Source organism: Streptomyces sp. NBC_00083 (genome assembly GCF_026343295.1).
Lineage (GTDB): Bacteria > Actinomycetota > Actinomycetes > Streptomycetales > Streptomycetaceae > Streptomyces.
This window is the reverse complement of the sequence record NZ_JAPELY010000003.1, coordinates 56,683-170,430: the sequence shown is the minus strand read 5'-3', so window position 1 is coordinate 170,430 and position 113,748 is coordinate 56,683. Positions and strand designations below refer to the sequence as shown.

At 72.3% G+C, this 113,748-nt stretch carries 97 protein-coding genes and 1 pseudogene (2 of these 98 cut by a window edge); 42 read left to right on the top strand and 56 right to left on the bottom strand.

Annotated elements, in window-relative coordinates; all coding sequences use genetic code 11:
* From OOJ98_RS24660 to OOJ98_RS24640, 5 genes are all read right to left on the bottom strand, one after another.
* Positions 1 to 616: the 5' portion of an ATP-binding cassette domain-containing protein gene (locus OOJ98_RS24660; protein ID WP_267057203.1), read on the bottom strand. Its footprint begins 209 nt before the window's first position; the window shows 616 of its 825 coding nt (coding positions 1-616); it begins with the start codon at positions 614 to 616; the stop codon falls past the left edge of the window.
* Positions 613 to 1,650: an ABC transporter permease gene (locus OOJ98_RS24655; RefSeq protein ID WP_267057202.1), complete on the bottom strand. Its 1,038-nt coding sequence runs from the start codon at positions 1,648 to 1,650 to the stop codon at positions 613 to 615. Before OOJ98_RS24655 ends, OOJ98_RS24660 begins: the two co-directional genes overlap by 4 nt.
* Positions 1,647 to 2,630: a sugar ABC transporter substrate-binding protein gene (locus OOJ98_RS24650; protein WP_267058224.1), complete on the bottom strand. Its 984-nt coding sequence runs from the start codon at positions 2,628 to 2,630 to the stop codon at positions 1,647 to 1,649. Before OOJ98_RS24650 ends, OOJ98_RS24655 begins: the two co-directional genes overlap by 4 nt.
* A gap of 128 nt (positions 2,631 to 2,758) precedes the next feature.
* The gene (locus OOJ98_RS24645; protein ID WP_267057201.1) at positions 2,759 to 3,772 is read right to left on the bottom strand and encodes a substrate-binding domain-containing protein; all 1,014 of its coding nucleotides are present in this window, start codon (positions 3,770 to 3,772) and stop codon (positions 2,759 to 2,761) included.
* Positions 3,773 to 3,896: 124 nt separating this feature from the next.
* On the bottom strand, positions 3,897 to 4,649 hold the full coding sequence (locus OOJ98_RS24640; protein ID WP_267058223.1) for a GntR family transcriptional regulator: 753 nt from the start codon (positions 4,647 to 4,649) through the stop codon (positions 3,897 to 3,899).
* Positions 4,650 to 4,771: 122 nt separating this feature from the next.
* On the opposite strand from OOJ98_RS24640, the gene OOJ98_RS24635 reads away from it, so the two are divergent.
* Positions 4,772 to 5,773: a Gfo/Idh/MocA family oxidoreductase gene (locus tag OOJ98_RS24635; RefSeq protein WP_267057200.1), complete on the top strand. Its 1,002-nt coding sequence runs from the start codon at positions 4,772 to 4,774 to the stop codon at positions 5,771 to 5,773.
* Between the two features lies 1 nt (position 5,774).
* Here OOJ98_RS24635 and OOJ98_RS24630 read toward each other — a convergent pair whose 3' ends face one another.
* Entirely contained in the window at positions 5,775 to 6,977 is a 1,203-nt protein-coding gene (locus OOJ98_RS24630; protein ID WP_267057199.1) for a cytochrome P450, read from the bottom strand.
* 182 nt (positions 6,978 to 7,159) lie between these two features.
* On the opposite strand from OOJ98_RS24630, the gene OOJ98_RS24625 reads away from it, so the two are divergent.
* Positions 7,160 to 7,930: a hypothetical protein gene (locus OOJ98_RS24625; RefSeq protein ID WP_267057198.1), complete on the top strand. Its 771-nt coding sequence runs from the start codon at positions 7,160 to 7,162 to the stop codon at positions 7,928 to 7,930.
* Position 7,931: 1 nt separating this feature from the next.
* On the opposite strand, the gene OOJ98_RS24620 is transcribed toward OOJ98_RS24625, so the two are convergent.
* Genes OOJ98_RS24620 through OOJ98_RS24610 form a run of 3 tightly spaced genes read right to left on the bottom strand, consistent with a single transcriptional unit; the run spans position 7,932 to position 11,051 of the window.
* Complete coding sequence (locus tag OOJ98_RS24620) at positions 7,932 to 9,122, bottom strand: cytochrome P450 (protein ID WP_267057197.1); 1,191 nt, start codon at positions 9,120 to 9,122, stop codon at positions 7,932 to 7,934.
* A gap of 25 nt (positions 9,123 to 9,147) precedes the next feature.
* Positions 9,148 to 9,831, bottom strand: a complete 684-nt coding sequence (locus tag OOJ98_RS24615) for a response regulator transcription factor (protein WP_267057196.1) — start codon at positions 9,829 to 9,831, stop codon at positions 9,148 to 9,150.
* On the bottom strand, positions 9,828 to 11,051 hold the full coding sequence (locus OOJ98_RS24610; RefSeq protein WP_267057195.1) for a sensor histidine kinase: 1,224 nt from the start codon (positions 11,049 to 11,051) through the stop codon (positions 9,828 to 9,830). Before OOJ98_RS24610 ends, OOJ98_RS24615 begins: the two co-directional genes overlap by 4 nt.
* 146 nt (positions 11,052 to 11,197) lie before the next feature.
* On the opposite strand from OOJ98_RS24610, the gene OOJ98_RS24605 reads away from it, so the two are divergent.
* On the top strand, positions 11,198 to 11,404 hold the full coding sequence (locus OOJ98_RS24605) for a hypothetical protein (protein WP_267057194.1): 207 nt from the start codon (positions 11,198 to 11,200) through the stop codon (positions 11,402 to 11,404).
* A 27-nt stretch (positions 11,405 to 11,431) separates the two neighbouring features.
* Here the strand turns inward: OOJ98_RS24605 and OOJ98_RS24600 are convergent, their stop codons facing one another.
* From OOJ98_RS24600 to OOJ98_RS24590, 3 genes are all read right to left on the bottom strand, one after another.
* Positions 11,432 to 12,346, bottom strand: coding sequence for a DMT family transporter (locus tag OOJ98_RS24600; protein ID WP_267057193.1), 915 nt, complete (start codon positions 12,344 to 12,346; stop codon positions 11,432 to 11,434).
* A gap of 130 nt (positions 12,347 to 12,476) precedes the next feature.
* Positions 12,477 to 13,103, bottom strand: coding sequence for a dihydrofolate reductase family protein (locus OOJ98_RS24595; RefSeq protein ID WP_267057192.1), 627 nt, complete (start codon positions 13,101 to 13,103; stop codon positions 12,477 to 12,479).
* 102 nt (positions 13,104 to 13,205) lie between these two features.
* Positions 13,206 to 14,015: an AIM24 family protein gene (locus OOJ98_RS24590; RefSeq protein ID WP_267057191.1), complete on the bottom strand. Its 810-nt coding sequence runs from the start codon at positions 14,013 to 14,015 to the stop codon at positions 13,206 to 13,208.
* Between the two features lie 179 nt (positions 14,016 to 14,194).
* Here OOJ98_RS24590 and OOJ98_RS24585 point away from each other — a divergent pair, with 179 nt between their 5' ends.
* Positions 14,195 to 14,935, top strand: a complete 741-nt coding sequence (locus OOJ98_RS24585) for an SDR family NAD(P)-dependent oxidoreductase (protein ID WP_267057190.1) — start codon at positions 14,195 to 14,197, stop codon at positions 14,933 to 14,935.
* Positions 14,936 to 15,079: 144 nt separating this feature from the next.
* On the opposite strand, the gene alc is transcribed toward OOJ98_RS24585, so the two are convergent.
* The gene (gene alc, locus OOJ98_RS24580) at positions 15,080 to 16,195 is read right to left on the bottom strand and encodes an allantoicase (protein ID WP_267057189.1); all 1,116 of its coding nucleotides are present in this window, start codon (positions 16,193 to 16,195) and stop codon (positions 15,080 to 15,082) included.
* A 4-nt stretch (positions 16,196 to 16,199) separates the two neighbouring features.
* Positions 16,200 to 17,537, bottom strand: a complete 1,338-nt coding sequence (allB, locus tag OOJ98_RS24575) for an allantoinase AllB (RefSeq protein WP_267057188.1) — start codon at positions 17,535 to 17,537, stop codon at positions 16,200 to 16,202.
* 337 nt (positions 17,538 to 17,874) lie between these two features.
* On the opposite strand from allB, the gene OOJ98_RS24570 reads away from it, so the two are divergent.
* On the top strand, positions 17,875 to 18,678 hold the full coding sequence (locus OOJ98_RS24570) for an IclR family transcriptional regulator (protein ID WP_267057187.1): 804 nt from the start codon (positions 17,875 to 17,877) through the stop codon (positions 18,676 to 18,678).
* Between the two features lie 143 nt (positions 18,679 to 18,821).
* Here OOJ98_RS24570 and OOJ98_RS24565 read toward each other — a convergent pair whose 3' ends face one another.
* Positions 18,822 to 19,538 (bottom strand): ABC transporter ATP-binding protein, encoded by a 717-nt coding sequence (locus tag OOJ98_RS24565; RefSeq protein WP_267057186.1) that lies wholly within the window; start codon positions 19,536 to 19,538, stop codon positions 18,822 to 18,824.
* Positions 19,535 to 20,578, bottom strand: a complete 1,044-nt coding sequence (locus OOJ98_RS24560) for an ABC transporter permease (protein ID WP_267057185.1) — start codon at positions 20,576 to 20,578, stop codon at positions 19,535 to 19,537. The genes OOJ98_RS24565 and OOJ98_RS24560 overlap by 4 nt, the downstream gene beginning before the upstream one ends.
* A 134-nt stretch (positions 20,579 to 20,712) precedes the next feature.
* On the opposite strand from OOJ98_RS24560, the gene OOJ98_RS24555 reads away from it, so the two are divergent.
* From OOJ98_RS24555 to OOJ98_RS24535, 5 genes are all read left to right on the top strand, one after another.
* On the top strand, positions 20,713 to 21,900 hold the full coding sequence (locus OOJ98_RS24555; RefSeq protein WP_267057184.1) for a sensor histidine kinase: 1,188 nt from the start codon (positions 20,713 to 20,715) through the stop codon (positions 21,898 to 21,900).
* Entirely contained in the window at positions 21,897 to 22,538 is a 642-nt protein-coding gene (locus OOJ98_RS24550) for a response regulator transcription factor (protein WP_267057183.1), read from the top strand. The genes OOJ98_RS24555 and OOJ98_RS24550 overlap by 4 nt, the downstream gene beginning before the upstream one ends.
* A 109-nt stretch (positions 22,539 to 22,647) precedes the next feature.
* Positions 22,648 to 22,974, top strand: a complete 327-nt coding sequence (locus OOJ98_RS24545; protein WP_161245948.1) for a hypothetical protein — start codon at positions 22,648 to 22,650, stop codon at positions 22,972 to 22,974.
* A gap of 9 nt (positions 22,975 to 22,983) precedes the next feature.
* Positions 22,984 to 23,793, top strand: a complete 810-nt coding sequence (locus tag OOJ98_RS24540) for a papain-like cysteine protease family protein (RefSeq protein ID WP_267057182.1) — start codon at positions 22,984 to 22,986, stop codon at positions 23,791 to 23,793.
* 8 nt (positions 23,794 to 23,801) lie between these two features.
* On the top strand, positions 23,802 to 24,398 hold the full coding sequence (locus tag OOJ98_RS24535) for a hypothetical protein (protein WP_267057181.1): 597 nt from the start codon (positions 23,802 to 23,804) through the stop codon (positions 24,396 to 24,398).
* Between the two features lie 183 nt (positions 24,399 to 24,581).
* Here the strand turns inward: OOJ98_RS24535 and OOJ98_RS24530 are convergent, their stop codons facing one another.
* Positions 24,582 to 24,725: a hypothetical protein gene (locus tag OOJ98_RS24530; RefSeq protein ID WP_267057180.1), complete on the bottom strand. Its 144-nt coding sequence runs from the start codon at positions 24,723 to 24,725 to the stop codon at positions 24,582 to 24,584.
* A gap of 133 nt (positions 24,726 to 24,858) precedes the next feature.
* Between OOJ98_RS24530 and OOJ98_RS24525 the strand changes: the two genes are divergently transcribed.
* Entirely contained in the window at positions 24,859 to 26,343 is a 1,485-nt protein-coding gene (locus OOJ98_RS24525) for a PLP-dependent aminotransferase family protein (protein WP_267057179.1), read from the top strand.
* Between the two features lie 50 nt (positions 26,344 to 26,393).
* Here OOJ98_RS24525 and OOJ98_RS24520 read toward each other — a convergent pair whose 3' ends face one another.
* Positions 26,394 to 26,699 carry a DUF5955 family protein gene (locus OOJ98_RS24520; RefSeq protein ID WP_267057178.1) on the bottom strand — a complete coding sequence of 102 codons (306 nt, stop codon included), beginning with the start codon at positions 26,697 to 26,699 and terminating at the stop codon, positions 26,394 to 26,396.
* A 165-nt stretch (positions 26,700 to 26,864) separates the two neighbouring features.
* Between OOJ98_RS24520 and OOJ98_RS24515 the strand changes: the two genes are divergently transcribed.
* The 3 genes from OOJ98_RS24515 (at position 26,865) to OOJ98_RS24505 (ending at position 30,175) form a co-directional block, all read left to right on the top strand.
* The gene (locus tag OOJ98_RS24515; protein WP_267057177.1) at positions 26,865 to 27,521 is read left to right on the top strand and encodes an NTP transferase domain-containing protein; all 657 of its coding nucleotides are present in this window, start codon (positions 26,865 to 26,867) and stop codon (positions 27,519 to 27,521) included.
* A 288-nt stretch (positions 27,522 to 27,809) separates the two neighbouring features.
* Complete coding sequence (gene aceB, locus OOJ98_RS24510; protein WP_267057176.1) at positions 27,810 to 29,429, top strand: malate synthase A; 1,620 nt, start codon at positions 27,810 to 27,812, stop codon at positions 29,427 to 29,429.
* Positions 29,430 to 29,758: 329 nt separating this feature from the next.
* A complete protein-coding gene (locus OOJ98_RS24505) occupies positions 29,759 to 30,175 on the top strand; it encodes a VOC family protein (RefSeq protein ID WP_267057175.1) in 417 nt (138 codons plus the stop codon).
* Positions 30,176 to 30,223: 48 nt separating this feature from the next.
* Here OOJ98_RS24505 and OOJ98_RS24500 read toward each other — a convergent pair whose 3' ends face one another.
* Together OOJ98_RS24500 and OOJ98_RS24495 are read right to left on the bottom strand one after the other, a co-directional pair.
* Positions 30,224 to 31,879, bottom strand: coding sequence for a YfcC family protein (locus OOJ98_RS24500; RefSeq protein ID WP_267057174.1), 1,656 nt, complete (start codon positions 31,877 to 31,879; stop codon positions 30,224 to 30,226).
* 69 nt (positions 31,880 to 31,948) lie between these two features.
* Positions 31,949 to 32,884 (bottom strand): fibronectin type III domain-containing protein, encoded by a 936-nt coding sequence (locus tag OOJ98_RS24495; RefSeq protein ID WP_267058222.1) that lies wholly within the window; start codon positions 32,882 to 32,884, stop codon positions 31,949 to 31,951.
* A 383-nt stretch (positions 32,885 to 33,267) separates the two neighbouring features.
* Between OOJ98_RS24495 and OOJ98_RS24490 the strand changes: the two genes are divergently transcribed.
* The gene (locus tag OOJ98_RS24490; protein WP_267057173.1) at positions 33,268 to 33,873 is read left to right on the top strand and encodes a TIGR03086 family metal-binding protein; all 606 of its coding nucleotides are present in this window, start codon (positions 33,268 to 33,270) and stop codon (positions 33,871 to 33,873) included.
* Positions 33,874 to 33,902: 29 nt separating this feature from the next.
* Here OOJ98_RS24490 and OOJ98_RS24485 read toward each other — a convergent pair whose 3' ends face one another.
* On the bottom strand, positions 33,903 to 34,742 hold the full coding sequence (locus OOJ98_RS24485; RefSeq protein WP_267057172.1) for a pentapeptide repeat-containing protein: 840 nt from the start codon (positions 34,740 to 34,742) through the stop codon (positions 33,903 to 33,905).
* 244 nt (positions 34,743 to 34,986) lie between these two features.
* Between OOJ98_RS24485 and OOJ98_RS24480 the strand changes: the two genes are divergently transcribed.
* Positions 34,987 to 35,853 carry a chitosanase gene (locus OOJ98_RS24480; protein ID WP_267057171.1) on the top strand — a complete coding sequence of 289 codons (867 nt, stop codon included), beginning with the start codon at positions 34,987 to 34,989 and terminating at the stop codon, positions 35,851 to 35,853.
* 190 nt (positions 35,854 to 36,043) lie between these two features.
* Complete coding sequence (locus OOJ98_RS24475) at positions 36,044 to 36,508, top strand: excalibur calcium-binding domain-containing protein (RefSeq protein WP_267057170.1); 465 nt, start codon at positions 36,044 to 36,046, stop codon at positions 36,506 to 36,508.
* A gap of 24 nt (positions 36,509 to 36,532) precedes the next feature.
* Here OOJ98_RS24475 and OOJ98_RS24470 read toward each other — a convergent pair whose 3' ends face one another.
* The 8 genes from OOJ98_RS24470 to OOJ98_RS24435 all read right to left on the bottom strand — a co-directional run bounded on the left by OOJ98_RS24470 (position 36,533) and on the right by OOJ98_RS24435 (position 43,910).
* The gene (locus tag OOJ98_RS24470) at positions 36,533 to 37,945 is read right to left on the bottom strand and encodes a nucleobase:cation symporter-2 family protein (RefSeq protein ID WP_267057169.1); all 1,413 of its coding nucleotides are present in this window, start codon (positions 37,943 to 37,945) and stop codon (positions 36,533 to 36,535) included.
* Positions 37,946 to 38,272: 327 nt separating this feature from the next.
* A complete protein-coding gene (locus OOJ98_RS24465) occupies positions 38,273 to 39,664 on the bottom strand; it encodes an 8-oxoguanine deaminase (protein WP_267057168.1) in 1,392 nt (463 codons plus the stop codon).
* Positions 39,665 to 39,715: 51 nt separating this feature from the next.
* Positions 39,716 to 41,116 (bottom strand): nucleobase:cation symporter-2 family protein, encoded by a 1,401-nt coding sequence (locus tag OOJ98_RS24460; protein WP_267057167.1) that lies wholly within the window; start codon positions 41,114 to 41,116, stop codon positions 39,716 to 39,718.
* A gap of 68 nt (positions 41,117 to 41,184) precedes the next feature.
* Complete coding sequence (pucL, locus tag OOJ98_RS24455; protein WP_267057166.1) at positions 41,185 to 42,108, bottom strand: factor-independent urate hydroxylase; 924 nt, start codon at positions 42,106 to 42,108, stop codon at positions 41,185 to 41,187.
* Positions 42,109 to 42,113: 5 nt separating this feature from the next.
* Positions 42,114 to 42,503, bottom strand: coding sequence for a hydroxyisourate hydrolase (gene uraH, locus OOJ98_RS24450; protein ID WP_267057165.1), 390 nt, complete (start codon positions 42,501 to 42,503; stop codon positions 42,114 to 42,116).
* Entirely contained in the window at positions 42,503 to 43,015 is a 513-nt protein-coding gene (gene uraD, locus OOJ98_RS24445) for a 2-oxo-4-hydroxy-4-carboxy-5-ureidoimidazoline decarboxylase (protein ID WP_267057164.1), read from the bottom strand. Before uraD ends, uraH begins: the two co-directional genes overlap by 1 nt.
* A gap of 179 nt (positions 43,016 to 43,194) precedes the next feature.
* Positions 43,195 to 43,515, bottom strand: coding sequence for a helix-turn-helix domain-containing protein (locus OOJ98_RS24440; protein WP_267058221.1), 321 nt, complete (start codon positions 43,513 to 43,515; stop codon positions 43,195 to 43,197).
* A 143-nt stretch (positions 43,516 to 43,658) separates the two neighbouring features.
* On the bottom strand, positions 43,659 to 43,910 hold the full coding sequence (locus OOJ98_RS24435) for a hypothetical protein (RefSeq protein WP_267057163.1): 252 nt from the start codon (positions 43,908 to 43,910) through the stop codon (positions 43,659 to 43,661).
* A 124-nt stretch (positions 43,911 to 44,034) separates the two neighbouring features.
* On the opposite strand from OOJ98_RS24435, the gene OOJ98_RS24430 reads away from it, so the two are divergent.
* From OOJ98_RS24430 to OOJ98_RS24415, 4 genes are all read left to right on the top strand, one after another.
* Positions 44,035 to 44,868 carry a TIM barrel protein gene (locus tag OOJ98_RS24430; protein ID WP_267057162.1) on the top strand — a complete coding sequence of 278 codons (834 nt, stop codon included), beginning with the start codon at positions 44,035 to 44,037 and terminating at the stop codon, positions 44,866 to 44,868.
* 62 nt (positions 44,869 to 44,930) lie between these two features.
* Positions 44,931 to 45,821, top strand: coding sequence for a 2-hydroxy-3-oxopropionate reductase (locus OOJ98_RS24425; RefSeq protein ID WP_267057161.1), 891 nt, complete (start codon positions 44,931 to 44,933; stop codon positions 45,819 to 45,821).
* Between the two features lie 205 nt (positions 45,822 to 46,026).
* Positions 46,027 to 47,484 (top strand): catalase, encoded by a 1,458-nt coding sequence (locus OOJ98_RS24420; protein WP_267057160.1) that lies wholly within the window; start codon positions 46,027 to 46,029, stop codon positions 47,482 to 47,484.
* A gap of 566 nt (positions 47,485 to 48,050) precedes the next feature.
* On the top strand, positions 48,051 to 48,740 hold the full coding sequence (locus OOJ98_RS24415) for an HAD family hydrolase (protein ID WP_267057159.1): 690 nt from the start codon (positions 48,051 to 48,053) through the stop codon (positions 48,738 to 48,740).
* A gap of 79 nt (positions 48,741 to 48,819) precedes the next feature.
* Here OOJ98_RS24415 and OOJ98_RS24410 read toward each other — a convergent pair whose 3' ends face one another.
* Entirely contained in the window at positions 48,820 to 50,013 is a 1,194-nt protein-coding gene (locus OOJ98_RS24410; RefSeq protein ID WP_267057158.1) for an alpha/beta hydrolase, read from the bottom strand.
* Positions 50,014 to 50,524: 511 nt separating this feature from the next.
* Positions 50,525 to 50,746: a hypothetical protein gene (locus tag OOJ98_RS24405; protein ID WP_053725806.1), complete on the bottom strand. Its 222-nt coding sequence runs from the start codon at positions 50,744 to 50,746 to the stop codon at positions 50,525 to 50,527.
* Positions 50,747 to 51,013: 267 nt separating this feature from the next.
* On the opposite strand from OOJ98_RS24405, the gene OOJ98_RS24400 reads away from it, so the two are divergent.
* Positions 51,014 to 51,847: a metalloregulator ArsR/SmtB family transcription factor gene (locus OOJ98_RS24400; RefSeq protein ID WP_267057157.1), complete on the top strand. Its 834-nt coding sequence runs from the start codon at positions 51,014 to 51,016 to the stop codon at positions 51,845 to 51,847.
* A gap of 195 nt (positions 51,848 to 52,042) precedes the next feature.
* Here OOJ98_RS24400 and gcl read toward each other — a convergent pair whose 3' ends face one another.
* Positions 52,043 to 53,824: a glyoxylate carboligase gene (gene gcl / locus OOJ98_RS24395; RefSeq protein ID WP_267058220.1), complete on the bottom strand. Its 1,782-nt coding sequence runs from the start codon at positions 53,822 to 53,824 to the stop codon at positions 52,043 to 52,045.
* Between the two features lie 303 nt (positions 53,825 to 54,127).
* Here gcl and OOJ98_RS24390 point away from each other — a divergent pair, with 303 nt between their 5' ends.
* The gene (locus tag OOJ98_RS24390; RefSeq protein WP_267058219.1) at positions 54,128 to 54,853 is read left to right on the top strand and encodes a hypothetical protein; all 726 of its coding nucleotides are present in this window, start codon (positions 54,128 to 54,130) and stop codon (positions 54,851 to 54,853) included.
* A 17-nt stretch (positions 54,854 to 54,870) separates the two neighbouring features.
* On the opposite strand, the gene OOJ98_RS24385 is transcribed toward OOJ98_RS24390, so the two are convergent.
* The 3 genes from OOJ98_RS24385 to OOJ98_RS24375 form a co-directional block, all read right to left on the bottom strand.
* Positions 54,871 to 56,478, bottom strand: coding sequence for an AMP-binding protein (locus OOJ98_RS24385; protein WP_267057156.1), 1,608 nt, complete (start codon positions 56,476 to 56,478; stop codon positions 54,871 to 54,873).
* A gap of 115 nt (positions 56,479 to 56,593) precedes the next feature.
* Positions 56,594 to 58,135 (bottom strand): AMP-binding protein, encoded by a 1,542-nt coding sequence (locus OOJ98_RS24380; RefSeq protein ID WP_267057155.1) that lies wholly within the window; start codon positions 58,133 to 58,135, stop codon positions 56,594 to 56,596.
* Positions 58,136 to 58,263: 128 nt separating this feature from the next.
* Positions 58,264 to 59,190: a helix-turn-helix domain-containing protein gene (locus tag OOJ98_RS24375; RefSeq protein ID WP_267057154.1), complete on the bottom strand. Its 927-nt coding sequence runs from the start codon at positions 59,188 to 59,190 to the stop codon at positions 58,264 to 58,266.
* A 30-nt stretch (positions 59,191 to 59,220) separates the two neighbouring features.
* Here OOJ98_RS24375 and OOJ98_RS24370 point away from each other — a divergent pair, with 30 nt between their 5' ends.
* On the top strand, positions 59,221 to 60,480 hold the full coding sequence (locus OOJ98_RS24370) for an MFS transporter (RefSeq protein WP_267057153.1): 1,260 nt from the start codon (positions 59,221 to 59,223) through the stop codon (positions 60,478 to 60,480).
* Positions 60,481 to 60,510: 30 nt separating this feature from the next.
* Here the strand turns inward: OOJ98_RS24370 and dmpI are convergent.
* Positions 60,511 to 60,696, bottom strand: a pseudogene (gene dmpI, locus OOJ98_RS24365) (4-oxalocrotonate tautomerase DmpI); the annotation flags it as partial.
* A gap of 134 nt (positions 60,697 to 60,830) precedes the next feature.
* Entirely contained in the window at positions 60,831 to 61,703 is an 873-nt protein-coding gene (locus tag OOJ98_RS24360) for a LysR family transcriptional regulator (RefSeq protein ID WP_267057151.1), read from the bottom strand.
* A 199-nt stretch (positions 61,704 to 61,902) separates the two neighbouring features.
* Here OOJ98_RS24360 and OOJ98_RS24355 point away from each other — a divergent pair, with 199 nt between their 5' ends.
* Both OOJ98_RS24355 and OOJ98_RS24350 read left to right on the top strand, forming a co-directional pair.
* Entirely contained in the window at positions 61,903 to 62,562 is a 660-nt protein-coding gene (locus OOJ98_RS24355) for a LysE family translocator (RefSeq protein ID WP_267057150.1), read from the top strand.
* Positions 62,563 to 63,241: 679 nt separating this feature from the next.
* Positions 63,242 to 63,592, top strand: a complete 351-nt coding sequence (locus OOJ98_RS24350; protein WP_267057149.1) for an SAV_915 family protein — start codon at positions 63,242 to 63,244, stop codon at positions 63,590 to 63,592.
* A 117-nt stretch (positions 63,593 to 63,709) separates the two neighbouring features.
* On the opposite strand, the gene OOJ98_RS24345 is transcribed toward OOJ98_RS24350, so the two are convergent.
* The gene (locus OOJ98_RS24345) at positions 63,710 to 64,603 is read right to left on the bottom strand and encodes an NADP-dependent oxidoreductase (RefSeq protein WP_267057148.1); all 894 of its coding nucleotides are present in this window, start codon (positions 64,601 to 64,603) and stop codon (positions 63,710 to 63,712) included.
* 70 nt (positions 64,604 to 64,673) lie between these two features.
* Between OOJ98_RS24345 and OOJ98_RS24340 the strand changes: the two genes are divergently transcribed.
* Complete coding sequence (locus tag OOJ98_RS24340) at positions 64,674 to 65,249, top strand: TetR/AcrR family transcriptional regulator (protein WP_267057147.1); 576 nt, start codon at positions 64,674 to 64,676, stop codon at positions 65,247 to 65,249.
* Between the two features lie 458 nt (positions 65,250 to 65,707).
* Here OOJ98_RS24340 and OOJ98_RS24335 read toward each other — a convergent pair whose 3' ends face one another.
* Positions 65,708 to 66,850, bottom strand: coding sequence for a winged helix DNA-binding domain-containing protein (locus tag OOJ98_RS24335; protein WP_267057146.1), 1,143 nt, complete (start codon positions 66,848 to 66,850; stop codon positions 65,708 to 65,710).
* Between the two features lie 370 nt (positions 66,851 to 67,220).
* On the opposite strand from OOJ98_RS24335, the gene OOJ98_RS24330 reads away from it, so the two are divergent.
* The 4 genes from OOJ98_RS24330 (at position 67,221) to OOJ98_RS24315 (ending at position 71,718) form a co-directional block, all read left to right on the top strand.
* The gene (locus tag OOJ98_RS24330; protein ID WP_267057145.1) at positions 67,221 to 68,456 is read left to right on the top strand and encodes a magnesium and cobalt transport protein CorA; all 1,236 of its coding nucleotides are present in this window, start codon (positions 67,221 to 67,223) and stop codon (positions 68,454 to 68,456) included.
* Between the two features lie 361 nt (positions 68,457 to 68,817).
* Positions 68,818 to 69,273 (top strand): hypothetical protein, encoded by a 456-nt coding sequence (locus tag OOJ98_RS24325; protein ID WP_267057144.1) that lies wholly within the window; start codon positions 68,818 to 68,820, stop codon positions 69,271 to 69,273.
* 475 nt (positions 69,274 to 69,748) lie between these two features.
* Positions 69,749 to 69,964 (top strand): DUF6243 family protein, encoded by a 216-nt coding sequence (locus tag OOJ98_RS24320; RefSeq protein ID WP_267057143.1) that lies wholly within the window; start codon positions 69,749 to 69,751, stop codon positions 69,962 to 69,964.
* A 458-nt stretch (positions 69,965 to 70,422) separates the two neighbouring features.
* On the top strand, positions 70,423 to 71,718 hold the full coding sequence (locus OOJ98_RS24315) for a phosphatase PAP2 family protein (RefSeq protein WP_267057142.1): 1,296 nt from the start codon (positions 70,423 to 70,425) through the stop codon (positions 71,716 to 71,718).
* Between the two features lie 127 nt (positions 71,719 to 71,845).
* Here OOJ98_RS24315 and OOJ98_RS24310 read toward each other — a convergent pair whose 3' ends face one another.
* Entirely contained in the window at positions 71,846 to 72,856 is a 1,011-nt protein-coding gene (locus OOJ98_RS24310) for a CdaR family transcriptional regulator (RefSeq protein ID WP_267058218.1), read from the bottom strand.
* A 479-nt stretch (positions 72,857 to 73,335) separates the two neighbouring features.
* Here OOJ98_RS24310 and OOJ98_RS24305 point away from each other — a divergent pair, with 479 nt between their 5' ends.
* From OOJ98_RS24305 to OOJ98_RS24295, 3 genes are all read left to right on the top strand, one after another.
* A complete protein-coding gene (locus OOJ98_RS24305) occupies positions 73,336 to 73,950 on the top strand; it encodes a hypothetical protein (RefSeq protein ID WP_267057141.1) in 615 nt (204 codons plus the stop codon).
* Between the two features lie 115 nt (positions 73,951 to 74,065).
* Positions 74,066 to 76,288 (top strand): flotillin family protein, encoded by a 2,223-nt coding sequence (locus OOJ98_RS24300; protein ID WP_267057140.1) that lies wholly within the window; start codon positions 74,066 to 74,068, stop codon positions 76,286 to 76,288.
* Between the two features lie 199 nt (positions 76,289 to 76,487).
* Positions 76,488 to 81,332, top strand: coding sequence for a DNA repair ATPase (locus tag OOJ98_RS24295; RefSeq protein WP_267057139.1), 4,845 nt, complete (start codon positions 76,488 to 76,490; stop codon positions 81,330 to 81,332).
* A 51-nt stretch (positions 81,333 to 81,383) separates the two neighbouring features.
* Here the strand turns inward: OOJ98_RS24295 and lgt are convergent, their stop codons facing one another.
* The 3 genes from lgt to OOJ98_RS24280 form a co-directional block, all read right to left on the bottom strand.
* Positions 81,384 to 82,226, bottom strand: coding sequence for a prolipoprotein diacylglyceryl transferase (gene lgt / locus OOJ98_RS24290; RefSeq protein WP_267057138.1), 843 nt, complete (start codon positions 82,224 to 82,226; stop codon positions 81,384 to 81,386).
* A 237-nt stretch (positions 82,227 to 82,463) separates the two neighbouring features.
* Positions 82,464 to 83,978 (bottom strand): DEAD/DEAH box helicase, encoded by a 1,515-nt coding sequence (locus OOJ98_RS24285; protein ID WP_267057137.1) that lies wholly within the window; start codon positions 83,976 to 83,978, stop codon positions 82,464 to 82,466.
* A 383-nt stretch (positions 83,979 to 84,361) separates the two neighbouring features.
* Positions 84,362 to 84,565, bottom strand: coding sequence for a cold-shock protein (locus OOJ98_RS24280; protein ID WP_018536328.1), 204 nt, complete (start codon positions 84,563 to 84,565; stop codon positions 84,362 to 84,364).
* Between the two features lie 323 nt (positions 84,566 to 84,888).
* Between OOJ98_RS24280 and OOJ98_RS24275 the strand changes: the two genes are divergently transcribed.
* The 4 genes from OOJ98_RS24275 to OOJ98_RS24260 all read left to right on the top strand — a co-directional run bounded on the left by OOJ98_RS24275 (position 84,889) and on the right by OOJ98_RS24260 (position 89,054).
* Positions 84,889 to 86,073, top strand: a complete 1,185-nt coding sequence (locus OOJ98_RS24275; protein WP_267057136.1) for a sensor histidine kinase — start codon at positions 84,889 to 84,891, stop codon at positions 86,071 to 86,073.
* Positions 86,070 to 86,726: a response regulator transcription factor gene (locus tag OOJ98_RS24270; protein WP_267057135.1), complete on the top strand. Its 657-nt coding sequence runs from the start codon at positions 86,070 to 86,072 to the stop codon at positions 86,724 to 86,726. The genes OOJ98_RS24275 and OOJ98_RS24270 overlap by 4 nt, the downstream gene beginning before the upstream one ends.
* Before the next feature lie 149 nt (positions 86,727 to 86,875).
* Entirely contained in the window at positions 86,876 to 87,517 is a 642-nt protein-coding gene (locus OOJ98_RS24265; RefSeq protein WP_267057134.1) for a GPP34 family phosphoprotein, read from the top strand.
* Positions 87,510 to 89,054 carry a carboxylesterase/lipase family protein gene (locus tag OOJ98_RS24260; protein ID WP_267057133.1) on the top strand — a complete coding sequence of 515 codons (1,545 nt, stop codon included), beginning with the start codon at positions 87,510 to 87,512 and terminating at the stop codon, positions 89,052 to 89,054. The genes OOJ98_RS24265 and OOJ98_RS24260 overlap by 8 nt, the downstream gene beginning before the upstream one ends.
* Before the next feature lie 47 nt (positions 89,055 to 89,101).
* Here OOJ98_RS24260 and OOJ98_RS24255 read toward each other — a convergent pair whose 3' ends face one another.
* From OOJ98_RS24255 to OOJ98_RS24225, 7 genes are all read right to left on the bottom strand, one after another.
* Positions 89,102 to 89,986, bottom strand: a complete 885-nt coding sequence (locus OOJ98_RS24255) for a polysaccharide deacetylase family protein (RefSeq protein WP_267057132.1) — start codon at positions 89,984 to 89,986, stop codon at positions 89,102 to 89,104.
* A gap of 426 nt (positions 89,987 to 90,412) precedes the next feature.
* Positions 90,413 to 91,645 carry a GNAT family N-acetyltransferase gene (locus OOJ98_RS24250; RefSeq protein WP_267057131.1) on the bottom strand — a complete coding sequence of 411 codons (1,233 nt, stop codon included), beginning with the start codon at positions 91,643 to 91,645 and terminating at the stop codon, positions 90,413 to 90,415.
* Positions 91,646 to 91,775: 130 nt separating this feature from the next.
* Complete coding sequence (locus OOJ98_RS24245) at positions 91,776 to 92,927, bottom strand: XdhC family protein (protein ID WP_267057130.1); 1,152 nt, start codon at positions 92,925 to 92,927, stop codon at positions 91,776 to 91,778.
* Between the two features lie 47 nt (positions 92,928 to 92,974).
* Complete coding sequence (locus OOJ98_RS24240; RefSeq protein ID WP_267057129.1) at positions 92,975 to 94,438, bottom strand: NCS2 family permease; 1,464 nt, start codon at positions 94,436 to 94,438, stop codon at positions 92,975 to 92,977.
* Positions 94,439 to 94,821: 383 nt separating this feature from the next.
* On the bottom strand, positions 94,822 to 97,227 hold the full coding sequence (locus tag OOJ98_RS24235) for a xanthine dehydrogenase family protein molybdopterin-binding subunit (RefSeq protein ID WP_267057128.1): 2,406 nt from the start codon (positions 97,225 to 97,227) through the stop codon (positions 94,822 to 94,824).
* Positions 97,228 to 97,229: 2 nt separating this feature from the next.
* Positions 97,230 to 97,850, bottom strand: a complete 621-nt coding sequence (locus OOJ98_RS24230) for a (2Fe-2S)-binding protein (RefSeq protein WP_267058217.1) — start codon at positions 97,848 to 97,850, stop codon at positions 97,230 to 97,232.
* 2 nt (positions 97,851 to 97,852) lie between these two features.
* A complete protein-coding gene (locus OOJ98_RS24225; RefSeq protein ID WP_267057127.1) occupies positions 97,853 to 98,746 on the bottom strand; it encodes a xanthine dehydrogenase family protein subunit M in 894 nt (297 codons plus the stop codon).
* 259 nt (positions 98,747 to 99,005) lie between these two features.
* On the opposite strand from OOJ98_RS24225, the gene OOJ98_RS24220 reads away from it, so the two are divergent.
* Positions 99,006 to 100,676 (top strand): PucR family transcriptional regulator, encoded by a 1,671-nt coding sequence (locus tag OOJ98_RS24220; protein ID WP_267057126.1) that lies wholly within the window; start codon positions 99,006 to 99,008, stop codon positions 100,674 to 100,676.
* A 141-nt stretch (positions 100,677 to 100,817) separates the two neighbouring features.
* Entirely contained in the window at positions 100,818 to 101,591 is a 774-nt protein-coding gene (locus OOJ98_RS24215) for a hypothetical protein (protein WP_267057125.1), read from the top strand.
* A gap of 66 nt (positions 101,592 to 101,657) precedes the next feature.
* On the opposite strand, the gene OOJ98_RS24210 is transcribed toward OOJ98_RS24215, so the two are convergent.
* A complete protein-coding gene (locus OOJ98_RS24210) occupies positions 101,658 to 102,371 on the bottom strand; it encodes a GntR family transcriptional regulator (protein ID WP_267058216.1) in 714 nt (237 codons plus the stop codon).
* A gap of 154 nt (positions 102,372 to 102,525) precedes the next feature.
* Between OOJ98_RS24210 and OOJ98_RS24205 the strand changes: the two genes are divergently transcribed.
* Together OOJ98_RS24205 and OOJ98_RS24200 are read left to right on the top strand one after the other, a co-directional pair.
* On the top strand, positions 102,526 to 103,374 hold the full coding sequence (locus OOJ98_RS24205; RefSeq protein WP_267057124.1) for a (2Fe-2S)-binding protein: 849 nt from the start codon (positions 102,526 to 102,528) through the stop codon (positions 103,372 to 103,374).
* 194 nt (positions 103,375 to 103,568) lie between these two features.
* A complete protein-coding gene (locus tag OOJ98_RS24200) occupies positions 103,569 to 104,642 on the top strand; it encodes a DUF2637 domain-containing protein (protein ID WP_267057123.1) in 1,074 nt (357 codons plus the stop codon).
* 17 nt (positions 104,643 to 104,659) lie between these two features.
* On the opposite strand, the gene OOJ98_RS24195 is transcribed toward OOJ98_RS24200, so the two are convergent.
* The 5 genes from OOJ98_RS24195 to OOJ98_RS24175 form a co-directional block, all read right to left on the bottom strand.
* Positions 104,660 to 105,031, bottom strand: coding sequence for an ATP-binding protein (locus tag OOJ98_RS24195; RefSeq protein WP_323177931.1), 372 nt, complete (start codon positions 105,029 to 105,031; stop codon positions 104,660 to 104,662).
* A gap of 1,063 nt (positions 105,032 to 106,094) precedes the next feature.
* Positions 106,095 to 107,999: a serine/threonine-protein kinase gene (locus tag OOJ98_RS24190; RefSeq protein WP_267057121.1), complete on the bottom strand. Its 1,905-nt coding sequence runs from the start codon at positions 107,997 to 107,999 to the stop codon at positions 106,095 to 106,097.
* A gap of 146 nt (positions 108,000 to 108,145) precedes the next feature.
* On the bottom strand, positions 108,146 to 109,888 hold the full coding sequence (locus OOJ98_RS24185) for a pyruvate dehydrogenase (protein ID WP_267057120.1): 1,743 nt from the start codon (positions 109,886 to 109,888) through the stop codon (positions 108,146 to 108,148).
* Positions 109,889 to 109,915: 27 nt separating this feature from the next.
* Complete coding sequence (locus tag OOJ98_RS24180; RefSeq protein ID WP_267057119.1) at positions 109,916 to 111,829, bottom strand: protein phosphatase 2C domain-containing protein; 1,914 nt, start codon at positions 111,827 to 111,829, stop codon at positions 109,916 to 109,918.
* 144 nt (positions 111,830 to 111,973) lie between these two features.
* Positions 111,974 to 113,748, bottom strand: the 3' end of a protein-coding gene (locus OOJ98_RS24175; RefSeq protein WP_267057118.1) for a S8 family serine peptidase. 2,008 nt of this gene lie beyond the right edge of the window; 1,775 of the gene's 3,783 nt are visible here — the last part of the coding sequence; its start codon lies off the right edge, out of view; its stop codon occupies positions 111,974 to 111,976.

Here is a 113,748-nt window from a genome sequence, read left to right as displayed (position 1 = left end):
GCCCGGCGTCGCGGGCGGCCGCCACGTACTTCAGGACGACCCCGGACTGCTTCACGCCGAGGGCCGCGGTCGGCTCGTCGAGCACGAGGACCTTGGCGCCGAAGTGGACGGCGCGCGCGATGGCGACGCACTGGCGCTCGCCGCCGGACAGGGTGCCGATCGGCTGGTCGACGTCGCGCAGGTCGATGCCCATGCGCAGCAGCTCCGCATGGGTGGTGCGGCGCATCTTCTCGACGTCCAGGCGCTTGAAGGGGCCCTTGCCCCGGGTGGGCTCCGAGCCGAGGAAGAAGTTGCGCCAGACCGGCATCAGCGGGACCACGGCCAGGTCCTGGTAGACGGTGGCGATGCCCCGGTCGAGTGCCTCGCGCGGGTTGGCGAGCGAGACGTCCTCCCCGTCGATGCGGAAGGTGCCCGCGTCGTGCCGGTGCAGACCCGCGATGATCTTGATGAGGGTGGACTTGCCCGCGCCGTTGTCACCGAGGACGCAGGTGATCTCGCCCGCGTGGACCTCCAGGGTGACGCCTTCGAGGGCGCGGATGTTGCCGTAGTACTTGCTGACGTCGTCGAGCTCGACGAGGGCGGTCCGCCCCTCCGGCTCGTATGGGGTGGTCGTCATGCCGTGGCCTCCGCCCGCTTGCGCACCCACGCGTTGAGCAGCGTGGCGAGCAGGAGCATCGCTCCGAGGAAGAACTTGAACCAGTCCGGGTTCCACTCCGCGTACACGATGCCCTTGCTGGTCATGCCGAAGATGAACGCGCCGACGGCGGAGCCGATCGCCGAGCCGTAGCCGCCGGTGATCAGACAGCCGCCGATGACGGCCGCGATGATGTAGATCAGCTCGTTGCCGACGCCCTCGCCCGACTGCACCACGTCGTACGAGAACAGCAGGTGCTGGCCGGAGACCCAGGCCGCGAACGCGACGCCCATGTAGAGGCCGATCTTCGTCTTGAAGACCGGGACGCCGACCGCGCGGGCCGCGTCCGCGCCGCCGCCGACGGCGAAGATCCAGTTGCCGAAGCGGGTCCGCAGCAGGATCCAGGTGGCGATCGCGACCAGCACGAACCACCACAGGATGGTGACCTTGAGGTCGACGGAGCCGATGCTCAGCTGGGAGGCGAAGAGCTTCTTCGCGGACTCGAAGCCCTGCATGTCGGAGATGGACTTCGTCGACACGGTGCCGCTGATCAGCTTGGTGAAGCCGAGGTTGAGGCCGGTCAGCATCAGGAACGTGCCCAGCGTGATGATGAAGCTGGGGAGTTTGGTGCGGGTCAGCATGAAGCCGTTGAAGGCGCCGATGGCGACGGTGACGAGCAGGGAGACGGCCACGCCGACCCACACGTTCGCCGTCATCTGGTAGCTGAACATCGACGAGACGAGGGCCGACGTCGTCACCATGACGCCCGCCGACAGGTCGAACTCGCCGCCGATCATGAGCAGCGCCACCGGCACCGCCATGATGCCGATCGTGGAGGCCGCGTACAGGACGGTCGAGAGGCTGGAGGGCCGCAGGAAGCTGTCGGCGACGACGGAGAAGAACAGGAAGACGGCGACGGCGCCGACCACCGAGCCCAGCTCGGGGCGGCCGAGGAGCTTGCGCCAGACCGAGCGCCGCAGCAGCCGCTCGTCCCCGCCCAGGGGTGTGGCGGTCATCGGGTCCCCCGCTTCGTGTACGCCTCCAGCTTGGCGGCCTCGTCCTTGGTGACGATCTGGGGGCCGGTCAGCACCGGAAGCCCGCCGCCGAGCACGTCGGCGTTGTACTTGTAGAGCCAGAGCAGGTCGACGGCCTCGTACCCCTGGAGGTAGGGCTGCTGGTCGACGGCGAAGCCGAGGGTGCCGGCCTTGAGGGAGGCGGCCACCTTGGGGTTCAGGTCGAAGGTGTCGATCTCGGCGGAGCTGCCGGCCGACTCCTTGGCCTTGACCGCGGTGTCCGCGAAGGGCGCGCCGAGGGTGACCACGGCGTCGATCGACGGGTCGGCCTGGAGCTTGGCCTCGATGGAGGACTGCACGTCGGGCATGTTGGTGCCGGTGACGTAGAGGTTCTGGACCTCGCCCTTGAAGGTCTCCTTGGTGCCCGCGCAGCGCTGTTCGTGGCCGACGTTGCCCTGCTCGTGCAGGACGCAGAGCGCCTTCTTCCTGCCCCGCCTGGTGAGCTCGTCGCCGACCGCCCGGCCCGCGATGGTCTCGTCCTGGCCGATGTGGGTGAGCGCGCCGAACTCCTTGGACTTCTCCGAGCCCGAGTTGACGGTGATCACCGGGATGCCGGCCTTCTCGGCCTTGGCGACGACGTCCTTGAGGGCGTCCGGCTTTGCGAGCGTGACGATGAGCCCGTCGACCTTCTGGTCGATCGCGGCCTGCACGAACTGGGCCTGCTGCTGCCCCTGGTCGCTGTGCGAGTAGAGGAAGTCGATGTTGTCCTTGACGGCGGCCTGCTTGGCGCCGCTCTGCACGATGTCCCAGAACGTGTCGCCGTCGCCCGAGTGGGTGACCATCGCGATCTTCCAGCGGGGCGTGTCCACCGCGGCCCTGCCCTGGGCCTGCGCGGACTTGCGCGCGTCCTCGGCGCGCTTGCCGCCGGTGCTGCTGCACCCCGCCAAGGAGGCTCCGAGCACCGCTGCCAGCACCGCGCCCATGACGCGTACCCCTGTCCGAACCCTTGCCACGACGCCGTGCCCTTCTTGCTGTACCACCGGGTGCTCCCGGGGCTGGTCGGTCCCTGCCCCGGCCGCCCAAGTATGGGTCACGGGGACTGCGCGGGCGATCATCGGGTACCGCGGGCGGTGTACTTCTCCAGCGTCGGCACGTCCTTCCCGGTGACGATCGCGGGCCCGGTCAGGACCGGCCTGCCGCCGCCGATCACATCTCCGTTGGTCTTGTTCAGCCACAGCTCGTCGACGGCGAGGTAGCCCTGGAGGTAGGGCTGCTGGTCGACGGCGAAGCCGATCTGGTGGGCCTTGAACTGTTTGACCACGGCGGCGTTGAGGTCGAAGGTGTCGATCTCGGCGGAGCTCTTGGCGTCGCCCTTCGCCTGGACCGCGGCCGCCGCCATGGGCGCGCCGAGCGTGACGACGGTGTCGATGTCCGGGGACGACTGGAGCCTGGCCTCGATGGACGAGGCGGAGGCGGGCGTGTTGGTGCCGTCCACATTGAGGTTCTCGACGCTGCCCTTGAACGTTTCCTTCACACCCGCACAGCGCTGTTCGAGGGAGACGTTGCCCTGCTCGTGGATGACGCAGAGGGCCTTCTTCCTGCCCTCCTTGGTGAGCTCGTCGCCGACGGCCCGGCCCGCGACGCCCTCGTCCTGGCCGATGTGGCCGAGCGCGCCGAGGGCCTTCGAGGAGTCGGCGCCGGAGTTGATGGTGACGACGGGTATGCCCGCGGCGACGGCCTTCTCGACGACGTCTCTGACGGCTTCGGGTTTGGCCAGCGTCACGACGAGGCCGTCGACCTTCTGGTCGATGGCGGCCTGGATCAGCTGGGCCTGCTGCTGACCCTCCTTGTTCGCCGAGTACAGGAAGTCGACGTTGTCCTTGGCCGCGGCCTGCTTCGCGCCGCTCTGCACGATGTCCCAGAACGTGTCACCCTCGCCCGAGTGGGTCACCATGGCGATCTTCAGGCGCGGGGTGGTCACCCCCTGGCCGCCGCCCGGTGATCCCGACCCGCTGTCCTCGGAACTCCTGCCGCCGGAACCGCTGCACCCGCCCAGCGCGAGCGCCAGCGCGGTGACCGCCAGGACCGCCGTGGTTGCCGTGCGGGGTGTGCGGGGTGTGCGCATGGGGTCCGCCTTCCGTCCCGGCCGCCCGGTTGCGGCACGTGAGTTCTAGCGGCGGCGCCATGACACCGTCAATACTTTGTCCGAACATTCTTACCCGGCGTGGCTCACGGGTCCGCGCCGGGACTCAGGCGCGTACGAGGAGCTGGAACTCGAAGGAGTAGCGCGAGGCCCGGTAGAGGTGCGAGCCGAACTCGACGGCCCGGCCGGTGTCGTCGAACGTGGTCCGCTCCATGGTGAGCAGCGGCGCGCCCGCCGCCTCGGCCAGGAGGCCGGCCTCCTGCGCGGTGGCCGCCCGCGCCCCCACGGTCTGGCGCGCGCTGTGCAGGGTGATGCCCGCGCCGCGCATCAGCCGGTAGAGCCCGGTGCCTTCCAGATACGGGGTCTCCAGCGGCAGCAGGCCGGGCGGCAGGTGGTTGCGCAGCCGCGCCATCGGCTCGCCGTGCGCGTACCGCAGCCGCTCCACCAGGTGGACGTCGCTGCCCTCGGCGATGCCGAGCGCGGCGGCGACCTCGGCGGTGGCCGGCTCGACGGCGTTGCGGAGCACGGTGGTCGCGGGCTTCTGGCCGGCCGCCTCCAGGTCGTCGTAGAGACTGCTCAGTTCGAGCGGGCGCTTGACCTGGCTGTGCACGACCTGGGTGCCGACACCCCGGCGGCGCACCAGGAGGCCCTTGTCGACGAGGCCCTGGATGGCCTGGCGGACGGTGGGCCGGGACAGCCCGAGCCGCTGGGCCAGGTCGATCTCGTTGCCGAGGAGGCTGCCGGGCGTCAGGGTGCCCTTCTCGATGGCCGCCTCCAGCTGCTGCGAGAGCTGGAAGTAGAGCGGGACCGGGCTGGTGCGGTCCACGCTGAGCTGGAGCGGGTGGGAGAAGTCCGCCATGGGTCTTGGCTGCTTGGGCACCCGGTGAGCGTAATGCGCCGGGGATGTTGACGGGAAGTCGTGAAGTCCGGTTGTCAGGACAAAGTCTTGACAGGACGTCGTGCCGCGGCCACGGTGTGGCCATGCGTATCGCAGTGATCGGAACGGGACGGATCGGCGCCTTCCACGCGGGCATCCTCGCCCGCCATCCCCGCATCGAGCAGGTGGTGGTCGCGGACGCCGACCCGGCGCGGGCCGCCGGGGTCGCCGCGCTGACCGGTGCGACCGCCGTGACCACGGTGGCGGCGGCGTTCGACGGCGTCGACGCGGTGGTGATCGCCTCCGCGACCGCGGCGCACGCCGGGCTCGTCGCGACCGCCGCCGGCGCGGGGCTGCCCGCCTTCTGCGAGAAGCCGATCGCCCTGAACGTGCCGGCCACCCTGGAGGCGCTCCGCGCGGTCGAGGCGGCGGGCACCGAACTCCAGCTCGGCTTCATGCGCCGCTTCGACGCCGGCTACGCCCGAGCCCGCGACCTGGTCCGCTCGGGCCGGCTCGGCCGGCTGCACACCGTACGGGCGGTGACCTCCGACCCGGCGCCGCCGCCCGCCGCGTATCTGCCGCTCTCCGGCGGGCTCTACCGCGACTGCCTGGTGCACGACTTCGACATCGTGCGCTGGGTGACGGGCCGCGAGGTCAGCGAGGTGTACGCGACGGGCTCGGACGCCGGGCCCGCGATGTTCCGCGCCGCCGCCGATGTCGACACCGCCGCCGCGGTCCTCACCCTGGACGACGGGGCCCTCGTGACCGCCACGGCCACCCGCTGCAACGGCGCCGGCTACGACGTACGGCTCGAACTGGCGGGAGAGCGTGACCAGTTCGCGGTGGGCCTCGACGACCGCACCCCCCTGACCTCGGCCGAGCCGCACGGCCCCGGCCGCCCCGAAAAACCATGGACCGGCTTTTTGGAACGTTTCGCGCCCGCCTACGAGGCGGAACTCGACGCGTTCGTCCGCCTCGTGCGGGGCGAGGCGGCCAACCCGTGCGACGGCCGGGACGCCCTGCACGCCCTGCGCATCGCCGAGGCGTGCGAGGTGTCGCGCCGGGAACGGCGGGTGGTCGAGATCGCGGAGATCCCGGGCGGCTGAGCTACCAGCGCACCGGCAGCCGCTGGGGTCCGCGGATCATCATGCCGGTGCGCCACCGGAGCGCCGCCGGGTGCAGGTCGAGGGTGAGGTCGGGGCAGCGGTCGAGCAGGGTGCGCACCGCGACGCGCGCTTCGAGGCGGGCCAGCGGGGCGCCCAGACAGTAGTGGATGCCGTGCCCGAAGGCGACATGGCCGCGGGCGTCGCGACGGATGTCGAACCGGTCGGGATCGGCGAAGCGCGCCGGGTCGCGGTCCGCGTCGGCGAGCGCCACGAGGACCAGTTCGCCGCCGCCCGGTATCAGCGTCCCGGCGATCTCGACGGGTTCCTTGGTGAAGCGGTACGTGGGTGTCTCGACCGGGCCGTCGTAGCGCAGCATCTCCTCGACGGCGTTGTCGATGAGGCCGTCGAAGTCGGCACGGAGTGCGGCGAGTTGGTCCGGGTGGCCGAGCAGCGCCAGCATGCCGTTGGAGATGAGGTTGACGGTGGTCTCGTGGCCCGCGACCAGCAGCAGCCAGGCCATACCGAGGAGTTCGTCCTGGGACAGCCGGTCGCCGCCCTCCTCGTCGGCGGTGTGGATCAGCGCGCTGATGAGGTCGTCGCCGGGGCTCGCGCGCTTCTCCTCCAGGAGGTGGGTCAGATACGCGGTGACCTTCTCGGCGGCGGCGAGGCGGTCTTCGAGCCGGGGCTCCGCGAGGGAGGCGTTGGACCAGCGGCGGAAGGAGTCCCGGTCGAGCGTGGGCACGCCGAGCAGTTCCCCGATGACGGTGATCGGCAGCGGGAAGGCCAGCGCCTCCACGAGGTCGGCCCTGCGCTCCGGGCCCGCGAGCATCGCGTCGACGAAGCCTTCGGCCATCTCCTGCACGCGCGGGGCCAGTTCGTCCACGCGGCGCGGCGTGAAGTGGCGGCTCACCAGGCGGCGCAGCCGGGTGTGGGCGGGCGCGTCGGAGCTGAGCATGGTCACGCCGGAGGAGACCTGGCGCACTCCCCCGCCGGGTGCCGCGTTGCTCCACTGCTTGGACAGCCGGTCGTCGGCGAGGACGGCCCGCCCGGCCTCGTACCCGACGACGAGCCAGGCGTCGGCTCCCTCGGGCATGCGTATGCGGTGCACGGGGCCGCCGGCCCGCAGCTCCGCGTAGACGGGGTAGGGGTCGCGGGTGAAGTCCTCACCCAGCGCGGCGAGATCGACTACGGCGTCACGGGTCAACGCGTGCCCCTTCCGGGCGAATGGGTGAACACGGCGGACGATACGGCCCCGCGCGGGAGCCCGCACCGCCTTTGCGCACCCTCCGTGCGGCGGGATCGGGCCGCCGCGTCGCCCGCCGGGGCGCACCCTGTCACCCCGGCGGCCCCGGGGGCTCCTACCCTGGTGGGAGCAAGGGAGGCAAGGTGCTGAAGCGTTGGTGGTTCATGGAGCGGCTGCGCCCTACCGTGCCCGAGCAGCGGACCGGGGAGCTCTCCAAGGAGCGGCAGCAGCTGGTCCTCGACGAGTGGGCCGCCGCCCGCGAGAGGCTCGACCGGCTGGTGTCGGCGCGGGTGACGGCCGTCGGTGACGTCCTGCGGACGGCCGAACTTCCGTCGGCACGCAACACGTTGAGCCCGGCCGGCGCCGATCCGCTCGCCGATGCCGACTGCACCTGGGCCTTCGACGCCTACCAGGCCGCGGGCAAGCTCATCGACGAGGCGGCCGACCTGCCCGACCTCGCGGCCGCCGCGGTCCTCGCCGACCGCGCCCTGGAACGGTTCGCGGCGGTCCACGCCCGCGCCGCCGGGCAGCCCGAACCGAAGGCCGCCCGGCGCTGCTTCTACAACCCGCTGCACGAGGCGGCCGAGGACGCCCACTCCCCCGTACGCAAACAGCACCGGCAGCGGGCCCGGCGGCGCACCGGGCCGCGGGAGGCGGCGGCCGACCGGCGGCCCGCCTGCCCCTCGTGCCGCCGGGCGATCCTCGCCGGGCAGGCGCCGGACGTGCTGCCCGCACTCGTCCCGGTGAAGCTGTCGCGGCTGCGCACCGCCCGGGTCCTCGTGCCGTACTACTCGGTGCCGCAGCAGTGGTCCCTGTGGTCGCTGTGCGTCTGCGGGGCGTACGGCGACGAATGGCCCTCGCTCGTGCTGCGCGGCGAGCACCGCAAGCGGGCGGCGGCAGCGCGCAAGGCGTGAGTCACCAGCGCACCGGAAGATGGCGCACACCACGGATCAGCATGCCGGGCAGCCATTCCAACTCCCCTGCGCCAGCGGCCAGTTGAAGGTCAGGGGCGCGCTCCAGAAGGGTGCGGACCGCGATCCGTCCCTCCATGCGGGCCAGCGGGGCGCCCAGGCAGAAGTGGATGCCGTGGCCGAAGGCGAGGTGGCTCTGCGGGGCACGGCGGATGTCGAAGCGGTCCGGATCGTCGTACCGCTGCGGGTCGCGTCCCGCGGAGGCGAGCGCGACCAGGACGGGCGCGCCCGCCGGGATGAGGACGTCGCCGACCTGGACGGGTTCGCGGGCGAACCGGTACGTGGCGGTCTCGACGGGGCCCTCGTAGCGGAGCATCTCCTCGACGGCCCCGTCGATGAGCCCGTCGAAGTCGGCGCGCAGCGCGGCCAGTTGGTCCGGGTGGGCCAGGAGGGCCCGGATGCCGTTGGAGATGAGGTTGACGGTCGTCTCGTGGCCCGCGACCAGCAGCAGGAAGGCCATGCCGATGAGTTCGTCCGGGGAGAGCTGGTCGTCGTCCTCGTCACCGGCGCGGATCAGGGCGCTCAGGAGGTCGTCGGCGGGTCCCCCGGCCCGCTTGGCCTCGATCAGGCCCGCCAGGTATCCGCCGATCTCGCGGACGGCGTCTTCTCCCCCGGCGTCCGTGAGCGGCGCGACGGCCTGGTTGGACAGCACGCGGAAGGCGGCACGGTCGAGGTCGGGCACGCCGATGAGTTCGGCGATGACGGTCATGGGGAGCGGGAAGGCGAGCGCGTCGACCAGGTCGGCGGTGCGGCCGGGAGCGGCCAGCATCGCGTCGAGGAGCTCGTCGGTGACGTCCTGGACGCGGGGGCGCAGCGCCTCGATGCGGCGCGGGGTGAACTCCCGTGCCACCAGCTTGCGCAGCCGGGTGTGCTGGGGCGGATCGGTCTCCAGCATGTTGGCCCCTGCGGGCAGTTCGGTCCGGCCCTCGTCGGTCAGGACGCGCCAGTCCTTCCCGAAGCGGGGGTCGGCGAGCGCCGCCCGCGCCGCCTCGTGCCCCACGATCAGCCAGACGTCCGTACCGGTCGGCGGGGTGCGGACCAGATGGACCGGCCCCTCGGCGCGCAGCTTGGCGTACATCGGATAGGGATCGGCGTTGAATTCCTCGGCGTGCTCGCTCAGATCGACAACCGGCATGGCCCCGCCCTCCGTTCGGTTCTGTTCAGCCTACGTCGCCGTCCGGATCGGCGAGGAGGCCGGCGTCGTGGACCAACAGGGCGATCTGCACACGGTTGTTGAGGCCGAGCTTGGCCAGGACGCGCGAGACATGGGTCTTCACGGTGGGCACGCTCAGATAGAGGCGTGCGGAGATCTCCGCGTTGGAATGTCCCCGGCCCACCGCGACCGCGACCTCCCGTTCGCGTTCGGCGAGCAGCGCGACGCGCGCACGGGCACGGGCCGCCCGGTCGCCGGGTGCGGCCGTCGCGCCCGACACCTGGGCCATGAGCTGACGCATGACGGCGGGCGAGAGAACCGGGTCGCCCTGCGCGACGCGGCGTACGGCGGCGACGATCTCGGCGGGCGGGGTGTCCTTGAGGACGAACCCGGCGGCTCCGGCCCGCAGCGCCCGCAGCACCTGTTCGTCGGCGTGGAACGTGGTCAGGACGATGACCTCGGGGGCGTCGGGGCGGGCGCGCAGCGTCTCGGTGGCGGTGAGGCCGTCGACCCGGGGCATGCGGATGTCCATGAGGACGACGTCCGGGCGCAGCTCCAGGGCGAGCCGGTCGACGCCGTCACCGTCGGCGGCCTCGCCGACGATCTCGATGTCCTCGGCGCCGCCGAGCATGAGCGCGAGGCCCGCGCGGACCAGGGGGTCGTCGTCGACGATGAGCAGGCGGATGGTCATGACGGCCACGGTAGCCAGGCCGCGACCGTGAAGGAGCCGTCGGGCCCGGGGCCGTGGTCGAGGCGGCCGCCGGCGAGGGTGGCGCGTTCGGTGAGGCCGATGAGCCCCTGCCCGGACCCGGGCACGGCGGGCACCGGGCCCGGCGGCGCAGGGTTGCGTACCGCCACGGTGAGCCCCTCGCCGGGGTGGCCGGTGACCGTGACGGTGACCTCGGCGCCGGGTGCGTGCTTGCGGGCGTTGGTGAGGGCCTCCTGGGCGATGCGGTAGGCGTTGCGTCCGGTGGCGGCGGGCACACCGGAGGCGTCGGGGACGCGGGTGTCGAGGACGACCTCCATGCCGGCCTCGCGGGACTCGGCGACCAGTGCGTCGAGGGTGGCGAGCGTCGGCTGCGGCCGGTCCTCGGCGCCCTCCCCCGGGCTGCGCAGCACCCCGATGATCTGGCGCAGGTCCTGGAGCGCCTCGTGCGCGCTGTCCCGGATGACCCCGGCGGCCCGCGCGACCTCGGCGGGGGGCGCGTCGGGACGGAATTCGAGGGCGCCGGCGTGCACGGAGAGCAGGGTGAGCCGGTGGGCGAGCACGTCGTGCATCTCGCGGGCGATGGCCTCGCGGGCGAGCCGCTGCGCGTTCTCGGCCCGCAGCACCGCCTCGGCCTCGGCGCGGGCGGCCCGTTCGCGCAGCGCGACGACGAGCTGGCGCCGGGAGCGTACGAGCATGCCCCAGCCGGTGACCAGCAGGACGAGCACCGTTCCCACGACGGCGTTGGCGAGCAGGCCGGTCGTGGGGTCGGGGCGCAGGACGGGCTGGAACACCGAGCTGATCACGGCGGCGCCGCTCACCGCGAGCACGACCGGCTTGAACGGCCGGTGCACGGCCAGGCTGAACAGCGCGACCAGGAACGCGCCCGACGCGACCGGTGCCACCAGCGACACCACGACCAGCGCCGCCGCGAGCCCCACCGGCCACCGGCGCCGCAGCCACACCGCGCAGCAGGCGGCGGCGCCGACCAGCTGGTCGAGCAGGAGCACGGTCTCGGAGTAGCCGGGCGTCTTGTCGAGCGTGTCCGCGGTGATCAGGCCGATCAGCGCGGCGACGGCGAAGACGCAGAGGTCGACGGCCCAGTCGCGTACGGTGCGCCGCGGCCGGGCCCGGTCGCCGGGCAGCTCGGGGTCGGCCACCGCCGAGGGCAGCAGCCAGCGGAACTCCGGTCCAGCACGTGTCATGCCGGCAAAGTTACGCAGCGCACGGGCCCGGCGGCGCGGTGCGGGCGCGACGCGCTACCAAAGTCGCGGAGCCGAAGACTTTGGACGCGGCGCCGGGGGACCGGCGGCCGACGCGGGGAACGGGGCGGCCCGCCGATGCTCGGGGCATGAGGAAATTCTTGGAGGTCGCCGGGCTCGTGCTGCTGCTCCAGGGTGTGGGCGGGCTGCTGCACGAGTGGACCGGCTGGTTCGGCCTGTGGACCCTGGTGCACCGCACCGGCGCGCTGGCCGGCCATGAGGTCTTCGCGAGCATCGTGCTCGCGGTGGCGGGCGTCGCGGTGCTGATCGCCTCGGGGAGCGCGGCGAAGAAGTAGCGCGATGGCGCCCGGAGGGGCGGCGGCTCAGGCCGCGGACCGCCGGCCCCAGCTGGTGCCCGCGAGGACCAGGACCGCGCCCGACAGGCCGAGCACGCCGAGCCGTTCGCCGCCGAGCGCGATGCCGGCGGCCGCGGCCCACAGCGGTTCGGTGCCGAGCAGGAGGCTGACGCGCGAGGGCGAGGTGCGGCGGACCGCCCACATCTGCACGAAGAACGCGAACAGCGTGCAGAACACCGACAGGAAGAGCAGTCCGCTCCACTCGCCCGCGCCGAAGCCGGCCGCGACCGTCCAGGGCGCGGGACCGGTGCCGGGCGCGGCGGCGAGGACAGCGAACACCGCGACGGCGCCGCCCAGTTGGACCGTGGTGAGGGAGAGCGCGTCGGCGCTCTGCACCGACTTGACGCGGGCCATCAGCAGCACGTGCGCGGTGCGGGCCAGGGCGGCGAGCAGCATCAGGAGGTCGTCGGCCGACGGCGCGGTGAAGCCACCGCCCTGGGTGAGCAGGACCACGCCCCCGACCGAGAGGGCCGCCGCGGCGAGGAAGGCGCGCGGGGGCCGGACCCGGGTGACGGCGGCCTCGGCGAGCGGGGTGAAGATCATGGTGAGGCTGATGATGAGCCCGGCGTTGGTCGCCGAGGTGTGCACGACGCCGTACGTCTCCAGGAGGAAGATCCCGCTGAGGACGAGGCCGAGCAGGGCCGCGCCGCGCCACTGGGCGCGGGTCAGGGCCCGCAGTCCGCGCCATCCGGCCACCGCGAGGACGGGCACGACGAGGGCGAAGCGGAGCACCAGGACCGCGGTCACGGTGCGGGCGGTGGTGATGTCCTTGGCGGCGAGGTAGCTGGCGCCCCACACGACGGCCACCAGGAGGACCGGCAGGTCGGTGAGCCAGGCACGGCGCGGGGCGAGACCCGCGGAGGGTACGGCGATCGACGTCACGGGCGCGGTCTCCAGAGGGGGCGTGCGGTGTGGAGACGTCGGCGGCTCGCACGGGGACGATCACCGTACCGGCACGCGAACGGCCCGTGAAGGCCCCTTCCCCGCACCGGGCGGGCCCGGTGGCCGGCACTCAGTGACCCGCGGGGAAACTCCCGTACCGGGGGCGCCCGGTGGGGCGGTAGGTGGTGACGGACACGCCGCCCGGCGTGGTGCGGGCCTCGGTGAGGGCGAACGACGTCGGCGGGACGCCGTCGGTGAACAGGCGCCGGCCCGTGCCGAGTACGACGGGAAAGGTCATCAGGCGGTACTCGTCGATGAGGTCGTGGCTCATCAGGAAGCGGGCGAGGGTGGCGCTGCCGTGCACCTGGAGCTCACCGCCCGGCCTGGCCTTCAGCGCCTTGATCTCCTCGGCCACCGCGGCGTCCGCACCGCCGAGGACGAGGGTGTTGTGCCACTCGGGGTCCTTGAGGGTGGTGGAGACGACGTACTTGGGGAGCGCGTTCAGCGGGCCCGCGATGGGGTGGCCGGGTTCGGTGACGCCCGGCCAGTACCCGGCGAAGATGTCGTAGGTGCGCCGGCCGAGCAGGAAGGCCTCGGCGCCGGAGAACCAGTCGACGACGTACCGCCCCGACACGTCGTCGGAGAACGGGACCTGCCATCCGCCGTGCGGGAACCCGCCGCCGGCGTCCTCGTCGGGGCCGCCGGGCGCCTGCACGACCCCGTCGAGGGTGAGGAACTGGGTGAGGGTGAGCTTCATGGTCCGAGCCTTCCTGAGGAGTGCCCCGGGCGGCCGTTACCGCGCCGGTCACATCAGGACGGACCGCGCGGCGCGGCGGAACTCATCGGACGGCGCCGTGCCTCACCCGGCGTGAGTGGAGAAGAGTCCGCCGGTGGGCCCCTGCTTGTCGCCGCCCTGGGCCTTGCTGAGGGCGTTGGCGAGGCCCTCGATGGTGAGGGACTGCAGGATGACCCGGCCGTCGCCCTCCAGGGTGGCGAGCGAGAGGCCCTCGCCGCCGAAGACCGCGTTCATCAGGCCCTGGCGGTTGAGGCCGCCGATGCGCTGGACGCCGTACTGGATGCCCTCCTCGAAGGCGACGATGCAGCCGGTGTCGACCTCGATGCGGCCGCCGAAGTCGGCGGGGTTGAGGTCGATGAAGTTGCCGGCGCCGCAGATGATGACGGTGCCGGTGCCGGTGAACTTCTCCAGGATGAAGCCCTCGCCGCCGGCCATGCCGGTACGGCCGCCCTGGAAGGCGATGCCGAACTCGACGGTGGACTCGGCGGCCACGAAGGCGTCCTTCTCGGCGAACCAGGCCCGGTCGCCGGTGAGTTCGAGGGCCCGCATCTCGCCGGGCAGCACCCCCGCGAAGCCGACGGTGCCCTCGCCGCCGGTGGAGGTGAAGTGCTGGAAGGCGAGCGACTCCCCGGCGAGTGCGCGCTGGCCGGCCTGCAGGGCGGTGCCCATGGCCTGGCGCAGCATGCCGCCCATGCCCCCGCCGCCCGCGCTCCCGCCGCCCTGCGCGGAGGCGCCGCCCAGGCGGGTCTCCATCGTCACGTTGGCGGTCTTGAAGAGGAACTTCCCGGCCTCGCAGTAGACCGTCTGGCCGGGGGCGAGGTTCACGACGGCCATCTGCATGGCATTGCCGACGATCTCTTGCTGAAGGGTCACGGCCGGGCTCCTGACGCGTGCGGGGTGGTGGTGCCGTGGCCAACGTACGACACGGAACGCCCGGCTCCGCTACCGGGACTCGGTGTCCGAAGGCCGCCAGCGCAGGGACCACCCGAGGGGTTTGATTGAACTCGCAACAACATATGGATCATGCGCACACCGAAGAAGAGGACCTCTCCATGAACTCGCTCAACGGCAAGAAGACCCTGGTCACGGGCGGTAGCCGGGGCATCGGGGCAGCCGTCGCGCTACGGCTCGCCGAGCAGGGCGCCGATGTCGCCGTCACCTACGTCCAGGACGAGGAGGCGGCCCGGGGGGTGGTCGCGAAGATCGAGGCGATGGGGCGGCGCGGGCTCGCGCTGCGCGCGGACCTCGGCGAGGCCGCCGCCGCGGCACAGACGGTCGAGCGGACCGCGGAGGCCTTCGGCGGCCTCGACATCCTGGTCAACAACGCGGGCGTGGGCGTGCTCGCCCCGCTCGGCGAACTCGGCCTCGACGATGTCGACCGGGTGCTCGCGGTCAACGTGCGCGGTGTCTTCCTCGCCTCCCAGGCCGCGGCGGGCCACCTGCCCCGCGGCGGCCGGATCATCACGATCGGCTCGTGCATGACCCAGCGGGTACCGGGGCCCGGCGGCACGCTCTACGCGCTGAGCAAGGCGGCCCTGAGCGGACTCACCAAGGCGCTGGCCCGCGAACTCGGCGAGCGCGGGATCAGCACGACCCTCGTCCACCCGGGCCCCATCGACACGGAGATGAACCCGGCGGACGGACCGTACGCGGACGGGCAGCGCGCGATGACCGCGCTCGGCCGGTTCGGTTCGGCCGGGGAGGTCGCCGCGATGGTGGCGTATCTGGCGGGTGACGACGCGGCGTACGTGACGGGCGCGGAACTCGCCGTGGACGGCGGCCACGCGGCCTGACCCCCTCCCCGGCCCGGCCCGGAGGATCTCGAAAGGGGCGGGGCGGAGCAAAAAACAACGCGAGGCACCCCGGTGCTGTCGGGTCGGGGTGCCTCGCGTCGACGGGCGGGTGTCGTGCCGCCCTGCTCATGGGGTACGGGGCGGTCAGCCGCCCAGTTCCTGGTGGCGCGCGGTCAGCCGCGCCGCGCCGGCCTCTGTGAGGGAGCCGAAGAGGCGGAGCCGCGAGATGCCGCCGTCGGGGAAGATGTCGACCCGGACGTGGGTGCCGACGGCCGGCGCGTCCAGGACGAAGCGGTGGTTCGTGTCGGGCTGCAGACGCGTGCGGGGCAGCACCTGCGCCCACTCCCCCGACTCCCCGTCGCGCACGGAAAGCGCCGCCCACCCGGCGGAGTTGCCCTTCAGGTACGCCGTGTCGATCTCGACCGCGCGGATCTCGGACTGCGCCGCCAGCTGGTAGCGGATCCAGTCGTTGCCCTTGTCGCGGCGGCGCCGGGTCTCCCAGCCGTCGTCCATCTTGCGGGAGCGGCCCGGCTGGATGGTGTTGGTGGCGGGTGAGTAGAAGCGGTCCGACGCGTCCTCGACCTGGCCGCCGTTCTCCAGCGCCGCGAGGTCGAACGTGCCGAGCACGGCCAGCCAGCGCGGGTCGGGCGCGACCTCTCCGTACACGCGCAGGCGCGCCACACCGCCGTCCGGGTGCTGGTTGAGCCGCAGGTGTGTGAAGCGCTGCTCGACGTCGACCGCGAAGCCGTTGGCCGCGTGGCCGCCAACTGCCGTACGGGGTACGAGCGTTGTCCACTTCACGTCGGGGGCGAGCAGCTCCTCGGGCGACGGGGAGCCCGGCACCGAGGCACCCTCGACCGAGACGGCCTGCGGGTAGTTGCCGCGGAAGTGGGCGGTGTCGACGACGATGCCGCGGATGACGCCGGGCGCGCCGAGGCGGATGAGCGCCCAGTCGTGGTCCTCGTCGGTGGGGTGCGGCTGCTCGGCCGAGACGCCGCGGCGGCGCCGGGTCTCCCAGCCGTCCATGATCTTGCCCTTGTGCCCGAAGTGCTCGGGGTCGAACTCGGCCGCCTCGGGCTTGAGCAGGTTCTCGCGCTCGGCGAAGAACTCGTCGTTCGCCGCGATCACGCCCGCGCCGAGGCGCCGGTCGGCGAGGTCGGCGTACTGGGTGAAGGAGAAGTCGGCGGAGCGGTAGTCCGCGTAGGGGTCGCCGCCGCCGAAGGGGCTGGCGTCACCGGTGAAGGTGGGCAGGGTGCTCACGGTGTCAGTTGTTCCTTTCGAGCAGGCGGCCGGTGGGCTCGGCGATGACGCCGTCGTGCTGGATGCGCTCTCCGCGCAGCCAGGTCGACTTGACGACACCGTGCAGCGTCTTGCCCGCGTAGGCGGTGACGCGGTTGCGGTGCTGGAGTTCGGCGGGGTCCACCGTGAAGGTCGCGTCGGGGTCGAGCACCGCGAAGTCGGCGTCGCGGCCGGCCTCGATGGCGCCCTTCTGGGTCAGCCCGACGAGGTCGGCCGTCGCGGTCGACATCCAGCGGACGACGTCCTCCAGCGTGTGGCCGCGCTTGCGGGCCTCGGTCCAGATGGCGGGGAGGCTGAGCTGGAGACCGGAGATGCCGCCCCACGCGGTGGCGAAGTCGTCGGTCTTGAGGTCGGCGGTGGACGGCGAGTGGTCGGTGACGACGCAGTCGATGGTGCCGTCGGCGAGCGCCGCCCACAGCAGGTCGCGGTTGGCGTCCTCGCGGATCGGCGGGCAGCACTTGAACTCGCTCGCCCCGTCCGGGACTTCCTCGGCCGTGAGGGTGAGGTAGTGCGGGCAGGTCTCGACGGTGAGGCGTACGCCGTCGCGCTTGGCGGCTGCGATCAGGGGCAGCGCGTCGGCGGAGGACAGGTGCAGCACGTGCACCCGGCCGCCGATCCGCTGGGCGGCGGCGATCAGACCCTCGATCGCGGCGTTCTCGGAGACCTTGGGCCGGGTCTGGAGGTAGTCGGCGTACTTGGGGCCGGTGAGGTGCGGGGCCGCGTCGAGCTCGTGCGGGTCCTCGGCATGGATGATCATCAGGCCGTCGAACCCGGCGATCTCGGCGAGCGAGCGCTCCAGCTGCGCCTGGTCGAGCTCGGGGAACTCCTCGACGCCGGACGGCGAGAGGAACGCCTTGAAGCCGAAGACGCCGGCCTCGTGCAGCGGCGCGAGGTCCTTGACGTTGTCGGGCAGCGCGCCGCCCCAGAACCCGGTGTCGATGTGCGCCTTGCTCGCGGCGACCTCCTGCTTGATCCGCAGGTTCTCCACCGTGGTGGTCGGCGGCAGCGAGTTGAGCGGCATGTCGACGAGCGTGGTGATGCCGCCGGCGGCGGCCGCGCGGGTGGCGGTCCAGAAGCCCTCCCACTCGGTGCGGCCGGGGTCGTTCACATGGACGTGGGTGTCGACGATGCCGGGCAGCAGCACGTCGCCCCCGAAGTCCTCGAGGCGGGCGCCGGCCGGGACCTCGGCCTCGTACGGCAGTACGGCCGCGATCTTCCCGTCGGCGACGGCGACCGTCGCCGGGCGCGTCCCCTCGGGGGTGATGACGCGCGTCGAGCGCAGTACCAGGTTGACGTCGGACACCCGAGCCCCTCACTTCCTGCCGGCGGAGTCTTCCGGTGTCGGCAGGATTTTTTTCCGCACACCGGAATTCAACGATCTGTTGAAGGAGTTTGCGCGCTGCCCGACGAAACCGTCAAGGGTGGCCGACGCGTGACGGCCGACACGGGCATGACTCTTGGAGGTTTCCACAGAATGGAATTAAGATTTCACCAAGCAGAATGTAGATACCGCCACGGGGTGCCGCACATGAACGGACAAACCCGCTCTGACCGGCAAGGACACCTGCCCTGTCCAGGGTAGGCCGGACAACCGCCCGATAGTCTGCTCCTTCGCCTGCCAGCACCGAAAGGAACGCGCCGTGCCGACGTCAAGCGCCAGCACCACCGACGCCTCCAAACCCTCCGCCGCCAGCGGAGGAGTCCAGTCTCTCGAGCGCGCCTTCGATCTCCTCGAGCGGATGGCCGACGCCGGGGGCGAGGTCGGCCTCAGCGAGCTCTCCGCGAGCAGCGGCCTGCCCCTTCCGACCATCCACCGGCTGATGCGTACGCTCGTGGCCTGCGGCTACGTGCGCCAGCAGGCCAATCGGCGCTATGCGCTCGGCCCCCGTCTGATCCGGCTCGGCGAATCGGCCTCCCGGCTGCTCGGCACCTGGGCCCGGCCGTATCTGACCCGCCTCGTCGAGGAGACCGGCGAGACCGCGAACATGGCGCTGCTCGACGGCGACGAGATCGTCTACGTGGCGCAGGTGCCGTCCAAGCACTCCATGCGGATGTTCACCGAGGTCGGCCGCCGGGTGCTGCCGCACTCCACGGGCGTGGGCAAGGCGCTGCTCGCGTACACCCCGCCTGAGGAGGTCCGCGCGCTGCTCGCGCGCACCGGCATGCCGGCCGCGACGGAGAAGACGATCACCACGGCGGACGGTTTCCTCGACGCGCTGGAGCAGGTCAGGCGCGCCGGGTACGCGGTCGACGACAACGAGCAGGAGATAGGGGTCCGTTGCCTCGCGGTGTCGGTGCCCAACTCCCCCACCGCGGCGGCCATTTCGATCTCGGGTCCGGCCGGCCGGGTCACCGAGGCGGCCACCGACCGGATCGTGCCGATCCTCCAGGGCATCGCCGAGGAGCTCTCGACGGCGCTGGCGAACACGGGCGCCCAGACCTGAGCCGCTCGCCGACCTGAGGCGCTCACCAAGGTGAGCCGCCGCCCCGGCCGAGGTCCGGGCAGCGCACCGCGAAAACCCCGGAGGTGTCCGACACCGCCGGGGTTTCGCGCGTTCCGGGGCCGGGGCCGCCCGCCCCGTCGCGGTCAGCCCGTCGTCGCGCGGGCCGCGCCGAGCCGCCCGTCGGTCATGGTCACCACGGTGTCCATCCGGTCCAGATGGGCGCGGTCGTGGGTGACGAGGACGGTGGCCGTACCGCGGTCGCGGGCGAGGGTGAGCAGGAGGTCGAGGACCGCGGCGCCCCGCTCGTGGTCGAGGGCGCTGGTGGGCTCGTCCACCAGGAGCACGGCGGGCTCGTTCATCAGGGCGCGGGCGATGTTGATCCGCTGGCGCTGGCCGCCGGAGAGCTGGTGGGGACGGCGGTGGGCCTGTCCGTCGAGCCCGACGGCGGCAAGGAGTTCCAGCGCGCGGGCGCGGGTCTCGCGCGGCCTGCGGCCCGAGAGGTGCGCCATCACCTGGAGCTGTTCGGCGGCGGTGAGCGCGGGCAGCAGGTTCGGCTGCTGGAAGACGATGCCGATGGAGGTGCGGCGCAGTGCCGCCTTCTCGGCGGGGGTCAGCGCGGCGGTGTCGGTCCCGGCCACCACCACCCGCCCGCTGTCCGGCGTGACGAGGGTCGCCGCGACCGCGAGCAGGCTGGACTTGCCGGAGCCGGAGGGCCCCGCACAGGCCGTCACGGTCCCGGCCGCCACGGACAGGGAGACCCCGTCGAGCGCGGTGAGGCGGCCCTCGCCGTCCGGGTAGGTCAGGGTGACCTCGTCGAGGAGCAGGGGCGGGGTCGTGGAGGGGGTCGTGGGCGGGGTCATCGGGCACTCCCGAGCGCGGTCAGCGGGTCGACGGCGGTGATGCGCCGGACGGACAGGGCGGCGCCGATCACGCCGAGGACGATGAGCACGGCGGCCGGGCCGAGCGTGGTGGCCGGGTCGAGCACGAAGGGCACGGCGCCGCCGACCAGGGAGCCGGCGAGCGAGGCGAGACCGGCGCCCAGGAGCGTGCCCAGGGTCAGCATCACGACCGCCTGGCCGAGCGCGTCCTTGAGGAGGTACGGCGTGGAGGCGCCGAGCGCCTTGAGGACGGCGATGTCGCTGCTGCGCTGGATCGTCCACACGGTGAAGAACGCGCCGACGACCAGCGCCGAGATGACGAAGAGGAAGCCGCGCATCAGCTGGAGCGAGCCGTTCTCCGCCTGGTAGGAGGGCAGCGCCGCGAGCGCGTCGGCGAGCGTCAGGCTCTTGGTGCCGAGCGCCCTGTCGGTCGCGGCGAGGTCCGCGCCGCCGCCGAGGGTGAGCGCGACCACGGTCGCGGGGGCGTCGTTCGCGAGGGCCGTCCACACGACCGGGGTGTGGCTGTAGGAGTCGTCGCCCTCGACCGCCGTCACGGCGAGCGTCCGGCCGCCGACGGTGAGGGTGTCGCCCGGCTTCGCGCCGAGGTCGTCGGCGGCGGTACGGGACAGGACGACGGAGCCGTCGCGCACGGCGGCCGGGGCCAGGTGCGAGCCGGGCCGCACAGCGAAGGCGGACACCGCGGCCGTGCGCCCGCCCGCCGTGGCGTTCAGGGTGGACACGGCGAGCGGCTGCGCGTCGGACACCCCGGGCGCCCGCTGCCACTTGTGCCAAGTGGCGCTCTGGACAACGGAGTTGGTGAAGGAAGCCGACTGTCCGGACGGCGGTGCCGCGAAGGCGAGCCGGTCGGCGGGCAGGGCGCTGACGGCCGAGGTGTTGTCCCGCGCCAGCCCGGCGGTGAGCCCGGACAGCAGCCCCACCAGCAGGGTGATGAGCACCACGACCGTACCCATCAGCGCGAACCGGCCCTTGGCGAACCGGAGGTCTCTCCATGCGACGAACATGGGTCCAACCCTGCTGGCCGGGGCCCCGCCGTCGCATCGCGCGCGGGCATGCTCCGCGGTATCGAAGGGTGCATCCGCACATCAAACTTTCGGTTGACCGGGGCCGTCCGCCCGGCCCGTACGCTGGAAGTCCTATGGATTCCGCACGCCCCCACACCCCCGTCGCCGCCCTGTTGCGCCTGTGTCTGCACGCGCTGCTCGCCGGCCTGCTCGCGCTCGCCGCGGTCCGGGCCACCGGCGGCGGCGCGCCGCACGCGTGGGCCGTCGTCGGGGCGGTGGCCCTGATGGCGACGGTGTACGCGGTGGGGGTCGCCCTGCCCGCGGTGCGGCCCAGGACCACGGCGGCCGCGGTGTGGCTGGGGGCGCTCGGCGCGGCGTGGGCCGTGCTGCTCGTCGTCTCCCCCGACGCCCTGTGGGCCGCCTTCCCGCTCTACTTCCTGCTGCTCCACCTGCTGACGCTGCGCTGGGCGCTGCCCGCGGTGCTCGCCGCGGCGGGCGCCGCCATCGCGGGCTTCCTGTTCCACGGGCAGCAGGTCACGCCGGGCGCCTTCATAGGGCCGCTGATCGGGGCGGCGGTCGCCGTCGCCACGGTGCTCGGGTACGACGCGCTGTACCGCGAGAGCGAGCGGCGCCGCGAACTCATCGACGAGCTGGTGGCCACCCGCGCCGAGCTGGCGGAGGCGGAGCGCACCGCCGGCACGCTGGCCGAGCGCGAGCGCCTCGCCCGGGAGATCCACGACACGCTCGCCCAGGGCCTGTCCTCGATCCAGCTGCTCCTGCGCGCCGCCGAGCGTGTACTGCCCGCGGGCGATCCGGCCCGCGACCACGTCGAGCAGGCCCGCCGCGCGGCCCAGGACAACCTGGCGGAGGCGCGCCGCTTCGTGAAGGCGCTCACCCCGCCCGACCTGGAACAGGGCTCGCTCTCCGGCGCCCTGGAGCGCCTGTGCGCCGGGGCGCCGGGGCCCGCCGTGCAGTTCGGCGTGAGCGGCACCCCGGTGGAGCTGCCGACGCCGTACGAGGTGGCCCTGCTGCGCATCGCGCAGTCGGCGCTCGCCAACACGGTGCAGCACGCGGGCGCGGGCCGGGCCGAGATCACCCTCAGCTTCATGGACACCTCGGTCGCCCTGGACGTCGTGGACGACGGCTGCGGCTTCGACCCCGCGCGGCGCCGGGCGGAGGGGACCGGCGGCTTCGGGCTGCCCGCGATGCGCTCGCGCGCCCAGTCGCTCGGCGGCACGCTGAGCGTGGAGTCGGCGCCGGGCCAGGGCACGGCCGTCGCGATCACCCTGCCGCTTCCGCTGCCGGTGGCGGGTGCCCGGTGAACGCGGCGCCCATCCGGCTGCTGCTCGCCGACGACCACCCCATCGTGCGGGCCGGGCTGCGCGCGGTCCTCGACACCGAGCCCGGCTTCGCGGTGACCGGGGAGGCCGCGACCGCCGAGCGCGCGGTGGAGCTGGCCGCCTCCGACGCGTACGACGTCGTCCTGATGGATCTGCAGTTCGGGGCCGGGATGCACGGCGCCGAGGCGACCGCACTGATCACCGCGCGGCCGGGCGCCCCGCGTGTCCTCGTCCTCACCACGTACGACACGGACGCGGACATCCTCGCTGCGGTGGAGGCGGGGGCGGCGGGCTATCTCCTCAAAGACGCCCCGCCCGAGGAGCTGGCGGCGGCGGTACGCACCGCGGCGGCGGGCCAGTCGGCGCTCGCGCCGGCCGTGGCGCACCGGCTCATGGACCGGATGCGGACGCCGGCGGAGGCGCTGACGCGGCGGGAGCTGGAGGTGCTTCAGCTCGTCGGCGACGGGCTCTCCAACCTGCAGATCAGCAAGCGGCTGTTCTTGAGCCAGGCCACCGTCAAGTCCCATCTTGTCCATATCTACGCCAAGTTGGGGGTGGACTCGCGCACGTCGGCGGTCGCCGCCGCGAGCGCGCGCCGTCTTATCCGGCAACCGGGCTGAATGCTTCCGTCCGTGTGATCCGCCGTCCCAGCGGAGGGGCCCACGGAGCCCGCGGTGCGTCATGCTGCTGGCATGTTCCCGGCGTGAACCGGACCGTGTGGAGGCCCTCATGCCCCAGACCTGCCGCCAGTACTGGTGGAACCTGCAAGGGCGGTGCAGGCTCAACTTCAACTGGGCCGCCATCAACCACGACTCGACGGTCGTGGTGACCGCGTCCGAGTACAGCGTGGACGGCAACGACCCCCGGCACAGCCCGCGCTTCGTCGGCGGCGCGACCATCACCGTCGAGAACATCAGCCCGCACGCGCCGCCCTACGACCCCAACCACGGCGTCACGTTCGTCGTCAACGTCGACTGGGGCGCACCCCTGCACATCGTCACCGACATCACGGTCCTCGACGGACCGCCGGTCGACATCGAGTACCAGAACGGCTGAGGGGGTCCGATGCCACGCACCGTGCGCCAGTACTGGCACGGCCTCAGCGGCCGTACCGTGCTGAACTTCAACTGGAACGAGATCGACCACGACTCGACGGTCTGGGTGACCGTGTCCGAGTACTCCCCGAACGCCTCCGACCTCAAGCACAGCCCGCGCTTCGTGGGCGACGCCAACGTGCGGGTCGGCAACATCAGCCCGCACTCGCCGCCGTACGACCCCAACCACGGGGTGACGTTCGTGGTCACCGTCGACTGGGGTGCGCCCCTGAACATCGTCACCGACATCACGGTGCTCGACGCGAAACCGGACTACCGCCTCTGGGACTACCAGCGCCTCGCCTTCGTCATGCAGGCGCAGACCCAGAGCAACTGGTGCTGGGCCGCGGTCGCGACGAGCGTCGCGCTCTACTACAACGCGGCGAGCACCTGGACGCAGTGCCAGGTCGCCAACGCCCAGACCGGCCAGACCAATTGCTGCACCCCGGCCGGCGCGTCGGGCAGCGCCTGCAACAGCCAGCAGCCGCTGGACAACCCGCTGAGCATCGTGGGCCATCTGAACCGGATGGTGGCCAACCGGGTCGACTTCGCCGAGGTGGAGAGCGAGATCAAGGCAGGCCGACCGCTGTGCATCCGGATCGGCTGGGCGGCGGGCGGCGGCCACTTCTGTACCGCGACCGGCGTCGACGCCCCGGCCGACCGGGCGATCGTCGCCGTGGACGACCCGATCTACGGCAGGTCCGACCAGGTGTACGCCACCCTCGCCACCAGCTACCAGGGCAGCGGGACCTGGACGCACAGCTACTACACGAGGAGCTAGGACCGGCCATGACACTCCAGTCACCATCGCCCCCCGAGCAGTCGCGCGCGGCGGCCGAGTCCGGTCTCCGGCTCCTGGCAGGACTCGGGCGGGTACGCACCGAAACGCTGCTCCCGGCGGCCCCGGACGATCTGCGCCTCTCGGACCCGGTGCAGATGTACACGCTCGCGCCCGGCCAGGCGCTGGCCGACGCGCGGGCGGTGGCGTGGCGCTATCTGGTCCGGCACGGCGACGAGCCGGTGGCACTCGCCGAGACCGTACGCGACGCCTCGGGCGAGCACGTCTTCAGCCAGCTCAACTACGGGCCGTTCGTGGCGGGTACGGCGGCGGCCCTCGACGCGGCGAGCGGCCCCGTCGGGGCCGGGGAGGGGGCCGGCGTCGCCGAGGATGCCGGTGTCGCGGAGGTGCGGCTGCTGCATGTGCCGGCGGTGCACTTGATCGCGGTGTGGCTGCACGGGGACGCGGGCGACACGCTCATCCCGGCTCCGCCGGTGCCGGCGGGGCTGGACGCGACGCGCGCCTACCCGGCGGGCGCCCTGCTCGCCCTGACGGCGGAGCTGGCCCCACCCCCCCTGCCCCCCACGGACCCCCGAGGCGGCACCTGACCCCGGCCCGTCTCGCGCGCCCTCAGACCCCCTCCCGTGCGGCACAGCGGCGGTGCCGGGGGCCCTGCAGGGGCGCGGGGAACTGCGCGGGAAGCGGGCACGGTCCGCAGACGAAAGCGGGGTTTCGAGGGGCGCGGCGAACTGCGCGGGATGCCGGCACGGTCCGGACGCGAAAAAGCGGGGTCAGGGCCGCGGGGAGCCGCGCAGCCAGGCTCGGCCCGCGCGCAGCCGGGCGCGGAGCCACCCGCGCCGCAGGCAGAACACCCCCTCCTCCACCCGCCGCTGCACATCCCGCTCGAACCGATCCGTGATCACCGTGGTCGCCACACGCCGCTCCATGACACCCCTCACCCCGCACCGGTCCACCCGGCACATCCGTCACACCCGGCCAATCGGCCGGCCACACCCCAGCCTGTAGGCTGATTGGCCTGGAAGGCATGGCCAATTCAGGGAGGTTGGCATGGCAGGCATGCCAGTGGTCCGGTCCGTGGACACCGTCAGCAGCGCCGCACGCACGCTGGGCAGCCGCCAGCTCGCAGGGCAGGTCACCGCGCTCACCGGCCCCCGCCCCGGCTACCGCGCCCTGGCCCAGGGCGTCCGCACCCTGCTCCTCGACGGCCGCATCCCGCTGCACACCCGGCTGCCCGCCGAGCGCGAGCTGGCCACCGCCCTGGAGGTGAGCCGGGCCACGATCACCGCCGCGTACGACCTGCTCCGCGAGGGCGGGTACGCGCTGAGCCGGCGCGGCTCGGGCACCTGGACCGGGCTTCCCGAGGGCGCGGCCCCGGCCAGCGTGGCCGGCTACCAGGCACCCGACGGCGTCATCGACCTGGCGATGGCCGCGCCGAGTGCCCCCGCCGAGCTGACCGCCGCGTTCGCACTGGCCGGGCCCGAGCTGGCCCGCCACACCGCGGGCAACGGCTACCACCCGCTCGGCCTGCCGGAGCTGCGCGCCGCCGTCGCCGAGCGCTACACCCGGCGCGGGCTGCCCACCCTGCCGGAGCAGATCCTGATCACCACCGGCGCCCAGTCCGCCGTGTCCTTGGTGATGAACCTCCTCGGCCGCCCCGGCGACCGCGCTCTCGTGGAGAGCCCGTCCTATCCGAACGCCCTGGACGCGGTGCGCCACGCCGGGCTGCGGATCACCCCCGTACCCGTGACGGAGGACGGCTGGGACATCGAGCTCCTGGAGTGCACGCTGCGCCAGACCGCGCCGCGGCTCGCCTACCTCATCCCGGACTTCCAGAACCCGACCGGCGCCCTGATGAGCACCGAGCAGCGCACGCGGCTGCTGCGGGCGGCCCGCGCCACCGGCACCTGGCTGCTCATCGACGAGACCATGGCCGAGATGGCCTTGGAGGGACCGGCTCCGGCGCCGCTGGCCTCCCTCGCCCACCAGGGCGAGTCGGAGCAGCTCGTCACGGTCGGCTCGCTGAGCAAGACCCACTGGGGAGGCCTGCGCATCGGCTGGGTCCGGGCGGGTTCACGGCTCGTCAACGAGCTGGCCGCGCTGCGCATCCACGTGGATCTCGCACCCTCGCTGGTCGACCAGGTGCTCGCGGGGACGCTGCTGCCCGGCATGGACGACGTCCTGGCGAAGCGGCTGCCGCAGCTGCGTACGCGGCGTGACGCGCTGGCCGGCGCCCTCGCCCGCCATCTGCCCCAGTGGCGGTGGCAGACTCCGCCCGGCGGCCTCAGCCTCTGGGTGGACCTCGGCCGGCCCATCGCGGGGGCGCTGGCCCAGGCGGCGCTGGGCCACGGCGTGAACCTCCAGCCGGGCTCCCGTTTCGCCGCCGATCCGGGCACGCACGAGCACCGGCTGCGCCTCCCCTTCGTCCACGGGCCGGAGCTCATGGAGGAGGCGGTGCGCCGCCTCGCGGCGACCCTCGACGCGGGGCTCCCCGCCTTCACAGGAGAGCAGAACCGCCCGCACTGGGTGGCGTGAACTTCCCTCTGGGGGAAGGGGAGTTCAGCACCGGAACGATCATTCCTCGATCATGGGCGGACCGGCGGCTCGCCGAACAACTCCACCGCCCTGCGTACGTCCGTGACCGCGCCGGCCAGCGCGCTGACCGAGCCGATCGACCCCGCGATCAGCAGCAGGGAGCGCCGCAACCGCGGCACCTCCGGAACGCCGCTGATGGCCATCGCGTCGAGCGACGCCAGCTCGTCCTCGGCCACGGCCCGGTCGGGAAACTCCGCCGGATGACCGGCGAGCTGTCGGCGCAGCCGGGACACGGCCGCCCGCAACTCGCTCACTCTGGGATCCTCGCCACTGCCGGTCACGGCCCTCTGCTCCACGCCTCGCAACAAAATTCCTCCCCCACGCACGTCCTTGTGCAGGTGTTCAGAACCCGTGCAGCGAAGGTCAACTGCCGGGATGCGCGGGTCAGTTAACGCCATGCGGTGTGTCGTGCGCCACTACGGGGACGGAATTCGACAGAAGCGGCAGGTATATGTGGGGCCATGACACAACCAACGACAAATGCCGCACAGGTCACGGCAGTGCTGCTCGCCGCCGGCGGCGGGCGACGGCTCGGCGGCCGCCCCAAGGCCCTGCTGCCGCACCGCGGCCGCCCGCTCGTCGAGAACGCCGTCCGGGTGCTGCGCGAGGGCGGCTGCCGCACGGTGTACGTGGTGCTGGGCGCCGCGGCCGACGAGGTACGGGCCCGCGCCGACCTGACGGGGTGTGTCCTGGTCGACAACCCGGGCTGGGCCGAGGGCATGGGCTCGTCGCTGCGCGCGGGCCTCGACGCGCTGGCCGGGGCGGACGAGGCGGCGCACTGCGCAGGAGGCCCGGGGGGCGGCGCGGACGGCGGGCCGCGGGCCGCCCTGGTGAGCCTGGTCGATCAGCCGGGCATCGGCGCCGAGGCGGTCGCGCGGGTGCTCGCCGCCCACCGTTCGGGCGATTCGCTGGTGGCGGCTTCGTACGCCGGAAGACGCGGCCACCCGGTGCTGTTCGGGGCCGGCCGGTGGGCGGAGATCGCGGCCTCCGCGACGGGCGACCGGGGCGCTCGCGCGTATCTGAAGGCCCACGAGAGCGAGATCACGCTCGTCGAGTGCGGGGACGTCGCCGAGCCGTACGACATCGACACCGAGGCGGATCTCGGCCGTCTCCAGTAGACCTGGAGTACACAGGGAGAGACGGGAAAGGCGTCCGCTGACACGGGAAGGATGTCCGAAGACGCGGAGTGAACGGGGTGGCACCCAGCGCCATGGTCCCTCGACCCGGAGAATCTCGACATCAACAAACCATTGAACTTCCACCATGAGGAAACTAGTATCCACTGTTCAGAAGCGCCCGTCAGATCAGCCGGCGCCCACAGTCGTATCTCGGAGCCCTGGCACTGAGTGCCATTTCATGGCGACCCGGCGGCCGTCAGGGCACCGCCCGCGAAGGAGTGACAGCTCATGTCCGCACCAGCGCCGTCCCCGCTGGCCATCGTCGATGCCGAGCCCCTGCCCCGGCAGGAAGAGGTACTCACCGACGCGGCCCTCGCCTTCGTGGCCGAGCTGCACCGGAACTTCACGGCCCGCCGTGACGAGCTCCTCACCCGCCGCCAGGACCGCCGCGCCGAGATCGCCCGCACCTCCACGCTGGACTTCCGTCCCGAGACCGCGGAGATCCGCGCCGGTGACTGGAAGGTCGCGCCGGCTCCGGCCGCGCTGAACGACCGCCGCGTGGAGATCACCGGTCCGACCGACCGCAAGATGACCATCAACGCCCTGAACTCGGGCGCCAAGGTCTGGCTCGCCGACTTCGAGGACGCTTCGGCCCCCACGTGGGAGAACGTCGTCCTTGGCCAGCTCAACCTCATCGACGCCTATGAGCGCCGCATCGACTTCACCGACGCCAAGTCGGGCAAGTCCTACGCCCTGAAGGACGCCGACCAGCTCGCGACCGTCGTCATGCGGCCGCGCGGCTGGCACCTGGAGGAGCGCCACCTCCAGTTCGACGGCCGCCCGGTCCCCGGCGCCCTCGTCGACTTCGGCCTGTACTTCTTCCACAACGCCCGGCGTCTGATCGACCTCGGCAAGGGCCCGTACTTCTACCTCCCGAAGACGGAGTCGTACCTGGAGGCCCGCCTCTGGAACGACATCTTCGTCTTCGCACAGGACTACGTGGGCATCCCGCAGGGCACCGTGCGCGCCACCGTCCTGATCGAGACGATCACGGCCGCGTACGAGATGGAAGAGATCCTCTTCGAGCTCAAGGACCACGCGGCCGGTCTCAACGCGGGCCGCTGGGACTACCTCTTCTCCATCGTGAAGAACTTCCGTGACGGCGGCGAGAAGTTCGTCCTGCCGGACCGCAACGCGGTCACGATGACGGCCCCGTTCATGCGGGCGTACACCGAACTCCTGGTGCGCACCTGCCACAAGCGCGGCGCGCACGCCATCGGCGGCATGGCCGCGTTCATCCCCTCGCGCCGTGACGCCGAGGTGAACAAGGTCGCCTTCGAGAAGGTCAAGGCCGACAAGGACCGCGAGGCGGGCGACGGCTTCGACGGCTCGTGGGTGGCCCACCCCGACCTGGTGCCGATCGCGATGGCCTCCTTCGACGCGGTGCTCGGCGACAAGCCGAACCAGAAGGACCGGCTGCGCGAGGACGTCTCGGTGGCGCCGGGCGACCTGATCGCCATCGACTCCCTCGACGCGAGGCCCACCTACCAGGGCCTGGTCAGCGCGGTCCAGGTCGGCACCCGCTACATCGAGGCGTGGCTGCGCGGCCTCGGCGCGGTCGCCATCTTCAACCTGATGGAGGACGCGGCCACCGCCGAGATCTCGCGCTCGCAGATCTGGCAGTGGATCAACGCCGGTGTCGTCTTCGAGGACGGCCAGAGGGCCACGGCCGACCTCGCCCGCAAGGTGGCGGCCGAGGAACTCGCCGCGATCCGCGCGGAGATCGGCGAGGAGGCCTTCGCGGCCGGCAAGTGGCAGCAGGCCCACGACCTCCTGCTCCAGGTCTCCCTCGACGCCGACTACGCGGACTTCCTGACCCTCCCCGCATACGAGCAACTGGTGGGCTGAGCCACCGAGTTGCCCCTCCCCCTCCCCCACCCCCGGTACCGCACAGCACCGGGGGCGGAGCCCGGGAGCCGTACACGACGTCGGCCTCCACGACCCGTTCCGGTCGTGGAGGCCGACGTCGTGCCGTCGGCGTTGCCGTGGCGGATGGGGAGACAGTAGGGTTGATCATGTGACTGCCGGGTCGGCCATGGGCCACACATCAGTGAGGCGCCCGGCCTTGGCGTGAGCGCGAGGCGGGCGAGAGCCCCGCCGTCCCTCCGTGTCCTTCATCCCGGCGCCCGTACGAGGCGCTCCCCAGCGGATCAAAGAACGCGGAGACACGTCCACCCATGTCACATCCCCAGCACCAGCCCGAACTGCCCTCTGCCATCCAGCTGAACCACACCGCCGTCTACGCCACGGACCGGCAGTTGTCGGCCCAGCTCATCGCCGCCGTCCTGGGGCTGGAGGTCGGCGCCCCCTTCGGGCCGTTCCTCCCCGTCGACCTGGGCAACGGCGTGACACTCGACTACTACGAGAAGCGCGACGAGCCGATCCAGTCACAGCACTACGCCTTCCTCGTGCCCGACGCGCGGTTCGACGCCATGATCACCCGCCTGGAAGCCGTCGGGGTCACTTACTACGCCGACCCCCACCACACCGAACCGGGCCGGATCAACCGTCTCTTCGGCGGTCGCGGCGCCTACTTCGCCGACCCGGACGGCCACAACATGGAGATCATGACTCGGCCGTACGCCCGGCCGTAGCAGGCCGCCCGGTCCCCCTCGCACGCGACGGGGTTCCGGCGGCGGCGTTCACGTGAAGGCGGCGCCCGCCGCCACGAACGCGCAGATGAGGACCAACAGGAGGGCGAGCAGCGGGGCCACGAAGCGGAGGTACTTGTTGTAGCCGACCTTCGCCAGGGCCACGCCGCCGATGGTGACGGCGGTGGTGGGAACCCACAGGTTCATCCACCCGCTCGCCGCCTGCCACGCGGTCACCACCACCGCGCGCGAGACGCCCGCGAAGTCGGAGAGCGGGGCCAGGATCGGCATCGCGAGGGTGGCGTGGCCCGACGTGGAGGGGATCAGGAAGGCCAGCGGCAGGTTGACCACGAAGACGATCACGGCGAACAGGGCGGACGGGGCACCCCGCACCACGCCCTCGATCGAGTGCAACACGGTGTCCGTGATCTGCGAGTTGTTCATGATGACCGTGACGCCGCGGGCGAGGACGATGACGAGCGCCGGGGAGATGAAGTCGGCCGCGCCCTGGATGATCGTCGCGCTCAGCCGCGCCTCGCCGAGCCGGGCCGCGACGCCCACCAGGACCGCCGCCACCAGGAACAGTGCCGCCAACTGCGGGAAGGACCAGCCCAGTTCCCAGCTGTAGGGGGTGGCGTCCGCCTTGCCCGTGAGGGCGCTCGCCCACGGCACCACCGAGAAGATCATGAAGGCGAAGACGAGCGTGAGGAGGGTCAGCACCAGTCGGTGGGTGCGGGTCAGTTCCGGGGGCCCGTCCGCGGCCCGGCCGGCCTCCGCCTCCGCGTGTTCGCGGTCCCCCGGCAGGAACCCGGTCAGGGACTTCGACGGGTCGCGCTGGACGCGCCGGGCGTAGCGGACCACGTACAGGATCGACACCGCCGTCAGGACCACCCACATCACGAAGCGCAGCACGATGCCGTCGCCGAGCGAGATCCCGGCGGCCGAGGAGGCGACGCCCGTGGCGAACGGGTTGACCGTCGAGCACAGCACGCCGATGCCCGCGCCCACGATGATCGTGCCGGTCGCGACCAGCCGGTCGTAGCCGAGCGCCAGCATCAGCGGCACGATCAGACCGTAGAAGCCCAGGGTCTCCTCGGCGAAGCCCTCGACGGTGCCGAGGACCGAGAACACCGTCATCACACCGGCGATCAGGAGCGTGCCGCGCGCCCGGAGCCGGTGGGCGAGGAGGCCGATGCCCCGGTCGAGCGCGCCCGTCGCGAACACCACCGTGATGAACGCGCCGATGGCGAGCACGAAGAGGAACACCCCTGCGCTGCCGTACAGTTCGCCGGCGAGCGACGGCCCGACCTGCCCGGTCCTGGCGTCCTGGATGCCGTAGAGGCCGTTGACCGGGGAGAGGAAGAGGTCGTCGAGGCGGTCGACGAAGCTCTGCCCGCTGTCGACCCGGTGGTACGTGCCCTCGACGGGCGCCCCGTGCGCGTCACGGTCGTACGCGCCCGACGGGATGACGAACGCCAGGATCCACACGGCCAGGGTGACGATCGCGAGGATCGTCAGCGCGCTGGGGAAGCGCAGCCCCGGACTCCTGGCCGGCTCCTGCTCCCCGGACGGCGGCTCGGACGGCGGCCCGGACGGCGGCACTTGGGACGGTGGTACGTGGTGCGGCCGTCCCGGCCCGTCGCTCGCAGGCTCGGGGCCTGGCCCGTGTGCGGCGGCCGTCGCCGGGTCGTCCTGGTCCGCGTCCATGGGCTCAAGGGATCACGCGCCGCCCGAGGGCGCATCCGCTGCTCACCCGATCGCCGCGCCGCCCCCGCGTCAGGGAACCACCACGGTCGGCTGGGCCGAGAAGTCGCCCCATGTGCCGTCCGGCAGCCTCGCCCGGAGCTTGACGCTGTGCCGGGTGCCCGGCGGGTCGGTGAGCGTGAAGGAGTACGAGCTGATGCCGTCCGACGCGACGCCGGGCACGATCGTGGTCGTCGCGTGGCCGTCGAGGAAGAGCTGGTACGCCCCGATCGCGCCGCCCGTGTGCGGCGGCGTCCAGTGCAGGGTGACGTCGGCGCCGCGGCCGGCCGGTGGGCGCGCGAGGGTGGCGCGCAGCCCGGTGGGGGCGGTGCTGGGGGGCGCGCCGGGCGCGGGGGCGGTGGCGATGTCGACGGCGTTGCTGTCCTGCGAGGCGTTGTCGGCGTTGTCCCGGGCCCGCACGGTGAAGGTGTAGACGGTGCCGGGCCGCAGCCCGGTCAGCCGCGCCGTCGTCTCGGCGCCGCCGACGCTGTGGATCCGTACCCCCTCCTGGTAGACGTCGTACGCCGTCACGCCCACGTCGTCCGATGCGCGGCCCCAGCTCAGGTCGGCCGCGCCGGTGCCGTCCGCGCGGCCGGTCAGACGGGCCGGGGCGGTGGGCGGGCGCTTGTCGTCGGGGGTCGCGGCCGGCGTGGTGACGGCGGCGGGGGCGCTCGGCGCCGAGAGGTTGCCCGCGGCGTCGGCGGCCCGCACGGTGAAGCGGTACGCGGTCGAGGCGGTGAGCCCGGAGACGTCGATCATGCTGAGGTCGGCCGGGACCCGCTTGACCGTGGCTGCGCCGCTCAGGATCTCGTACCCGGTGACGGCCTTGTTGTCGGTGGAGCGCTGCCACATGACGTGGACCGAGGTGGCGCTGCTCGCCTGCGCGGTGACGGCGCCCGGAACCGAGGGGCTCTGCCGGTCCCGGTCCCCCGCGCCGCAGCCGGCGAGCAGGAACGGCAGGGTCAGCATCAGGGCGACGATCGGGCCGGCGGCGGTGATCCGGTGGCTGGTGGCGCGGCGCATGTCGGCCTCCTCATGGCTCTCGGATCCCGGGGCTCGGGCAGAACAGGACTCGGGCAGGGCACGGGCCGGGCTCGCGGCGCGCGCAGCGAGCCCCCGGGCCGGGGTCGGGGAATCCCCGGCTCCGCGGAAAGGTCCAGACCTGTATGACACGTCGAGGGCACGCACGACAAGACCCCGGCCCGCACAACTCCCAGGGAACGCGCATGAGTTGGCGGTACTGCTACCTCACCGCAGCCCCGCGGCGGCCCGGCACGCACACGGTCCGGCCACCTCCGTCATCGCCGCGCGCAGCCCCGATGAGTTTCCGGCCCGGCCACGGTCTCCCGTACATGAGCGATGACACGAACACCCCCGCCCACCCCGACCTCGGCGCCGCGGCCGCCGAGCTGACCCGCCTGCTCGACGGCGTGCGCGACGATCAGCTGGCCGGACCGACGCCGTGTCCCGCGTACCCGGTGCGGGACCTGCTCGCGCACGTCCTCGGCCTGAGCCGGGCCTTCCAGGATGCCGCGCGCAAGGAGACGGGCCCGTCGACCGGGACCGCGCCGGGCACGGTGGCGCCGCCCGAGCTGCCCGACGACTGGCGCTCCGCCCTGCCGAAGCACCTCGCCGCCATGGCCGAGGCGTGGCGGGACCCGGCGGCCTGGGAGGGCGAGACCCAGATCGGCGGGCTGCGCCTGCCCGCCGCGGTCACGGGCCGCGTCGGCCTCGACGAACTGGTGGTGCACGGCTGGGACGTGGCGGTGTCCACCGGGCAGGCCTACCGCCCGGCCCCCGCCGACCTGGAGGTCTCCTACGCCTTCCTCGCTCCGTCGAAGGACGACCCGGCCGCCCGCGGCACCGCGTTCGGACCGGCCGTCGAGGTACCGGACGGGGCCCCCATGCTCGACCGGGTGATCGGCGTGAGCGGGCGCGACCCGGGCTGGGCCGGCTAGCCGCCCCGGTCGGAACGTCCCGGCCGCGGCTACCAGTGCGCGGGGCGCACCAGGGACGGCGGAAGCTTCGTCGTCCCGTCGCCCTTCGCCGCGTTCAGCTGGGCCTGGGTGAGGAAGAACGCCTCGGTCAGATCGGCGCCGGACAGCGACGCGTCGCGGAAGTCCGCGCCGATCAGGTCGGCGAGGCGCAGATCGGCGCCGCACAGATCGGCGGCGATCAGGAAGGCGCCCCGGAGGTTGGCGCCGCGCAGATCGGCGCCCCGGAGGCGGGCGCCCATGAGGTCGGCGCCGCGCCGGTCCTTCTTCTTGCCCTTGAACTCGGCCCTGACCAGCTCGCTCGCCTTCAGGAGCAGCTTGTTGACCCGGTCGCGGTGGGCGGCGACCTCCACCTCCATCAGCTCCCCGGGCGCCAGCAGGGTGTACGCCTCGGTCTCCTCCAGCGCCGTGCGCAGCTCGGCGTGGACGGGCCGCGCCTTCGGCAGGGCGAGCGCCTCGGTGATGTACCAGAGCAGCTCGTGGAGTTGGCGCATCACGGGGAAGACCTCGAACATCGAGGCGGCTGTCTCGGGGGCCGCGCGCCAGTCGCGCCCGCCGAACGTCCGCTGGGAGACCTTCTGGCCGGCGCCGAAGCAGTCGTAGACCGTGCAGCCCTGGTAGCCGCTCGTGCGCAGTTCCCGGTGGATTCCGCAGCGGAAGTCCCGCTGGAGGCTGGGGCACGGCTTCCCGGCCGGTTTGTCGTGCGCGAAGTCGGCCGAGGCCGCGTAGGCGAGGGCCACGCAGCACAGGCCGAAACAGTCGCCGCAGTCGGAGACGAGGGTGAGTCGGGTCGCGCCGGGGGCCGGGGCGACCGCCTCCTGGTTCTCGGACAACGTGCGGGGCTCCTCTGACGGGCAGGGCCGGGGGGCGGACGGGTACGGCAACCCCGCAGTCTAGCCGCGCGTCCGCCCGCCAACCGCGCCCCGGTCGTCCCACCGCATCGCCGCAGAGCACCGCACCCGCGCCTCCAGAACCCCCAACTTCCTTGTGCCGCAGGGGTGTACGTCCCCTCCAAGTCAATGGTAGGAAAGTTTCCTAACAGAACACCGGAACGACGAACTCCTTCTGGAGGTCCAGGTGCACACCCCCCACGGCAACACCACCGCACGTCGTACCAAGATCGCTCTACGCGCCCTGCTCGGCACCGCTCTGCTCGCGGTTCCGGTCACGGCGTACGCCGCCGAGAACCCGGCCGCCGCGCAGGCGGACAATGCGACGGTGATCAACGCCGCCGCGACCGGGCTCGACGACCCGGCGAAGAAGGACATAGCCATGCAGCTCGTCTCCAGCGCGGAGAACTCCTCGCTGGACTGGAAGGCGCAGTACAAGTACATCGAGGACATCAAGGACGGCCGGGGCTACACGGCCGGCATCATCGGATTCTGCTCCGGCACCGGCGACATGCTCGACCTGGTGAAGCTCTACACCGCGCGCAACCCCGGCAACGTGCTGGCGAAGTACCTGCCGGCCCTGGAGAAGGTCGACGGGACCGACTCGCACAAGGGGCTCGACCCCAACTTCACCAAGGACTGGAAGACCGCGGCCTCCGAGACGGCCTTCAAGGAGGCGCAGAACGACGAGCGGGACCGGGTCTACTTCGACCCGGCCGTCCACCAGGGCAAGGCCGACGGGGTCGGCACGCTGGGGCAGTTCATCTACTACGACGCCATCGTGATGCACGGTGACGGCAGCGACCCGACCAGCTTCAGCTCCATCCGCAAGCGGGCGCTCGCCAAGGCCAAGCCGCCGTCGCAGGGCGGCAACGAGACGACGTACCTCAACGCCTTCCTCGACGCCCGCGTCTGGGCGATGAAGCAGGAGGAGGCGCACAGCGACACCAGCCGCGTCGACACCGAGCAGCGGGTCTTCCTGAAGAAGGGCAACCTCGGTCTCGACACGCCGCTCGACTGGAAGGTCTACGGCGACCCGTACCACATCGGCTGATCTCCCCCACCGCGAACGGCGGGTACGGCAGGCTCGCGCCGCCGTACCCGCCGTTTTCGTCCGTTCCGCCCTCTACGGTGGCTGGATTCGGCCGAGTTGACCCATTCTCCTTTACGGAACCTTTGCGGCCCGTATTCTCTCGTTCACCAGATCATCACAACCATCCCGAACGCCCGAGAGAGCCCGCCGCATGCGCATATCAGAACCAGCCGTCCGCACTCTGCTCATCTCCGGCCTGCTCGGTGCGCTCGCCTTCACCACGACCGGCTGCCAGGACGAGACGCCGAAGACGAAGACTCCGGCCGCGTCGGCGTCGGCCGCAACGCCTTCGGCGTCCACGTCCCCGTCGCCGTCCCCGTCACCGTCGGCCAGCGAGAGTCCGTCGCCGAGCCCGACGCGGACGCGGAGCGCGACACCGGCCGCGCCGCCCGCCGCCACGAAGCCCCCGGCCGCCAAGACCGTGCCCAAGCCGAAGCCGAAGGGTCCGAGCCTGCCGCCCCCGATGAACGGCGGCGGCAACAAGGGCGGCGGCAGCAGCGCGTACTACAAGAACTGCACCGCGGCCCGCGCCGCCGGGGTCACTCCGCTCCATCGCGGCGACCCCGGCTACGACTCCCACTTGGACCGGGACGGCGACGGCATCGCCTGCGAGTAGCGCCCCGGGCCGGACGGCCGCCCGTCAGTGCAGGGCGGCCTCCGGCTCACCCATCGGCAGGACCTCGGGGTCCTCCGCCTCGGCCCGCCGCGAACCGAAGTGGTTGAAGGCCAGGTTGAGGACGATGGCCACCACGCAGCCGGTCGAGATGCCCGAGTCGAGGACGACCAGCATCTTGTCGGGGAAGGCGTGGTAGAAGTCCGGCTTGGCGATCGGGATGAGGCCGATGCCGACCGCGGCGGCCACGATGAGGGCGTTCTCGCCCTTTTCGAGGGCGGCCGTCGACAGGGTCTGGATGCCGCTCGCGGCGACCGAGCCGAACAGGACGATGCCGGCGCCGCCGAGCACCGGCAGCGGCACGAGGGAGATCACCGAGGCCGCGACGGGGCACAGCCCGATCACGACGAGGATCAGACCGCCGGTCGCGACGACGAACCGGCTGCGCACCTTGGTCATCGCGACGAGCCCGATGTTCTGGGCGAAGGCGCTGGCCATGAAGCCGTTGAACAGGGTGCTGAGCACCGAGCCGAGGGTGTCGGCGCGCAGGCCGGCCGCGATGGTGTTCTGGTCCGCGGGACGGTCGACGATCTTCCCGAGGGCCAGCATGTCGGCGGTGGACTCCGTCATGCAGACCAGCATCACGATGCACATCGAGATGATCGCGGCGACGTCGAACTGCGGGGCGCCGAAGTGGAACGGCGTGGGGAACCCGACGATGTCCGCGTTCTTGATGGCGTCCAGGCTCGTCTTGCCCATGGGGATCGCGATGAGTGACCCCGCCACCAGGCCGAGCAGGATGGCGATCTGCTGCATGAAGCCGCTCAGCAGCTTGCGCAGCGCCAGCACGATGACCAGCGTGATCGCGGCGAGCGCCAGGTTGGAGAGCGAACCGTAGTCGGCGGCCTTCTCATTGCCCCCGGAGGACCAGTTGAAGGCGACGGGCAGCAGCGAGACACCGATGAGGGTGATGACGGTGCCGGTGACGACCGGCGGGAAGAAGCGGACGAGCTTGCCGAAGTAGGGCGCGGCTATGAAGCCGAGCAGGCCGGCCACGATGACACCGCCGAGGATCACGGGCATCGCGTTGGCGCCCTGCTCCTTGCCGATGGCGATCATCGGGGTGACACCGGCGAACGAAACACCGTTCACGAAGGGCAGCTTGGCGCCGATCTTCCAGATGCCGAGGGTCTGGAGGAGCGTGGCGAGTCCCGCGGTGAACAGGCTCGCGGCGACCAGGAAAGCGGTCTCCTTGGTGTCGAGCCCCACGGCGGGGCCCACGATCATGGGCGGGGCCACCACACCCGCGTACATCGCGGCCACGTGCTGGAGGCCGCTGGTGAACATCTTCAGTGGGGGGAGCGTTTCGTCGACGGGATGCTTCTCGCCGGTCTCGGTGGAGCTTGCTGCGTTGTTGCGAAACCTGGGCTGTGCGGCCACGGCGGTTCCTCCGGTCGGTTTACACGTCGGCGGTGGACGCGACTGTCAGGGAGGTGGTGCGTTGAGCAACGGAAACAGGTGGTGCGGTGCGAACAGCGCGGCTCGGCTGTGGTGCGCGCCGGCTTGGCGGGGATCACGGTAGGGCGGTACAGCGAGTGACGGAACGTCAACTGCCGTTCCGTACCTGGGGGGATGGCGACGGGTTTCACCGTTCCGGAGGGTGCGTACGTCCTTGTAGTACGCACCCCCCGGCCCGGCTGCCGCGGACCCCGCTCGGGTCCGCGGCGACCGGTCGAGGGCCGTCCCCCTCGACCGGACTCCTTGGGGTCAGGCCTGCGCGGCGATCCGGGCGAGGCGCTGGGCCTCTTCACGGGTCGCCACCGCGATGGCGTCCTCGTCGACCGTGGTGAGGCGGCTGTTCTCGACGATCTGACGGCCATTCACGAAGGAGGCGGTGACCGGGGCCGCTGCGCCGAACACCAGCGCGGTGACCGGGTCGGCGATGGAGGCGTGGGCGATGGTGTCCAGCTTCCACAGCACGAGGTCGGCGAGCTTGCCGGCTTCGAGGGAGCCGATCTCGTCGGCCCGGCCGAGCACTTGGGCGCCGCCGTAGGTGCCGAGGCGCAGCGCCTGGCGGGCGTTGAGCGCACGCTCGCGGTGCTGGGCGTTGAGCCGGTTGATGAGCAGCGCGTTGCGCAGTTCGGTGTGGAGCTCGCCGGACTCGTTGGACGCGGTGCCGTCGACACCGAGGCCGACCGGGACGCCCGCCTTCAGCATGTCCGGGACGCGGGCGATGCCGGCGGCGAGGCGCGCGTTGGACGAGGGGCAGTGGGCGACGCCGGTGCCGGTGCGGGCGAAGGCGGCGATGTCGGAGTCGTTCATGTGGACGCAGTGCGCCATCCACACGTCGCTGCCGAGCCAGCCGGTCGACTCGAAGTAGTCGGTCGGGCCCATGCCGAACAGTTCCTTGCAGAACTGCTCCTCCTCCATGGTCTCCGAGCCGTGGGTGTGCAGCCGTACGCCCTTGGCACGGGCCAACTCCGCTCCCTGCTTCATGAGTTCGGTGGAGACCGAGAAGGGGGAGCAGGGCGCGACGGCGACCTGGGTCATCGAGCCGAAAGCGGCGTCGTGGAAGCGGTCGACGGTTTCGGCGGTCGCGGCGAGCGCTCCGTCGAGGGTCTCGACGGCGAAGTCCGGCGGCAGCCCGCCGTCCTTGACGCTGCGGTCCATCGAGCCGCGGGCCAGGGTGAAGCGGACGCCCATCTCGGCGGCGGCACCGATGATCGCGGCGGACAGGTCGCCGGAGTTCCGCGGGTAGACGTAGTGGTGGTCCATCGCGGTGGTGACACCGCCGCGGGCCATCATCGCGAGGGAGCCCTGGGCCGCGACGCGCCCCATCCGCTCGTCGATCCGTGCCCACGTGGGGTACAGCGCGACCAGCCAGTCGAAGAGGTTGTGGTCGGTGGCCATGCCCCGCGTGATCCACTGGTAGAAGTGGTGGTGGGTGTTGACCAGGCCGGGGGTGACCAGGTGGCCGGTGCCGTCGATGCGGCGGACCACGTCGGTCAGCCCCTCGGGGGCTTCGCCGGCGCCGACCGATTCGATGGTGTTGCCCGCGATGACCAGATGGCCGGTCGCATACTCGGTGTCGTTCGCGTCCACGGTTGCGATCGCACAGTTCTCGATGACGATGCGCTGAAGGGCTGCCGAAGGTGCCATGATGCTTCCTTCTTTGCTCAGTGGCGGTTGTGACTGGGGCACGGCAGGACCCTACGAGGATTTGAGTGCCGGAGCCGCGACGCGGCTCCGGGTGCCGAGATGGTGGAAGAAGAGGTTCAGCAGCACGGCGGTGAGCGCGCCGGCGCTGATGCCCGATCCGAGCACGGTCTGTGCCCAGGCGGGGAATCCGGCGTAGAAGGTGGGCGCGGCGAGCGGGATGATGCCCGCTCCGAGGGCCACGGCCACCAGGATGATGTTGGAGCTGTCGTCGAGCCCGGCCTCGGAGAGCGTGCGGATGCCGCTCACCGCGATGGAGCCGAACAGGACGATTCCGGCGCCGCCGAGCACGGGCATCGGGACCAGCGAGACGACCGCGCCGAGCACCGGGAAGGCGCCGAGCACCAGGAGGGCGCCGCCCGCGACGGCGACAACGTACCTGCTGCGTACGCGAGTCAGCGAGACCACGCCGACGTTCTGGGCGAACGCGCTGGTGGGGAAGCCGCCGAAGACGGGGCCGAGCAGCGTGGCGATGCCGTCGGTGCGCAGGCCCCGGGCGATGGTGCGCCCGTCGGTGCGGCGCTCGCAGATCTCGCCGATGGCGAGCATGCCGGCGCTGGACTCGGTCATCAGGACCAGCATCACGATGCACAGCGACAGCACGGCGGCGGGGTGGAATTCGGGGGCGCCGAAGGAGAAGGGCGTCGGCAGGGCGGCGACGGGCGCGGACCTCATCGCGGAGAAGTCGGCCATGCCGAACGGGATCGCCGCGAGCGTGCCGATCAACAGGCCCAGCAGCAGGGCGACTTGACGCAGGAAGCCACGGGCGAAGCGCTGGAAGAGCAGGATCACCACGAGCGTGAAGGCGGCGAGTGCCAGGTTCTTCATGGCGCCGAAGTCGGCGGCACTCCTGTCGCCGCCCTGGGCCCACGAGACGGGTACGGGCATGAGCGTGACGCCGATGAGCGTGATCACGACACCGGTCACCAGCGGCGGGAAGAAGCGCAGCAGCCGGCCGAAGAAGGGGCCGACCAGGAGACAGAAGACTCCTGCGACCATCACCGCGCCGTAGATGGCGGGGAGTTGATGGCCTTTGGCGCTGGTCTCGGCGATCGCGAGCATGGGTGCGATGCCGGCCGATGAGGCCGCGTTGACGAACGGGAGCCGGTTTCCGGCGAAGTTCGCGACGCCGAGGGTCTGCAGGACGGTGGCGAGACCCGCGATGAGCAGACTCGCGGCGATGAGCCGGGTCTGTCCCGCGGTGTCGAGGCCGACTGCCTGGCCGATGATGAGCGGAGGGGTGACAACGCCCGCGTACATGGCGGCGATGTGCTGGAGCGCGGCGGGGACGAGCCGCGAGGGAGGAAGCTTTTCATCCACCGGGTGCACGGCACCGTCGGGTGGGGTGGTACATGGGCCGTCGGCAGGTGCCGGCGCCATTGCGGGCTGTGCCATGAGAATCCCTCCGGTCCGAGCCGTCCCCCGCCCGACTGCGGGCGGGCGGGGGACGGCTCAGGGCCGCGTCAGAGGTTGGTCATGTCGACCGGGATCTGCGGCTCGACGCCGTCACGCAGGACGGTCGCCTCGATCAGACCGTACGGACGGTCCGCCGCGAAGTAGACCTCGTTGTCGTTCTTGAGCCCGAAGGGCTCGAGGTCCACCAGGAAGTGGTGCTTGTTCGGCAGCGAGAAACGCACTTCGTCGATCTCGGACCGGCTGTTGATGATGCGCGAACCCATCTGGTACAGGGTCTGCTGGAGCGAGAGGGAGTACGTCTCGGCGAAGGCCTGGAGCATGTGCTTGCGCACCTGCTCGTAGGACTTCTCCCAGTTGGGCATCTTCTGCTCGTCGTCGGTCCAGTTGAAGCGCCAGCGCGCCGAGACCTGGGTCGCCAGGATCCGGTCGTAGGCCTCCTGGAGCGTCGTGTACTTGTCCTTGACGTAGCCCCAGAACTCGGAGTTCGTCGAGTTCATCACGACCAGGTCCTTGAGGCCCGAGATGACCTCCCACTTCTCACCGTCGTAGGTGATCTGGGTGACCCGGGTCTCCTGGCCCTTGCGGACGAAGGAGTGCTTGACGTCGTCGGAGCCGATGAACTTCGAGTTGGCCTCGGAGGTCTCGATGCGCTCCCAGGAGTACTCCTCGATGCGGATCCGCGCGATCTTGATCGGCTCCTGCGAGGTCACGAAGTGCCGCGCGAGGTGGATGCCGAACTGCTCGGCGGACTCGATGCCGTGCTCCTTGGCGAACGCGTACACCGTGTTCTTGGTGGTGTCGGTCGGCAGGCAGTTGGCGTTCGAGCCGTTGTAGTGCACGTCCTCCATGTCGCCGGAGAGGGCGACGGAGACGTTCAGGTCCTTGATGTGGTGCGTGTCGCCGTCCCGCGTGATCTTGACGACGCGGTTCTCTGCTTTGCCGTACTGGTTCTGGCCGAGAATCGTGGGCATGTCTGCTAGCTCCCTCGGTAAACGGAGTAGCCGAACGGGTTGAGCAGCAGCGGTACGTGATAGTGCTCGCCCGGGGTGACGGCGAAAGTGATCGCCACCTCCGGGAAGAACGCACCGCTGTCCCTTACGCGGGGGGCGTCCTGCTGCGCCTCGGCTTGCTTCTTGGAGAAGTACGTCTCGACCTCGAAATCGAGACGTACGTGGGTGGTGCCTTCCGGCAGCGCCGGCAGGTCCTTGCAACGCCCGTCCGCGTCGGTCGCGGATCCGCCGAGCGCGGTCCACTCGGCGTCGTGGCCCGAGCGGGCCGCGAGCGAGATGGCGACGCCCTCGGCGGGGCGTCCGACGCTGGTGTCCAGGATGTGCGTGGACACCGAGGCGGTGGTGGCGGTGCTCATCAGTCCTTGTCCTCTTCTACGAGACGGGTCAGCCGGATTCGGTTGATCTTCCCGAGTTCGGTGCGCACGATCTCGCGCTCCTCGTCCGGAGTGTTGCCGATCCGGGTCTTCACCGCGTCGCGCATCTGCTCGCCGGTGGCGCCGGTCGCGCAGATCAGGAAGACATGGCCGAACTTCTCCTGGTAGGCCAGGTTCAGTTCGAGCAGCTCGGCCTTGAGGGCCTCGGAGGCCCCGGCCATGCCGCGCTGTTCACGTGCGGAAGTGGGGTCACCGGGCTTCGGCCGGCCGATCGGCGCGTGCCCGGCCATCGCCTCTTCCAGATCCTTCACGGTCAGCTCGGCCAAAGCGGCGTCACTGGCGGTGAAGAGGTCCTGCGCGGTGGCGTACGGGCGCTGGGCGAGCACCTTGCTGCCCCACGCCGAACTGGCGCACACCTCGTGGAGCGCGGCGAGAGCCGCACTGTCCTGTGAGGTGTTGAACCGGGCGAGGCCCGGTGTCGAAGTCGTAGTCACGGCGGCCTCCGTGGCCTTGGTGCTGAACGGGCTGCGGATAGCTAACGCCCTCCGAAACATCCCGTCAACACTTTGTTGAAAACTTGGGGTGACAAAAACCGCCGCCCGGCATCCGGACGGCGGTTCGTTGCGCATTTCGTTGCGCGGGGGGTGCCCGGACGGGCACCGAGCGTGCTCATTCAGTCGTCCTTGGCGGTGTTTTCCCTGTTCAGATAGTTGTAGACCGTGAAGCGGCTGACGCCGAGCGCCGACGCGACCGTCTCCACGCCGTGTCGCACCGAGAAGGCGCCGCGGGCCTCCAGGGTCCGCACGGCGGACTGCTTGGCCCTGCGGTCGAGCGCCGAGAGCGGCATGCCGTGCCGGCGCTCCATCGCGGCCAGGATGTGGTCCAGGGAGTCCGAGAGCTGCGGCAGGCGCACCGCCACCACGTCCTCGCCCTCCCAGGCGAGCACCACGTCGTCGGGGCGGGCCAGGGCCGGGGGCAGCACCTCGGCGCCCATGGCGTCGACGAGCGGCTTGACCGCCTGGAGCAGCGGGTGGTCCGCGGGCTCGGCGGTGTGCGCCGGGGGCTGGACCGCGGGCGCCTGGGGCTGGGACGCGGGGGGCCGGGCCGCGGGCGCCGGGGGCTGATCCACCGATTCGGTCACTGCTCGCCCTCCCCGATGACATTGACCTGCAACGAGACGCGGGTGGCTCCGGCCGCCAGGGCCTTGCGCAGCAGCGCGTCCACCGCGGTCAGCACCTCGTCGGCGCCACCTTCGGCGGTGTTGCCGAAGGGGCCCACGTCCACCGCGTCGAGCCGCGCCGCCTGGACGACATCGCGGGCGACCACCGCATGCGGCGGCGCCTCGTCGAGATCGAAGGGCTCGGTCGTGAACTCCACTCTCAATCGCACGCGCTCAACCTACTGCGCGGTGGACGAAATCAGGGAGGCCCCCTTGACAAGCTCGCCGGTCCCACTGCAACCTTCCATCAAGCAGAAAACAACTTCCGCAATACGGAAGGAGCGCACACCCCTCATGGGATACACGGACCAGCGCTTCGATGTGAACCTTTCGATCCTCTTCACGGAACTCCCGCTCGTGGAGCGTCCCGCGGCTGCCGCCGCGGCGGGCTTCACGGCGGTCGAGCTGTGGTGGCCCTGGATCGAGACACCCACCCCCGACCAGGCCGAGCTCGACGCCCTGAAAAAGGCGCTCGACGACGCCGGCACCCAGCTGGTGGGCCTCAACTTCTACGCCGGCGCCCTCCCGGGCCCGGACCGCGGCGCGCTGTCGGTTCCCGGCGAGGAGTCGGACCGCTTCCGCGCCAACATCGAGGTGGCGGCCGACTTCGCCGCCTCGGTCGGCTGCAAGGCGCTCAACGCGCTCTACGGCAACCGCGTCGAGGGCGCCGACCCTCAGGTGCAGGACAGCCTCGCCCTGGAGAACCTCGTCCTGGCGGCCCGCGCGGCCGACCGGGTGGGGGCCATTCTCCTCGTCGAGACCCTCAACAAGCCGGAGTCCCCGCTCTACCCCCTGGTGAGCGCCCCCTCCGCCATCGAGGTCATCGACAAGGTGAACGCGGCGACGGGCCTTGGCAACGCCAAGTTCCTCCTCGACATCTACCACCTCTCGATGAACGGCGAGAACGTCGCCGAGGTCATCGAGGCGTACGCCGACAAGACCGGCCACGTGCAGATCGCCGACAACCCGGGCCGTGGCGCACCGGGCACCGGCTCGCTGCCGCTGGAGGAGCTGCTCGACCAGCTCAAGAAGGCCGGCTACGACGGCTGGGTGGGCCTGGAGTACAAGGCCGCCGACGCCGCAGCCTCCTTCGAGTGGCTCCCCGCCGAGGCCCGCGCGGCCCGGTGAGGCCGCCCCTTCGGGGCCTCAACTTCTCGACGTACCAAAGTTTTCAGGAAGGCAGCACCCTCATGAGCAACCTCCCCAAGATCGCATGGGTCGGCCTCGGAATCATGGGCTCCCCCATGTCCGAGAACCTGATCAAGGCCGGCTACTCGGTCACCGGCTTCACCCTGGAGCAGGACAAGCTGGACCGCCTCGCGGCCGCCGGCGGCACCGCCGCCCCCTCGATCGCCGAGGCGGTCAAGGACGCGGACGTGATCATCACGATGGTCCCGGCCTCCCCCCAGGTGGAAGCCATCGCGTACGGTGAGGCCGGCATCCTGGCCAACGCCAAGAAGGGCGCGCTGATCGTCGACATGTCGTCGATCACCCCGCAGACCTCGGTCGACCTGGCCAAGAAGGCCGCGGAGCAGGGCATCCGCGTCCTGGACGCGCCCGTCTCCGGCGGCGAGGCCGGCGCCATCGAGGCCGTGCTGTCGATCATGGTCGGTGGCGAGCAGGCCGACTTCGACGCGGCGCTGCCCATCCTCGAAGCCCTCGGCAAGACCATTGTCCTGTGCGGTCCGCACGGCTCGGGTCAGACGGTCAAGGCCGCCAACCAGCTCATCGTCGCGGTCAACATCCAGGCGTGCGCCGAGGCCGTCGTCTTCCTCGAGAAGTCCGGCGTGAACCTCGAAGCCGCCCTGGACGTCCTCAACGGCGGTCTGGCCGGCTCGACCGTGCTGACCCGCAAGAAGGACAACTTCCTGAAGCGGGACTTCAAGCCCGGCTTCCGGATCGACCTGCACCACAAGGACATGGGCATCGTCACCGACGCCGCCCGCAACGTGGGTGCGGCCCTGCCGGTCGGCGCGGTCGTGGCCCAGCTGGTCGCCTCGCTGCGCGCCCAGGGCGACGGTGGCCTCGACCACTCCGCACTGCTCCGCGCGGTCGAGCGCCTCTCCGGCTCGCAGGTCTGATCCCGCGTGCCCCTCGCCCCCTCGGGGGCCCTTGATTTCCGGGCGGCGGCGGCGCTGACACCTGTCCTGTCGCGCCCAGGCGCCGCCGCCGTCCGGAAGCTCACAACTCCATTTTCAACAAACTGTTGACGTTCCGTTCCGGGCCTCTTTACGCTCCAGGAACCGCCGAACAGTCAGCGGTGCAGCTCCAGTACGGAAGGTCACGATGTCGAAGCGCGTGCTTACGACCGAGTCCGGCGCCCCCGTCGCCGACAACCAGAACTCCGCCACCGCCGGCGTCGGTGGCCCCATCCTGCTTCAGGACCAGCAGCTCCTGGAGAAGCTCGCGCGCTTCAACCGTGAGCGCATCCCGGAGCGCGTGGTGCACGCCCGTGGCTCCGGCGCGTACGGCTACTTCGAGGTGACCGACGACGTCACCGGCTTCACGAAGGCCAACTTCCTCGGCGAGGTGGGCAAGCGGACCGAGACGTTCATCCGCTTCTCCACCGTGGCCGACTCGCTCGGCGGCGCGGACGCGGTGCGCGACCCCCGCGGCTTCGCGCTGAAGTTCTACACCGAAGAGGGCAACTACGACCTCGTCGGCAACAACACCCCGGTGTTCTTCATCAAGGACCCGATCAAGTTCCCCGACTTCATCCACTCCCAGAAGCGCGACCCCTTCACGGGCAAGCAGGAGCCGGACAACGTCTGGGACTTCTGGGCGCACGCCCCCGAGGCGACCCACCAGATCACCTGGCTCATGGGCGACCGCGGCATCCCGGCCTCGTACCGCCACATGAACGGCTACGGCTCCCACACCTACCAGTGGACCAACGCCCAGGGTGAGGCCTTCTTCGTCAAGTACCACTTCAAGACGAACCAGGGTGTCCGCTCGCTCTCCGCCGAGCAGGCCGCCGAGACGGTCGGCAAGGACGCCAACAGCCACCAGACGGACCTGCTGCAGGCCATCGAGCGCGGCGTGAACCCGTCCTGGACGCTGTACGTGCAGATCATGCCGGTCGCCGAAGCCGCGGACTACCGCTTCAACCCGTTCGACCTCACCAAGGTGTGGCCGCACAGCGACTACCCGCTGCAGCGCGTGGGCCGTCTGGTCCTCGACCGCAACCCCGACAACGTCTTCGCCGAGGTCGAGCAGGCCGCCTTCTCCCCGAACAACTTCGTTCCGGGCATCGGCCCCTCGCCCGACAAGATGCTCCAGGGCCGCCTGTTCGCCTACGCGGACGCGCACCGCTACCGCCTGGGCGTCAACCACACCCAGCTCCCGGTCAACGCCCCGAAGGCGACCGAGGCGGACAACTACGGCCGTGACGGCCTGATGGCGACCCGCTACGGCCGGCGCACGGACAAGAACTACGAGCCCAACTCGTACTCGGGTCCCGCGCAGACCGACGCCGCCCTGTCGGCCCCGCTCGCCATCCACGGCTGGACGGGTACGCACGAGGCGCCGCTGCACAACAAGGACGACGACTTCTTCCAGGCGGGCGAGCTCTACCGTCTGATGTCCGACGACGAGAAGTCCCGCCTGGTGGCGAACATCGCCGGTGGCCTCTCGCAGGTCTCCCGCGACGACGTCGTCGAGAAGAACCTGGCCCACTTCCACGCCGCCGACGCCGACTACGGCAAGCGCGTCGAGGAGGCCGTCCGCGCCCTGCGCGAGGACTAGCAGCCGGTTCGACCCGTAGACCGTGCAAGGGAATTGACGGGAGGTCAAATTCCTTGCACCGTCCGATCCGCCGACCCGGATGAGGGGTGGTCGGCGGATATGGACAACCTGAGGATCGCGGCGGTTCGGCGATGCCAGTGCGGTGGTGAAGGTGTGTGCGCCCCCCTTCTTGACCTGAAGGAAGGGACCAGGCGCCCCCACCAATCGCCGCCGCCGCGATCCCGGCTTTCTCCTCCCCCAAGAACCCCGTCCGGCGGCGCGAACGTCCTGTCGCGCCAGCCTCGCTCCGCCGGACGGCAACAACTCCCCAGCCAGGGCGCCGGGTTCGGTTTACGGTCCCGAACCGGGCGCCCGATGATCAAGGCCTCACCTGCTTGCCAGGTGGGGCCTTGATCGTTGTACGGGTGCACCGGCAGGCTCTGCCGGCGGCAGGTCGTCGCCGGCCCATGATGCGGTCGGACGATTGTTCGGGCCGAGGGCCCGCGTCCCGGGCGAGGACGCGCCGGGCGGCCGTGAAGTGGCGTCGTCGCCGGTGGATGCGCAGGGGTGCGCCTAGGATCGCCTCGATGATTGAGACGATCGTGCTCGATACGGGCGAAACACTGGTACGCGACGACCGCTACTGGGCTTCCTGGGCCGATTGGATCGGCGTGCCCAGGCACACCCTCTCCGTCCTGGTCGGGGCGGTCGTCACGCAAGGCCGCGACCCGGCGGACGCCCTGCGCATACTCAAGCCCGGCATGGACGTGCGCGAGGCGCATCTGGCCCGGGAGGCGTCGGGGCGTGGCGAGTACCTCGACGAGACCGACCTGTACGACGACGTGCGCCCCGCTCTCGGCGCACTGCGCAAACTCGGCGTGCGCGTCGTGATCGCCGGCAACCAGTCGACCCGGGCCGGCGAGCTGCTGCGCGGTCTCGACCTGCCGGCCGACCTGGTCGTCACGTCCGAGGAGTGGGGCGTCGCCAAGCCCCAACCGGCCTTCTTCGAGCGGGTGTTGGAGGTATCCGAGGCCGGCCCGCACGAGACCGTGTACGTGGGCTCCCATCCCGCCAACGACGTGTTCCCCGCCAAGGCGGCCGGGCTGCGCGTCGCCCATCTGCGGCGCGGTCCGTGGGGGCACTGGTGGGCCGAGGACCCGGAGGTCGTCGCCGCGGCGGACTGGCGGGTCGACTCCCTCACCCAGCTGGCGGCCCTCGTGGCCGACGAGGCATCGGGGTCGTCCGCCCGTGCGGAGCTGTACAGCGTCCCCGACTGACCGGCGCTCGGGGCCTTGCCCGCGGGCGAGCGGGAGCAAGGCCCTGAGCACGGGCCCTTTCAGCGGGTGACTCGGGGCGTCACGGGTTGTTGAACCTCACCTCGGGGTTGGCGGCAGTGGGCCCCGCAAGGACCGGCCGGGCCCGGCCCAGCAGCTCCTGGTCGAAGAAGGCCGCGACGTACGTCCGCACGACGGAAACGGCTCGCCCCGCGGGCAGCGACGTCTGCGGGAGGCCGAAGTGGGCCGCGAGGACGGGCTCGTCCGAGAACGTCATGTGCTCGGCTCCCGCCACGGTCAGCCAGCGCTTCCAGCCGTCGAGGGTGGGCCACATCGCGTCCCACGTCCGGTCCTCGCCCCCGGGGCGGTGCGTCGCGTCGTCGGTGCCCAGCATCATGAAGGGCCGGCCGCCGAGCCCTCCGGGCGGCAGCACGTCCCAGAACGCGCCGTCCATGTTCACCCCGGCACCGATCCGTGCGTCCCGCACCATCGCGGCGACGGCCGCGGCGCCGCCGATCGAGTGGCCCGCCATGCCGATCCGGCTCGGGTCGATCGAGCGGGCATGGCGCCACGCCGGGTGCGTGCCGGTCAGCCGGTCCAGGAGGAACGACACGTCCGCGGCGCGCGCCTCGGTGACCCGGCTTCCCGGGGCGCCGTTCTCCATCGCCGTGCACGCGACACAGGTCAGCAGCCGGCCGCCGGGGAAGCTCGTGCCGACCGACTCGTAGGCGTGGTCCAGGGACGCGACGACGTACCCCTTGCTCGCGAGTTCTTCGGCGAGGGTGGTGAGGGAGTAGCGCGGGGCGCCGAAGCCGGGCGACAGCACGATCAGCGGATGGCGGCCCCGCGCGGGGCGCACACCGGCGCGCGCGTGTGTCGTGGTGGCCTCGACGTCGCCCAGCCGTGCCGGGTCCACGCCGAGCTGGCGCAGCAGGACCGGGGCCTCGGCCGCCGTGGTGTAGGCGGCGGCACGCCCCGCGCCGGGGCGCTCCGCCGGGTAGGTGAGGGTGACCATCAGTTCGCGGTCCTGGCTCGGCACCCAGGGGTCGCGACGGGAGTGGTCGACGAGGTGCAGGGTGTCGCTGCCGAGCGCGTACGGGCCGGTAGGACGCGGGAGCTCGATCGCGGCGGGGGCGACGGGCGCGGAGGCGGAGGGCCCGGAGGCGGGCGCGGCCCGACGGACGTCCGCGGCGGTCGCGGTGGACGCGATGGCGAGTGGGGTGGCCAGGGCTAAGGAGAGGGCGACGGCTGTGGCCGCCCGGGAGAAGGTGCGCATGATCCACACGCTAGGCGGGCCGTGCGACCGCACGCGTCCGCCTCGGGTATCGCTCCCGGAGCGCCGGAATCAGCCTCGGGTCGAGTGAGGGCCGCGCCCGGATGCGACTGCGGTCGCACGGGATTTCCCCTCGGGGATGACGACACGGCGCGGTCTGTCCGGTCCCGGGACAGCGGGCCGCGGGCAAGGGGCCGCGGCCCGGGGGCGGAGCACAGGGGGCGGAGCACAGGGGGCCGAGCACGGGAGGCCGAGCACGGGAGGCCGAGGACAGCGGGCTGGACCGGGGAGCCGCAGGCAGGGGCCGCGGACCCGGGAGCCTCGGGCAGGGGGCCGAGGACATGGAGCCGCAGGCAGAGGGCCGCGGACCCGGGAGCCGAGGACAGAGGCGGAGCCGCACGCCCCGAGGTTCACCCGGACGGGCAGCCGCGCGACGCCGCAAGGGCCCCCGGACACGCCCCCGGCCCGGACCGCAGCGACGGTCCGGGCCGGGGCTCTCCCCAAGGGGCGGAGGCTAGAGCTTGTCCATGCGGGTGTACGGGCTGACGATTCGGGCCTGGCGGGAGCCGAAGTCGACGAGCATCGCGACGCCGTCCTCGACCCCGATGATGGTGCCCAGGCCGAACTGGTCGTGTGTGACCCGGTCTCCCAGGATGAAGTGCTTGGCCGCCGGGGCGTCCGGGGCTTTGAAGGGGCTGGTGGGCAGGTGGCGCCGGGGCGCGGATGGCTTCGTCATCGTCACCCCAGTATGCGCCGCCGAGGGGCCCGAAGGGCAGGGCCGCCGGGTGACGATGGGGAATCGATCCGGTCCTGACACCGACCGCAACGCGTCCAGGTGCGAAAATCGTCACGAATTGACAGGCAACCGTACGGTTGCGAACGTGGAGCCGAAGGCGTGTGCGCGCGGCCGAGGAACGCGAAGCCGAAGGCGTGCGCGCGGGCGCGGAACCGCGGAGTTCGGATCGCCGCCGCACGACGGCGGGGAATGGAGGCGGAGGCACGCGTGGACGACGTATTCCGGGCGCTCGCCGATGCCAGCAGGCGCCGCCTGCTCGACCGGCTCCGGGTGCGGGACGGGCAGACGCTGCGGGAGCTGTGCGCGGGGCTCGCGATGTCGCGGCAGGCCGTGAGCAAGCACCTGACGGTGCTGGAGACGGCCGGCCTGGTCACCTCGGAGCGGCGCGGCCGGGAGAAGCTCCACCATCTGAATCCGGTCCCGATCCAGGAGCTGTCCGACCGCTGGATCGGGAAGTACCGGCCCGGCAGATCCGCCCCGGGCGGCCGCCGCGGGGCACACCGCCCTGCACAGGAGCACGAGCACGAGCACGAGCATGAGGAGGAAGTCGCCGTGGCCGAGCCCGAGTTCGAGTACGCCATCTACATCCAGACCACCCCCGAGCGGCTCTACGCGGCCCTGACCGACGCCGAGTTCGCCCAGCGGTACTTCGGCGGCTGGGGTCCCATGTCGGTGTGGCGGGTGGGATCGCCGGTGCTCTGGAAGATGGGACCCGACGGGGGGTACGAGGACCTGGACCAGGTCGTCCTCGCGGCGGAGCCGGGCCGGCGGCTCGCGTACACCTGGCACCGGATTCTCTCGATGCACCGTCAACTCTTCGACAGCGAGGAGGAGTTCGAGCGGGCGCGGGCCGAGCAGTCCCGGGTCGCCTTCGACATCGAGCCCGCCCGGCCGGCCTCGCTCGGCGTGAAGCTGACGCTCACGCACGACGGCTTCGACTCCCCGGACAGCGAGATGCTCAAGGGAGTCAGCGGCGGCTGGGTGATGATCCTCTCCACCCTCAAGACGCTCCTGGAGCGGGAGGGCGACGGCACGGCCTAGGGCCTGTCCGGCGGCGCATGCGTCCGGCCCCCGCTCCCCAGTGCGGGGGAACGGGGGCCGGACCGTCTGCGGGCGGTGCCACGAGCCCCGGCGCGCAGGCCGGGTCCCGGAGGACCGTGGTTCCGGAGAACCGTGGTTCCCGAGGCCATCGCTCACGGAGCCATGACCCGGGAACCGGGCATCAGGACACCGCGGTCAGGAGGCCGTCAGGGGGCGGATCGCCGTCGGGGCGTGACCCGGCTCGGTGGCCAGCTCCTCGAACTCGCTGATGTCGCTGATGTCGTTGGTGCGGCTCATCGAGATGTTCGTGATCCGCTCCAGGATCGCCTCGACGACGACCGGGACACGGAACTCGGCGGCCAGCTTCTTGGCCTCCTCGAACGCGGGCAGCAGCTGGTCCGGCTCGGTGACGCGGATCGCCTTGCAGCCCAGACCCTCGACGACCTTGATGTGGTCGACGCCGTAGACGCCCAGCTCCGGGGAGTTGATGTTCTCGAACTCCAGGTTGACCTGGAAGTTGATGTCCAGGCCGATCTGCGCCTGACGGATCAGGCCCAGGTAGGCGTTGTTCACGAGGACGTGGACGTACGGGATCTTGTGCTGCGCGCCGACCGCCAGCTCCTCCAGCATGAACTGGAAGTCGTAGTCGCCGGACAGGGCGACGACGGGAACCTCGGGGTCGGCGGTCGCGGCACCGAGGGCGGCCGGGATGGTCCAGCCGAGCGGGCCGGCCTGGCCGCAGTTGATCCAGTTGCGCGGCTTGTAGACGTGCAGCATCTGCGCGCCGGCGATCTGGGAGAGGCCGATGGTGGTGACGTAACGCGTCTCCGGGCCGAAGGCCTTGTTCATCTCCTCGTAGACCCGCTGCGGCTTCATCGGCACGTTGTCGAAGTGCGTACGGCGCTGCAGCGTGGACTTGCGCTCCAGGTGCGAGGCGACCCAGGCGGAGCGGTCGGGCAGCTTGCCCGCGGCCTTCAGCTCCTTGGCGACCTCGACGAAGAGCTCCAGGGCGGCCTTGGCGTCGGAGGCGATGCCGTAGTCCGGAGCGAAGATCTTGCCGATCTGGGTGGGCTCGATGTCGACGTGGACGAACTTGCGGCCCTGGGTGTACACGTCGAGCTTGTAACCGGTGTGACGGTTGGCCCAGCGGTTGCCGATGCCGAGGACGAAGTCCGACTCCAGGAACGTCGCGTTGCCGTAGCGGTGCGAGGTCTGCAGACCCACCATGCCGGCGTTCAGCTCGTGGTCGTCGGCGATGGTGCCCCAGCCCATGAGGGTGGGGATGACCGGGGTGTTGGTGATCTCGGCGAACTCGACCAGGAGGTCGGAGGCGTCCGCGTTGATGATGCCGCCACCGGCGACGATCAGCGGGCGCTCGGACTCCAGGAGGAAGGTGATGGCCTTCTCGATCTGGGCGCGGCTCGCGGTCGGCTTGTAGACCGGCAGCGGCTGGTACGTCTCCGGGTCGAAGTCGATCTCGGTGAGCTGGACGTCGATCGGCAGGTCGATGAGGACCGGGCCGGGACGGCCGGAGCGCATCAGGTGGAAGGCCTGCTGGAAGACGCCGGGGACCTGCGCGGCCTCCAGGACGGTCGTCGCGGCCTTGGTGACCGGCTTGGCGATCGAGGCGATGTCGACCGCCTGGAAGTCCTCCTTGTGGATCACCGCGACCGGGGCCTGGCCGGTGATGCACAGGATCGGGATGGAGTCACCGATCGCGGAGTAGAGACCCGTGATCATGTCGGTGCCCGCGGGGCCCGACGTACCGATGCAGACACCGATGTTGCCCGGGTTGGCGCGGGTGTATCCCTCCGCCATGTGGGAGGCGCCCTCGACGTGGCGGGCGAGGGTGTGGTCGATGCCACCGCCCTCCTTGAGCGCCCGGTAGAACGGGTTGATCGCCGCGCCCGGCACGCCGAAGGCGTGGCTGACGCCTTCGAGCTTGAGGATCTCAACTGCCGCTCGGGCAGCGGTCATACGAGGCATGGGGTGCTCCTGCTTCGGCCGGGCGGAATGGGCTCAGGCGCCGCCGCCTGGCCGCGCCACCTTCGAGCTTGTTTCCGTAATGCGGAAGTATCATTCTGCTATGTGGAAGCAATGTAGGACGGCTTCGCCAGCGCGTCAAGGGAGGGCCGGGATGCGCGAATGCGCCACGCGGCGGTCGCCGTTGGTGGACCATGGATCGCGGGGCCCCCACGACGGCGGCGGAGGGGCTCGTCCGGCACAGGGAGCGCGCGCCCCGTGAGGGTCGCGCCGGCGAGGTCGTGGATGCGGGGGCGGATGAACGGCGAGGGCGTACCGGTGCGCTGTCCGGGCTGCGGGCGGGACCACGTCTATGTGCCGCCCGCCTACCCCTGCGCCTGCGGCGCCCCCCTCGCGCCGCCCATCCAGCGGGGCGCCCCGCCCTCCCCGATCACCCACCGGACCTGGACGGACACGTGGGTCACTGTCCGGTGCCGGGCCTGTGACCTGCAGAGCCAGTGGCCGCAGCCGGAGCTCGGCTGCTCCTGCGGGACGGTCCTCAGGGTGCCGGTGCGCCCCGTGACCGCCCCGCCGCTCCCGAGCGAGCCGCCCGCACCTCCCCCGCCCGCGCCGGCGGCGCCCCGGCCCGCGGGCGCGCGGACCCGCAGGGCGTTCAGGCCCCGTACGATCCGGACCGCGCGGGACACGGTGACGGCAGCCGCGCTCTACCTGGCCTGGCTGGGTTTCCGCGATCTGTACCGGGCCGAGCCGCGTCCCGCCTCCGGCATCGATCTGCGCGGCCGGGGCCTGGTCGCCCGGGTGGACCCGACGACCCGGCCCGCCTCACTGCGGGCGGTCGAGTGCCTGTGGCTGCACGCCATGACCGCGGAGGCCCGCGGGGTGCACTTCTCGCTCGCCGGATACTCGCGGGACGCCCTGGAACGCGCCGACGCCCTGAGCGTCCCGCTGTTCGTGCTCGACCTGACGGGGACGCCGGCGCCGGTCAACGAGGCCGCCCGACGACTCGTCGCGGCCGCCACCTGAGGGCGCCCCGGGCGGGTTCAGGCGCCGTACGCCTCCCGCAGTTCCACCTTGCGCACCTTGCCGCTCACCGTCATCGGGAAGGCGGAGAGAATCCGCAGGTGGCGGGGGATCTTGTAATGCGCGAGCCGATCGCGGCAGTACGCGGTCACCTCGTCCAGGGTGGGCGGATCCGCGGGGTCGCGCGGGATGACGCAGGCCAGGATCTCCTCGCCGTACCGCTCGTCGGGAACGCCCACGACCTGCACATCGCTGATCTTGGGATGCCCGTAGAGGAACTCCTCGATCTCCCGCGGATAGACGTTCTCGCCACCACGGATGATCATGTCCTTGATCCGGCCGACGATCTCCACGTACCCGTCCTCGCGCATCACCGCGAGGTCACCGGTGTGCATCCAGCGCCCCTCGTCGATGGCCGCCGCGCTCTGCTCGGGCTCGTCCCAGTAGCCAAGCATCACGCTGTAGCCACGGGTGCGGAGCTCGCCCGGCTCCCCGCGCGCGACGGTGACGCCGGTGGCCGGGTCGACGACCTTCACCTCGACGTGCGGCATGACCCGGCCGACCGTGCCGGTGCGCCGCTCCAGGTCGTCGTCGGTCCGGGTCTGCGTGGAGACCGGAGAGGTCTCGGTCATGCCGTAGCAGATGGACACCTCGGCCATGTGCATGTCGGCCACCACCCGCTTCATCACCTCCGCCGGGCACGGCGAGCCCGCCATGATCCCGGTGCGCAGCGAGGAGAGGTCGTACGCGGCGAAGCCGGGCAGGTTCAGCTCCGCGATGAACATGGTGGGAACGCCGTACAGCGACGTGCAGCGCTCCGCCGCCACGGCACGCAGGGTCGCCTCCGGGTCGAAGGACGGCGCCGGGATCACGATGCAGGCACCGTGCGAGGTGGCCGCCAGGTTGCCCATCACCATGCCGAAGCAGTGGTAGAACGGCACCGGCACACAGATCCGGTCGGCAGGCGTGTAGCCGAGCAACTCCCCCACGAAATAACCGTTGTTGAGGACGTTGTGATGGGAGAGCGTGGCACCTTTCGGGAAGCCCGTCGTGCCCGAGGTGTACTGGATGTTGACCGCGTCGTCGCACGACAACTGGGCCTCGCGGAGCGCCAGTTCCGCGCGTGGGACATCGCTCCCGCGCGCCAACAGGGCGCCCCACCCCGCGTCGCCGATGAAGACGGTGCGCAGCAGCGCCGGGCAGCCGCTCCGCACCTGCTCCACCATCGCCCGGTAGTCGCTCGTCTTGTGGGCCAGTGAGGCGAACAGGACCGAGACCCCGGCCTGCTTCAGGACATACTCCAACTCGTGTACGCGGTAGGCCGGGTTGATGTTGACCAGGACGGCACCGATCCGCGCCGTGGCGTACTGCACCATCACCCACTCGGGGCAGTTCACCGCCCAGATGCCGACCCGGTCGCCCTTGGCGACGCCGACGGCGAGCAGTGCGGACGCCAACTGCTCGACTTCCAGGCCGAATTGGGCGTAGGTCCAGCGCCGTCCCGACGCCTGGTCGACCAGCGCCTCGCGCTCCCCGTGCGCCCGGACCGTCCGGTCCAGATCGGCGCCGATCGTGTCGCCGAGCAGGGCGGTGTCGCTCACCCCATGGGCGTACGAGTAAGTCACCATCGCAGCGCGCCTCACTTCCTCAGCCGGGACATCCAGCATGCCCCGACCGCCCGTGACCTGCCTACCCTCACGCGCCGGGAAGATCGTCCCGCCCGGCCCTGCCGCACCCGGTCCGTCAGTTGATCTCGCGCTCAAGGCCGGACCAGTACGGCTCGCGCAGCTTGAACTTCTGGATCTTGCCGGTGGCCGTGCGCGGAATGGCCTCGCGGAACTCGACGCTGGTCGGCGCCTTGTAACGGGCCGCCCGTTCCTTGCAGTACGCGATGACGTCGGCCTCCGTGAGGGACGCGCCCTCCACCAGGACCACGAGCGCCTTGATCGTCTCGCCCCACTTCTCGTGCGGCACACCGATGACGGCGACCTCGGCGACGTCGGGGTGGCTGAAAATCGTGTCCTCGACCTCGATCGACGACACGTTCTCGCCGCCGGTGATGATCACGTCCTTCTTGCGGTCCGAGATCGTCAGACAGCCGTCGCTCTCGTCGATCGTGCCGCCGTCCCCGGTGTGGAACCAGCCGTCCCTGAGCGCGGCCGCGCTCTCTTCGGGCTTCTCCCAGTAGCCGTCGAGCACGACGTTGGACCGGGCGAGCACCTCGCCGGAGTCGGACACCTTCAGCTTCACGCCGAGCGCGGGGACCCCGGCCCGCGACAGCCGGTGCGCCCGCTCCCCGGCCGGGAGCGCCTCGTCGGCCGGCCGGGTCCGGTTCATGGTGAGCAGCGGGGACGTCTCGGTGAGCCCGTAGATCTGCAGGAACTCCCAGCCGAGCTCCTCCTCCATCCGCTGGATCATCCGGCTCGGCGGCGGAGCCCCGGCACACACCACGCGGACGCGGTCACGGCCCGGGATCTCCCCGCGCCACGACGCCGCCGCGTCGAGCACCGCGTTCCACACGGCCGGGGCGCCGCACATCAGCGTGACGCCGTGCTCCTCGACCCGGCGCAGGATCTCGGGTCCGTCGACCTTGCGCAGCACGACCTGCTTCACACCGAGCCCGGCCATCACGTACGGCATGCCCCAGCCGTTGCAGTGGAACATCGGCAGGGTGTGCATGTAGACATCGCGCTCCCAGGCCCGGGTGTGCAGTCCGAACGTGAGGCCGTTGACCCAGATGTTGCGGTGGGTCAGCTGAACTCCCTTGGGGCGCGCGGTCGTTCCGGACGTGTAGTTGATGGTGGCCGTCGCGTCCTCGTCGGGGTTGGACCACGGGCGCGGCGCGACGCCGAAGCGCATGAGAGCGCTCTCGGTCTGCTCGCCGAGCACGAACCGGTGGCGCGCCGTGACGCCGGACAGCGCCTCGTCCACCTCGGGGTCGAGGAGCAGCACCGACGCGCCGCTCTGGCGCACCACGTACTCGACCTCCTCCGGCTTGAGGCGGAAGTTGACCGGCACGCAGATCCGCCCGCTCATCGGCACCGCGAACAGCAGCTCCAGCATCCGCGCCGAGTTGTGGCTGACCACCGCGATCCGCTCGCCCTCGCCGACACCGAGCGCGTCGAACCCCGCCTGCCAGGCGCGGACCCGCTCGGCGAACCGGCCATAGGTCAGTCCGGGCACCGCCGGGGCCGGCTGGTCCGGCTCGTCGACGACGCCGGTACTGGAGGAGAACCCCAGCTCCGCCCGGTCGAGGAAGTCCGAGACCGTCATCGGTGTCCGCATCGCTCTTCTCCCCTGTCCGCAAGATCCGCTGCATGTGTCGTACGCAGTCTGGTACCTGCCGACGCCTCCAGCGGCCGAAACGACGAATTGACCTGCTCAGAGCGGCGAGCGGGGCGCCCGGCCACGCATCAAGCCAGTGCGAGAAGGGACACACCGGACGCGGGGTCGTCGGGAAGGTAGGCCAGAAAGTGGTGCCCGGGTTCGTCGACGGCGGCGAGCTTGACCGAGCGCAGACGCAACTCGCCCGCCGCGGGATGCCGAAAGCGCTTCACGGCCGGCCGGAACTCGGCGGTCTCCCGCTCGGCGAGCCAGCGCGCGGCGTCGGCGTCCGCACTGATCGCCTCGATGATCTCGGCGTACCTCGGATCGTCCGGCCGACGGGCTGCCCGCGCCCTGAACTGGCCCAGCAGCGTGCGCGCTTCGGGCTCCCAGTCGGCGAGCAGGGTCCGGCACGGCGGCCAGCGGAACACCAGCCAGAGCATGTTGCGGCGCTTGGGCGGCAGCCGGGCGAGGTCGGTCACGAGCGCCGCGTACGCGCTGTTCCACGCCAGCAGGTCCCAGTGCGGATCGATGACCATCGCCGGGTGCGGAAGCAGCGCGTCGACCAAGGAACGCAGGTGGGGCGAGACCCAGCCGGCCGGCGCGGCGGGCGGCGGCGCGGCGTCCTCCGCGAACGACAGCACATGGGCGGTCTCGGCGGGGTCCAGCCGGAGAGCGCGCGCGACGGCCCGCAACACCTGGGCCGAGGTGCGCACCCGGCCCTGTTCCAGCCACGCGTACCAGGAGACGCTGATGCCCGCGGACTCGGCGACCTCCGCGCGGCGCAGGCCCGGGGTGCGGCGGCGCGGCGTGACGGGCAGCCCCAACTCGCCAGGCGCCAGGCGCTCGCGGCGCGAGCGGAGAAACGCGCCGAGCTCCGCGCGGGGGTCGGGTGAGTCCGTCAGGGTCAGCCTGCCTCGGTGTCCAGGGGGCGGGGTCTGAGGGGTTCGGAGGGATCGGGGTTCGGGGTTCGGGGTTCGGAGGGTGTGAGTGATGGTAATCGGCTGAGCGGACACGGGCCCGGCTCGCCCTGCTGAGCTGGGGACATGACCTCTTCACCGCCCCGTCGGGGGCTTCTGTGCGCCGCCGGGCTCGTCAGCAACTTCGACCGCTTCTCGATCGCCCCGATGCTGGTACTCATCGGAGCGGCCCTGCATGTGCCGCTCGGCACGGCCGCGGCCGCCGCGAGCGCGTACACCCTCGGATACGGTCTCGCCCAGCCCGCCTGGGGCATGGCGAGCGACCGCTTCGGGCGGGTGCGGGTGATGCGCCTGTCGCTGGCGGCGGCCTCACTGGGAGCGCTCTCATCGGCGGTGGCGCCGGGAGCGGTCTCGCTCGTCGTGGCGCGCGGGCTGACCGGAGCGTGCTTCGCGGCCGCCATCGCGGGCTCCTTGACGTATGTGGGCGACACGGTGGCGCCGGCCGAACGGCACCGTGCGCTCGGCTCGTTGATGTCGGCGTTCGCGCTGGGCACGGCGCTGGCCACCGTTGTCGCCGGAGCGCTGGCCCACTGGGTGAGCTGGCGCCTGGTGTTCGCGCTCCCGGGACTGATCGCCGCCTGCCTGGCCCTGGCGCTGCGCCGGCTGCCCGAGCCCGCACTCGCACCGCGCGAGGGCGGCGCGCTGCGGACGGCCGTACGGTCCCGGTGGCAGTGGTACGTGATGGGTGTGGCCCTGCTCGAAGGCGGCGTCCTGCTGGGCTGCTTCACCTATCTGCCACCGGCCCTGGAGTCGCTGGGCGCGGCCCCGGGGACCGCGGGAGCGGTGGCGGCGCTGTACGGGGTCGCGGCGATGGGCGGCGCCCAGCTGGTGCGACGCACCGCCCGGCACCTCGGCCCGGTCGCGTTGATCGTGCTGGGCGGCACTCAGGTCACGCTCGCCTACGGCGTGGCCGCGGTGCACCCGTCCCTGGTGACGCTGGGCCTGGGCGCGGTGCTGCTCGGCGGCGGATGGGCGTTCCTGCACTCGACGGTGCAGGCGTGGGCGACCCTGCTGGTGCCGCAGGCACGGGCCAGTGGGATCGCCCTGTTCGGGGTGGCCCTGTACCTGGGCAGCGCCCTCGGTACGGAACTCGCCTCCGGTCCGGCCCAACAGGGCGGATTCCAGGCGTTGTTCGGGGCGGCGGCGGCGCTGGCAATTCCGCTCACCGCGGCGGCGGCGTACGGGCGGCGGCGGTATGGGCGGGACCGGGACGGCGGGGGCGGCGGGGACGGCGGGATGCCGGGTTCGGCGCCCGCCGCGCCGAGAGCGCTCTCGGCGGACGGTCCTCAGGCCGTCCGACCCCCGTGCGGCCGGCCTCCCGCGTGACGCCCCGGGACGCCCTCGGGGCGCTCGCGGCTACTTGTCGGCGGTCAGCACCCCCGCCGCGCCCCAACTGTCCTTGGGAACCTCGTGGATCCACACCTGGACCGTCTCGGCCGGAAGCTTGTACGCGTCGACGAACGCGTCCGTGACGCGCTTGACCAGTTCGCGCTTCTGCTCGACGTCGCGGGGACCCTGCTGGATGGTGACGACGGGCACGGCCGAACTCCTCTGTCAGCGGTGGCTTCCCGGTGTTCCGGGCCGCTCACCGGCGTGACCCCAGTCCATCGGATCCGTACCGCCCGACCAAGAGTCAGAGCGCGACCGCAGCGATCGGCTTTCGTGATCGTCGCTGGTCAGATCGGTTCCGGATCGACTGAACACGCTCTCAGGAGCAGCTCGACGGAGGCCGGGGGGTGCTCGGCGGCGACCACGAGGGCGGTGGACAGGGAGAGGCCCGGGGCGCGGACCGGCCGGAAGGCGACGCGGGGCGTGTGGAGCGCGCGGGCGTGGGCGGCGTACACCACGGTCCACAGTGAGCCGGTCCCGATGGCGGCCAGGGTGTTCTGCAGCGACCCGCCGACGGGCCCCGGGACCGGCTCGAACCCGGCGGCGTGGCAGGCGCCCACAACCAGGTCGACGAGGGCGGGGTTGGAGCGGCGTTCGGTGATGCACAGGGGAAGTGCGGCCAGCTCTGAGAGCGCGATCTCTTCGTGGCGGGCGAGGGGATGCGCGGCGGGGAGGGCGACGACCAGCGGGTCCTGCCACAGCGGCACGGCGCGCAGGCCGGGGACGGGTTCCGGGGCGCGTACGAAGGCGGCGTCGAGCCGGCCGTCGGCGACCTGGGCCAGGCGCTCGCGCGCGGGCGCGGAGGTCAGTTCGACGGCGGTGTCGGGAGCGAGCCGGGCGAAGACGTCGAGCACGCGGTCGAGGTGCTCGCCGAGCCCGTTGCTGGTGCCGAGCCGCAGAGTGGAGCGTTCGCGGACGGCGGCCCTGGCCCGTTCGGCGGCGGCGAGCACCTCGCGCGCCTCGGGAAGCAACCGCTCTCCGGACGCGGTGAGACGTACGTGCCGGGACGACCGGTCGAACAGCTCGCGCCCCAACTCCCTTTCCAGACGCCGTATTTGCTGGCTCACCGCCGACTGGACGATGTGCAGCCGCTCGGCGGCCCGCCCGAAGTGAAGCTCTTCGGCGACGGTGACGAAGTAGCTGAGCTGCCGCAATTCCATGCGGGCGACTTTATCGAGAGCGCTCCGGGGCCCCGGCTACGAAGGGGCGGGCCTCCCGTGCGGAGGGCTCGGGCCTCGCGTGCGGAGGGGCCGCGGGGAGGGCCGGAGCGGGAAGCGCCGGGGTGGGGCCGGGCGGGGCCGGTAGCGGGAGTGGTCGACGCCCTGGGCTCCTGGGCACGGGTGAGGTTGAATGACGGACATGGTGTCCACCGATCGCTATCTCGCCTTCGCCGCGATGTCCCTCCTTGTGATCGCGATCCCGGGACCGAGCGTGCTGTTCGTGATCGGCCGGGCCCTCGCGCACGGCCGACGTACCGCTCTCGCGACGGTCCTCGGCAACGTCCTCGGCTCCTACGTGCTGGTGTGCGCGGTGGCGCTGGGGATCGGCGCGCTGGTGGAGCGTTCGGCGTCGGTGTTCATGGCGGTGAAGCTGGCGGGTGCCGCGTACCTCGTACTCCTCGGGGTGCAGGCCTACCGGCACCGTAAGGACATGCGGCTCGGGGTGGCGTCCATCGGCGAGGCGGCGGCCGTGGCCCGGCCGGCCCACGGCGATCTGCGGACGGTCGCGGACGGCGTCCTGGTGGGCGTCACCAACCCGAAGGGCATCGTGTTCTTCGCGGCGGTACTGCCGCAGTTCGTGGACCACACGGCCGGGCACCTGCCGTCGCAGATGCTGCTGCTCGGACTGATCCCCATCACGATCGGGCTGATCACGGACACCCTGTGGGGCCTGGGAGCGGCGGCGGCCCGCGGCTGGTTCGCCCGCTCCGAACGACGACTGTCGCTGATCGGCGGCGCGGGGGGCTTCGCGATGATCGGGCTCGGCGTGACGGTGGCGGCGACGGGCCGCGCCGACTGAGCGCAGCGCCGGGGCAGGTGATGGAGGGGTGCAAAGGCAGCAGCGTCATCGACACGGCTCCGGGCCGGTCCGCCGGAGCCGTGTCCAGGGGCACCCAGGATGCGGAACCGACCCAGGCCTGGAACGGGCTCGGCTCTGGTGCAGCAGTAGCGACCGGGCGGGATCGGCACGGCTTGGTCGTATTCGTCGTAGCAATAGGACGGCACAGCATCGCCATCGGTCCGGCCACGGCCCGGCGCTGGTTCGGCATCGGCGCGGGCGCGCGCCACGCTCCGTCCCGGCACGGGGCGGAACGACACGGCTCCGGCGTGGGGCGGCACCGTGTCGGTGTGGACACCGGTACGGTACGCAATTCATCCGCACGGCTCCGCGTTCGGCACGGCACCGGCGCGGATCGCCAACACCGCAATGGGCAGGGCGCGTTGCGGTAACCACGCCTCCCCGGCGACACTCCACCCGACACCCGGGGGGATGAACCCGTCGCGCGGCACCGCATGCGCACCACCCGCCTACGCCGACCCGCGCCCCCGCGCCGACCTGCAACAGGAACGCGTCAAAAACGGTGGCGGCGGGGTCAATACCGCGTCATCGCGGGAGACCGGGGCGGTACCGGGGGCATAACTTCAGACGCACGGGCGCATGACGCGTACGGCATCCGCACTCCCCACCGGAGGACACCATGGACAGCCTCACCATCGAGGACGCCGATCCCGACGAACGCCGCCCGGCAGGGCCACTGTATGTGCCGGTTCGGCTCGGCTCTGCCGGAGGGCATCAACTCCGTTTCCTGCGCGACGAGTTCGGCGCACGCACCGCGGTCGGATTCACGAGCCGGGACCGGCTGGCCGCCGTCCTGGGCGGCGAGCAGAGGTGGATCCGGCTGGCGGAACCAGCGCTGAGAGCGCTCTCGGCGCCGCTCGGCGTAACGAGTCTGACCGTCGACCCGGTCCTCACCCCGCCGGTCCCGCACAGCCGCCAGAGCCAGACCCCGCCCCTGTGCGCACGCAGGGGCCACGCGCTGAGCGCCTAGCGAGTCGGGCCGGGGCTGGGGCGGTGCGCCGGCGGGCTGAGGGCGGTGCACCGGCGGGTTGAGGGCGGTGCACCCAGTGACCGGCCGTTCGATGTGCGATGCCGGGCGGGCCGCGGCTCAGACGACCAGGACCCGGCGCCCGCGGGTGTGGCCGGCGCGACTGTCAGTGTGAGCCGCCGCTGCCTCGGCGAGCGAGTACGACTTCTCGATTGGGATGTGGAGCCTGCCCCGGGCGATGAGGTCGACGGCCTCGGCGAGCGCGTCCGGCACGCTCCCGGCCACGCCGGAGAACCGGACGCCCAGCTGCGGCGCGCCGAGGTCGGCGATGGAGACGACCTTGCGCGGATCCCCGGTCAGCTCGATGAGTTCGCGGATCACGCCCGAGCCGGCCAGGTCGAGGGCCGCGTCGACCCGACCCAGGTGCCGCACCCGTTCCACCCAGCCCTCGTTGTAGGTCGTGGCGAGGGCGCCCAGGCCACGCAGGTAGTCCTGGTTCGCAGCCCCGGCCGTGCCGATCACCGTGATGCCGCGCGCGCGGGCGATCTGCAGCACCGCCGACCCGACGCCGCCGGACGCGCCGCTCACCATCAGCGTCTGCCCAGCCCGCACGCCGACCTCGCGGATGATGCGCAGCGCGGTCTCCACCACCGACGGGTACCCGGCCGCCTCCTCGAAGGCCAGCCCTTCGGGGATCCGGGCCCAGGCCGACAACACGGCGAATTCGGCGTACGTGTCGGCGCCTTCGCCGAACACGCGGTCGCCGACCTCGACCCCCTCGACGCCCTCGCCGACCTCATCCACCACCCCGGCGGCGTCCTGTCCGACCCCGGCGGGCAGCTCTACCGGATGGGCTCCCAGGACCTGGCCCTCCCGAATCCTCCAGTCGACGGGATTGACACCCGCCGCCCGTACGGCGATGCGTATCCGGCCGGGGCTCGCGTGGGGCTCCTCGGCTTCCACCAGTTGCAGGACCTCGGGACCGCCGAACTCGGCAAAAGTAACTTTCCTCATGCGAACGAAGCTAGCACTAACGGTTAGGGTTTCACAACGGTTAGGAATTCCTACCTGGTAGTGTCAGGGCATGACCGAGCTGCCCGGACGCCGCGAACGCAAGAAGGCCGCGACCCGTCAGAAGATCGCTGACACCGCTCTGCGCCTCTTCCTGGAGCGCGGGTACGACGCCGTGGGCATCCGTGACGTGGCGGCCGAGGCCGACGTGGCCGTCACCACTGTCTTCGCCCACTTCGCCTCAAAGGAGGCCCTGGTGTTCGAGCGCGACCAGGACTTCGAGCAGCGCCTCACTAGGGCGGTAACCGACCGGCCTCCGCGTGAGCCGCTCATCCTGGCGCTGCACCGCGAGGTCCGGACCCTGGTGCGGCACTGCACGGCGGAGGGAAGTGCCCCCGTCCGACGCATGATCGAGGGATCGCCCGCCCTGCGGGAATACGAAGATTCGATGAGCCTGCGTCACGCGCAGGCGCTGGCAGCGGCGCTGGCCGCCGATCCCCACCTGTCCCGGAGTGCGACGGCCTGCCAGGCAACCGCGCGGTTCGCCATCGACGCCTACGCGCTGGCCTGCCGGGCGGACGATCCCATGGCCACGGTGGACGAGGTCTTCCGGATGATCGAGGCGGCCTGGGAAGCCACCGCGCCCTGAGCGGGGGGGGGGGCGCCGCGCCCGCCCTGAGCCGGGGGGGCGCCGCGCACTGCGGCTGGTGCCGGGGCCGACACACGACACGTGCGGGTTGCCCTGGGGTGCCCGTACCGGCCCTGTTCGCCCGATCATGTGACCGCGGCCGGACCTGGGTCGTCGGCCCGGCCATCGGGTGCACTGCACCCAGTTCGAGCTTGTGCCCGCGGGAGCCCTCGTCATCCGGATCCACACATGATCGGCCGGACAGCTCCTAGCGGGCCGGGGCCAAGGTGGCGTGGCCTGCGGGGCGATGTAGAGGCGGCGTAACTGGCCGGTGCGGCGTGCGGAGGACCGTGCGCCGACCTGAGGGAGCCGGGAGCGGGCGGGTGCGTGCGGGCGAGAGCGCTCTCAGCCCATCCAGCGTCCGCCCACCCGGATCCGCACCCAAACGGCGGAAGCGCTCTCAGGCAACCGAAGCCCCCTCAGACGGCGGCGAAATCCCCGAACCGTACGTCGTAAGAGGTGGCCGAGGTCATGTCGGCGAGCAGCCGCGCGCCCTCCTCGGCCACCTCCGCGCGATCCGCCCGCCCGAGCTTGCCGAACGGCTGCACGGTGAGCAGGGCGCCCCCGCCCTTCTGCTCGTCGATCCGCCAGATCCCGGCGAGGAACCCATCCACGAGCAGCGTGCAGTGCGCCTGATTGCCGCTCCAGCTGCGTCCCTTGTACTCGGCCGGAATGACGCGAGTCCGGTCGGCGTGCGAGAGCAGCAGGTTGTCGAACTCCGGCAGGAGGCGTACCGGCGCCGGGGTGTCCTCGGCCGGGCGGGTGGCGTCCGGCAGGTCGAAGAGTTCGATGCCGTTCTCGTCGTGGAAGAGCGCGAGCCGGGGGCGCAGCCGGTCGAAGACGCCGGCGAGGCGGGTCAGCCCCGACCAGGTCTGCATGTCCTTGACCGAGGCCGGACCGAAGGCTGCCAGGTAACGCAGCACGGTTTCGTCGGGTGCGGGCACGGGTTGGGCCGGGCGGCCGAGCCAGCGCTCGATCGTGGTGAGCGCGACCTGGCCGCTGCGGCCCCACAGGCCGCGCGGGGTGACCTGTACCAGGGGGAGTACACAGCGGGCGGCGACGGACAGGGCGAAGGGATCCGCGTCCGGCCACTTGGCGAGGAGCGCGACCCGGAGTTCCTTCATGGTGTGCGGCCGGTCCTCGACCAGGGTGCGTACGACGTCACCGAGGTGGTCCGTGTCGACCCCGGTCAGCCCTTTGCGGAACGCGTTCAGCTCGCGGTCCCGTGCGGCCTGCACGAGGGGGCGCAGGGTGAGAGCGTCGGCCGCGGTGTGCGTGTGGATGGTGGATCGTATGGTGACGATCCGCACGACCTCGCGCTGCTCCATCAGCTCTGAGAGCGCTTCCGGCCGGAACCCGGCGAGCCGTGACCAGAGGGCGAAGTAGGGCGGCTTGACGTTCTGGGCCTGCAGCCCGAGCAGGTGGGCGACGGCGTCCTTGGGCGAGAGCGTGGCACTGCGTCGCAGCAGGAGCTGACGGTCGAGGGTGGCGCGGTTGAGCGCACGGCGCGAGAGCACGGGGCGGTCGTGCCGGGGTGCGCCGGTGCGCGCGGTCGAGGCCATGGCGCGCACGGTACTCCACACCGAGAGCGGGGCCGGGCCCAGCGCAGGGGAGCAGACCCAGCCCTCCCGGGCCGCACCCCCTCGCCGCACCGCCCCCTCGACGCCCCGCCGCCACGCCACGCCGCCGCCCCGCCGCCCCTTGGAAGCGCTCTCACAGCCGGAGCGCGCCGGCGGCGAGCCGCATACATGGAAGGTGACCCCGCTGCCTCCCACCCCCGCCTCCCCAGACCCATCCACCCCTCGCCACCCACCAACCGACATCCGCCATCCATGCCCGCGCCATTTGAGGCGTATATCCTGCTCCGGGGGCATACGGACGAAGGTGACGACCGCCCGCCGGGCCGGTCGGAGAGCGGGAGGTGAGGTGGCCATGCCCGAACGACGCGGCCGCCCCGCGCGACCATCGAAGCTCCATTCCTGGCGCCGGCAGCCCTCCGCCGCACCGCCCCCTCCCCCGGACTCGGCTTCCAGCGCCGGTACGCGCGGAGCAGCGGCGGCTCCCGGCGGAGCCGGGGCTCGGCCCGGGGCTCCCCGCGCCGTACCCACGAAGGACAGCGAGGACGGGGCACAGCCCGGCAGCCGGGTGGGGAGCATCGTCCAGTCCTCCCTGTACCGGGACGGGCGGCACATCGCATCGCCGGGCACCCTCGCGGAGACGTTCCGCCAGCTGCGCGAGACGCCCGACGGCATGGCGTGGATCGGCCTGCAACGCCCCTCCGAGGCCGAACTGCATTCCCTGGCAGCCGAGTTCGACCTGCATGAGCTCGCGGTGGAGGACGCACTCGAAGCCCACCAGCGCCCGAAGCTGGAACGGTACGGAGACACCCTCTTCGTCGTGCTGCGCGCGGCCCGCTACCTCGACGCCCCGGAGGAGGTCGACTTCGGGGAACTCCACGTCTTCACCGGCCGGGACTTCCTCATCACGGTCCGCCACGGCGCCGCCCCGGACCTCTCCGCGGTCCGCCGCCGCATGGAGGAGGACCCCGAACTCCTCGCGCTGGGCCCGGAAGCCGTGCTGTACGCGATCCTCGACGCAGTGGTGGACGGGTACGCGCCCGTCGTCTCGGGCGTCCAGAACGACATCGACGAGATCGAGACGGAAGTCTTCCGAGGCGACCCGGAAGTGTCCCGCCGCATCTATGAACTCTCCCGGGAAATGGTCGAGTTCCAACGCGCCACCCGCCCCCTGGTCGGCATGCTGCACGGCCTGATGGCCGGCTTCGCGAAGTACGGCACCGACGAAGAACTCCAGCGCTACCTGCGCGATGTCGCCGACCACGTGACCCACATCAGCGAACGAGTCGACGGCTTCCGCCAGGCCCTCACGGACATCCTCACCGTGAACGCCACCCTGGTGACCCAGCAACAGAACGCGGAAATGCGGGCGTTGGCAGAGGCGGGCTTCGAGCAGAACGAAGAAATCAAGAAGATCTCGTCGTGGGCCGCCATCCTGTTTGCACCCACCCTCGTCGGCACGATCTACGGCATGAACTTCGAGCGTATGCCGGAGCTGGGGTGGGCGCTCGGCTACCCGTTCGCGATCCTGCTGATGGCGGGGGTCTGCGTGAGCCTGTACTTCATCTTCAAGCGGCGGGACTGGCTGTAGACCCGCTCGCGAATGGTCGATCGCTTCACAGAACCGCCGCCCGGCTCGCGACTGGGCGAGACTCCCGGCGCGCTCCGAAGCGAGCATCCACCTCGGCATCACCGCCCCGACGGCCCGTCGCCTCTCCCGCCGCCTCTCCGGCGATGCCGGACCTCATGGCCGTGGCCGGGTTCGCTCGGTTCGCTCGGTTCGCTCGGCAGACCGTGGATCGTCGCCCCACAGCGGGGAGGTCGACGGAACTCGTATGGCCAGTTCCAAGTAGCTGGCAACCGGCTTCGTCAGCACACTGACCTCGTGAAACCGAGCGGATTGTCCGCACGGTCCCGCTTCTTCGGAGGAACTTGTGAGCCGACCCGGACGCGTGATCACCCCCATCCTGTCCGCGCTGCTCGTCTCGGCCGGCCTGGCAGTCGCGGTGGCTGCCCCGGCCCACGCCGACACAGCCACCTGTCAGGCACAGACGACCAAAGCCGGCAACAGCAACAACGACGCGATCACGAGCGACGATCTCCAAGCCTTCGACCCGTCGGGCGCCCTCCAGTACAACCAGGACACGACCGCCGCGATTACCGCGGCGGCCCAAGGGTGCGCCGGCGTCACCAACGAGGCCACCATCCAGTCGGACCTCACCAGCGCGGGCCAGAACGTGACGGCGGCGACTACCGCCAACAAAGCCGCGGTCGCCGCCGTCGCTGCGAAGAACTACACCGAAGCCCAGACTCAGATGAATACGGCCCGCAGCCAGGAGCAGAAAGCCAAGAGTTCCTTGTGCGACGCAGCGACCCTCGCGGGCGGCACTACACCTGTTGGCTGCTGAATTCACTCTGTCTGAGCGGTACTTCACGTATGGCCGTGGCTTCGTCGGTTTCTTCCCACGGGCACGCCAACCGCCGGAGCGCTTACGTGAGCCTCTGCGTCGGCCACCCCACGGCAGTTCGGCCTCGGCCGCCGACGAGGTCAGCTCCCGCTGAGGCCCGAGCGCGGGTCATCGGATCCCCGGGAGGGAGCCCGGGAGCATGCGCGGACCCGGCCCCGCTGGTCCCCACCCCCTGCTCGCCGGGGCGGCCCTGCCGTGCTCTCGAAGGGGCGTCCCCCGCTCGTCCGGCCGAGGCCGGGCAGCAAGAAAGTGTGGCGCGCGGGGCCCACCGGACCGGGTAACGTCTTTGTCATGTTCTTCCAGACACCGATTTACGAGTGAGCGTGTGACGGGTTCCTGCTGACGTCCCTCGATGTCGCGCCCGTCCCCCACCGATGAATCCGTAGATCACTTCACATCTTCACCGGGAGAGCCCGTGACCGACAGCAAGAACATCAACAACCCCGTGGGCCAGGGCGGCGGCCAGCGCAAGAAGCTGTCCCGGGCCGAACGTCAGAACAACGGCCCCCACCGCAACCGCGACCGCCAGAACGTCGCCGACCAGAAGGCGGAGCTGGTGCGCAAGATGCGCGAGAAGGCAGCTGCGGCCAAGAGCGCCGAGCAGACGAGCGACGACAGCGCACAGAGCTGACGCCACGCCGCCTCAGGGCGGCGCCGCACAGGACAGGACGGGGCCCGGACCGCGACGCGTGGTCCGGGCCCCCGCTCTGTATCCGAAGCCGAACTCTCCGGACCCCGCGAGTCCCACCGCGCCGGGCTCACGGGCACGCCGCGCCGGACCCCGCCGAACCACCACCGGGCCACCGGGACGCGGCCCCCTCACCCGCAACCGCAGTCCCCGCACCCCCCTGGCATGATCGACCCCGAGGCGGGTGTCCGGCTCGGTCTTCTTGCGGTGGTTCGTGACGTGCTTCTTGCGGTCGTTCGTGACGTGCCTCGTGGGGAGGGTGAGGTGGGCGCTCGGAAGGCATCTACCTAGACGGCCAGACATTGATACGCATCGTTTCGCGCAGGTCCTCCGGGGCGAACCCGGTCCCCCGCACTGCCCCGCCCGCCCCGCCCGCCCCGACGGGCAGCGGGGCGCGTCGGGTGGTGTGGGGCGTCGGCGGGCTCGTCGCCCTGGGGTTTCTCGTGGGGCTCGAGGTGTTCGCGCGGAGGCACGGGATACCCGGGCCCCTCACCGCCCAGCTGCGCGAAGTGGTCTTCCCGGCCAAGCCGGGGCCGCTGTACGGCGGGCTGGCGCTGATGATGGTCGTGCTCACCTGGCGGCAGCGGTTCGTCGCGGCCGGCGTCGCCGTCGGGATCGACCTCGTGTTCGCCCTGGCGCGCTGGGCGGCCGGCGTGACGGTGCCCGAGGGGCAGTATTTCGGCAACGGCGCCCTGTGGGCGATGCTCGGCTGCGCCGTCTTCGCCCTCGCCCGCCGCACCGGTGCGGAACGCTTCCTGCTCCTGAAGGGCGTCGGGCTCGGGCTGCTGCTCGTGACCGGGCGCAAGATCGGTGACACCTGGCTGCTCATCACCTCGCGCACCCGGCCCACCGTCCTCGACCCGTACGTCGCGACCGCCGACCACGCGCTCGGCAACCCCTCGTGGGCCGCCGGCCGGATACTCAAGGCCATGGGCCCGCTGAGCGGCCATGTGATCCATGTGGTCTACGCACAGCTCGCGGTGGCCGCCGTCGTGGTCGCCCTCTACCAGTTGCGCAACGTGGCGGCCGAGCGCCGCTTTCCGCGCCACCATCTGGTGCGCACGTTCCTGTTGATCGGTCTTCTCGGGCCCGCCATCTACATGGTCTTCCCTGTGGTCGGACCGGTCTTCGCCTACGGTCCCGGCACCTCCGGCACCGGAGGCGTCGAGTGGGCCGTGGCCAACCTGTGGCCCCACACGCCGCCGCCCGTCGGCATTCCGCACCCGGTCCCGTACGACGGGATCACGCCCCGCAACTGCATGCCCAGCCTGCATACGGCGTGGGCCACCGCGATCTTCATCCACACCCGGAAGGGGCCTCGACTCCTGCGGTTCGCCGGGGCGTTCTGGCTCGTGGCCACCCTCGGCGCGACGCTGGGGTTCGGATACCACTACGGCGTGGACCTCGTGGCCGGGGTGGTGTTCTCGCTCACCGTCGAGGCCGCACTGCGCACCTACGACCGCGGCTGGGACCGGTCCGGGGTCCGCCTGGTCGCGTACGGCACGACGGTCTTCGCGGCGCTGCTCCTCTCGTACCGCCGGCTGTCGGTGCCCATGGCCGAGCACGCGTGGGTGTTCGGCCCGCTCGTCGTGCTCGCGATGCTCTCCGTCATCTACGGATACCTGCGGACCACGCGCGGCTGGCAGCCGGAGGCCGTGCCTGTGCTGCTGCCGGCGCCGCGGCCCGAGCCGGTGTGAGTCCGGAGCGCGGACGGAACGCGCCGGCCCGGATGCCGTGCAGTGGACGGACCGCCTCGGCCCGACTACCGGTGCCGGGGACGCACCGTGCCGACGGCCGGCCGCGTCGACGACGGACCCGTCCGCATCACAGCTCGTTCGCCGGCCAGTCCAGCAGCCGGGCCCCGATGACGGCGGTCTGCAGGGTGTAGCGGTGGACCGGGTCGGCCGGGTCGGCTCCGGTGAGCTGGTGGACGCGTTCCATGCGGTACGTGAAGGCCCGCACGCTCAGGCTGAGCCGGCGGGCCGCCTCGGCGGCGACGCAGCCCGCGTCGAAGTAGGCGGTGAGGGTGTCGAGGAGCGACTCGGGGCCGCCGCGCGCACCCCGCAGTGGCCCGAGCGCGCGGTGCACCAGGTCCGCCATGGCCTGGCGGTCACGCATCAGGACCGGGAAGACCAACAGGTCGGCGGCGTGCAGCACCGGGCCTTCGAGGTGCATGCGGGTCGCGAGGTCGAGCGCGTTGAGGGCCTCCTCGTAGGAGTGCGCGACGCCGCCCGCGCCGGGGTGCGGGCGGCCGATCGCGACCCGGCCCAGGGTGGCGGCGTGGGCCTGTTTCGCGAAGTGGCGCAGGACGTCGTCCTGGTCGGCCGGGGCCACGCAGATGAGCCGGCCGTCCTTGGTGGTGGACAGGACGCGCCGGTTCCCGAAGCGGCCGAAGAGCGCCTGGCGCACCCGCTGGGTCGCGGGATGCGCGTCGTCGTACGCGTCCGGGCCCTCGGCGACGGCCACGGCGTGGGCGTGGGAGAGCAGCAGCCCGAAGCGCTCGGAGCGCCCCGCCAGGTTTCCCGGGTCGCTGCGCCCGTACAGGAGGTCGTCGATGAACTCGCGGCGCGCCGCCTCCTCTTGGCGTACGGCGAGGAGTTGAGCGCGCTCGTGGCCTTCGGCGAGGGCGTCGATGACCTGGCCGACGGTGGCCAGGAGGTGGTCGAACGAGGCACGCGGCAGGTCCGGGCAGGCGCTCCGGGCCGTCGCCAAGTGCTGCTGCACCAGCGTACGCAGGCTGAGGCCGGCTTCGGCGGCGCGTCCGCCGAGGGCGCGGCGCGACTCCAATTCGTCCCGGGTGAGGCGGCGGCCGGTGGCGCAGGTCTCGGCGAGTATGCGGGCGTAGCCGTCGAGGTAGTCCGTCGACAGGCCCTGCTCGGCACCCTGCTCGGCGCCCTGGGCCGAGCCCAGCCCAACGCCCAGCCCAGCGCCCAGCCCTGCACCCCGGACAGAACCCTGTCCCGCATCCCCGCCGGAGCCCGGCCCCTGGCCCGGCCCCGAGTCTCGCCCCGCACCCCCACCGGGGCCAGGCCGCACGCCCTGCCCCAACTCCCGCCCCGCCACTCGGTCTCCTGATGTTCGATGCGCCGGTGCCGGCTTGTTGACGGGCCCGTCCAGTCAGTATCCGGCATCAGGGAATCGTAAAGACTGCCGGGATCCGGCAATGCGAACAGGCGTGCCCCGTGGCCAAGATGACCGAGGGGGAACACGGGGGAAACCGCTCCGGTGCCGGGACGCGACGACGCGCCTGGTGCCGGAGAACCCCGGTGTGTCCCGGTCACGATCACCGGGCCATGAGCGAAGGGGGCGCCACGATGACCGAGTTTCTCGCCGCGGCGCTCGGGTTCCCCGCCGCCCTGTTCAGCGCGGCTCTGATCGTCGTGGTGGCCTTCTGGCTCCTGGTCCTGGTCGGCGCCGCCGAACACACCACCTTCAACGGGGACGTGCACGGCCCCGTGTTCGGCGGGGGCGGCGTTCCCGTGAGCGTCGCGGTGTCGCTGCTCACCGGGATCTCCTGGTTCATCAGCCTCGCCGGTTCCGTCCTCGTACGCCGCTCCGGGGCGTCCGGCGTCGCGGGTGCGGCCCTGGAGGCCGGGGTGCTGGCAGCGGCGCTGCTGTGCGGCTGGGCCCTCACCCGCTTCCTCGTCGGCCGGCTGCGGCGCGCCTTCCCCGACCGTCCGCCGCCGTCCCGGCTCGACTTCGTCGGCCTCACCTGCACGATCCGTACCGGCTCCGTGTCGGGGGACTTCGGTCAGGCGGAGGTCGCGGCGGCCGACGGGTCGACCGCCCTGGTGCAGGTCCGCCAGAGCGGCACCGATCCCCTGGGCCTCGGCAGCACGGGCCTGCTGTACGCGTTCGACGACGACGGCGAGTTCTTCTGGGTCGCGCCCTACGACACGGCGCTCGACCCGCGCGACGCCCGCACCTGACGCGCCCGGCACGCGCCGGCCCGGTCCGGCTCACGGTCCCTCGCGGGCGTCCCGCCGGCCCTGCGGCCCACACCCCGGCCCACCTCTCTCATCTCACCTGTCCCAAGGACGTCTCATGGATGCCATTTCCCTGGGCCTCGGCGTACTCGTCGCCGTTGTCCTGCTCATCGCGATCGCCCTGCTCCTGGTGGTCGGCAAGCTGTTCCGGAAGGTGGAGCAGGGCCGGGCGCTGATCATCTCGAAGACCAAGAAGGTCGACGTCACCTTCACCGGCGCCGTGGTCCTTCCGGTGCTGCACAAGGCCGAGTACATGGACATCTCGGTGAAGACCATCGAGATCCGCCGCACCGGGCGCGAGGGCCTGATCTGCCAGGACAACATCCGGGCCGACATCCACATCTCGTTCTTCGTGCGGGTCAACAAGACCGTCGAGGACGTCATCAAGGTCGCCCAGTCGATCGGCACCCAGCGGGCCAGTGACCGGGTCGCCATCCAGGACTTCTTCGCCGCGAAGTTCTCCGAGGCGCTCAAGACGGTGGGCAAGCAGCTCGACTTCGTCGACCTCTACACCAAGCGCGAGGAGTTCCGGGACCGGATCATCCGGGTCATCGGCACCGACCTGAACGGCTACCACCTGGACGACGCCGCCATCGACCACCTCGAACAGACCCCGATGACACAGCTCGACGCGGCGAACATCCTCGACGCACAGGGCATCCGCAAGATCACCGAGCTGACGGCCGTCGAGCACGTACGCACCAACGAGTTCCAGCGCACCGAGCAGAAGGAGATCACCCGGCAGAACGTGGACGCCCGGGAGACCATCCTGGAGCTGGAGCGGCGGCAGGCCGAGGCGGAGATCAAGCAGCGGCGCGAGGTCGAGACGCTGCGCGCCCGGGAGGAGGCGGCGACGTCCAAGGTGCAGGAGGAGGAGCGGCTCGGGGCGCAGACCGCGTTCCTGCGCACCGAGGAGCAGCTCGGGGTGCAGCGGGAGAACCAGGCCCGGGAGATCGCGGTCGCGCAGAAGAACCGCGAGCGGGTCATCGCCGTCGAGAACGAGCGCATCGAGAAGGACCGGATGCTCGAAGTCATCGGCCGCGAGCGGGAGACGGCGCTGTCCGCGATCGCCAAGGACAAGGAGGTCGAGGCCGAACGCCGTGAGGTCGCGGACGTCGTCAGGGAGCGGATCGCCGTGGACCGCACGGTCGCGGAGCAGGAGGAGTCGATCAAGAAGCTCCGCATGGTCGAGGAGGCGGAGCGCACCCGGCAGGCCGTGATCATCGGCGCCGAGGCGGAGGCTCAGGAGAAGCTGGTCAAGGACATCAAGGCGGCGGAGGCGGCGGAGGCCGCGTCCAAGCACCGCGCGGCGGAGCAACTCACCCTGGCGGAGGCCCGGTTGAAGTCCGCCGACCTCGACGCGCGCGCCAAGCTGCGGCTCGCCGAGGGCCTCCAGGCGGAGGCGGCGGCCGAGGGTCTTGCCCAGGTCCAGGTCCGCGACAAGGAGGCCGAGGTCATCGAGAAGGCCGGCCGCGCCGAGGCCGAGGCGACGGGCGCGCGCCTGAAGGCGGAGGCCGAGGGGTCCCGGCTGAAGGCGCTCGCGGTCGCGGAGGGCACGCAGGCGCAGGCCAAGGCGGACGCCGCGATGATCGGGGAGAAGCTGAAGGCGGAGGCTGAGGGCCTCACCGAGAAGGCGGCGGCGATGGCGGCGCTCGACGACGCCTCGCGTGGTCACGAGGAGTACCGTCTGCGGCTCGCCGCCGAGAAGGAGATCCGGCTCGCCGGGCTCACCGCGCAGCGGCAGGTGGCCGAGGCGCAGGCCGCCGTCCTGGCCACCGGTCTGGAGCACGCCGACATCAACATCGTCGGCGGCGAGTCCGTCTTCTTCGACCGGCTCGTCTCCTCGATCTCGCTCGGGCAGGGCATCGACGCGTTCGTACGCCACTCCGAGACCGCGCAGGCGCTCGCGGGGCCCTGGCTCGACGGGAGCGCGAGCTTCCCCGAGGACCTGACGCGTGTGCTCGGCTCGGTGTCCACGGGCGACGTCCAGAACCTGACGGTGTCCGCGCTGCTGATGAAGCTGATGAACACGGGCGGCTCCAACGCCGGACAGCTCAGCGAACTCCTCGACAAGGCACGGCAGTTGGGCCTGACCGACCTGCCGGTGACGGCACTGGCCGGGGCGGTCGACGGCCCGGTCGGCAGGCCGGGCGACCAGTCGGTCGACGGCTCGGCCGTCGGGTCGGCCGTCGGCTCGGCCGTCGGGTCGGCCGTCGGGTCGGCCGTCGGGTCGGTGAGCCACTCGGTGAACGGCTCGGCCGGCGGGCCGGCCACGGTCTGAGTCCCGCCACGGCCTGAGTCCCGGCCACGCGCCGAGGACGGGTCGGGGCCCCGGGCCCTTCGCCCCGGGCCCCCGACTCCCGGCCCGGTCCGGACGCCGATGTCCGGGCCGGTCCGGTCCCCGAGCGCCGACCGGCCCGGATCCCGAGCCCCGGGCCGGTCCGGACCCCGTACGAACGCATCCGCAGGGAGCCCCCACCATGAACAGCACGTCCCCCTCGTCCGCGGTGGACGCGGGTACCTACGAGGTGCTGCGGGACCGGCTGGCCGCGCAGGCCGGCGAACTGATCCGCAGGGCCGAGGCGCTCGATGCCCGGCGCGCCGAGGAGTTCGGCTCCGCCGGGCTGTCGCTGACCGGCACCGAGCAACTGCGCACCCCGGACAACCGCGTGGCCCGGGACGTCGTGGCGGTCGGCGAGCGGCTGCTGGTCGGATACGGCGGCGCGGGACCGAGGGACGCGACCGCCGTCGGGGACGTCTTCGTCCTCTACGACCGTGACGGCCTGGCACCCCTCCCCGAGGACGCCGTCCCCGGCCTGCTCGACGACCCGGCGTTCGTGCGGGAGTTCACCGAGCTCCACCGCTACTACCGGCAGGCCCGGCTCCTTCGGCTGCGCCGCGTCGAGGGCAGGCTGCTGGCCGTCTTCGGGACCGGCGAGGGCGGCGACGACATCCGTGTGCTGCGCTGGGCCGTGGACGCGGGCGGTGACGTCACGTTCCTGGACGCCCGCGGAGAGCGCGATCACGTCTTCCCGCCGTCCCAGGACATCGAGTGGACCGCTGTCACGCGCGAGGACCAGGTGCTCGGCCGTCACCCGCACCTGTCCATCGGCGGCGAGGTGTTCGTCTCGACGGTCGGCGGCGCGCTCACCGTCAAGGTCGAGGACGACACCGAGGCGGCGGAGGGCATCTACTCCGAGCCGGTCGACGAACCGCTCCAGTCGCTCGCCGACGCCGACGTCGAGTACGCGTACGCGGGCCGGCTGATCCTGCTGCGGGTGCGCCCGTACAAGGAGGAGGCCCGACGCCATCTCGTCTTCAACCGGGCCACGCGCACCGTGGTGCGGCTCGACGCCATCGGACAGGCGTGCCTGCGGCTCCCCGAGGACCAGGGGCTCGTCTTCCCCGGCGGCTACTACCTCGCCACCGGCGCCGCCAAGACCTTCGACATCGCCACCGAGGGCCTGGAGTTCGAGCGGATCGTGCGCTCCCCGGGCGCCGAGGACGTGCTGTACGCCTTCCACGCACGGGCCGGGGGGCACGGCCTGCTCCTGCCGTACCACGCCATCCGCAAAACGGTCGCCGCGCCGCTCTCCTGCCACGGCTACGCGCTCTTCGACGACGGCACGCTCCTCGTGCTGCGCGCCGACCCGGCGGGCGCCGCCGCCGAACCGGCCCGGATCCATCCGGTCCAGCGCTGGCGCTCCCCCTACGTCAGCGACACCCACGCGGCGGCGCGGGCCACCGGCGGCGGCCCGTTGTCCCGCATCGGCAACGCGGATCTGGTGCGCGGCATCGCCGACTGCCTCTTCCTCGCGCGCACGGTCGTCGAGACCACCGCGCCGGCCACCGGTGTGTACGAGGCTCTGCTCGCGTCCTGCGGGCGCGCCATCGACACCCACCACTGGCTCGGCGACTCCGATGTGGGCGATCTCCTGGCACCGTTGAGCGAGGTGCGGACCACGGCCGAGCAGGTCCTCGCCGAGTTCGAGACCGTGGGGTCCCTCACCCGGGGGGCCGCCGAGGCGCTGGAGGAGGCCGCCACGCAGATCGCCTCGCTGGTGCGCCGGCTGCGCGGCGAGGCGCCCCGCGACGCCGCCGCATGGGTGGCCCGATTGACCGAACTCCGGCGTGCGCAGGGTCACTTGGTGACGCTGAAGGAGCTCCGGTACGCGGATACCGCGCGCATCGACGAGCTGGCCGCGCAGCTCACGGCCGACCTTGCCGCCTTCGGGCAGCGGGCCGTGGCCTTCCTGGCGCGCGAGGACGCGTTCGCCGGCTACCACGACGAGACCGGCGAACTGGCTTCGCGGGCCGGGCAGATCGCCACCGTCGCCGAGGCCGCCCCGGTCGCGGCCCGGCTCGACGAGCTGACCGAGGGGCTGAGGACGGTCACCGAGGTGGTGGCGGGACTCGACGTGGGCGACGCCACCGTCCGCACCGCGATCCTGGAGCGGATCGCGGACGTGCTCGGCGGCGTCAACCGCGCCCGCGCCACGCTCGACGCCCGCATCCGCGAGCTGCGGGACCAGGAGGGCGCAGCCGAACTCGCCGCAGAACTGGGCCTGTTGGCGCAGTCCGTCACGGGCGCCCTCGCGGGTGCCGACACCCCGGAGCGCTGCGACGAACAGCTCGCCTCGCTCCTGCTGCGCCTGGAGGACCTGGAGTCGCGGTTCGCCCACTCCGACGCGGCGCTCGCCGCGCTGGGCACCCGGCGCACCGAGGTGTACGAGGCGTTCTCGGCCCGCAAGCAGACGGTGCAGGACGCCCGCGCCCGCCACGCCGAGCGGCTGGCCGACTCAGCCGCCCGCGTCCTGGAGACGATCGCCCGGCGTCTGACGGGCCTCGCCGACATGGACGCGGTCAACACCTACTTCGCCTCCGACCCGATGGTCGCCAAGGTCCGCAGGAGCGCGGACGAGCTGCGTGACCTGGGCGACCGGGTCAGGGCCGAGGAGCTGGAGGGCCGCATCAAGGCGGCCCGCCAGGAGGCGGCGCGCGCCCTGCGCGACCGTACCGAGCTGTACGGCGACGGCGGCAGGACGGTCCGGCTCGGGCGGCACGCGTTCGCGGTCAACGCCCAGCCGCTCGACCTGACGCTGGTGCCGCACGGCGACGGCCTGGCGTTCGCCCTCACCGGCACGGACTACCGCTCCCCCGTCGACGACCCGGCGTTCGCCGCCACCCGGCCCTACTGGGAGCAGTCGCTGCCGTCCGAGAACGCCGGGGTGTACCGCGCGGAGTACCTCGCCGTGCGCCTGTTCACCGAGCACGGGGCGTCCGCCCTGGCCGGCGCCGATCTGCCCGCGCTCGTGCGCAGGGCCGCCGAGTCGGCGTACGACGAGGGGTACGAGCGGGGCGTCCACGACCATGACGCCACGCTCGTGCTCGGCGCCCTGCTGCGGCTGCACGACGGCGCGGGTCTGCTGCGGCACGCGCCCGCGGCCCGCGCCGAGGCCCAGCTGTTCTGGGCGCACCGCACCACCGGGCCGGAGCGGGCGACCTGGACGCGGCGCGCGTCGTCACTGGCCCGCGCCCGCGCCACCTTCGGCCTCGCCCCGGCCATCGCGGAGTTCGTGGCCGAACTGTCCGGCGCCATGGCGGGTTCGGCCGCGGCGGCCGCGTACCTCTTCGACGAGCTGGCGTCGGCGCCCGACGGGTTCGTCACCCGTGCCGCCACCCGCGACCTGCTCGACAAGTTCCGCCTGGCGGCGGGGAGTTCGGCGTACGTGGACGACCTGGCGGCGCTCGACAACCTGGCCGACCGGCGCCAGCTCGTCGAGGCGTGGCTGTCCTCCTACGCCGTCGCCGCGGGCGAGCCGCTCGACGAGGGCGATCTCGCGGAGGCGGTCGCCGTGGAGCTCTGCCCCGAGCTGACCCGGTACGCGTGCGAGGCTCCCCTGTCCGGCACCGTCGAGGGGCTGCTCGGCGCCCATCCGCGCATCACACCGAGCCGCACCCTCACCGTACGCATCGACGAACTCCTCGCCCGCGTCGGCGCGTTCATGGAGCGCACCACCGTCGGGTTCCGCGCCTACCAGCGTCTGCGGACGGCCCTCGTGGCGGCCGAGCGCGGGCGGCTGCGTCTGGAGGAGTACCAGCCGCGGGTCATGTCGTCGTTCGTGCGCAACCGCCTCCTCGACGAGGTGTACCTGCCGCTCATCGGCGACAGCCTCGCCAAGCAGCTCGGCACGACCGGCTCCACCAGGCGCACCGACAGCAACGGCCTGCTGCTGCTCATCTCCCCGCCCGGCTACGGCAAGACGACCCTGGTGGAGTACGTGGCGAACCGGCTCGGCCTCGTCCTGGTGAAGGTCAGCGGACCGGCGCTCGGCCACGGGGTCACCTCGCTCGACCCGGCCGACGCGCCCGACGCCACGGCCCGCCGGGAGGTCGAGAAGATCAATTTCGCGCTCGCGGCGGGCAACAACACGCTGCTCTACCTCGACGACATCCAGCACACCTCGCCGGAGCTGCTGCAGAAGTTCATCCCGCTGTGCGACGCCACCCGCCGCATGGAGGGCGTGCGGGACGGCCGGGCCCGCAGCTACGACCTGCGCGGCAAGCGGTTCGCCGTCTGCATGGCGGGCAATCCCTACACCGAGTCCGGGCAGCGCTTCACCGTCCCCGACATGCTGGCCAACCGGGCCGACGTGTGGAACCTCGGCTCCGTGCTCACCGGCAAGGAGAGCGCCTTCGCGCTGAGCTTCATCGAGAACGCGCTGACGTCGAACCCGGTGCTCGCCCCGCTCGCCGGCCGCGACCGCGCCGACCTCGACCTGCTGGTGCGGCTCGCCGAACACGACCCGTCCGCCCGCGCCGACCGGCTCAACCACCCTTACGCGCCGGCCGAGTTGGAGCGTGTTCTGGCGGTGCTGCGGCATCTGCTCACCGCCCGGTCCACCGTCCTCGCCGTGAACGCCGCGTACATCGCCTCCGCGGCCCAGAGCGACAACAGCCGCACGGAGCCGCCGTTCCAGCTCCAGGGCTCGTACCGCAACATGAACAAGATCGCGGCACGGATCGACCCCGTCATGAACGCGGCCGAGCTCGCCGCCGTGATCGACGACCACTACCGGGGCGAGGCCCAGACCCTCACCACGGGCGCCGAGGCGAACCTCCTGAAGCTGGCCGGACTGCGGGGCCGCCGGACCGCCGAGCAGGAGGCGCGCTGGGCGGAGATCACCTCCGCGTACGTGCGCGCCCGGACGCTCGGCGGCCCCGACGGCGACCCGCTCACCCGGGCGGTCGCGGCGCTCGGCCTGCTCGCGGACCGCATCGCGGCCGTCGAATCCGCCATCACGCGGGCCGGGGAGCCCCGGTAGAGCGCGGGGCCCCGGCGTCGTTCCGGCACGCGGGGGTCTTGAGCCCGCGCGTCAGGGCGTCCTCAGCTCCTCCCGCGCCGCGTCCTCCTCGTCGGCCTCCGCCGTGGGGCGGCGAGTCGCGAGCAGATAGGCCACGGCCCCGAGGAACAGCGCCACGGAGACCCAGTCGTTGAGGCGCAGGCCGAGGAAGGTGTTGGCGTGGTCGATGCGCAGGGCCTCGATCCAGGCCCGTCCCGCGGTGTAGACGACGACGTAGCAGGCGAAGAGCCGTCCGCGCCGCAGGCCGTACCGCCGGTCGAGCCACAGGAGCAGCGCCATGGCGCCGAGGTCCCAGAGCGATTCATACAGGAAGGTGGGGTGGTAGAACGCGACGTCCGCCGAGCCCTCGGGCCGGTGCGCCGGGTCGATCAGCAGCTTCCAGGGCAGGGAGGTGGCGCGGCCGTAGAGCTCCTGGTTGAAGTAGTTGCCCCACCGTCCCATCGCCTGGGCCAGGACGAGGCCGGGCGCGGCGGCGTCCGCGAACTCCGCCAGGGTGATGCCGCGGCGCCGGCAGCCGAGCCAGGCCCCGACGGCGCCGAGTGCGACGGCCCCGGGGATGCCGAGGCCGCCGTCCCAGATGTAGAGCGCCCTGATCGGCTGGTGACCTGCGGTGAAGTACAGCTCGGGGTCGGTGATCACGTGGTAGAGCCGGCCGCCGAGCAGCCCGAACGGCACCGCCCATACGGCGATGTCGGAGATGTCGTCGGGGTTACCGCCGCGCGCCGCCCACCGGCGCCGGGTGAGCCAGACCCCGGCGAAGACACCGGCGATGATGCACAGGGCGTACGCCCGGACGGGTATCGGCCCCAGGTGCCACACCCCTTGGGAGGGGCTCGGCAGATACGCCAGAACCATGAACTCGACCACTCTCCACGCGCGTAGGACCGGCCGTCGCCGGGGGACCCGCCCGACAGTACAGAGGGGACCCGGCCGTACGGCGACCGCGGTGGCGGGTCCGGGCGGTCAACTGCCCGGATCCACCGCCCGGTTCACCCGGCGCAGGCATGGCCTCGCCTCGGGCCGCACGCGCGCGGTGCGCGGGTGCGAGCACCCGAGGCGGATCAACGGCCTTGAGAACCGGGCGAGTCGGCGTCAGGCGGCGCGGCGCACCCGGGCGGCCTTGCGGGCTTCGGCCAGTTCGCGGGACTCGCCGGCGCGGCGCGAGGTGCCGGCGCGGCCCTCCTGGCCGCGAGCGGTCCCGCGGCCGCGGAACGGGGCCTGGCCGCGCCTGGGCTGGTCCGCGGGGGCGGTGGCCGGGCCGACGGGGATGCCGGACGGGGCCTGGGCGCCGGTGATGCGGCTCAGTTCGGCCTCGCCGGAGCGGACCTGGGTGATGGTCGGGGTGATCCCGGCGGCCATCATCAGGCGGCTCATCTCACGGCGCTGGTTGGGCAGGACGAGGGTGACGACGCTGCCGGACTCGCCGGCGCGGGCGGTGCGCCCGCCGCGGTGCAGGTAGTCCTTGTGGTCGGTCGGCGGGTCGACGTTGACCACGAGGTCGAGGTTGTCGACGTGGATGCCGCGCGCGGCGACATTGGTGGCGACCAGGACCGACACCGCGCCGGTCTTGAACTGGGCGAGGGTGCGGGTGCGCTGCGGCTGGGACTTGCCGCCGTGCAGAGCCGCGGCCCGCACCCCGCTCTGGAGCAGGTGCTTGGTGAGCTGGTCGACGGCGTGCTTGGTGTCCAGGAACATGATGACCCGGCCGTCGCGGGCGGCGATCTCGGTGGTCGTGGCGTACTTGTCGGCGCCCTGCACGTGCAGCACGTGGTGCTCCATCGTGGTGACCGCGCCGGCCGACGGGTCGACGGAGTGGACCACGGGGTCGTGCAGGTAGCGCCGGACCAGAAGGTCGACGTTGCGGTCGAGGGTGGCGGAGAACAGCATCCGCTGGCCTTCGGGGCGGACCTGGTCGAGGAGCTCGGTGACCTGCGGCATGAAGCCCATGTCGGCCATCTGGTCGGCCTCGTCGAGCACCGTGATGGCGACCTGGTCGAGGCGGCAGTCGCGGCGCTCGATGAGGTCCTTGAGACGGCCGGGCGTGGCCACGACGACCTCGGCGCCGGAGCGCAGCGCGCCGGCCTGCCGGCCGATCGACATGCCGCCCACGACGGTCGCCATGCGCAGCTTCAGGGCCTTGGCGTACGGGGTGAGGGCGTCGGTGACCTGCTGGGCCAGCTCACGGGTGGGGACCAGGACCAGGGCGAGGGGCTTCTTCGACTCGGCGCGGCGTCCGGCGGTGCGCACCAGGAGGGCGAGGCCGAAGGCGAGGGTCTTGCCCGAGCCGGTGCGGCCGCGGCCGAGCACGTCCCGGCCGGCCAGCGAGTTCGGGAGCGTGGCGGCCTGGATGGGGAACGGCTCGTTCATGCCGAGGCTGGTGAGCAGCTCCAGGATGGGCGCGGGCATGTCGAGGTCGCCGAAGTTCTCGACGGGCGGCAGGGCCGGCGTGATGGTGACGGGGAGGGCGAACTCGCCCTGCGGCGCGGCGGGCCTGCGGCCGCCGCCGGAGCGGTTCGAGCCCTGGGGGCGGAAACGGGCGCCCCGGTCGGTGCTGCCGCCCTTGCGGGCGGCGGAGTAGCGGTCGTTCGTGCGAGCTGAACGGTTCAAGGAGAACCTTCCTCGATATGGCACGTATCGAGGGATCCCCGGCGCAGTGAAGCGGCCGTGGCATCGCAAGAACGAGCCGAAAACAGAAGTCGAATTCTGATCCGGCCGTACCTGGGCGCGAAAATTCCTTGCCCGTTGTCGGAATGCCGGGCATCCGCCGCCTGGTGGGGCGGTCGGGCCGGATCAGGACAGCGGGCCGGTGCGCGCCGGGCCCATGGCCATGGCGGTAGGTCCGCTGCGGCGGGACGCCCGGGGTGGTCCCGGTGTCCCGCGGGCCGCGAGAGTGCCGTCACATCGTGACGGCGGGCCCGGTGGAACAGCAACGGGCTGGGGCCCGCACCCCAAGGTGCGGGCCCCAGCCGCGTGCAGAAAACGCCTCAGCGTCAGGCAGGCACGATGTTCTCGGCCTGCGGGCCCTTCTGGCCCTGCGTGACGTCGAAGTTCACCTTCTGGCCTTCCTGAAGCTCACGGAAGCCCTGGGTGGCGATGTTCGAGTAGTGGGCGAACACGTCCGGGCCGCCACCCTCCTGCTCAATGAAGCCGAAGCCCTTTTCCGCGTTGAACCACTTCACGGTGCCAGTAGCCATGTCATATCTCCTTCGGGGCAATGCCCGGGGGTCCGCACTGTGCTGACCCCGTCGTTACCGCGATGATTGCCCCGTCCGGAAAAAGCACCGGAAATACAAAAGCGCCCGACGGCATAAAACCATCGAGGCACTTGAAGTCTTTGGGAACCACAACTGCAACTGGGATCAACAGTAGCACGGTTCCGGGATGCAGGCACGGCAAATACCACCATTTTGGGCGTGCCGCCAGGAAACCTCGCCGTACATTGCGCAAATTTCCGTGGCACGGGACGGGAATATTCGGCCTGACGTACGGCCGGCGCGGGCCTTGATAGCGTCGCGGCGTGGGTCTCTTGCGCGGTGCGGACGGCGGCGGAACACCGGTGACGGCGCGGGCGCTGCGGATGTCACGGGCGGGCTCGGCGGTACTGGTGCTCGGGGTGGCGGTGCCCACCTTCCTCGCGGCCGGCACCGGCGCGCGGGCCGTCGCCGCCCTGGTCCTCGCCGTCGCGCAGGCCGTACTGCTCCGGTGGGTGCTGATCCGGCCCGGTGCGGTCCTCGCGGGGAGCGCCCTGCTCGACTGCGCGATGTGGCTGCTCTTCCCCGCTCTGAGCCTGACCGGCGCCTTTCTCGGGGCCCAGATCGCCCTGTGCGTCGTGTCGGCGCTGCGACCGGTACGGATCTCGCGGTGGTGGCTGCTCGGGATGCTGGCGCTCGCCCCGCTGGCCTACACCGGCGCGGGCACCCTGGCGCTGGTGACCCACGTCCTGGCCGTGACGCTGGCCTGGACCGCGGGGCAGTGGCGCAGGGCCCACCAGGACCGGCTGGCGGCCGAGACGCGGCGGGCGGTCGCCGAGGAGCGGGCCAGGATCGCGCGCGAGGTGCACGACGTGGTGGCCCACACCGTCTCGGTGATGGTGATCCAGGCGAGCGCCGCCGACGACGTCTTCACCACCCACCCCGAGCAGGCGAGGAACGCGCTGCGCGCCATCGACAGCGCGGGCCGCTCGGCGCTCGCGGAGCTGCGGCTGCTGCTGCGCGCCGAGACGGGTGAGCACGACGGGCACGACGGGCAGGACGGGCACGACGCAGCGGGCGGGCCGGGCGGCGCGGACGACGACGGACGCCGGCCGGCGCGCGGGCTCGGCGATCTCGCCGGGCTCGCCGCCAACGCGCGGGCCGCGGGCCTCACCGTCGAGCTGCACGAGGAGGGCACCGGCCAGGACGTCCCGGCGGCCGTGGGGCTCGCGGCGTACCGGATCGTGCAGGAGGCGCTGACCAACACGATGCGGCACGCGGGGGCGAGCCGGGTGCGGGTCTCGGTGTGCCGGACCGCGGCATCGGTGCGCGTCGAGGTGAGCGACAACGGCCGCCCGGGGAACCGGAGTCGGCGCTCGGCCGGGGCGGGGCGGGGGCTGGCGGGGATGCGCGAGCGGGCCACGCTCCTCGGCGGCACCCTGGAGGCGGGCCCCGGCCCCGGCGGTGGTTTCGAGGTCCACGCCGAGCTGCCGATAAGGTACGCACCGTGACGATCCGCGTGGTGGTGACCGACGACCAGGCGCTGGTGCGCGGCGGGTTCCGCCTGATCATCGACGCCCGGGACGACCTCGAAGTGGTCGGCGAGGCGACCGACGGACGTCACGCGGTGCGCCTGGTTGAGGAGTTGAGGCCCGACGTCGTCCTGATGGACGTGCGGATGCCGGTGATGGACGGCATCGACGCGACACGGGCCATCGTCGCCTCGGGCAGCGCGACCCGGGTCCTCGTCGTCACCACCTTCGACCTCGACGAACACGTCCTGACCGCGCTGCGCGCCGGAGCCAGCGGGTTTCTGCTCAAGGACATCCGACCCGCCGAACTGGCCGAGGCGGTCCGGGTGGTGGCGCGCGGCGACGCGCTGCTCGCGCCGACCGTGACCCGCCGCATGCTGGACCGGTTCGCACACACCACCGTCCCCTCGGCGCCGGCCGCGCTCGCCGAGCTGTCGCCGCGCGAGCGCGAGGTGCTCACCCTGATCGGGCAGGCGCTCTCCAACACCGAGATCGCCCGGCAGCTGCATCTGTCGGAGGCGACGGTCAAGACCCATGTGTCGGCGGTGCTGCGCAAGCTGCGCCTGCGCGACCGGGTCCAGGCGGTGGTCGCCGCGTACGACCACGGCCTGGTCGAGCCCCGCCGGGGCTGAGCCGCCCGCCGCGCGGCCGGTCCCCGGCGGTCCCTTCCGGCCGCCTCATCCTCCGGAGTGATTCGGGCGCGCACTCATCCCGTGGGCCGAGCGCGGATCCGTACGCCGGGTGGATCCCGCGGCGGCGGCGAGTGCCTAGCGTCGGTTCCATGACGCTCTCCCTGTACGGCCGGACGTATCTCACGGCCTACGACACCGATTCCGGCGCACTGTACGACCGCACCCGGGCCGGGTTCCTGCTGCGTGTCGCGGTCCTGGCCGACCTGGCCCGCGCGGGCCGTGTCGCCGATCGCGCGGGCGAGGTGGCGGTCGTGGACGGCGGCGCGACCGGCGACCCCGTCCTCGATCTCGTCCTGCCCCGTCTCGGGGCGCACCGGCGCACCTGGAAGGCGTGGCTGCGCACCGACCGCAAGGAGACCCTGGCGGCCGTCGAGGGCCGGCTGGCGGCGCTGGGGGTGATCACCGTGCGGGAGCGGCCCGCCGCCTTCCCCCGCCCGGCCCGGCGCGCGGTGTCGGTGTGCGACGCGGCGGAGGTACGGGCGCTCCAGGGCGCGCTCGCCGCGGTGCTGCGGGGCGCGGGCCCCGCCGGGCCGGACGAGGCGGTCCTGGTGGCCCTCGCCGCGGCGGGCGGCGCGCACCACGTCGTGTCGCGCGCCGACGCCAAGGCCCGCAGGGACCGCGTGGAGGAGCTGACCGGGCACCTGGACGCGGTCGCGCCCGCGCTCGGCCGTGCCGTCCGGGGGCTCGGGACCACGCTGGTCGCGGCGCAGGGCGGGATGGGCGGTGGCTGACGTGCGCGCGATGGTGGCGGCGCTCGCGGGCGCGCTGGCCCTGACGCTCCCCCTCGCGGCGCCGCCGCCCTCGTCGGCGGCGCCGGTGGTGCACACCCTGGCGGGGGCGGTGCGCGGCGCGGCGCGCGACGGCTACCGCGTCTTCGACGGCGTCCCGTACGCCGCGCCGCCCGTCGGCGCGCTGCGCTGGACGCCGCCCCGCCCGGCCGCCGCGTGGTCCGGGGTGCGCGAGGCGACCGAACCCGGCGCGGCCTGCGCGCAGCCGGCCGGTGAGGTGCCGGGCGGCAGCACGAGCGAGGACTGTCTGTATCTGAACGTGACCGCGCCCGCCGGCGCGTCGGCGGGCCGCCCCCGGCCGGTGATCGTGTGGCTGCACGGCGGCGGCTTCACCAGCGGGACGGGCAGCTCCTACGACGCGCACCGCATGGCGCGGGACGGCGACGTCGTGGTGGTCACCGTCAACTACCGGCTGGGCGCGCTCGGTTTCCTCGGGCGGCCGGGGCTGGCGGGCTCGGGCACCTTCGGCCTCGCCGACCAGCAGGCCGCGCTGCGGTACGTGCGCGACAACATCCGGGGCTTCGGCGGTGATCCGCGGAACGTGACCCTGGCCGGGGAGTCGGCCGGGAGTTACGCGGTCTGCGCCCAGCTCGCCTCGCCGGCGGCGGCCGGGCTCTTCCAGCGCGCGATCATGGAGAGCGGGCCCTGCACGGGCGGCCCGGCGCGCCCGTTCGCCCCGTACGCGGTGGCCCCCGAGGCGGCCGAGGCGGCCGGCGCGCGGTTCGTCGCGGCAGTGGGCTGCGCGAAGGCGGCGGATGTGCCGGGGTGTCTGCGCCGGGTGCCGGTCGCCCGGCTGCTCGCGGCGCAGGGCGCGGACGCCCAGCCCGAGTACGGCACGCGGCTGCTGCCGCGCGATCCGGCGGAGGCGCTCGCCTCGGGGCGGACGGCCCGCGTCCCGGTGCTCGTCGGCGCCAACCATGACGAGGGCACCATCTGGGCGGCGGGCATCATGGCGGCCGGAACGACCGTCACCCCGGCGAACTGGCCCGAGGTGGCAGGGGAGTTCGTGCCGGACCCGGATCGCGCCGCGGAGGTGGTGAGCGCGTACCCGGTGGGCGACACCGACGGCGGACCGGTGTTCGGCGCGGTCATCGGCGACGCGGACTACGCCTGTCCGACGCTGCGGACGGGGTCGCTGTTCGCGGCGCGCGGGCGGACCTGGCGCTACGAGTTCGCCGACCCCGACCCGCCGCGGCCGCTGCCCGCTCCCCCGCCGTTCCCGCTGGGCGCCACCCACACCACCGAGCTGCCCTACCTCTTCGATCTGGGCGGCAGGCCACGCGAGATGACGGCGGCTCAGCAGCACCTGGCCGGCACGATGATCGGGTACTGGACGCGGTTCGCCCGCTCCGGCGACCCCAACGGCGGGGGCGCGCCCCGCTGGTCGCGCTCTCAGGTCCAGAGCCTCGCCCCGGACCGCTCGGGTCCGGTGCGGCCGGGCCCCGGACACCACTGTGCGCTGTGGGCGACGATGCCGTGACGGGCACGCCGGAAGCCGAGGGAGCGTCAGGACAGGGGCGGCGGTGCTCAGACGGCGGGGAAGCTGAAGGTGTAGCCCTGCTGCGCCAGCCAGGGCAGCAGCTCCTTGAGAGCGCTCACCGTCTGGGCGCGGTCGCCGCCGCCGTCGTGGAAGAGCACGATCGGGCCGTTCTTGAGCTCGTGCTTCACCGTGTTCACGATGGTCGCGGTGCCGGGCTGCTTCCAGTCCTTGGTGTCGACGTTCCAGCCGAGCGGGCGCATTCCGTGGGTGGCGGAGATGTGCCGGTTGTCCGGGGTGAAGGCGCCGCCGGGTGCGCGGAAGTACTGCACCTTGGCGCCGCCCGACGCGTCCTCGATCATCCTCTGGGCGTCGAGGATCTCGGTGCTCTGGTAGGCGACGGGCTTCTTGTTCATGGCCTCGTCGTGGCTGACCGTGTGGTCGCACAGCCGGTGGCCGGCGGCGACGATCTGCCGGACGAGCGCCGGAGTGGCCTTGGCCTGCGGGCCGATCATGCAGAAGGTGGCCTTGACGCCGTACTGCTTGAGGACCGCGAGGATCTTCGGCGTCCAGACCGGGCTGGGCCCGTCGTCGATGGTGATCGAGACGGACTTGCCGCCGCTCTCGGTGGCGTGGTCGATCGTCTCCGATATGCCGGAGGCGCCGGGCGGCGCCGCGGGACCGGTGGCGCCGCGCGAACCGTCCGAGCCGTCCGGCGCGCTGTCGTCGCCCGCGGACCTGGACGGAGTGGCCGGCCGGCCGCCGGGCTTGTCGTCGGAGTCCGAGGTCGCCGTGGAGTGGGCGAGGATGGGGCCGGGACCGTCGGCGGATGTGTCGCTGCCGAGGAACACCGCGGCGGCCACGCCGCCCGTCATGACGACGGCCGCGGCCGCGGCCATCACGATGCGGCGTGTGTGGGCGGTCAGTCGCGCCATGGTTTCCCCATCCCCTCGGTACGTGCCGGTTCGGCAGCGGAGCTTCACCAGTTGGCCACGATCGCACGATCGCGCTCGAATCCCGAAATGTGAATTCTCCGGCCGGGTAGGGACGGAAAACCCCCCTTCTCGGCAACATCCCCGCACATCAAGGGGGTTGACGAGAGGTCAGCGGTCCGATGCGCGCGGTGCGGGTGCCGCGTGCCGGGACCTTGGTCCCTAACGCGCAAGCAAAGACCGCGCCAAGGCTCTTTCCGGTTCCCTCGCTCAGCAGGCGGTTCACCCGCGGTTCACCCGGGACCTTCGTCCCCGCCGCGGCCGGCCCCGCGGGAGAGCCTCGTCACTTCGCGGGGAGAGCCTCGTCGCTCCGCGCGAGAGGCCCGTCGCCCCGGGCCGCGCGGGGCCCTCCCCCTGCGGTGCGCCCGGTCAGAATTCGTCGACCGTGTGCGGCAGTTCCGCGGTACGCAGCGCCGCGTCCAGGGCCGCCGCCGCGCCCGGGGTGTGCTCGGTCACCAGGCCGGCGAGGACCAGGCGGCGGACCTCGGTGCCGCCGAGGTAGCAGGCGGCCAGGTCACGTACGTCGAAGGTGAGGTCGGGCTCGGCCGCGGTCGGCTCGTAGGCGCAGCCGTGTTCGGACGCGGTCAGGCGGAAGCGGCCGGAGTTGGCCGGGATGCGGTCGTCTCGGATTTCGAGGGCGAGGAAGACCTCGGCCGCCCAGGAGCGGGCGGTGAGCGCGGCCCGCACGTCGACCAGGCGGATCCACAGTGCGGGGAACTGGGCGACGGCCTTGACCTGGTCCCGGTCGGTGGCGAACAGGAGCAGCGGGTCGTCCGGCGCGAGGCCCCAGGCGCGGACGGTGCCGGTGAGGTCGATGCCGGCGAGGTAGTTCCACAGCGCGGCCTCGCCGGCCGGGGTGTCCGCGGCCAGCTCGGCGACCTGGACGGTGCCGGGCTTGGCCGGGTCGTCCTCGCGCCGGGTGCGGTAGAGGGCGTATCCGGCGAGCGGCTCGTCCGGGGCGCCGAGGCCGACGATGCGGGGCGGGCCGAGCTCCTCGTCGTCCTCGTCGGTCTCGGGCAGCCACTCGCCGCGCCAGCGGGCGGCGTCGCGCGCGACGCGGCCGGCCCGGCGGGCCCGGGTGGCCTCGTAGTAGGGGCCGAGTTCGGCGGGGACGTCCTCGGGGTCGATGAGGCGCAGGGCGCGCGGGTCGGGGTCGACGCGCAGGGCGAGCGGGCGGGTGGAGTCGATCTCGACGGAGGTGCCGTAGGTGCCGGCGCCGAAGCCGAAGCGGCCGTAGATGGCGGCCTCGGTCGCCCAGAGAGCGGCGATGGGGCGGCCGTGTCCGGCGCAGCGCCGGAACACCTCGGCGATCATGCCGGAGAGCACGCCGCGGCGGCGGTGGGTGGGGGCGACGGAGACGAACGTGAGTCCGGGGCAAGGGAGTTCACCGCCGGGCACGGACAGGGTGAAGCGGTGGGCGACGAGGAAGCCGACGAGCGCGTCGCCGTCGTAGGCGCCGACGCGGTCGCAGCGCAGCACCATCGCGCGGTGGTAGGCGCGCTTCTCCGGCTCGTCGGGCCGGTCGTGGTAGACGAGCCACCACAGTTCCAGGGCGCGGTCGACGTCGGACTCGGGCACGTCGCGGAACTGCAGCTCGCTCATGGCGGGACCCTAACCCGTACGAAACGGGCAGTCACCAACAGAACGGGCGGGTCGGGGGCGGGGGCGCGGAGGCGGCGCCCGGAGGCGCCCGGAGGCGCCCGGAGGCGCCCGGACGGCGCCCCGGCACCGGTCAGGCGACCGAGCCTATGCGCCGTCCCGTCGGTCCCGAGCCGTCGTGGTGGATCGGGGTGTGGGCCCCGGCCAGCGGGACACCGCTGCCTCCGCGCCGGTTGGCGACGATCTCCGCGGCGATGGACAGGGCGGTCTCCTCGGGCGTACGGGCGCCGAGGTCGAGGCCGATCGGGGAGCGCAGCCGGTTCAGTTCGAGTTCGGAGACGCCGGCCTCGCGGAGCCGCCTGTTGCGGTCGAGGTGGGTGCGGCGGGACCCCATCGCGCCGACGTACGCGACCGGCATCCGCAGGGCGCGCTCCAGCAGCGGGATGTCGAACTTCGCGTCGTGGGTCAGGACGCACAGCACGGTGCGGGGGTCGACGGCGGTGCGCTCCAGGTACCGGTGCGGCCACTCGACGGCGATCTCGTCGGCGTCGGGGAAGCGGGTCCTGGTCGCGAAGACGGGCCGGGCATCGCAGACGGTGACGTGGTAGTTCAGGAATTTGCCGACCCTGACCAGGGCGGCGGCGAAGTCGATGGCGCCGAAGACGATCATGCGGGGGGCCGGGACGCTCGACTCGACCAGGACGGTGAGCGGCTGTCCGCACAGGCGGCCGTCGGCCCCGAGGGAGAGCGTGGCGGTGCGGCCGGCGTCGAGCAGGGCGACGGCCTCTTCGGCCACGGCCCGGTCCAGTTCGGGGTGGCCGCCGAGCGCGCCCTCGTACCCGCCGCCGGGGTGGACGAGCAGGGCGTGGCCCATGAGTTCGGCCGGGCCCTCGGTGACGCGGGCGACGGCGGCGGCCTCGCCGCGGGCCGCGACGGCGAGCGCGGCGGCGAAGACCGGCCGGGCGGCGGAGCCCGCCCCGACCGGGGTGATCAGTATGTCGATGACGCCGCCGCAGGTCAGACCGACCGCGAAGGCGTCCTCATCGCTGTACCCGAAGCGTTCGAGGACGGTCTCGCCGTCGTCGAGCGCCTGGCGGCACAGTTCATAGACGGCGCCCTCCACACATCCGCCGGAGACCGAGCCGATCGCCGTACCCTCGCTGTCGACCGCGAGGGCGGCTCCTGGCTGTCGGGGCGCGCTCCCGCCGACGGCCACCACGGTGGCCACGGCGAACTCGCGTCCCTGCTCGACCCACCGGTTGAGCTCATCGGCGATGTCCAGCATGTTCGGTTCTCCTTACGGATGTGCGGAGGGCACCAGCGGCACGGCCGCTACTTGACGCCCAGCCAGCTCTCGATCGGATGGAGCGCGAAGTAGATGGTGAAGACGGCCGTCAGGGCCCACATGAACCCGCCGATCTCACGCCACTTGCCCTGGGCCGCCTTGATCACGGTGTAGGCGATGACACCAGCGCCGACACCGGCGGTGATGTTGTACGTGAACGGCATGAGGGCGACGGTGAGGAAGACCGGGATGGAGACCGAGCGGTCGCTCCAGTCCACGTGCTTGGCGGCGCTCATCATCATCGAACCGATGACCACGAGGGCCGCGGAGGCGACCTGGGCGGGAACGAGCTGGGTGACCGGGGTGAAGAAGAGGCAGGCCGCGAAGAAGAGGCCGGTGACGACGGAGGAGAGACCGGTACGGGCTCCCTCACCGGCGCCGGACGCCGATTCGATGAAGACGGTCTGGCCGGAGGCGCCGGCGACGCCACCGATCGCGCCGCCCGCGCCGTCGATGAACAGTGCCTTGGACAGGCCCGGCATACGGCCCTGGTCGTCGGCGAGCTTGGCTTCCTGGCCGACGCCGATGATGGTGGCCATCGCGTCGAAGAAGCCGGCGAGCACCAGTGTGAAGACGATCATGCCCACGCTGATGGCGCCGATGGAGCCCCAGCCGCCGAACTCGACGTGGCCGAAGAGGCCGAAGTCGGGCGTGGAGACCGCGCTGCCGCTGAGGCCGGGAGCGGTGCCGCCCCAGTCCGCGTCGGTCAGGCCGGCGACCTTGGTGACCACGAAGGCCAGGACGCTGCCCGAGACGATGCCGATCAGGATCGCGCCGGGCACCTTGCGGGCCTGGAGCGCGAAGATCAGCAGCAGGGTGACGGCGAAGAAGAAGACGGGCCAGCCCACGAGCTCGCCGGTCAGGCCGAGGGTGACCGGCGGACCGTGTTCGGGGCCCTTGCCCACGAATCCGGCCTTCACCAGGCCCAGCAGGGCGACGAACATGCCGATGCCCATGGTGATGGCGTGCTTGAGCGCCAGGGGGATGGCGTTCATGATCATCTCGCGGAGGCCGGTGACGACCAGGAGCATGATCACGACGCCGTACATGACGCACATGCCCATGGCCTGCGGCCAGGTCATGTTGGGGACCACCTGGGTGGTCAGCGCCGCGGAGACGTTGAGTCCGGCGGCGAGCGCGAGCGGAACCTTTCCGATGAAGCCCATCAGCAGGGTGCTGACCGCGGCCGCGAGCGCGGTGGCGGTCACCAGGCCCGCATGGCCCAGCGTGTGCTTGTCGACGTCGGGCGTCGAGAGGATCAGGGGGTTGAGCAGGAGGATGTAACACATCGCCATGAAGGTGGTGATGCCGCCGCGCACTTCCTGCGCGAGCGTGGATCCCCGCTCGGATATGTGAAAGTACCGGTCGAGCCAAGACCTGCCGGCGGGGGGACGGGAGCCGGAGCCCGCGTCCTCGACGGTGGTCTTGGGCTCCACAGACTGCTGGGTCATGGTGCCTACTCCCAAGGTTCACAGGGGCACCCGCATAAGACGTGAAGTCTTCAGGTCAGACAAGCTGCGGGATTTGGGATTGATGCGTGGGCTGCACGACCCGGGGGACGGCCCGAGACGAACGGTGTCTGCTCCTGCGGGGGTACCCACGGGTACCGCAGTGCAGATGGCTACAGGTGTTGCTGGTGGTGCTCGGTACTGCTGGTGGTGCTGATTACTACGGGTGTTACGGATATTTCTGGTGTGACTGGTGGTGCTGGTGTTGCTGGTGACGAGGACCGCGAGCGGTGCGGTACTGGTGTGCTCCGGGCGGTGCGGGCTTCGGAAGTGTGACGTTCCTGGGAGGCACGCACCGCCCGGAGGGCTTGGGGGATCCCGGGGGATCAGACTCCGTTTCCCGTGAGGTGCTCGGGGCGGACGGGAGTCCTGTTCAGTTCCAGACCCGTCGCGTCCCGGATCGCCGCGAGGACGGCCGGGGTGGACGAGAGGGTCGGGGCCTCGCCGACACCGCGCAGGCCGTACGGCGCGTTCGGGTCGGCGAGTTCCAGGACATCGACCGGCATGGCCGGAGTGTCGAGGATGGTCGGGATCAGATAGTCCGTGAAGGACGGGTTGCGTACCTTCGCGGTCTTCGGATCCACGATGATCTCCTCCATCACCGCGACGCCCAGTCCCTGGGTGGTGCCACCCTGGATCTGGCCGACGACGGAGAGCATGTTGAGGGCCTTGCCCACGTCCTGCGCGGTGGCGAGCTCGACGACCTTGACGAGGCCGAGCTCGGTGTCCACCTCGACCACCGCGCGGTGCGCGGCGAAGGTGTACTGGACGTGGCCGTTGCCCTGGCCCGTGACCAGGTCGAACGCCTGGGTCGGGCGGTGCCGGAACTCCAGCTCCACATCGATCTCCTCGCCCTCGAGGACGTCCGCCAGGTCGGCGAGGACCTCGCCGCCGTCGGTGACGACCTGGCCGGCTTCGAGCAGCAGCTCGGCCGTGGCCCAGGCGGGGTGGTAGGAGCCGAACTTGCGGCGGCCGATCTCCAGCACCCGGGCGCGGACGGCCTCGCAGGTGTTCTTCACGGCGCCGCCGGTCATGTACGTCTGCCGGGAGGCGGAGGTGGAACCGGCGGAGCCGACCTGGGTGTCGGCCGGGTGGATGGTCACCTGCGCGACGCCCAGCTCCGTGCGGACGATCTGGGCGTGCACGGTGACACCGCCCTGACCGACCTCCGCCATGGCCGTGTGGACCATCGCGACGGGCCGGCCGTTGATGACCTCCAGGCGGACCCGGGCGGTGGAGTAGTCGTCGAAGCCTTCGGAGAAGCCGACGTTCTTGATGCCGACCGCGTAGCCGACGCCCCGCACGACACCCTCGCCGTGCGAGGTGTTGGACAGGCCGCCCGGCAGGGCGCGCACGTCCGCGGCCTCGCCGGCCGACAGCCACTGCTGCTCGGGCGGCAGCGGGCGGGCCTTGACGCGGCGCAGCAGCTCGGCGACCGGCGCCGGGGAGTCCACGACCTGTCCCGTCGGCATGACCGTGCCCTGCTCCATGGCGTTGAGCTGCCGGAACTCGACCGGGTCCATGTGCAGCTCCGCCGCGAGCCGGTCCATCTGGGCCTCGTAGGCGAAGCAGGCCTGGACGGCGCCGAAGCCGCGCATGGCGCCGCAGGGCGGGTTGTTGGTGTAGAGCGCGATCGCCTCGATGTCGACGTCGTTCACGACGTACGGGCCGACCGAGAGCGAGGAGGCGTTGCCGACGACGGCCGGGGAGGCCGACGCGTAGGCGCCGCCGTCCAGGACGATCCGGCACGTCATGTGCGTGATCCTGCCGTCCTTGGTGGCGCCGTGCTCGTAGGAGAGCTTCGCCGGATGGCGGTGCACATGGCCGAAGAACGACTCGAAGCGGTTGTAGACCATCTTGACCGGCCTGCCCGTGCGCAGCGCCAGGAGACAGGCGTGGATCTGCATCGAGATGTCCTCGCGGCCTCCGAAGGCGCCGCCGACGCCGGAGAGCGTCATGCGGATCTTCTCCGGCGGCAGGCCGAGGACCGGGGCGATCTGCTGGAGGTCGGAGTGCAGCCACTGCGTGGCGACGTACAGGTCGACGCCGCCGTCGTCCGCGGGCACGGCGAGGCCGGACTCCGGGCCGAGGAAGGCCTGGTCCTGCATGCCGAAGGTGTACTCGCCCCGGACGATCACGTCGGCGCGCCCGCGCGCCGTGGCCACGTCGCCGCGGACGATCGGCTGGCGGTGCACGATGTTGGGGTGCGGGACGTGCGCGGCGTGGTGGTCGTCGCGGTCCTCGTGGATGAGCGGCGCGCCGGGGGCGGTGGCCGAGGCCTCGTCGGTGACGACCGGCAGCTCGGTGTAGTCGATCCTGATCTTAGCGGCGGCACGCCGTGCCGTCTCCGGGTGGTCGGCGGCCACGAGGGCGACCGGCTCGCCGTGGTGGCGGACCCGGCCGTGGGCCAGGACCGGGGTGTCCTTGATCTCCAGGCCGTAGTGCTTGACCTGGGTCGGCAGGTCGTCGTAGGTGAGCACGGCGTACACGCCGGGCATCGCGACGGCCTCGGTGATGTCGATGGCGTCGATGCGGGCGTGGGCCACGGTGGAGCGCAGGGTGTGGCCCCACACCATGTCCTCGTGCCACATGTCCGAGGAGTAGGCGAACTCGCCGGTGACCTTGAGGGTGCCGTCGGGACGCAGGGTCGATGCGCCGATGCCGCCCTTGATGTGGTCCTGGGACACATTGGTGGGCGTGCCGGCCGGTGTGGTGCGGATGTCGCGCGCCATGGTCACACCGCCTCTTCCTGACGGGCGGCCGCGAGGCGGACCGCGTCCAGGATCTTCTCGTAACCCGTGCAGCGGCACAGGTTGCCCGAGAGCGCCTCGCGGATGTCCGCGTCGGACGGCTCGGCGTTGCGCTCCAGGAGCTCGTCGGCGGCGACCAGGAGACCGGGGGTGCAGAAACCGCACTGCACGGCGCCGGCGTCGATGAAGGCCTGCTGGATCGGGGAGAGCGCGCCCGCCTCTCCAGTCTGCCCGTCCTGGGCCCGCGCGCCGGACTCGCTCCCGGATTCCCGGGCCGAGCGGCGCCGGGCGGCGTCGAGGGACGTACCGCAGGCGCCCGGGGCGCAGCCGGCGCCGGGGTGGGCGTCGGCGCGGTGGGCGGCGTAGTCGGCCAGGCCCTCCACGGTGACGACGTCGCGGCCCTCGGCCTGGCCGGCCGCGACCAGACAGGCGCAGACGGGCACGCCGTCCAGGCGGACCGTGCAGGAGCCGCACTCGCCCTGCTCACAGGCGTTCTTCGAACCCGGAAGGCCCATGCGCTCGCGCAGGACGTACAGGAGGCTCTCGCCCTCCCAGACGTCGTCGGCCTGCTGCGGGCGGCCATTGACGGTGAAGTTCACGCGCATGGTCATGCAGCTCCTTCCAGGGTCCGACCGTCGCCCCGGTACGACTCCCACGTCCACATCAGCGTGCGGCGGGCCATGACGCCGACGGCGTGACGGCGGTAGCTCGCGGTGCCGCGGACGTCGTCGATCGGGTTGCAGGCGGCCGAGGCGAGCTGGGCGAACTGCCGGGCGATCGACGGGGTGATGATCTTGCCGTTGTCCCAGAAGCCGCCCTCTTCGAGCGCCGCGTTCAGAAATTCCTCGGCCGTCTTCGCCCGAATGGGGGTCGGGGCGGCCGAGCCGATGCCGGTGCGGACGGTGCGCGTGGCGGGGTGCAGGGCCAGTCCGAACGCGCAGACCGCGATGACCATGGCGTTGCGGGTGCCCACCTTGGAGAACTGCTGGGGGCCGTCCGCCGTGGGGATGTGGATCGCCTTGATCAGCTCGTCCGCCGCGAGGGCGTTGCGCTTGACGCCCCGGTAGAAGGCGTCGATCGGGATGAGCCGGGCGCCGCGGGCCTGCGACTCCACCTCGACGTCGGCCCCGGAGGCCAGCAGCGCCGGGTGGGCGTCACCGGCCGGGGAGGCGCAGCCGAGGTTGCCGCCGACGCCGGCGCGGTTGCGGATCTGCGGGGAGGCCACGGTGTGCGCGGCGAGCGCGAGGCCCGGCAGCTCGGCCCGCAGGTTCTCCATGATCTTGGTGTACGGGACGGAGGGGCCGAGCCGGACGCTGTCCCGGCCGGTCTCCCACTGGGCCAGCTCCGGGATGCGGTTGAGGTCCAGCAGGTACTCGGGCCTGCGGTGATCGAAGTTGATCTCGACCATGATGTCCGTGCCACCCGCGATGGGCACAGCGGTGGGGTGCTCGGCCTTGACGGCGAGCGCCTCCTCCCAGCTGGCCGGGCGAAGGAAGTCCATGACTGGCTCCTCTTCTGAAGATCGGGGTCTTGCGGGTGGGACCCTGGTGACAGCGGGCCCTCGACATCTCCGTCGTTCATGTGTTGTTAACGCGGTGTGAGATCAGTACACAAGCCACGATCCCTCGGGTGCAGTCACCGAAACCATGAAGCAGTTGGCTGGTCTCCGCTCACGTTCTGTAGATTCGTATGAAAGACGGTGCTCTGTTGACCCACCGTCTTCCAACGGCAACATCAAGACAGATCGGCGGCGACACGCGATGCGGCTGCGCGCACTTCTGGAAACCGACGCGCTGGGGCTGCGGCTGCTCGGCGGCGAGGACGAGCTGGACCGTACGGTGCGGGGAGTAATGACCACCGACCTGCGCGATCCGAGCCGCTACCTCACGGGCGGCGAGCTGGTCCTTACGGGTCTCGCCTGGCGCCGGGACGCCGAAGATTCTGAGCCATTCGTACGCATCCTCGCGGGTGCGGGCGTGGCCGGCCTGGCGGCCGGCGAGGCGGAGCTCAGCGCCATTCCCGATGATCTTGTTTTGGCTTGTTCTCGCCACCGGCTCCCGCTCTTCGCGGTGAACGAGTCGGTCGCGTTCGCAACCATCACCGAGCACGTCGTACGGCAGGTCTCGGGCGAGCGCGCGGGCGACCTCGCGGCCGTCGTGGACCGCCACCGCAGGCTGATGACGTCGGGCCCGGCGGGGGGCGGCCCCGAGGTCGTCCTCGACCTGCTGGGCTCCGACCTCGATCTTCGGGCCTGGGTGCTTTCTCCGACCGGCCGGCAGATCGCGGGGATCGGCGATCCGCTGCCGCCCGCGCTGGGCGCCACGCTCGCCGCCGAGCACCTGGGGGCCACCCGCACCGGTCGCCGCGGTCCCCACCGGGCCGCCGTCGACGGCGTGACCTACTCGCTCTTCCCGATCCGCAACAACGGGCGGGGCGCCGCTCCCGCCGCCCGCGATGTGCGCGAGAGCGTGCTTTCGGACTGGCTGCTGGCCGTGGAGGCGGACGCGAGCGACTGGCCGGCCGCACGGCTCGACCTGCTCCAGGGCGTCACCCAGCTCATCGCGGTCGAGCGGGACCGGCGCGACGCGGCCCGCACGGTGCGCCGCAGGCTGGCCCAGGAGGTCCTCGAACTGGTGCAGGCCGGTGCCGCGCCCGCCGAGATCGCGGCCCGCCTCAGGGTCGCGGCCCCCGTGCTGATGCCCGGCCTCGGATCTGCGCCGCACTGGCAGGTCGTGGTGGCCCGGGTCGACTGGGAGCGGGACACGGGCGCGGAGATCGAGAGCGGTCCCGTCGCCCAGTCGCTCCTCGAGGAGATCCTCGTCGACCCCGCGGTCGTCGGCGCCGAGTCCTCCGACCGGATCGCCGTGGCCCACGCGGGCGACGAGGCGATCGCGCTCGTGCCGCTGCCCCCGGTCACGGCCGAGGACCCCGAGGGCGGCCTGCACGCCGACGCGCTCCTGAACGTCGTACGGGCGCCGCTCTCGGCGGGGCTCGCCGACGACGGCCGGCTGACCCTGGGTGTCAGCGCCGCGGTGCACTCCGCCGAGGGCCTGCGCGGCGCCCTGGAGGAGGCCCGGCACGCCCGCCGGGTCGCCGCGGCCCGCCCCGGCCGGGTGTGCGCGGCCGGCCACCACGAGCTGGCCTCGCACGTGCTGCTGCTGCCGTTCGTGCCGGACGACGTGCGGCGCGCCTTCACGGCCCGCCTCCTCGACCCGCTGCGCGACTACGACCGGCGCCACCGGGCCGAACTCATCCCCACACTGGAGGCCTTCCTGGACTGCGACGGCTCCTGGACGCGGTGCGCGACGCGGCTGCACCTCCACGTCAACACGTTGCGCTACCGGGTGGGCAGGATCGAGCAGTTGACGGCCCGTGACCTGTCGCGCCTCGAGGACAAGCTGGACTTCTTCCTGGCGCTTCGTATGAGCTGACAGTCGATCCCGGCCAGTGTCGGACGATTGTGAACTCATTCACGCACCCCCCTTGGCCCGGCGTGCCATTCCGTGTTGAGATGCGGATCTACTCAGCAGCTCGATGGCGCGCTCGGGGAGGGCAACGTGGCGCATACCGCCATGTCTGGTTCCGGAACGACTGCAGATGACGGGGATCCGCTCCAGACCGCGGTATGGCGGCTGCGCTCGCGCGGCTGCTGGACGGATGCCGCAGCGCTGCTCGAACCCCACGCGGGGACGCCCGCGGGTGCCCTCCAGCGCACCGCGCTCCTGACCGAGCGCTGCGTCTACACCGAATCCGGCTGGGCCGAGGCCGACGAGGCGCTGCGGGGCGCCGAGGCGATCGCCCGGAGCGACGAGGACCGCGGCGCCGCCGCCTGCGAGCGCGGCTACCTCGCCTACGCCTCGACGCTGTTCGGGGTGCGGGACCGGGCGGACGAGGCGCGTTCCGCGTTCGGCCGGGCGGCCGCGCTGATCGCGCCGGCCGGACGCCGCCGGGCGCTGCTCGACTTCCGGCGCGGCCTGCTCGCCGAGAACGTGGCCGACGCGCCCCAGGCCGCCCGCGCCGCCTACCGCCGCGCCCACGAGGGCGCCGAGGCGAACGGCGACATCCTGCTGCTCTCCTTCACCTGGCGCCATCTGGCCGGACTCGCCCTGCGCGACGGGGAGTTGGCGGAGGCGCGGCACGGCTTCACCGAGTCCCTGCGGATCCGTGAGGAGCTCGGCTATCTCATCGGCACGGCCCCGGCGCTCGCCGCGCTGGCCGACACGGAGGAGGAGCCGGCCTCGACCCGGCTGCGCACGGAGGCCGCCCGGCTCGTACGCCTCCTCGGTGTGCCCACCTGGCTGGTGAACCATCTGGGCGCGGTACCGCCGCCGGCACCGGCGACCTGACGGTAAGTCAACTAGCTGAGATCGCCTGGCCCGCAAGGGAGTTGAGCCAGCCCGGGGCGGTACGGCTCAGAGCGCCGAGCCGGTGAAGTGTTCCCGTACGAGGGTCTGGACGACCGCCAGGTTCTGGGCGCACAGGGCGTCCAGGAGTGCCAGGTGCTCGGCCGCGTCGGCCACGAGGTCGGCGCGGCGGGCGACCGGCGCCGCGGTCAGCGGCCACTGGGAGCGCCGGTGCAGGTCGTCGGCGACCTGCACCAGCTGTTGGTTGCCCGAGAGGGCGAGGACGGCCCGGTGGAAAGCGCGGTCGCACTCGGCGTATCCGGCCCGGTCGCCGGTGGCGGCGGCCTCGGTGGTGGCCTCGGCGAGCGGGCGCAGCTCCGCCCAGCGGGCCGCCGGCACACTGCGGGCGAGCCGCATCATCACCGGCACCTCGATCATGGCGCGCACCTCGGCCAGCTCGGCGAGCTCGCGGGCGCTGCGCTCGGTGACCCGGAAGCCCCGGTTGGGCACGACCTCGACGGCGCCCTCGATGCTGAGCTGCTGCATCGCCTCGCGCACGGGCGTCGCGGAGACCCCGAACCGCTCCCCCAGCGCCGGCGCCGAGTACACCTCGCCGGGCACGAGCTCGCCGTCTACCAGGGCGGTGCGCAGCGCGGCGAGGATCTGGCCGCGCACGGAGTGACGGTGGACGGCGCGGGGCGGGGGCGGCTCGCTGTGGGTGTGCTCGCCGCGCGCGTCGCTCCTGGTCTGGCCGGGGACGCGGGGTGACCCGGACGGAGGCATCGCCGCCTCCCGCGCTCTGCCCTGCTCCACCCCGGCCTCCTACGGCTCCGCCTGCCCCCCACAGACCATAGGCGGACAAAGCGCGAGTTCAAACATCGCATCGATCGGATAAGGTAAGCCTTACCTGTCAACGATCGTGATTCGGTGGTCCCGTATGACCGTCTCCACCTTGCTGCCCCGTCCGCTGCCGAGCCCCGTGGCCGACTCCTACGCCCGGCTCGCCGAGGTGTTCTCCGGCCTGGGCATCAGGGAGCTGGCCGGGGCGGAGCAGGCGCCGCGGGGCGCGGGATGGGTCGGCGCGGCGGAGCTCGCGGAGGGCGGCGCGGCCCTCGACACGTTCCTGGCCTGGGACAACGCCCAGGTCGTCCGGGACTACGGCCACCAGGCCCGCCCCGACGTCATCGCGTCCTTCGGCTTCCACCGCTACGCCTGGCCGGCCTGCCTCCTCGTGACCGTGCCCTGGTTCCTGCACCGGCGGGTGCCGCGGATCCCGGTCGCCGACGTGGCGTTCCAGCGGACGCTGGGCCGGATGACCGTACGGGTGCGGGAATTCGCCTGTCTGCCCGGTGACCCGGCTGCGGCGCTGCCCGGCGCCCGTGTCGTACGGGACGAGGAGGCGCTGCGGGGCGAGGTGCGGGCCGCGGTGGCGGAACATCTCGCGCCGGTGCTCGACGGCTTCGGGCCGCGCATGCGGCGCGGCAAGCGGGCCCTGTGGGGCATGGCGACGGACGAGATCGTCGAGGGGCTCTGGTACGTCGGCGCGCTGCTCGGCGAGGAGTCGCGCGCGATGGCCGAACTCGACGCGCTGCTCCCCGGCACCACGAAGCCGTACGTGGGCACCCCCGGCTTCCGCGAGCTGACCGCGCCCGACGGCCGCCCCCTGCCGACCCGGGACCGCGCGAGCTGCTGCTTCTTCTACACGATCCGCCCCGAGGAAACGTGCGTCACGTGTCCGCGCACCTGCGACGCCGACCGGGTGCAGCGGCTCAGCGCGGCATCCTGACTCCATGCCACCCGTCCGGGTGAGCACCGGTCGAACCCAACTGGCGCTCAGGGAACGGGGGTTCGAGCCAAGACCCCCTATCCGACCCCCCTCGGACTCCGTTGGCGTCCTCTTGCCCCGAAACCCCCTTGCCGGCCGGTACGGCTGGAGCAGTATGGCGGCCGATACGCCCTACGCGATGCAAGGGACACCGCATGCGACTGACCGACATATCGCTGGACTGGCTGCTTCCGGGCGGCGTGATGATCGTGGGGGTCGTTGTGGCTCTGGTAGTGCTCGCGCGCGGCAAGCGCGCCAGTGACGGCGCGTCCGGCGAGGACTCCTGGGAGCGCAGCGAGGAGCGCCGCAGAAGGAAGGAGGCGGTGTACGGCACCGCGTCCTACGTACTCCTCTTCTGCTGCGCGGCGGTGGCCGCCGCGCTCTCCTTCCACGGTCTGGTCGGCTTCGGCCGGCAGAACCTCAACCTGACGGACGGCTGGGAGTACCTGGTCCCGTTCGGCCTCGACGGCGCGGCCATGTTCTGCTCCGTGCTCGCGGTGCGGGAGGCGAGCCACGGTGACGCGGCGCTCGGATCCCGGTTGCTGGTGTGGACGTTCGCGGGCGCGGCGGCCTGGTTCAACTGGGTGCACGCGCCGCGCGGCATGGCCCACGCGGGCGCCCCGCAGTTCTTCGCCGGGATGTCGCTGTCGGCGGCGGTGCTCTTCGACCGCGCCCTGAAGCAGACCCGCCGGGCGGCCCTGCGGGAACAGGGCCTGGTTCCGAGGCCGTTGCCGCAGATCCGCATCGTGCGGTGGCTGCGGGCCCCGAGGGAGACCTTCGGCGCCTGGTCGCTGATGCTCCTCGAGGGCGTACGCACCCTGGACGAGGCGGTCGACGAGGTCCGCGAGGACAAGCGCACCAAGGAGGAGAACAAGCTCCGCAGGCGGGACCAGGAGAAGCTGGACCGGGCGCACTTCAAGGCGCTCAGCCGGCAGAACCGGGCCTGGGGCCGCGGCAGGGGCGGCGGCCGTCAGGTCGACGTCCAGGGGATCGGCCCGGGGCCGGGCTCCGCGCAGCCCAAGGCTGTCGCGGAGCCGGCCATAGCGGAGCCCGGACAACTGCCCCTGCGCAACCGGCCCTCCCTGCAAGCCGTCGGAACCACCGACCCAGCGGCGGCCGGCCCGGCGTCCAGGGCCGTGGACCTCACCGCCGAGGACGACACCCAGGCCCTTCCCCGGCTCGACTCCCTGGAGCGCAAACTGAAGGACCTTGAGCAGCAGTTCGGATAGCCGCGGCGGCGCCGCGCCTAACACCGGGGTGGCGCCGCGCCGTCGAGTTCGAACCAGACGATCTTTCCGCGGTCGTGTTCGCGCACGCCCCAGGAGTCGGCCAGCGCCTCCACGAGGAGCAGGCCCCTGCCGTGCGTGCCGTCGCCGGTCGTCGGCCGGTACGGCGTGGGCAGTTCGGCCACGAAGTCCTTCACCTCGACGCGGAGGCCGGACTCCCTGACCACGGCCGTGACCACGGCGCCCCGGTCGGTGTGGATGAGGGCATTGGTGACCAGTTCGCTGGTGAGCAGCTCCGCCACGTCCGCCGTGTCCGCGTGCGGCGACGACGCGAGGAGTTCCCGCAGCCCGCGGCGGATGTCCCGCACGGCCGCCAGGTCCCCCTGCCCCACTCTCCTGCACAGCAGACGCCGGTCCCCCTGCTGCGCATCAGGTGTCCGGACGGGCCCGCTCCCCGCGGGACCGAATCCTGCCTGATGCCCTGTCATAACCCCCACCTGCACGGTGTGACGACCTTCTTTCCCTCGAACACGCACACGGGATGCATGCCCCGCCTGGCCACGGTCACTCATCGTGATTCCGCGACAACCGAAAGGACATGCTCCGCGGTTTCCCGCCGGGAGACCTGCCGGAACGCCAACTGCCGTCACGCACACGGGGGTTGACCGACTCGTGCGCCCGTCCATGCGCCCCGCGCGACCCACCGTCCGGAGGCCCTCTCCGCTCGGCGCTTGGCATGCGCCGGTCGAGCCGGCGCGCCCCCACGAGCCCGTTGACGCCCGTGGGCCCGTCGTTCGACGCCGGTGGGCGGCGCGGCCGCGCCGGGCCGAGGGGGCGGTTCCGGATTCGAGGGCGGGCGCCGGGACCGTGTGGAGGGCGAGGGGACGCTGCGGGCGGCGGCTCCGGTCTCCCCGCGGGGAGCCGGGCTCGGGGGCGGCGGCGCTGGTGAACGCCTCGGCCCTGCCCCTCCGCGGCGCGTTCCCGCAGGCGACGCAAGCGCCCGTGCGGCGGCGCGGCCGACCGCCGGACACCGGGTGACCGCGCTGTGGATCCGCCCGGCGCCCGGCGGGGCGCCACCGCACCGGACCGGCCGCCCCCGAAGCCACCGCGACCGCCGCGCATCCGCCCAAGTGCGGAGGGGCCGCTGCCGATGTCGGCGTACTCGACGACCAGCCGGTGCACACGGTGCTGGACGGCGCGGTGGGGCCGGAGCCCGCGGGTGAGGAGCGCGACCCGGCACGGCGGGCGCTCAGGGGCCCCGGCCCCGGCGCCGTGCCCCCGCCCCCGGCGCGTACAGCCGCCCGTACCGCGCCCCCGACCGCTTGCGGAGGACGGTGCTGCTGCATCGGTCCCACGACATTCCGCACGGTCCGCGGGCCGGACGCGCGCACCGCCGGGTGCGCGCGGCGTAGACCCGCGTACGCACGGCGGCAGACGGCCGCCCGTCCGGACGGATCAGTAGGGCACCGTGTCGCACGTGGTCTTCGCCCACGCGGACGCGCCGTACTTGTTGGCCGCGCGCACCGTGACACAGATCTCGTCGCCCGAGTAGGGGCCGTTGATCGTGTAGTCGAGGCCGCCGGTGGAGAGCACGGTGTCCACGTTCTTCTTCGTGAAGTTGCTGCCCTTGTTGGTGTAGTGGATGTCGTAGCGGGTGGCGCCGGAGACCGCGGGCCAGCTCGCGGCGATCGGCATGGAGCACGCGCCGACGCAGGAGTTGGCGTACGTCAGGCTGTAGGCGGTCATGGCGGGCGGCGGGGACCCGGCGGTGGACCCGGACGAGCCCGAGCTGCCGGAGCTTCCGCCCGATCCGGTGCGGCCACCGGAACCGGAACCGGAACCGCCGGCCGCTCCCCCGCCGGCGCCCTTCGTCGAGCCACCGGCCGCCGCGTTGGCGCCGCCGTCCCCGGTCCCGGGCGCCGAACCGCCGCCGTTGTTCTGGGCGTTCTGCCCGCCCGCGCCGCCGATGGCGGCGCCGCCCTTGCCGTCCTGCCCCTGCGGGTCGCCCTTGGCCGGATCGCTCGCCGCGGTCGAGGGTGAACTGCTCGCCGGTGCGGGCGAGTTGCTCGCCAGAGGCGTGGCGCTGACGCCGGGACCTGCACTCGCGCCCGCACTGGCATGCACGCTCGCGCTGCTGCTCGGCGTCTTGGCGCGCGCCTCGCTCCCGCCGTCGCTCGCGAAGGGCTGGAGCACGGCGACCGTGCCGCCGCCGACGGTGAGCACCGCGATGACGGGGAGCACGACGAGCCGGCGCCTGCGGCGGGGCTTCTCCTCGGGCTCGCGCGCCGTGACCGTGCCGTCCCCCGCGAGGCCGTCCCCCGCCATCCCTTCGGGCAGCGTGGTCCCGGGCCGCAGGCCGATGGTCGCCCGGTCCACGGGCTCCTCCCGCAGGGGCTTGGCCTCCGCGTCGAGCAGCCGCGCGGACTGCTGGGCGATGCGCGCCACGACTCCGGCGGGCAGCCAGGCGCCGCGCGCCGAGCTCGGACGCGGGCGCTCCGGGTCCGCCAACAACGCCTCCACACTGGGGCGTTGAGCGATGTCCTTGGCCAGACACCGGGTGATGAAGGCGCGCAGCGCCTCGTCCTCGACGCCCGACAGGTCGGGCTCGCCCTCCACGATCTGGAACATCACGGCGTGCTGGTTGCTGGCCCCCTGCCCGAACGGGAGCTGTCCGGTCGCCGCGTAGGTGAGCACGCATCCGAGGGTGAACACATCGCTCTCGACCCCGGCGCTCTGGCCGCGCACCTGCTCCGGCGACATGAAGCCGGGTGAGCCGACCGCCATCCCCGTACTGGTCAGCAGGGACTCCACGGAGGTTTCCAGGGCCCGCGCGATCCCGAAGTCGATGACCTTGGTGCCGTCCACGGTGAGCATGACGTTGGACGGTTTCAGGTCGCGGTGCACGATCCCCGCGCCGTGGATGTCCTTGAGCGCCTTCAACAGCCCCTCGGCGAGGGCGTACAGGGACGCGGCGGGCAGCGGCCCGTACCGCCGCACGATCTGTTCGAGCGAGAGCCCGGGAACGTATCCCGTCGCCACCCAGGGCGGTTCGTCACCGGGGCCCGCGTCGATGACCGGCGCGGTGTACCGCTCGCCGACCCTGCGCGCCGCGTCGATCTCGCGGCGGAACCGTGCCCGGAACTGCTCGTCGGACACGTGCTCCTCGTGCACGACCTTCACCGCGACGGTGCGCCCGCTGTCCGACCGGGCGAGGAACACCCGCCCCATTCCGCCGGCGCCGAGCCGGCCCAACAGCAGATACGGTCCGATCCGCGCGGGGTCGCTCGCCGCGAGCGGCTTGATCCCCCCGTTGACGTAATCGTCCTTCTCGCCGTGTCCGTCCCCGTTAGTACTGCTCATGATGATGTGGCTCCCCCGGCCCTTCTCGCCTGGTCATCGGCGCAACTCGGCTGAGCGTAGTCGGTGTTGGGATGCCGAGTGAAGGTGAGGACGCGCCGGACGGGCGGGGTGGTTCTGTGCGCCGGGCCGCCGCTCGGCGGCGGGCCTCAGGGCCTCGGGACGTTGCGGAGGTTGGAGCGGGCCATCTGGAGCATGCGGCCCACCCCGCCGTCCAGGACGATCTTGCCGGCGGAGAGGGCGAAGCCCGACACCATGTCGGCGCTGATCTTCGGCGGGATGGAGAGCGCGTTCGGGTCGGTGACGATGTCGACGAGCGCCGGGCCCTTGTGCTTGAAGGCGTCCTTGAGAGCGCTTCCGAGCTGCTTGGGCTTGTCGACCCGCACCCCGTACGCCCCGGCCGCCCGCGCGATCGCCGCGAAGTCGGGGTTGTGGTTGGTCGTTCCGTACGAGGGCAGCCCCGCGACCAGCATCTCCAACTCGACCATGCCGAGCGAGGAGTTGTTGAAAAGCACGATCTTCACGGGCAGGTCGTACTGGACGAGCGTCAGAAAGTCGCCCATCAGCATCGAGAACCCGCCGTCGCCCGACATCGAGACCACCTGGCGGTTCCGGTCGATGAACTGGGCGCCGATGGCCTGCGGCAGGGCGTTGGCCATGGAGCCGTGGCTGAACGAGCCGATGATGCGGCGCCTGCCGTTGGGCGAGATGTAGCGGGCGGCCCAGACGTTGCACATCCCGGTGTCGACGGTGAACACCGCGTCGTCGTCGGCGAGTTCGTCCAGGACCGAGGCCACGTACTCGGGATGGATCGGGACGTGCTTCTCGACCTTGCGGGTGTACGCCTTGACGACGCCCTCCAGCGCGTCGGCGTGCTTCTTCAGCATCTTGTCGAGGAACTTGCGGTCCGTCTTCTCCTTCACGCGCGGCGTCAGACAGCGCAGGGTCTCCTTCACGTCGCCCCACACCGCGAGGTCCAGCTTGGAGCGTCGTCCCAGGTGTTCGGGGCGTACGTCGACCTGGACGATCTTGACGTCGTCCGGCAGGAAGGCGTTGTAGGGGAAGTCGGTGCCGAGCAGGATCAGCAGGTCGCACTCGTGGGTCGCCTCGTACGCGGCGCCGTACCCGAGCAGGCCGCTCATGCCGACGTCGTACGGGTTGTCGTACTGGATCCACTCCTTGCCGCGCAGGGCATGGCCGACCGGCGCCTTGACGTGCTCGGCGAACGCCATGACCTCGGCGTGCGCGCCCGCGGTGCCGCTGCCGCAGAACAGGGTGACGCGCTTGGCCCTGTCGATGAGGGCCGCGAGCTTGTCGATCTCGATGTCGCCGGGGCGCACGGTGGGCCGGGACGTCACGAGGGCGTGGTCGATCGCCTTGTCGGGGGCGGGCGCGGAGGCGATGTCGCCGGGCAGTGCGAGGACGCTGACGCCGCCGCGGCCGATCGCGTGCTGGATCGCCGTCTGCATCACACGGGGCATCTGCTGCGGGTTGGAGATCAGCTCGCTGTAGTGGGAGCACTCCCGGAACAGCTGGTCGGGGTGGGTCTCCTGGAAGTAGCCGAGGCCGATCTCCGACGAAGGGATCTGCGAGGCGAGGGCGAGGACGGGGGCCATCGAGCGGTGCGCGTCGTACAGGCCGTTGATGAGGTGGAGGTTGCCGGGCCCGCACGACCCGGCGCACGCGGCGAGGCTGCCGGTGAGCTGGGCCTCGGCACCGGCCGCGAACGCGGCGACCTCCTCGTGCCTGACCTGCACCCAGTCGAGGCCCGGGGTGCGGCGGATGGCGTCGACGACAGGATTCAGACTGTCGCCGACGACTCCGTACAGCCGCTTGACGCCCGCGCGCCTGAGGATGTCGACGAACTGCTCCGCAACGTTCTGCTTGGCCATGGGTCCATCAACCCACGGCCCGTGCGGTTACGCCTCCCAGACCGCGACGGCCGTACGGTCGTCGGCGTACCCCTTCACCCTGAGCTGGAGGTCGGCGAGGAACTCGGCGAGCCCCGGCGGTTCCGGGCGTGCCCAGCGTTCGGCCAGCTCCTTGCCGAGGGCGCTCTCGCCGCGCAGGGGTTCGGCGAGGCCGGCGCTGCACAGCAGGAGGGCGTCGCCCGGACGGGCCACCGAGGCCCGGAAGCGGAACGGTTCGCCCGGCGGCGCCGGCGGGTCGATGTAGGGGCGGGCGGGCTCGATGGTGTTGAGGTCCATCGTCAGGCGGTCGCCCTGCGGGGTCTCGGCGGGGACGGAGCCGTAGCCGACGACCGGCGCGCCGACCGCGGCGCCCGGCTCGGGCACGGCGGGCTCGATGTCCTGCCACACGCCGCCGCGCAGCCGGAACAGGCCGCCGTGGCCGACGCCGAAGAACACCCGGGTGCGGCAGGCGGGGTCGGCCGAGAGCAGCAGGCAGCGCAGGCTCGCGGTGTACTCCTCCGGCGCCATGCCGAGTTCGCCCGCGCGGGCCCGCAGCATGCCGTAGCTGCGGTCGGTGAGCCGGTGCAGGCCCGACTTGAGGTCGCCGCGCCGGCCCGCCCTGATGTCCTCGGCGAGCCGGAGGTGGCTGCGGCCGATGGCACCGCCGATCCAGTGACAGGCGTCGGCGGCGGCGAGGTGCGCCCGGTCGCTGGTGCGCGCGCCACTGGCGACGGCCACCAGGACCAGGGCGTTCTCGCCGTTGCCGAAGCGGGCGGTGAGCAGGGCGTCGCGGCGGGGCTCGCCGCGGTAGCGCGCGGAGTCGCCGCGCGAGGAGCCGGCCCGCAGGACGTACGCGCCGTAGCGGGCGCCATCGAGCACGGTGTCGGCGACCAGTTCGTCGAGTCCGTCCGGGCGGGCGGTGGGCAGCGCGGTGGGCTCGGCGTCATAGGTGGGCGGTCCGTCACCCACGTGGCCGGTACGGGGCCGGGGCACCGGGGCGAACTGCTCCGGAGGTGCGGTCCGCGGGGGCCCGAACTGCTCGTCCGGCGCGGTCATGGGCGGGCCGGTCGCGTCGAGCGGGGGCGTGCGCAGACTCCGCGGCGCGTTGGCGACGCGCTGCTCCGCGTCGTAGCCGGGTGGCATCGGGGGCGGCGGCCCGCCCTCCGCCCAGCCGGGCGGCAGACCGGGCACGGCATCGGCCGGGGGCGGCGGAGCCGCCGGAACGGACTCCCACCACGCGGCTCCGCCGGGGGGCGCGGTGGGAGTGCCGTCGGGCCTGGCGGGTGCGGTCCCGGTGGGTGCGGTCCCGGCGGGGGGCGCGGTCGGGGCATCGGGCGGGGCGGAAGGGGCGGCGTCGCTCGGCGGGGCGGGGGTGCCGCTCTGCGGGGCGGAAGCGGTGCTGCCGGGCCGCTCTGCTGCGGTGGCCGGCGGCGGGGTGCTCCGAGCCGGGGCTACGGGGGCGGTGCCCTCGACCGGGCCCGGGGGCCGGGCCGTCCCGGCCCCGCGCGGGGCCGCAGCGGGTGGGCTCGGGGTGGCGGGTGGCGTGTCCGGGGCCCGGTTCGGGTCTCCCGCGGTCGGTACCGGCTCCGTGCCGCCCGTTGCCTCCCGCTCCCGGCCGCCCGGGGCCGGGGCCGGGGCGGACATCGGGCCCTCGGCGGGAGCGCCGTTCGGGGCTGCCCGGGGCGGGTCGGACACCGGGCCCGGTCCCGGAGGCGCGGCTCCCGGGCCGGGCGGCACCGAGTCCTGCGAGGGCGGCGTGGCAGTCTGCGCCGGCCCGGTCCGGCCCACCGTGCCCGACGCCGAGTCGAAGCGGTCGTCGAGGGTGTCGCCCGAACCGTCGGGCCCGGCGTCCGGGGCCGACTCGTCGTACAGCCGGTTCCACCAGTCGTCGTCCCGGGTCTGCCTCTCCCCCTGCTGGCTCATGCCCTTATTGTCCACCGCCGGAGGCATCCGAAAACGGGGCATCGGGAAAATGTGCTCAACGGACAAGTGCGGCAGGAGGAGTCGAGAGTCCGCCGGGCGCCCCCACCCCCCACGGGAGGGACACCCGGCGGACCATTCGCGTGGCTAACGCACCGAGTAGGCGTCCACCACGGTCTGGGTGACCGAGTTGCCGTTGGCGTCGGTCAGTTCGGCCTTCAGGGTCACGTCCTTGCCGGCGGCGCCCGCGTGGTTCACGGTCGCCGTCCAACTGCCGCCCTGATGGCTGGACTTGGCCTCGGTCCAGGTCGTGCCGCCGTCGTAGGAGTACGACAGCGCGGCCGACACGAGGGCGGCCGGGGTGTAGCCGGCGTGGCCCGTGACGGAGAGCGCGATCTTCTGGCCGTCGGCCGGGGGCACCGTCTTGAGGCCGTCCTGCGCCACCCCGTAGTGGGGGAAGAGCAGCGGAATCGCCTGGGAGAACGCGCTCTCGTCGAGGTGCGAGCGGAACTTCCAGCTCGTCACGACCTCCTGAGAGCGCTTCCACACCGCTGCGGACGGCCCGATCTTCTGGTTGTCGCTGACGAGTTCGTACGCCGCGTCGTCCGCGGGGACGGTGAACACCCCCGAGGGCCAGCCGCTGCTGTCGTAGTCCTCGCCGTTGCGCCGCAGGAGCAGGGAGCCGATGTCGCCGAACGAGCCCGGCTGCGCGCTGTGCTGGGTGTCGCCCCACATGCCGGGGGCGAAGCCCATCAGGTTGCCCTGGCGCTCGGCGGCGAGCAGGGGCCTGCCCGTGGCGTCGCGCCCGGCGTCGGGGCCGACCACGCCGTCGTACCAGCTCTCCTTGGTCTCCTTGCCCGGCCGGTACGCCGTGGCCGGGGCGAGCATGAACTCGCCGAAGGGGAAGCTGGACGAGACGAAGTGGTCCCAGGTGGTGCCGCCCGCGGTGTAGTACTCGGTGCGGGTGGAGGGCACGGCCACCAGGTCGATGCCGGAGACGCCGATCGGGTCGCCGCCGACGGGGCGGTGGGCGCTCACGCCGTCGACGAAGTCGGCCGGCACGCCCATCGAGTGGTACGTGGAGACGTTGCGGCCCAGCTGTCCGTCGCGCACCCGGTAGGTGCGGTCCGAGCCGATGCCGCCGTCCTCCTGGAAGCCCAGGTTGTAGACATAGCCGCTCTTGGCCGTCGCCTTCCAGGCGAGGGTGACCGGGCCGTGCGCCAGCCGGGCCGCGAGGTCCGACGCCTCGGTCGCCTCGATGGCGAGGGTGGGCAGCGGGCCTCCGGCGAAGCCGTACGACGGCAGCCAGCGGCCGTTCGAGGGGCGGTGCACGGCGAGCGCCGTGGCGCCCGCCGCCTTGGCGTCCCTGGCGAGGGTGGCGAGCGAGTCGGGGTCGTCCGGCACCGCGACGAAGGCGATCTTCCCGCCGACCCCCGCGGCCTTGAGCTCGTCCGGGGTGCCCCGGCCCGCGTCGACGAGCGGCGCGCTGCCGGTGCCGTCGAGGTTGTCGGAGCCGACGCTCGCGGTGAGCGGGTGCAGCGCGGGCCCGCCGGTCACGGCGAGCTTCTCGAACTGCGGGGCGTACGCCCGCCAGTAGCTGCCGAACTCGAAGTCGCCGGTGCGGGCGCCGCCCCGGACGTCCGCGTAGTAGTCGTCGATCAGCCGGGATCCGGTGATCGAGCCCGAGTGGAGCCACTGGCCGCCCCAGGAGCGGGCGAAGCCGAGGGTCGTGGTGCGGACCTCGCTCGGCCGGTCGGTCCGCACCGAGAGCCGGTGCGCGGCACGGGCGTCCAGGACGAGGGTGGTGTCCTTCTTCAGGTCGAGCTGCGGTCGGCCGAGGTAGCTGACCGAGCCGACGTTCGCGCCGGTGGCGTCGCCGGGGTCGGCGGAGGTGACGAAGGAGGACACGAAGTACGCGCCGG

Excerpts from the sequence above, each read along its gene's own strand:
- OOJ98_RS24655 (WP_267057202.1), bottom strand. The coding sequence starts at position 1,650 with ATGACCGCCACACCCCTGGGCGGGGACGAGCGGCTGCTGCGGCGCTCG.
- OOJ98_RS24650 (WP_267058224.1), bottom strand. The coding sequence starts at position 2,630 with ATGGGCGCGGTGCTGGCAGCGGTGCTCGGAGCCTCCTTGGCGGGGTGC.
- OOJ98_RS24645 (WP_267057201.1), bottom strand. The coding sequence starts at position 3,772 with ATGCGCACACCCCGCACACCCCGCACGGCAACCACGGCGGTCCTGGCG.
- OOJ98_RS24640 (WP_267058223.1), bottom strand. The coding sequence starts at position 4,649 with ATGGCGGACTTCTCCCACCCGCTCCAGCTCAGCGTGGACCGCACCAGC.
- OOJ98_RS24635 (WP_267057200.1), top strand. The coding sequence starts at position 4,772 with ATGCGTATCGCAGTGATCGGAACGGGACGGATCGGCGCCTTCCACGCG.
- OOJ98_RS24620 (WP_267057197.1), bottom strand. The coding sequence starts at position 9,122 with ATGCCGGTTGTCGATCTGAGCGAGCACGCCGAGGAATTCAACGCCGAT.
- OOJ98_RS24615 (WP_267057196.1), bottom strand. The coding sequence starts at position 9,831 with ATGACCATCCGCCTGCTCATCGTCGACGACGACCCCCTGGTCCGCGCG.
- OOJ98_RS24610 (WP_267057195.1), bottom strand. The coding sequence starts at position 11,051 with ATGACACGTGCTGGACCGGAGTTCCGCTGGCTGCTGCCCTCGGCGGTG.
- OOJ98_RS24605 (WP_267057194.1), top strand. The coding sequence starts at position 11,198 with ATGAGGAAATTCTTGGAGGTCGCCGGGCTCGTGCTGCTGCTCCAGGGT.
- OOJ98_RS24595 (WP_267057192.1), bottom strand. The coding sequence starts at position 13,103 with ATGAAGCTCACCCTCACCCAGTTCCTCACCCTCGACGGGGTCGTGCAG.
- OOJ98_RS24585 (WP_267057190.1), top strand. The coding sequence starts at position 14,195 with ATGAACTCGCTCAACGGCAAGAAGACCCTGGTCACGGGCGGTAGCCGG.
- OOJ98_RS24565 (WP_267057186.1), bottom strand. The coding sequence starts at position 19,538 with ATGACCCCGCCCACGACCCCCTCCACGACCCCGCCCCTGCTCCTCGAC.
- OOJ98_RS24560 (WP_267057185.1), bottom strand. The coding sequence starts at position 20,578 with ATGTTCGTCGCATGGAGAGACCTCCGGTTCGCCAAGGGCCGGTTCGCG.
- OOJ98_RS24555 (WP_267057184.1), top strand. The coding sequence starts at position 20,713 with ATGGATTCCGCACGCCCCCACACCCCCGTCGCCGCCCTGTTGCGCCTG.
- OOJ98_RS24545 (WP_161245948.1), top strand. The coding sequence starts at position 22,648 with ATGCCCCAGACCTGCCGCCAGTACTGGTGGAACCTGCAAGGGCGGTGC.
- OOJ98_RS24540 (WP_267057182.1), top strand. The coding sequence starts at position 22,984 with ATGCCACGCACCGTGCGCCAGTACTGGCACGGCCTCAGCGGCCGTACC.
- OOJ98_RS24535 (WP_267057181.1), top strand. The coding sequence starts at position 23,802 with ATGACACTCCAGTCACCATCGCCCCCCGAGCAGTCGCGCGCGGCGGCC.
- OOJ98_RS24525 (WP_267057179.1), top strand. The coding sequence starts at position 24,859 with ATGGCAGGCATGCCAGTGGTCCGGTCCGTGGACACCGTCAGCAGCGCC.
- OOJ98_RS24515 (WP_267057177.1), top strand. The coding sequence starts at position 26,865 with ATGACACAACCAACGACAAATGCCGCACAGGTCACGGCAGTGCTGCTC.
- aceB (WP_267057176.1), top strand. The coding sequence starts at position 27,810 with ATGTCCGCACCAGCGCCGTCCCCGCTGGCCATCGTCGATGCCGAGCCC.
- OOJ98_RS24505 (WP_267057175.1), top strand. The coding sequence starts at position 29,759 with ATGTCACATCCCCAGCACCAGCCCGAACTGCCCTCTGCCATCCAGCTG.
- OOJ98_RS24500 (WP_267057174.1), bottom strand. The coding sequence starts at position 31,879 with ATGGACGCGGACCAGGACGACCCGGCGACGGCCGCCGCACACGGGCCA.
- OOJ98_RS24495 (WP_267058222.1), bottom strand. The coding sequence starts at position 32,884 with ATGCTGACCCTGCCGTTCCTGCTCGCCGGCTGCGGCGCGGGGGACCGG.
- OOJ98_RS24490 (WP_267057173.1), top strand. The coding sequence starts at position 33,268 with ATGAGCGATGACACGAACACCCCCGCCCACCCCGACCTCGGCGCCGCG.
- OOJ98_RS24475 (WP_267057170.1), top strand. The coding sequence starts at position 36,044 with ATGCGCATATCAGAACCAGCCGTCCGCACTCTGCTCATCTCCGGCCTG.
- OOJ98_RS24465 (WP_267057168.1), bottom strand. The coding sequence starts at position 39,664 with ATGGCACCTTCGGCAGCCCTTCAGCGCATCGTCATCGAGAACTGTGCG.
- OOJ98_RS24460 (WP_267057167.1), bottom strand. The coding sequence starts at position 41,116 with ATGGCACAGCCCGCAATGGCGCCGGCACCTGCCGACGGCCCATGTACC.
- pucL (WP_267057166.1), bottom strand. The coding sequence starts at position 42,108 with ATGCCCACGATTCTCGGCCAGAACCAGTACGGCAAAGCAGAGAACCGC.
- uraH (WP_267057165.1), bottom strand. The coding sequence starts at position 42,503 with ATGAGCACCGCCACCACCGCCTCGGTGTCCACGCACATCCTGGACACC.
- OOJ98_RS24440 (WP_267058221.1), bottom strand. The coding sequence starts at position 43,515 with ATGGGCGCCGAGGTGCTGCCCCCGGCCCTGGCCCGCCCCGACGACGTG.
- OOJ98_RS24430 (WP_267057162.1), top strand. The coding sequence starts at position 44,035 with ATGGGATACACGGACCAGCGCTTCGATGTGAACCTTTCGATCCTCTTC.
- OOJ98_RS24425 (WP_267057161.1), top strand. The coding sequence starts at position 44,931 with ATGAGCAACCTCCCCAAGATCGCATGGGTCGGCCTCGGAATCATGGGC.
- OOJ98_RS24420 (WP_267057160.1), top strand. The coding sequence starts at position 46,027 with ATGTCGAAGCGCGTGCTTACGACCGAGTCCGGCGCCCCCGTCGCCGAC.
- OOJ98_RS24415 (WP_267057159.1), top strand. The coding sequence starts at position 48,051 with ATGATTGAGACGATCGTGCTCGATACGGGCGAAACACTGGTACGCGAC.
- OOJ98_RS24410 (WP_267057158.1), bottom strand. The coding sequence starts at position 50,013 with ATGCGCACCTTCTCCCGGGCGGCCACAGCCGTCGCCCTCTCCTTAGCC.
- OOJ98_RS24405 (WP_053725806.1), bottom strand. The coding sequence starts at position 50,746 with ATGACGAAGCCATCCGCGCCCCGGCGCCACCTGCCCACCAGCCCCTTC.
- gcl (WP_267058220.1), bottom strand. The coding sequence starts at position 53,824 with ATGACCGCTGCCCGAGCGGCAGTTGAGATCCTCAAGCTCGAAGGCGTC.
- OOJ98_RS24390 (WP_267058219.1), top strand. The coding sequence starts at position 54,128 with ATGAACGGCGAGGGCGTACCGGTGCGCTGTCCGGGCTGCGGGCGGGAC.
- OOJ98_RS24385 (WP_267057156.1), bottom strand. The coding sequence starts at position 56,478 with ATGGTGACTTACTCGTACGCCCATGGGGTGAGCGACACCGCCCTGCTC.
- OOJ98_RS24380 (WP_267057155.1), bottom strand. The coding sequence starts at position 58,135 with ATGCGGACACCGATGACGGTCTCGGACTTCCTCGACCGGGCGGAGCTG.
- OOJ98_RS24370 (WP_267057153.1), top strand. The coding sequence starts at position 59,221 with ATGACCTCTTCACCGCCCCGTCGGGGGCTTCTGTGCGCCGCCGGGCTC.
- OOJ98_RS24360 (WP_267057151.1), bottom strand. The coding sequence starts at position 61,703 with ATGGAATTGCGGCAGCTCAGCTACTTCGTCACCGTCGCCGAAGAGCTT.
- OOJ98_RS24355 (WP_267057150.1), top strand. The coding sequence starts at position 61,903 with ATGGTGTCCACCGATCGCTATCTCGCCTTCGCCGCGATGTCCCTCCTT.
- OOJ98_RS24350 (WP_267057149.1), top strand. The coding sequence starts at position 63,242 with ATGGACAGCCTCACCATCGAGGACGCCGATCCCGACGAACGCCGCCCG.
- OOJ98_RS24345 (WP_267057148.1), bottom strand. The coding sequence starts at position 64,603 with ATGAGGAAAGTTACTTTTGCCGAGTTCGGCGGTCCCGAGGTCCTGCAA.
- OOJ98_RS24340 (WP_267057147.1), top strand. The coding sequence starts at position 64,674 with ATGACCGAGCTGCCCGGACGCCGCGAACGCAAGAAGGCCGCGACCCGT.
- OOJ98_RS24335 (WP_267057146.1), bottom strand. The coding sequence starts at position 66,850 with ATGGCCTCGACCGCGCGCACCGGCGCACCCCGGCACGACCGCCCCGTG.
- OOJ98_RS24330 (WP_267057145.1), top strand. The coding sequence starts at position 67,221 with ATGCCCGAACGACGCGGCCGCCCCGCGCGACCATCGAAGCTCCATTCC.
- OOJ98_RS24305 (WP_267057141.1), top strand. The coding sequence starts at position 73,336 with ATGACCGAGTTTCTCGCCGCGGCGCTCGGGTTCCCCGCCGCCCTGTTC.
- OOJ98_RS24300 (WP_267057140.1), top strand. The coding sequence starts at position 74,066 with ATGGATGCCATTTCCCTGGGCCTCGGCGTACTCGTCGCCGTTGTCCTG.
- OOJ98_RS24295 (WP_267057139.1), top strand. The coding sequence starts at position 76,488 with ATGAACAGCACGTCCCCCTCGTCCGCGGTGGACGCGGGTACCTACGAG.
- lgt (WP_267057138.1), bottom strand. The coding sequence starts at position 82,226 with ATGGTTCTGGCGTATCTGCCGAGCCCCTCCCAAGGGGTGTGGCACCTG.
- OOJ98_RS24280 (WP_018536328.1), bottom strand. The coding sequence starts at position 84,565 with ATGGCTACTGGCACCGTGAAGTGGTTCAACGCGGAAAAGGGCTTCGGC.
- OOJ98_RS24265 (WP_267057134.1), top strand. The coding sequence starts at position 86,876 with ATGACGCTCTCCCTGTACGGCCGGACGTATCTCACGGCCTACGACACC.
- OOJ98_RS24255 (WP_267057132.1), bottom strand. The coding sequence starts at position 89,986 with ATGGCGCGACTGACCGCCCACACACGCCGCATCGTGATGGCCGCGGCC.
- OOJ98_RS24250 (WP_267057131.1), bottom strand. The coding sequence starts at position 91,645 with ATGAGCGAGCTGCAGTTCCGCGACGTGCCCGAGTCCGACGTCGACCGC.
- OOJ98_RS24245 (WP_267057130.1), bottom strand. The coding sequence starts at position 92,927 with ATGCTGGACATCGCCGATGAGCTCAACCGGTGGGTCGAGCAGGGACGC.
- OOJ98_RS24240 (WP_267057129.1), bottom strand. The coding sequence starts at position 94,438 with ATGACCCAGCAGTCTGTGGAGCCCAAGACCACCGTCGAGGACGCGGGC.
- OOJ98_RS24235 (WP_267057128.1), bottom strand. The coding sequence starts at position 97,227 with ATGGCGCGCGACATCCGCACCACACCGGCCGGCACGCCCACCAATGTG.
- OOJ98_RS24230 (WP_267058217.1), bottom strand. The coding sequence starts at position 97,850 with ATGCGCGTGAACTTCACCGTCAATGGCCGCCCGCAGCAGGCCGACGAC.
- OOJ98_RS24225 (WP_267057127.1), bottom strand. The coding sequence starts at position 98,746 with ATGGACTTCCTTCGCCCGGCCAGCTGGGAGGAGGCGCTCGCCGTCAAG.
- OOJ98_RS24220 (WP_267057126.1), top strand. The coding sequence starts at position 99,006 with ATGCGGCTGCGCGCACTTCTGGAAACCGACGCGCTGGGGCTGCGGCTG.
- OOJ98_RS24215 (WP_267057125.1), top strand. The coding sequence starts at position 100,818 with ATGTCTGGTTCCGGAACGACTGCAGATGACGGGGATCCGCTCCAGACC.
- OOJ98_RS24210 (WP_267058216.1), bottom strand. The coding sequence starts at position 102,371 with ATGCCTCCGTCCGGGTCACCCCGCGTCCCCGGCCAGACCAGGAGCGAC.
- OOJ98_RS24205 (WP_267057124.1), top strand. The coding sequence starts at position 102,526 with ATGACCGTCTCCACCTTGCTGCCCCGTCCGCTGCCGAGCCCCGTGGCC.
- OOJ98_RS24200 (WP_267057123.1), top strand. The coding sequence starts at position 103,569 with ATGCGACTGACCGACATATCGCTGGACTGGCTGCTTCCGGGCGGCGTG.
- OOJ98_RS24190 (WP_267057121.1), bottom strand. The coding sequence starts at position 107,999 with ATGAGCAGTACTAACGGGGACGGACACGGCGAGAAGGACGATTACGTC.
- OOJ98_RS24185 (WP_267057120.1), bottom strand. The coding sequence starts at position 109,888 with ATGGCCAAGCAGAACGTTGCGGAGCAGTTCGTCGACATCCTCAGGCGC.
- OOJ98_RS24180 (WP_267057119.1), bottom strand. The coding sequence starts at position 111,829 with ATGAGCCAGCAGGGGGAGAGGCAGACCCGGGACGACGACTGGTGGAAC.